Source organism: Sphingobacterium spiritivorum (assembly GCF_016724845.1).
GTDB classification, from domain to species: domain Bacteria; phylum Bacteroidota; class Bacteroidia; order Sphingobacteriales; family Sphingobacteriaceae; genus Sphingobacterium; species Sphingobacterium spiritivorum_A.
This window is the reverse complement of the sequence record NZ_CP068082.1, coordinates 3401412-3516754: the sequence shown is the minus strand read 5'-3', so window position 1 is coordinate 3516754 and position 115343 is coordinate 3401412. Positions and strand designations below refer to the sequence as shown.

101 protein-coding genes and 1 riboswitch (2 of these 102 cut by a window edge) are annotated in these 115343 nt (G+C 39.1%); of the genes, 61 read left to right on the top strand and 40 right to left on the bottom strand.

The genetic code is table 11. From position 1 onward, the window contains the following. Together I6J03_RS14915 and I6J03_RS14910 are read right to left on the bottom strand one after the other, a co-directional pair. Positions 1–1616, bottom strand: partial view of a hypothetical protein gene (locus tag I6J03_RS14915; protein ID WP_003004943.1) — the 5' portion only. Its footprint begins 406 nt before the window's first position; 1616 of the gene's 2022 nt are visible here — the first part of the coding sequence; it begins with the start codon at positions 1614–1616; its stop codon lies off the left edge, out of view. Positions 1617–1913: 297 nt separating this feature from the next. Then, positions 1914–2795 (bottom strand): glycerophosphodiester phosphodiesterase family protein, encoded by an 882-nt coding sequence (locus tag I6J03_RS14910; RefSeq protein WP_003004946.1) that lies wholly within the window; start codon positions 2793–2795, stop codon positions 1914–1916. A gap of 280 nt (positions 2796–3075) precedes the next feature. Here I6J03_RS14910 and rlmF point away from each other — a divergent pair, with 280 nt between their 5' ends. After that, a complete protein-coding gene (gene rlmF / locus I6J03_RS14905; RefSeq protein WP_003004948.1) occupies positions 3076–3990 on the top strand; it encodes a 23S rRNA (adenine(1618)-N(6))-methyltransferase RlmF in 915 nt (304 codons plus the stop codon). Between the two features lie 104 nt (positions 3991–4094). Here the strand turns inward: rlmF and I6J03_RS14900 are convergent, their stop codons facing one another. Further along, positions 4095–5123: a helix-turn-helix transcriptional regulator gene (locus tag I6J03_RS14900; protein WP_201693778.1), complete on the bottom strand. Its 1029-nt coding sequence runs from the start codon at positions 5121–5123 to the stop codon at positions 4095–4097. Between the two features lie 356 nt (positions 5124–5479). Between I6J03_RS14900 and I6J03_RS14895 the strand changes: the two genes are divergently transcribed. Beyond that, entirely contained in the window at positions 5480–6901 is a 1422-nt protein-coding gene (locus I6J03_RS14895) for an RtcB family protein (RefSeq protein WP_003004952.1), read from the top strand. Positions 6902–6945: 44 nt separating this feature from the next. Here I6J03_RS14895 and glmM read toward each other — a convergent pair whose 3' ends face one another. Beyond that, a complete protein-coding gene (gene glmM / locus I6J03_RS14890; protein WP_003004953.1) occupies positions 6946–8328 on the bottom strand; it encodes a phosphoglucosamine mutase in 1383 nt (460 codons plus the stop codon). 197 nt (positions 8329–8525) lie between these two features. Here glmM and I6J03_RS14885 point away from each other — a divergent pair, with 197 nt between their 5' ends. After that, positions 8526–9116: a phosphatase PAP2 family protein gene (locus I6J03_RS14885; protein WP_003004955.1), complete on the top strand. Its 591-nt coding sequence runs from the start codon at positions 8526–8528 to the stop codon at positions 9114–9116. Continuing rightward, positions 9113–9898: a ZIP family metal transporter gene (locus I6J03_RS14880; protein ID WP_201693775.1), complete on the top strand. Its 786-nt coding sequence runs from the start codon at positions 9113–9115 to the stop codon at positions 9896–9898. Before I6J03_RS14885 ends, I6J03_RS14880 begins: the two co-directional genes overlap by 4 nt. Before the next feature lie 85 nt (positions 9899–9983). Here the strand turns inward: I6J03_RS14880 and I6J03_RS14875 are convergent, their stop codons facing one another. Continuing rightward, positions 9984–10454, bottom strand: a complete 471-nt coding sequence (locus I6J03_RS14875; protein WP_002999220.1) for a MarR family winged helix-turn-helix transcriptional regulator — start codon at positions 10452–10454, stop codon at positions 9984–9986. Positions 10455–10563: 109 nt separating this feature from the next. Between I6J03_RS14875 and I6J03_RS14870 the strand changes: the two genes are divergently transcribed. The 6 genes from I6J03_RS14870 to I6J03_RS14845 all read left to right on the top strand — a co-directional run bounded on the left by I6J03_RS14870 (position 10564) and on the right by I6J03_RS14845 (position 17717). Beyond that, positions 10564–10800, top strand: coding sequence for a FeoA family protein (locus I6J03_RS14870; protein ID WP_002999223.1), 237 nt, complete (start codon positions 10564–10566; stop codon positions 10798–10800). A gap of 1 nt (position 10801) precedes the next feature. Continuing rightward, on the top strand, positions 10802–12883 hold the full coding sequence (gene feoB, locus I6J03_RS14865) for a ferrous iron transport protein B (protein ID WP_003004962.1): 2082 nt from the start codon (positions 10802–10804) through the stop codon (positions 12881–12883). Positions 12884–12889: 6 nt separating this feature from the next. Continuing rightward, positions 12890–13045, top strand: coding sequence for a hypothetical protein (locus I6J03_RS14860; RefSeq protein ID WP_003004964.1), 156 nt, complete (start codon positions 12890–12892; stop codon positions 13043–13045). A gap of 201 nt (positions 13046–13246) precedes the next feature. After that, positions 13247–14878, top strand: coding sequence for a DUF4139 domain-containing protein (locus tag I6J03_RS14855; RefSeq protein ID WP_003004968.1), 1632 nt, complete (start codon positions 13247–13249; stop codon positions 14876–14878). Positions 14879–14959: 81 nt separating this feature from the next. Further along, positions 14960–16270, top strand: coding sequence for a type IX secretion system plug protein (locus tag I6J03_RS14850; protein ID WP_201693773.1), 1311 nt, complete (start codon positions 14960–14962; stop codon positions 16268–16270). Next, positions 16224–17717 carry an amino acid permease gene (locus I6J03_RS14845; protein ID WP_003004974.1) on the top strand — a complete coding sequence of 498 codons (1494 nt, stop codon included), beginning with the start codon at positions 16224–16226 and terminating at the stop codon, positions 17715–17717. Before I6J03_RS14850 ends, I6J03_RS14845 begins: the two co-directional genes overlap by 47 nt. A 3-nt stretch (positions 17718–17720) precedes the next feature. On the opposite strand, the gene I6J03_RS14840 is transcribed toward I6J03_RS14845, so the two are convergent. Together I6J03_RS14840 and I6J03_RS14835 are read right to left on the bottom strand one after the other, a co-directional pair. Then, the gene (locus tag I6J03_RS14840; protein ID WP_003004976.1) at positions 17721–18137 is read right to left on the bottom strand and encodes a response regulator; all 417 of its coding nucleotides are present in this window, start codon (positions 18135–18137) and stop codon (positions 17721–17723) included. Next, positions 18134–20041 carry a PAS domain-containing sensor histidine kinase gene (locus tag I6J03_RS14835; RefSeq protein ID WP_003004978.1) on the bottom strand — a complete coding sequence of 636 codons (1908 nt, stop codon included), beginning with the start codon at positions 20039–20041 and terminating at the stop codon, positions 18134–18136. The genes I6J03_RS14840 and I6J03_RS14835 overlap by 4 nt, the downstream gene beginning before the upstream one ends. A gap of 406 nt (positions 20042–20447) precedes the next feature. Here I6J03_RS14835 and I6J03_RS14830 point away from each other — a divergent pair, with 406 nt between their 5' ends. From I6J03_RS14830 to I6J03_RS14790, 9 genes are all read left to right on the top strand, one after another. After that, positions 20448–22454 carry an FUSC family protein gene (locus tag I6J03_RS14830; RefSeq protein WP_232279645.1) on the top strand — a complete coding sequence of 669 codons (2007 nt, stop codon included), beginning with the start codon at positions 20448–20450 and terminating at the stop codon, positions 22452–22454. A gap of 412 nt (positions 22455–22866) precedes the next feature. Further along, positions 22867–23433: an RNA polymerase sigma factor gene (locus I6J03_RS14825; protein WP_201693771.1), complete on the top strand. Its 567-nt coding sequence runs from the start codon at positions 22867–22869 to the stop codon at positions 23431–23433. A gap of 99 nt (positions 23434–23532) precedes the next feature. Next, positions 23533–24663, top strand: coding sequence for a FecR family protein (locus tag I6J03_RS14820; protein ID WP_003004983.1), 1131 nt, complete (start codon positions 23533–23535; stop codon positions 24661–24663). 192 nt (positions 24664–24855) lie between these two features. Then, positions 24856–28368 carry a SusC/RagA family TonB-linked outer membrane protein gene (locus I6J03_RS14815; RefSeq protein WP_003004985.1) on the top strand — a complete coding sequence of 1171 codons (3513 nt, stop codon included), beginning with the start codon at positions 24856–24858 and terminating at the stop codon, positions 28366–28368. A gap of 1 nt (position 28369) precedes the next feature. Beyond that, positions 28370–29770 carry a RagB/SusD family nutrient uptake outer membrane protein gene (locus tag I6J03_RS14810; protein WP_003004986.1) on the top strand — a complete coding sequence of 467 codons (1401 nt, stop codon included), beginning with the start codon at positions 28370–28372 and terminating at the stop codon, positions 29768–29770. 11 nt (positions 29771–29781) lie between these two features. Continuing rightward, positions 29782–30585, top strand: a complete 804-nt coding sequence (locus I6J03_RS14805; protein ID WP_003004988.1) for a DUF4843 domain-containing protein — start codon at positions 29782–29784, stop codon at positions 30583–30585. Between the two features lie 25 nt (positions 30586–30610). Next, the gene (locus I6J03_RS14800) at positions 30611–32212 is read left to right on the top strand and encodes a PKD-like family lipoprotein (protein WP_003004990.1); all 1602 of its coding nucleotides are present in this window, start codon (positions 30611–30613) and stop codon (positions 32210–32212) included. Positions 32213–32273: 61 nt separating this feature from the next. Beyond that, positions 32274–33737 carry a retropepsin-like aspartic protease gene (locus I6J03_RS14795; protein ID WP_232279646.1) on the top strand — a complete coding sequence of 488 codons (1464 nt, stop codon included), beginning with the start codon at positions 32274–32276 and terminating at the stop codon, positions 33735–33737. Between the two features lie 43 nt (positions 33738–33780). Continuing rightward, positions 33781–35121: a TlpA family protein disulfide reductase gene (locus tag I6J03_RS14790; RefSeq protein ID WP_232279647.1), complete on the top strand. Its 1341-nt coding sequence runs from the start codon at positions 33781–33783 to the stop codon at positions 35119–35121. A gap of 80 nt (positions 35122–35201) precedes the next feature. Here the strand turns inward: I6J03_RS14790 and I6J03_RS14785 are convergent, their stop codons facing one another. Both I6J03_RS14785 and I6J03_RS14780 read right to left on the bottom strand, forming a co-directional pair. After that, on the bottom strand, positions 35202–36059 hold the full coding sequence (locus I6J03_RS14785) for an aminotransferase class IV (protein WP_003004994.1): 858 nt from the start codon (positions 36057–36059) through the stop codon (positions 35202–35204). A gap of 18 nt (positions 36060–36077) precedes the next feature. Then, positions 36078–37124 carry an RluA family pseudouridine synthase gene (locus I6J03_RS14780; protein WP_003004996.1) on the bottom strand — a complete coding sequence of 349 codons (1047 nt, stop codon included), beginning with the start codon at positions 37122–37124 and terminating at the stop codon, positions 36078–36080. Between the two features lie 98 nt (positions 37125–37222). Here I6J03_RS14780 and I6J03_RS14775 point away from each other — a divergent pair, with 98 nt between their 5' ends. The 4 genes from I6J03_RS14775 (at position 37223) to I6J03_RS14760 (ending at position 40990) form a co-directional block, all read left to right on the top strand. Further along, positions 37223–38113 (top strand): 1-aminocyclopropane-1-carboxylate deaminase/D-cysteine desulfhydrase, encoded by an 891-nt coding sequence (locus tag I6J03_RS14775; RefSeq protein ID WP_003004998.1) that lies wholly within the window; start codon positions 37223–37225, stop codon positions 38111–38113. 132 nt (positions 38114–38245) lie between these two features. Further along, positions 38246–38992 (top strand): isocitrate lyase/PEP mutase family protein, encoded by a 747-nt coding sequence (locus tag I6J03_RS14770; RefSeq protein ID WP_003004999.1) that lies wholly within the window; start codon positions 38246–38248, stop codon positions 38990–38992. A 178-nt stretch (positions 38993–39170) separates the two neighbouring features. Next, a complete protein-coding gene (locus I6J03_RS14765; protein WP_003005002.1) occupies positions 39171–39899 on the top strand; it encodes a transporter in 729 nt (242 codons plus the stop codon). A 485-nt stretch (positions 39900–40384) separates the two neighbouring features. Next, positions 40385–40990 (top strand): nitroreductase family protein, encoded by a 606-nt coding sequence (locus I6J03_RS14760; RefSeq protein ID WP_198137098.1) that lies wholly within the window; start codon positions 40385–40387, stop codon positions 40988–40990. 297 nt (positions 40991–41287) lie between these two features. On the opposite strand, the gene I6J03_RS14755 is transcribed toward I6J03_RS14760, so the two are convergent. From I6J03_RS14755 to I6J03_RS14745, 3 genes are all read right to left on the bottom strand, one after another. Continuing rightward, positions 41288–42043: a hypothetical protein gene (locus I6J03_RS14755; protein ID WP_003005009.1), complete on the bottom strand. Its 756-nt coding sequence runs from the start codon at positions 42041–42043 to the stop codon at positions 41288–41290. Positions 42044–42255: 212 nt separating this feature from the next. Continuing rightward, positions 42256–43338: a linear amide C-N hydrolase gene (locus I6J03_RS14750; RefSeq protein WP_050767770.1), complete on the bottom strand. Its 1083-nt coding sequence runs from the start codon at positions 43336–43338 to the stop codon at positions 42256–42258. Between the two features lie 211 nt (positions 43339–43549). Then, entirely contained in the window at positions 43550–43969 is a 420-nt protein-coding gene (locus I6J03_RS14745; RefSeq protein WP_003005012.1) for a GNAT family N-acetyltransferase, read from the bottom strand. Between the two features lie 175 nt (positions 43970–44144). On the opposite strand from I6J03_RS14745, the gene I6J03_RS14740 reads away from it, so the two are divergent. After that, positions 44145–45014 carry a hypothetical protein gene (locus I6J03_RS14740; protein ID WP_003005014.1) on the top strand — a complete coding sequence of 290 codons (870 nt, stop codon included), beginning with the start codon at positions 44145–44147 and terminating at the stop codon, positions 45012–45014. Between the two features lie 91 nt (positions 45015–45105). Here I6J03_RS14740 and I6J03_RS14735 read toward each other — a convergent pair whose 3' ends face one another. The 3 genes from I6J03_RS14735 to I6J03_RS14725 all read right to left on the bottom strand — a co-directional run bounded on the left by I6J03_RS14735 (position 45106) and on the right by I6J03_RS14725 (position 47689). Continuing rightward, complete coding sequence (locus I6J03_RS14735) at positions 45106–45534, bottom strand: DUF3995 domain-containing protein (protein ID WP_039989644.1); 429 nt, start codon at positions 45532–45534, stop codon at positions 45106–45108. Between the two features lie 128 nt (positions 45535–45662). Continuing rightward, positions 45663–46430, bottom strand: a complete 768-nt coding sequence (locus tag I6J03_RS14730; protein ID WP_003005018.1) for a TIGR03915 family putative DNA repair protein — start codon at positions 46428–46430, stop codon at positions 45663–45665. 5 nt (positions 46431–46435) lie between these two features. Then, positions 46436–47689 carry a putative DNA modification/repair radical SAM protein gene (locus tag I6J03_RS14725; RefSeq protein WP_003005020.1) on the bottom strand — a complete coding sequence of 418 codons (1254 nt, stop codon included), beginning with the start codon at positions 47687–47689 and terminating at the stop codon, positions 46436–46438. A gap of 152 nt (positions 47690–47841) precedes the next feature. Here I6J03_RS14725 and I6J03_RS14720 point away from each other — a divergent pair, with 152 nt between their 5' ends. Continuing rightward, positions 47842–48342 (top strand): YdeI/OmpD-associated family protein, encoded by a 501-nt coding sequence (locus I6J03_RS14720; RefSeq protein WP_003005022.1) that lies wholly within the window; start codon positions 47842–47844, stop codon positions 48340–48342. A 24-nt stretch (positions 48343–48366) separates the two neighbouring features. On the opposite strand, the gene I6J03_RS14715 is transcribed toward I6J03_RS14720, so the two are convergent. Beyond that, positions 48367–49509: an NAD(P)H:quinone oxidoreductase gene (locus tag I6J03_RS14715; protein WP_003005024.1), complete on the bottom strand. Its 1143-nt coding sequence runs from the start codon at positions 49507–49509 to the stop codon at positions 48367–48369. 90 nt (positions 49510–49599) lie between these two features. On the opposite strand from I6J03_RS14715, the gene I6J03_RS14710 reads away from it, so the two are divergent. Continuing rightward, on the top strand, positions 49600–50397 hold the full coding sequence (locus I6J03_RS14710; protein WP_003005026.1) for an AraC family transcriptional regulator: 798 nt from the start codon (positions 49600–49602) through the stop codon (positions 50395–50397). Positions 50398–50408: 11 nt separating this feature from the next. On the opposite strand, the gene I6J03_RS14705 is transcribed toward I6J03_RS14710, so the two are convergent. Next, positions 50409–50720 (bottom strand): hypothetical protein, encoded by a 312-nt coding sequence (locus I6J03_RS14705; protein ID WP_394370162.1) that lies wholly within the window; start codon positions 50718–50720, stop codon positions 50409–50411. Between the two features lie 220 nt (positions 50721–50940). After that, on the bottom strand, positions 50941–51459 hold the full coding sequence (locus I6J03_RS14700) for a GNAT family N-acetyltransferase (protein ID WP_003005030.1): 519 nt from the start codon (positions 51457–51459) through the stop codon (positions 50941–50943). A 146-nt stretch (positions 51460–51605) separates the two neighbouring features. Here I6J03_RS14700 and I6J03_RS14695 point away from each other — a divergent pair, with 146 nt between their 5' ends. The 7 genes from I6J03_RS14695 (at position 51606) to I6J03_RS14665 (ending at position 57641) form a co-directional block, all read left to right on the top strand. Next, positions 51606–52097: a hypothetical protein gene (locus tag I6J03_RS14695; protein WP_157600399.1), complete on the top strand. Its 492-nt coding sequence runs from the start codon at positions 51606–51608 to the stop codon at positions 52095–52097. A 203-nt stretch (positions 52098–52300) separates the two neighbouring features. Next, a complete protein-coding gene (locus I6J03_RS14690) occupies positions 52301–54556 on the top strand; it encodes a sensor histidine kinase (RefSeq protein WP_201693769.1) in 2256 nt (751 codons plus the stop codon). Between the two features lie 5 nt (positions 54557–54561). Further along, positions 54562–55191, top strand: coding sequence for a response regulator transcription factor (locus I6J03_RS14685; RefSeq protein ID WP_003005039.1), 630 nt, complete (start codon positions 54562–54564; stop codon positions 55189–55191). Positions 55192–55307: 116 nt separating this feature from the next. After that, positions 55308–55781 (top strand): LIC11966 family surface protein, encoded by a 474-nt coding sequence (locus I6J03_RS14680; protein ID WP_003005041.1) that lies wholly within the window; start codon positions 55308–55310, stop codon positions 55779–55781. A 208-nt stretch (positions 55782–55989) separates the two neighbouring features. Beyond that, positions 55990–56316 carry a (deoxy)nucleoside triphosphate pyrophosphohydrolase gene (locus I6J03_RS14675; protein WP_236586191.1) on the top strand — a complete coding sequence of 109 codons (327 nt, stop codon included), beginning with the start codon at positions 55990–55992 and terminating at the stop codon, positions 56314–56316. Between the two features lie 11 nt (positions 56317–56327). Beyond that, a complete protein-coding gene (locus tag I6J03_RS14670; RefSeq protein WP_003005045.1) occupies positions 56328–56858 on the top strand; it encodes a hypothetical protein in 531 nt (176 codons plus the stop codon). Between the two features lie 264 nt (positions 56859–57122). Beyond that, the gene (locus I6J03_RS14665; protein ID WP_003005047.1) at positions 57123–57641 is read left to right on the top strand and encodes a GNAT family N-acetyltransferase; all 519 of its coding nucleotides are present in this window, start codon (positions 57123–57125) and stop codon (positions 57639–57641) included. Between the two features lie 88 nt (positions 57642–57729). Here I6J03_RS14665 and I6J03_RS14660 read toward each other — a convergent pair whose 3' ends face one another. The 4 genes from I6J03_RS14660 to I6J03_RS14645 form a co-directional block, all read right to left on the bottom strand. Then, positions 57730–58761, bottom strand: coding sequence for a threonine aldolase family protein (locus tag I6J03_RS14660; RefSeq protein WP_003005048.1), 1032 nt, complete (start codon positions 58759–58761; stop codon positions 57730–57732). Between the two features lie 167 nt (positions 58762–58928). Further along, positions 58929–60530, bottom strand: a complete 1602-nt coding sequence (locus I6J03_RS14655) for an NHL repeat-containing protein (protein ID WP_003005051.1) — start codon at positions 60528–60530, stop codon at positions 58929–58931. 361 nt (positions 60531–60891) lie between these two features. Continuing rightward, positions 60892–61110 (bottom strand): DUF4287 domain-containing protein, encoded by a 219-nt coding sequence (locus I6J03_RS14650; protein WP_003005053.1) that lies wholly within the window; start codon positions 61108–61110, stop codon positions 60892–60894. A 121-nt stretch (positions 61111–61231) separates the two neighbouring features. Then, the gene (locus I6J03_RS14645) at positions 61232–62188 is read right to left on the bottom strand and encodes a hypothetical protein (RefSeq protein WP_232279648.1); all 957 of its coding nucleotides are present in this window, start codon (positions 62186–62188) and stop codon (positions 61232–61234) included. A 147-nt stretch (positions 62189–62335) separates the two neighbouring features. On the opposite strand from I6J03_RS14645, the gene I6J03_RS14640 reads away from it, so the two are divergent. The 6 genes from I6J03_RS14640 to I6J03_RS14615 all read left to right on the top strand — a co-directional run bounded on the left by I6J03_RS14640 (position 62336) and on the right by I6J03_RS14615 (position 67869). Next, positions 62336–62884 carry a GNAT family N-acetyltransferase gene (locus I6J03_RS14640; protein WP_003005056.1) on the top strand — a complete coding sequence of 183 codons (549 nt, stop codon included), beginning with the start codon at positions 62336–62338 and terminating at the stop codon, positions 62882–62884. A 449-nt stretch (positions 62885–63333) separates the two neighbouring features. After that, positions 63334–64815 (top strand): phytoene desaturase family protein, encoded by a 1482-nt coding sequence (locus tag I6J03_RS14635; protein ID WP_003005057.1) that lies wholly within the window; start codon positions 63334–63336, stop codon positions 64813–64815. A 13-nt stretch (positions 64816–64828) separates the two neighbouring features. Further along, positions 64829–65680, top strand: coding sequence for a phytoene/squalene synthase family protein (locus I6J03_RS14630; RefSeq protein WP_003005059.1), 852 nt, complete (start codon positions 64829–64831; stop codon positions 65678–65680). Positions 65681–65695: 15 nt separating this feature from the next. Next, the gene (idi, locus tag I6J03_RS14625; protein WP_003005064.1) at positions 65696–66229 is read left to right on the top strand and encodes an isopentenyl-diphosphate Delta-isomerase; all 534 of its coding nucleotides are present in this window, start codon (positions 65696–65698) and stop codon (positions 66227–66229) included. 4 nt (positions 66230–66233) lie between these two features. Beyond that, positions 66234–66719, top strand: coding sequence for a sterol desaturase family protein (locus I6J03_RS14620; RefSeq protein WP_003005067.1), 486 nt, complete (start codon positions 66234–66236; stop codon positions 66717–66719). Then, on the top strand, positions 66688–67869 hold the full coding sequence (locus I6J03_RS14615; RefSeq protein WP_003005068.1) for a lycopene cyclase family protein: 1182 nt from the start codon (positions 66688–66690) through the stop codon (positions 67867–67869). Before I6J03_RS14620 ends, I6J03_RS14615 begins: the two co-directional genes overlap by 32 nt. Here I6J03_RS14615 and I6J03_RS14610 read toward each other — a convergent pair whose 3' ends face one another. Beyond that, entirely contained in the window at positions 67870–68523 is a 654-nt protein-coding gene (locus I6J03_RS14610; protein WP_003005069.1) for a MarR family winged helix-turn-helix transcriptional regulator, read from the bottom strand. A gap of 385 nt (positions 68524–68908) precedes the next feature. Here I6J03_RS14610 and I6J03_RS14605 point away from each other — a divergent pair, with 385 nt between their 5' ends. From I6J03_RS14605 to I6J03_RS14595, 3 genes are all read left to right on the top strand, one after another. Beyond that, a complete protein-coding gene (locus I6J03_RS14605; protein ID WP_003005070.1) occupies positions 68909–69505 on the top strand; it encodes a Crp/Fnr family transcriptional regulator in 597 nt (198 codons plus the stop codon). A 134-nt stretch (positions 69506–69639) separates the two neighbouring features. After that, positions 69640–69921 (top strand): GNAT family N-acetyltransferase, encoded by a 282-nt coding sequence (locus I6J03_RS14600; protein WP_003005071.1) that lies wholly within the window; start codon positions 69640–69642, stop codon positions 69919–69921. A gap of 332 nt (positions 69922–70253) precedes the next feature. Further along, positions 70254–70321: riboswitch (Fluoride riboswitch) on the top strand. A gap of 29 nt (positions 70322–70350) precedes the next feature. Next, positions 70351–71658, top strand: a complete 1308-nt coding sequence (locus I6J03_RS14595; protein WP_198137090.1) for a voltage-gated chloride channel family protein — start codon at positions 70351–70353, stop codon at positions 71656–71658. A gap of 14 nt (positions 71659–71672) precedes the next feature. On the opposite strand, the gene I6J03_RS14590 is transcribed toward I6J03_RS14595, so the two are convergent. The 12 genes from I6J03_RS14590 to I6J03_RS14535 form a co-directional block, all read right to left on the bottom strand. Next, complete coding sequence (locus tag I6J03_RS14590; RefSeq protein WP_003005079.1) at positions 71673–73397, bottom strand: ATP-binding protein; 1725 nt, start codon at positions 73395–73397, stop codon at positions 71673–71675. 37 nt (positions 73398–73434) lie between these two features. Further along, positions 73435–74559 carry a sensor protein KdpD gene (locus tag I6J03_RS14585; RefSeq protein WP_003005081.1) on the bottom strand — a complete coding sequence of 375 codons (1125 nt, stop codon included), beginning with the start codon at positions 74557–74559 and terminating at the stop codon, positions 73435–73437. A gap of 34 nt (positions 74560–74593) precedes the next feature. Beyond that, positions 74594–75694 carry a porin gene (locus tag I6J03_RS14580; protein WP_201693767.1) on the bottom strand — a complete coding sequence of 367 codons (1101 nt, stop codon included), beginning with the start codon at positions 75692–75694 and terminating at the stop codon, positions 74594–74596. A gap of 37 nt (positions 75695–75731) precedes the next feature. Next, a complete protein-coding gene (locus I6J03_RS14575; RefSeq protein WP_003005085.1) occupies positions 75732–76298 on the bottom strand; it encodes a K(+)-transporting ATPase subunit C in 567 nt (188 codons plus the stop codon). Between the two features lie 52 nt (positions 76299–76350). Next, complete coding sequence (kdpB, locus tag I6J03_RS14570; RefSeq protein WP_003005088.1) at positions 76351–78375, bottom strand: potassium-transporting ATPase subunit KdpB; 2025 nt, start codon at positions 78373–78375, stop codon at positions 76351–76353. Between the two features lie 20 nt (positions 78376–78395). Continuing rightward, the gene (kdpA, locus tag I6J03_RS14565) at positions 78396–80084 is read right to left on the bottom strand and encodes a potassium-transporting ATPase subunit KdpA (protein WP_003005091.1); all 1689 of its coding nucleotides are present in this window, start codon (positions 80082–80084) and stop codon (positions 78396–78398) included. 58 nt (positions 80085–80142) lie between these two features. Further along, entirely contained in the window at positions 80143–80220 is a 78-nt protein-coding gene (locus I6J03_RS22930) for a potassium-transporting ATPase subunit F (RefSeq protein WP_115172024.1), read from the bottom strand. 1 nt (position 80221) lies between these two features. Then, positions 80222–80554, bottom strand: a complete 333-nt coding sequence (locus I6J03_RS14555; RefSeq protein ID WP_003005096.1) for a DUF7674 family protein — start codon at positions 80552–80554, stop codon at positions 80222–80224. A gap of 251 nt (positions 80555–80805) precedes the next feature. Then, complete coding sequence (locus I6J03_RS14550; RefSeq protein ID WP_002999379.1) at positions 80806–81168, bottom strand: DUF7674 family protein; 363 nt, start codon at positions 81166–81168, stop codon at positions 80806–80808. Positions 81169–81477: 309 nt separating this feature from the next. Further along, on the bottom strand, positions 81478–82824 hold the full coding sequence (locus I6J03_RS14545) for a sigma-54-dependent transcriptional regulator (RefSeq protein ID WP_003005100.1): 1347 nt from the start codon (positions 82822–82824) through the stop codon (positions 81478–81480). 48 nt (positions 82825–82872) lie between these two features. After that, positions 82873–84711 carry a UbiD family decarboxylase gene (locus tag I6J03_RS14540; RefSeq protein ID WP_003005103.1) on the bottom strand — a complete coding sequence of 613 codons (1839 nt, stop codon included), beginning with the start codon at positions 84709–84711 and terminating at the stop codon, positions 82873–82875. 88 nt (positions 84712–84799) lie between these two features. Further along, complete coding sequence (locus I6J03_RS14535; RefSeq protein ID WP_003005106.1) at positions 84800–85672, bottom strand: Rossmann-fold NAD(P)-binding domain-containing protein; 873 nt, start codon at positions 85670–85672, stop codon at positions 84800–84802. A 260-nt stretch (positions 85673–85932) separates the two neighbouring features. On the opposite strand from I6J03_RS14535, the gene I6J03_RS14530 reads away from it, so the two are divergent. From I6J03_RS14530 to I6J03_RS14515, 4 genes are all read left to right on the top strand, one after another. Beyond that, the gene (locus tag I6J03_RS14530; RefSeq protein WP_003005108.1) at positions 85933–87210 is read left to right on the top strand and encodes a deoxyribodipyrimidine photo-lyase; all 1278 of its coding nucleotides are present in this window, start codon (positions 85933–85935) and stop codon (positions 87208–87210) included. 204 nt (positions 87211–87414) lie between these two features. Then, on the top strand, positions 87415–90159 hold the full coding sequence (locus I6J03_RS14525; RefSeq protein WP_201693765.1) for a 2-oxoglutarate dehydrogenase E1 component: 2745 nt from the start codon (positions 87415–87417) through the stop codon (positions 90157–90159). Positions 90160–90214: 55 nt separating this feature from the next. Beyond that, entirely contained in the window at positions 90215–91465 is a 1251-nt protein-coding gene (gene odhB, locus I6J03_RS14520; protein ID WP_201693763.1) for a 2-oxoglutarate dehydrogenase complex dihydrolipoyllysine-residue succinyltransferase, read from the top strand. Positions 91466–91563: 98 nt separating this feature from the next. After that, complete coding sequence (locus I6J03_RS14515; protein ID WP_003005131.1) at positions 91564–92574, top strand: hypothetical protein; 1011 nt, start codon at positions 91564–91566, stop codon at positions 92572–92574. 12 nt (positions 92575–92586) lie between these two features. Here I6J03_RS14515 and I6J03_RS14510 read toward each other — a convergent pair whose 3' ends face one another. Next, positions 92587–94524 (bottom strand): LTA synthase family protein, encoded by a 1938-nt coding sequence (locus I6J03_RS14510; RefSeq protein ID WP_003005134.1) that lies wholly within the window; start codon positions 94522–94524, stop codon positions 92587–92589. Positions 94525–94526: 2 nt separating this feature from the next. Beyond that, positions 94527–96407 carry an LTA synthase family protein gene (locus I6J03_RS14505; protein WP_003005137.1) on the bottom strand — a complete coding sequence of 627 codons (1881 nt, stop codon included), beginning with the start codon at positions 96405–96407 and terminating at the stop codon, positions 94527–94529. 167 nt (positions 96408–96574) lie between these two features. Here I6J03_RS14505 and I6J03_RS14500 point away from each other — a divergent pair, with 167 nt between their 5' ends. The 3 genes from I6J03_RS14500 (at position 96575) to I6J03_RS14490 (ending at position 100453) form a co-directional block, all read left to right on the top strand. Next, positions 96575–99190 (top strand): valine--tRNA ligase, encoded by a 2616-nt coding sequence (locus tag I6J03_RS14500; protein ID WP_039989652.1) that lies wholly within the window; start codon positions 96575–96577, stop codon positions 99188–99190. Between the two features lie 116 nt (positions 99191–99306). Then, positions 99307–99990, top strand: a complete 684-nt coding sequence (locus tag I6J03_RS14495) for a M15 family metallopeptidase (protein WP_232279649.1) — start codon at positions 99307–99309, stop codon at positions 99988–99990. 25 nt (positions 99991–100015) lie between these two features. Next, on the top strand, positions 100016–100453 hold the full coding sequence (locus I6J03_RS14490; RefSeq protein ID WP_003005146.1) for an SRPBCC family protein: 438 nt from the start codon (positions 100016–100018) through the stop codon (positions 100451–100453). A 79-nt stretch (positions 100454–100532) separates the two neighbouring features. Here the strand turns inward: I6J03_RS14490 and dnaB are convergent, their stop codons facing one another. Then, on the bottom strand, positions 100533–102131 hold the full coding sequence (gene dnaB, locus I6J03_RS14485; protein ID WP_002999406.1) for a replicative DNA helicase: 1599 nt from the start codon (positions 102129–102131) through the stop codon (positions 100533–100535). A 451-nt stretch (positions 102132–102582) separates the two neighbouring features. On the opposite strand from dnaB, the gene ubiE reads away from it, so the two are divergent. From ubiE to I6J03_RS14460, 5 genes are read left to right on the top strand one after another with little or no spacing between them, the layout of a single operon-like run. After that, positions 102583–103323: a bifunctional demethylmenaquinone methyltransferase/2-methoxy-6-polyprenyl-1,4-benzoquinol methylase UbiE gene (gene ubiE, locus I6J03_RS14480; RefSeq protein WP_003005149.1), complete on the top strand. Its 741-nt coding sequence runs from the start codon at positions 102583–102585 to the stop codon at positions 103321–103323. Next, complete coding sequence (locus tag I6J03_RS14475) at positions 103320–104150, top strand: hypothetical protein (RefSeq protein ID WP_003005152.1); 831 nt, start codon at positions 103320–103322, stop codon at positions 104148–104150. Before ubiE ends, I6J03_RS14475 begins: the two co-directional genes overlap by 4 nt. A 7-nt stretch (positions 104151–104157) precedes the next feature. Continuing rightward, positions 104158–104922 (top strand): SDR family oxidoreductase, encoded by a 765-nt coding sequence (locus I6J03_RS14470; RefSeq protein ID WP_003005155.1) that lies wholly within the window; start codon positions 104158–104160, stop codon positions 104920–104922. 29 nt (positions 104923–104951) lie between these two features. Beyond that, positions 104952–105401 carry a GatB/YqeY domain-containing protein gene (locus I6J03_RS14465; RefSeq protein ID WP_003005158.1) on the top strand — a complete coding sequence of 150 codons (450 nt, stop codon included), beginning with the start codon at positions 104952–104954 and terminating at the stop codon, positions 105399–105401. A 20-nt stretch (positions 105402–105421) separates the two neighbouring features. After that, positions 105422–105874, top strand: coding sequence for a GNAT family N-acetyltransferase (locus I6J03_RS14460; RefSeq protein WP_003005161.1), 453 nt, complete (start codon positions 105422–105424; stop codon positions 105872–105874). 34 nt (positions 105875–105908) lie between these two features. Here the strand turns inward: I6J03_RS14460 and I6J03_RS14455 are convergent, their stop codons facing one another. Both I6J03_RS14455 and I6J03_RS14450 read right to left on the bottom strand, forming a co-directional pair. Next, positions 105909–106865 (bottom strand): GNAT family N-acetyltransferase, encoded by a 957-nt coding sequence (locus tag I6J03_RS14455; protein WP_003005164.1) that lies wholly within the window; start codon positions 106863–106865, stop codon positions 105909–105911. Positions 106866–106868: 3 nt separating this feature from the next. Beyond that, positions 106869–107702, bottom strand: coding sequence for a 1-acyl-sn-glycerol-3-phosphate acyltransferase (locus I6J03_RS14450; protein ID WP_003005167.1), 834 nt, complete (start codon positions 107700–107702; stop codon positions 106869–106871). A 210-nt stretch (positions 107703–107912) separates the two neighbouring features. On the opposite strand from I6J03_RS14450, the gene I6J03_RS14445 reads away from it, so the two are divergent. From I6J03_RS14445 to I6J03_RS14415, 7 genes are all read left to right on the top strand, one after another. After that, complete coding sequence (locus I6J03_RS14445) at positions 107913–108575, top strand: CBS domain-containing protein (protein WP_003005171.1); 663 nt, start codon at positions 107913–107915, stop codon at positions 108573–108575. A 73-nt stretch (positions 108576–108648) separates the two neighbouring features. Continuing rightward, positions 108649–109533: an NAD kinase gene (locus I6J03_RS14440; protein WP_201693761.1), complete on the top strand. Its 885-nt coding sequence runs from the start codon at positions 108649–108651 to the stop codon at positions 109531–109533. A gap of 54 nt (positions 109534–109587) precedes the next feature. Further along, on the top strand, positions 109588–110451 hold the full coding sequence (porG, locus tag I6J03_RS14435) for a type IX secretion system protein PorG (RefSeq protein WP_003005178.1): 864 nt from the start codon (positions 109588–109590) through the stop codon (positions 110449–110451). Positions 110452–110473: 22 nt separating this feature from the next. Further along, positions 110474–111211 (top strand): isoprenyl transferase, encoded by a 738-nt coding sequence (locus I6J03_RS14430; protein ID WP_003005181.1) that lies wholly within the window; start codon positions 110474–110476, stop codon positions 111209–111211. Positions 111212–111328: 117 nt separating this feature from the next. Next, positions 111329–113905 carry an outer membrane protein assembly factor BamA gene (gene bamA, locus I6J03_RS14425; RefSeq protein ID WP_003005184.1) on the top strand — a complete coding sequence of 859 codons (2577 nt, stop codon included), beginning with the start codon at positions 111329–111331 and terminating at the stop codon, positions 113903–113905. A 500-nt stretch (positions 113906–114405) separates the two neighbouring features. After that, a complete protein-coding gene (locus I6J03_RS14420) occupies positions 114406–114654 on the top strand; it encodes a hypothetical protein (protein ID WP_201693759.1) in 249 nt (82 codons plus the stop codon). A gap of 59 nt (positions 114655–114713) precedes the next feature. Then, a protein-coding gene (locus I6J03_RS14415; RefSeq protein WP_003005190.1) for a 6-bladed beta-propeller crosses the window boundary here: on the top strand, positions 114714–115343 show its 5' portion. 516 nt of this gene lie beyond the right edge of the window; only the first 630 of its 1146 coding nucleotides appear in the window; its start codon is at positions 114714–114716; the stop codon falls past the right edge of the window.

Sequence of the window (115343 nt, the reverse complement as noted above, 5' to 3'; positions counted from 1 at the left end):
TTAATCGTCTGCTTTTCTCCATATGCATCATGCGCATAATAATCAGATGTAGTATACCCCATCAGTTCGATTTGTTTTTTAGCCAGTGTATAGCAATTAGAACCATCAAATCTTACAAATTTATCAATTGGAATAATTGGTAGGATTGTTGGCCAAGTGATTTGTTGCAATATATTAATTGTGGGAGCTACAGATGTGTCATAATTGCCATCATCATGGATAATACTTCCTTCTCCATCATCAATATAATCTATATGTTTATTACTAAAATAACTAAATACATCATTAGAATTATTTTCTTTCATTTCGTTAATTGCCCATAAGACATATTTTGAATTATAAGAAGATTCCCCAGTAAACCAATTTTCAAATTGTCCCAAAGTAATGCTATTTGAGGATAATTTATTCATTGCCCAATATGCTATTTCTATCAGATCTTCATTATCCCCTCGCTGAAAAATAAAATCTATAAGTACTTGATTTTCTTCGTCAGATAATGGAGATATTGTTGGTACACTATATCCATTCAAAGTAAACGCAGAAATAAGAAGTTCTCCGGCACTACCGGAGCTAGGAATATCTTCAACCGGAAGCTCAATTTCTGAACAAGGAATCTGATAACTCTGTCCAGCTGGTGGCGGAACCGTCGGAACAGTATAATTCGGATCAGGATTACATGCACCGGGAGGATAATCTTCAGGGCTACTTCCTCCGCTATTTCCTCCTGATCCACCACTACCTCCATTCTCTCCTTGATTTCCTCCACCTTTCGGCGGACCTCCTCCTGCAGGCTCTTCCTCATCCAATGGTACACAATCAACACTAGTATGGATAGTAGTAACACTTGGTTTTGGATAATTCCCTGCTACTCCTGGCATCGTATAAGGACAGGTACATTGACCTCGTTCAGCCCATGTATGATTCTCACAAAGACAGTTACTACCCGGTTTAAAAGTCAAAGTTTTAGTTGTAGTACAGATATAGGACTGATTTGGAGGTAAAGTAGCCATTTTTCTTTTCAAAGTTGCCTGTTTATCTAGATTAGACGGACTTCTGTAATCAACCTTTTCACCATTACGAAATTTAAATATTTTCTTTACAGTTCCCTGCCAGTCTTTTATGATTATATCTCCATCGTATTTTCTTGATATTTTTGAATCTATCCATTGAAGGCTAGGCTTTAATTGAACCCATTCTGTCAATATAGTATTGGAAGAATCCTTATACATCATTAAATAATTAAGAAATCCATACTTCACAAACTTTCCTTCGGAAACTTCTAAATATTCTCCTTCTTTATGAATTGGAACCAATACTGCCTGATAACCTGAAAGTAATTCTTTATACTTAAACCCATCCCACATAGGCTTTTTACTCATGATGACTGTACTATTCTCATCATGTTGATGTATTGTTATCTCTGTTGAAGCTATTTTATTGAAACCTGTGGAAGAAATAGCAAATTTCTTTTCAAAATGTGTTCTGGCTTCTTCAAGTGAGAGGTTTTTATTAGTATTGCTGTTGAGGTCAGAAATCACCTCATTCTTTTTACAACTATTTGTGCTAAATAACAACAGAAATAATGTAAGCATAAGCAACTGTTTAGAATTCTTCATAATTTAAGTATAAATTATTAGGTATTGATCTTTTGACAAACTATCACAACAAATTGAAAGTAGTTTATACCTCATTTGTTATCCAACTTTCCGAAATACTTATTAGGTTTTAGTAAATAAAATATAATCTTTATTCCGAAATATTCACTAGTATACATAGACCAGTATTAATTGGTTAATAATTTACTCCTAAAATAACAAAAAAAAAAAACAATGCACTAAAAATTCACCGTATATTAATTTAAATTATTTAATGTAAGATACTTTTCACTCAGAATTCAATCTCCTACCTCACCCCTATCTCAATGCCTGTGAAACCTCTACAGGCAGATCAGATTCCAGTATAGAAGCTCCGTCTTCAAAGACAGCGCGGTATCGTTCTGCTCTGGTTTCTTTGCTGCTCAACTTATCATAAGTCGGGGCTGTAGAAATCATACACATGACTCCTTTGGCATGAAAAAAGGCGTACATCTGCTGATTTGCTTCTTTTATTTCAGGACCTATATACACTATCATCCGGTTATAAGGCAGTCCTGACGATTTAAACTTGTCCAGTGCCGATTGATCCTTGATATGCATGGACATATACTGATCAGGATTTTTCTCCAGATAAAATTTAGCCTGGTCTACATGATGTACTGTGACCCAGACCCAATTATAGGCATTATGTTTTTTGATAATACCTGCTGTCATTTCCATTGGCAGATCTTTTTTATCCAGATTAAGGATTGTCTTTCCTTTGGCCCATTCTATGACTTCATCAAGTGTATTGATACGGTAAGGAGTCAGGTTACCGGCATGATCTTTAAGTTTCAGCTTTTTCAGATCCTTCCAGGTGTAATCTGATACTTTTCCTTTGCCGTTTGTGACCCGCTCCAGCTCAACATCATGCAGCAGCACAGCAATACTGTCTTTTGTCAGCCGGGGATCAATCTCAAAGATAGCGGGCGTATGTCTCAACACTGCCTCAAAAGCCGGAATAGAATTTTCAGGAAGTCCCTGCTCTATTGTCCCCCGATGTCCGCTTATTATTTTTTTCTCAGGTGCATACTGAAAAGCCTTGTACATATCCGCTACCGTTTTATAATTCTGTGTGTGAAGTTTCTGTGCAAAAGCATTTGAAATAGTATAACAGGTAAACATAAAAAGTGTCAGAAACAGCTTGCAATAGGTTTTCATATGTATATTGTTTGTATTTTAAGGATTACAGGAATATCCGGACCGAGAGTAAAGAACGTATTAACCCCTTATTTCCTTGTGTATGTACAGTCTTTTCGATATAGATATTTCACAGGTATTATTTTGACAGTGAAAATAAGAATTCCAGTTTAACAAAATGTAATCTTTTTGTTTCGCTGAGATCAAGAATATGTAGATCCTTATGAAGAATAACAGCCTTGCAATTTTATACATGTCGGTAAGGATTTAAATCTTACCTTTGTTTTTTAAAATTCATCATATGAAACCGTCCCCAAAAGAAATAAAAAAGACCCTTCATTCGCGTAATAAACATATTTCGGGTTACGATTTTCAGCGTTTAACGAAAAAAAATCCGGCACTCAGCGGATTCTTAATCAACAATCCGGCAGGACAGGTGACTATCGATTTTGCAGATCCGAAAGCCGTATTTGAGCTTAACAAGACATTGTTGCTCTTACATTACGATCTGCAGCACTGGGAAATTGGTAAAAACAGCCTTTGTCCGCCAATTCCGGGCAGAGCGGATTACATACATTATGTCGCTGATTTACTGGCGAAAGACCACAATGGAAATATTCCGCGTGGCCCGCAGGTAAAAGTGCTGGACATTGGTACGGGAAGCAGTCTGATCTATCCGATCATTGGCCATCAGGAATATAAATGGTCCTTTGTAGGTACAGATATTGATTCACAATCTTTGCATCATGCGTATATGAACAGCTCCAAAAACGAAGCATTGAAAAAATCAATCGTTTTGAGAGAACAGAAAGATAAAGCACATGTATTTGCAGGTGTGATATTACCGGGTGAAAAATATGATCTGGTGCTCTGCAACCCTCCCTTTTATGGTTCACGGGAAGAGAACTGGAAAAGTACAACCCGGAAATTCCAGAATGTCAATAAGAATAAAGAAGCTCTTCCGGTTCAGAATTTCGGAGGTAATGCCAACGAACTGTGGTATGAAGGCGGGGAAAAAGCTTTTATCCGTACGATGATCTATGAAAGTATGGATTACAAAGCACAACTGGGCTGGTGTACAACATTGGTCGCAAACAAAGATAACCTGAAGCCTTTGGTTGCAGTGCTTGAATTTAAGAAAGCAAAAGATATCGAAATCATCAAAATGGAACAAGGCAATAAAATAAGCCGCATCCTGGCCTGGAGATGGTCTTAACTGTTTAATACAAAAACTGAAGCCGCTGTTTTTTATAACAGCGGCTTTTTTGTAGTATAGCCGGCACTTCCGGATACATTTGAAAGCAAATCGCTACCGAAAAGCTAACTCTTATCTGTTGGATTATAAAGTTCATTCATTTTGTTTATCCTCCTCGCAATCCGGGTCTGCAGATTACGGGGAGAAAGCACTTTAATGCATTCGCCGAAACCCAGGATTTCGCGTTCCAGCTCAAAATTGAGCACCACATCCAGACGAATCAATATGCTCCCGTTTTCTTTACGATCCAGCAGCTGCTGTGAACTATGTATGGGTTTGGTCAGTACATAATCTGCATTGTAAGCATCCACTTCCAGGATGACCCGCTGTCCCCTGTCTTTCTCCGTCTTAGTGACACCAATGACATCAGAATAGTATCTTTCAAAATCCACCCCATCATATTCCACATAACCATCCTTTGCCATTTCCTGTATCTCTTTCATACGATCAAGTGCCAGTGTCAGTAACATCTTTCCTTTTCGGGGTTTACATATCATAAACCAGCGGTTACGATATTCCTTCAGCAAATACGGATAGTAAACGCTTTCTGTAGGATACGGAGACTTAAAGGATTGATAACCGATTAACAACGGGATCTTTTGCCGTATAGCCCGATGGATAACAGGAATCCAGTCCAGACCCCGCAGCAATTTATTTCCTTCCAGCTGTATGGTACTTCTTTCCGTTTTGCCTGTTCTATGAAGACTATTTTCCAACCGGGCAATCAAATCGCTCATTTCATCAAAATAAGAAAAGCCATTAAGGTGTTTCAGTACATCAACTACTTCTTTCATTTTGTCCATATCGGCAGTTGTCACAGGAGAATTGCTGATGCTGTATTCCCGATCCGAATAACTGTAAAACTTGCGGTCTGTAACGACAATCGGGGCATTATATCCCAGCTTATCACTGCGCATGAGTTGAATATCCGCCTGTATAGTCCGTCTGGAAATACCGTTTGTAATTCCTTCATATTCGTATAGGGCATCGGCTACTTTTTCAATAAGATCATCCAATGTCCATTTTCGGTGCCTGTTTCGGAGGCAATCATCAATCGTTTTATAGCGTATCAGGGCGAGCTTATTGGTTGCCATACTATCAGGTTTTTTTAATGAATGGGACTGTTATCGTTTATTTTGATTTTTAAAAGTAATCAATTCGCACTGTATCTACGCAACCAAACTGCGCAATAAAGCAAAAAAGAGATTTTAAAATCTGAATTTTAAAATTAAAAAACTAACAAACAGACATTTAACACTTTATAACAAAATAATACCTATCTACGCAAAAGCACTGCGTTACACCTCATGCATCTTTGTATTGTCAGGTCGATGACTTGAGAAGCTCCGGAGATACAGGTTGGAATCCTGTCACCTGCGAGAGGTGTAGCTTAAAGGCATAAAGCGCCGGTAAAGAACAATAAAATTTTAATAATTTGCATTATACAGATATGACACAACGAATTAATGGCAATGATTTACTTGCCCTGGGATATAAAGAAAACTTTTCATTAGGTATAGCACTCAAGATCAACAAAAAAAGAATAGGATTGAGCAGAGAGGAGATGTTAAACCGTTATAAAGAAATCCTGGAGGATCCGGAATCTTTTCTGAATGACCCCATCTTTTGTCCGCTGGCTCAGGTGCTGATAGATGAAAACAGCCAGCCTGTTGACGCAACGATTCCTTTGAATGAAGATCCGAAGGATTATAAAATCTATGGTTCAGAACAAATCGAAGACGGAGCCAAACATCAAATGAATATCGCGATGAAACTACCTGTAACATTAGCCGGTGCACTGATGCCCGATGCGCATCAGGGATACGGTCTTCCGATAGGTGGTGTACTTGCCGTAAAAAATGCAGTCATCCCTTATGGTGTAGGTGTAGATATAGGCTGCAGAATGGCTTTATCTGTTTACGATATACCAGCGGATAAGCTAACGGAAAACAAAGAAATCTTTCAGAAAGCGATACTTGACAATTCACGTTTTGGTGCCGGACACGGATTTTTAAAATATCAGCGAAGCGATCACGCTGTCCTGGACAATATTTTGTTTGACGAACATCCTCTGATCAGTACGCTCAAGGATAAAGCCTGGTCTCAATTAGGAACTTCAGGTGGAGGCAACCATTTTGTGGAATTCGGAATCATTGAATTCAAAGAAGCTGATACCACATTAGGAATACAGGCTGGTACTTATGTCGCTTTACTGACGCACTCCGGATCCCGTGGCCTGGGTGCTACGATTGCCGGACATTACACAAAGATCGCTAAAGAACTCTGTAAGTTACCGTATTCGGCGAGCAACCTTGCTTATCTGGATCTGAACAGTGAAGCCGGACAGGAATACTGGCTGGCGATGAATCTTGCAGGTGATTATGCTTCTGCCTGCCATGAGATCATACACACAAAAATGGCTGAAGCACTGGGGGCAACAGTATTGGCAAAAGTAGAGAATCACCATAATTTTGCATGGAAAGAAAAATGGCATGAAGAAGAGGTCATTGTGCACCGAAAAGGAGCAACTCCTGCAGGTAAAGAGGTGCTGGGAATTATCCCGGGATCCATGACTGCACCCGGATTTCTGGTAAGAGGCAAAGGTGAACAAAACGCCATTAATTCTGCTTCACATGGTGCCGGGCGTCAGATGTCACGTACCCAGGCCATCAAGACTTTATCCAAAAAAGCGTGGAAACAAATGCTGGAGGATCACGGAGTCACTTTGCTTGGTGCCGGAATGGATGAAGCACCTATGGCTTATAAAAATATCCATACTGTAATGGAAGCACAGACAGATCTGATCGATGTACTGGCTACTTTCTCGCCAAAAATTGTACGAATGGCTGATGACGGGAGTCGTGAAGACTAATCTGCAGCAATAAAAAACGGGCGCTTTTGAGCGCCCGTTTTCCATTATTTAATAATTTCTTCAATCTCACGAATTATCTTCTGTGCAATGGCTTCTGCAGCAGCTGCTGTCGGACCCTCGGAGTAAATCCGAATAATCGGTTCGGTATTAGATTTACGAAGGTGTACCCATTCATTAGCAAAATCAATCTTCAGTCCATCAATTGTCGAATGATCTTCGTGTTTGTATTTTTCTTCCATTTTAGCCAGCAGATTATCAATATCTAATTCTGGTGTCAATGTGATTTTATTTTTAGACATATAATACTGAGGCAGTTCAGCACGATACGCGGACACTTTTTTACCTAACCGGGCCAGATGCGTCAGGAAGATAGCTACTCCGACCAGTGCATCACGACCATAGTGAGACGCCGGATAAATGACTCCGCCATTCCCTTCTCCACCGATCACTGCATTCACTTCCTTCATTTTGGTCACCACGTTCACTTCACCCACGGCTGCTGCAAAATATTCACCACCATGTTTGACAGTCACATCACGCAAGGCACGGGTAGAAGAAAGATTAGATACTGTATTACCTTTTGTATGTTGTAAAATATAATCTGCAACAGCGACCAGAGTATATTCTTCTCCAAACAGCTCTCCGTCTTCCATCATAAATACAAGGCGATCTACATCCGGATCTACAGCGATACCCAGATCAGCAGCATTTTCGGTTACAGCTTTCGAAAGATCAGTAAGATGTTCTTTCAAAGGTTCCGGATTATGCGGGAATTGTCCGTTTGGTTCGCAATGGATTTTATACACTGTCTGTACACCCAATGCATCCAGTAGTGCCGGGATAAATAATCCTCCGGTACTGTTCACCGCATCCACAGCTACTTTAAAATTCGCATTGCGCACAGCTTCCGCATCAACCAGATCTAAGGCCAATACATCAGCAATATGTTTTTGCAGATAAGAATCATTCTTTTCGACCTTACCCAGCTGCTCTACTTCAGCAAAGTCAAAATCAAGGCTTTCACCTAGGCTCAGGACTTCTTTTCCTTCAGCATCATTGATAAATTCCCCTTTATCATTCAATAATTTCAAGGCATTCCATTGTCCCGGATTGTGGGAAGCAGTCAGGATAATTCCTCCTCCTGCATTCTCTTTGGGAACCGCTATCTCTACAGTAGGTGTAGTCGACAATCCCAGATCTATCACATCAATACCGATACTTTGTAAGGTGCCGATCACAAGATTGCTGACCATCTCTCCCGAAATACGGGCATCGCGTCCTACAACAATTTTATTATTTCCGCTTTTTTTGACAATGATTTTGCCAAATGCAGCTGTAAATTTAACTATGTCAATCGGAGTCAGCCCTTCTCCTGCACGACCGCCGATCGTACCTCTAATACCTGATATTGATTTTATTAATGTCATCTCAAATTATGTTTACCGGGTAAATTTAAGAGAATAGCTGTATATTTTATAATTAACTATTTCTTTTTTGCTGAACTAACCGTATATTTGTTGCAACAAAGTTTCATTTGATGGAATTATTTCTGTAGGTACAAATTATTCTTACTTTTGGTATTGGTTTACCTCATACAGGCACTGTTCATCATTAAATAGAAAACATGATTCAACAACTCATTGAAATTGACCAGGCTATATTTTTAGCGATTAATCAGGGACTTAGTAATCCCTTTTTTGACTGGTTACTTCCTATTCTCAGAAATCCATATACCTGGGCACCCTTATACTTGTTTCTGGTGATCTTCTTCATCAAGACATATGGCAAAATGGGTGTTCTGATTGTGGTTTTTACGCTTGCGAACTTTGGTATTTCGGACGCTGTATCTTCCCATCTGATCAAGAAAACGGTGAAACGTGTACGTCCGTGTAATGATATTGAATTCAAAGAAGAAGTCAATATACGGGTCAGATGTGGCTCCGGCTTTAGCTTTACTTCTTCACATGCCACCAATCACTTTGCAATGGCCTTTTTCTGGATTGTACTTTTCCGCAGAAAATGGAAACATACACTGTGGCTGGCTATTACCTGGGCTACACTGATCAGTGTATCTCAAATATATGTCGGTGTACATTATCCATTTGATGTCCTGTGCGGGGCACTTCTGGGAATTTGCATCGGATTACTGACCGGAAATCTTTTCAAAAAACTGAGGCCGGACTTTTTTAATTCGATTTCTCCAATTACTGAATGAGCGCAACCCTTATCATAGCAATTTTATTTATTTCTGCTTTATCCAGCGGAATCGCTGTCTTTTTTGTCAAAAGAGACAATACCAGCAACCTCAAACTGATACTTTCCTTTAGCGGGGCCTATCTGTTTGCGATTACTGTACTGCACCTGATACCACATGTGTATCAGGCGTCCAATACCGACCCCGAGATTATCGGGCTGTATGTACTGGGTGGATTTTTGTTTCAGCTCGTACTGGAGCAATTTTCTCAGGGTATAGAACACGGGCATATTCACAATCACGGACATCAGGCATTCCCGATCGGGATTATGATAAGTCTGTGTCTGCATGCTTTTCTGGAAGGAATGCCGCTGGCATCCGCACATCAGAGTGAGCTGGTTTTTGGTATCGCTATACACCACATTCCTGCGGCATTTGCCTTGGGAAGTCTATTGCTAAATACCAAACTGACCAAAACAAAGATTAGTATATTCATCATTATCTTTGCAGCAATGACACCGCTGGGCTTTTTATTAAGCAAGGGTATCAGTGCCGGTGAAGTAGGAAATATTCAATTGTACTTTGATAAGATCATGGCCGTAGTTATCGGTATATTCTTACACATTTCCACGACTATACTGTTTGAATCCGGTTCGGCTGATCATCATCATTTTAACAAGAAAAAAATGATTGCTGTGGCTTTGGGTGTAGCTGTATCACTGTTCAACTTCTTATTTGACAGCCACGATCACAGTGATCATAAAGGCCATGACCATACGAAACAGCATGATCATCAGCATTAGTAAACAGATATCCTGAAAGGCAGGTATCTAAAAAAGTGTCATTCGTTTTCAGACAAATGACACTTTTTTTATACTGGTATTTCTTCTATTCTTCTCCCGAGCAGAGTGAGCCTCTTAATTTATCCAGCAGGTCACTGAGTTTCTCACAATCCTTTTCCTTAAAATTCTTAGGCAGGATGTCATTAAGCAACATGACCTCTTCCAGTTCCTCCAGAACCTGCAAACCTTTGTCCGTGATCAGAAGATCTACAGACCTTTTATCTCCTGAACTTTTGCATCTGGAGATAAGATCCTTTGCTACCAGACGATCCATCAGTCTCGAAATATCAGGTGTATTGGTTAACAACCGGCTTTTCAGCAAATTATTGGTCGCAGGATTCGGATATTGCCCACGAAGAATACGCAGCGCATTGAATTGTTGCAAAGTAATTTGCTGTTTTTCTGCCCGCTTTTCCAGAATTTCGGTCAATTTATTCGCAGTAAAAACAAGATTAACCGTCACTTTATGCCACTCGCTTTTGAACTGTCTGACTTTTAATTCTTCCTCAATCTTCATAATTAGTCTAAATAAATTTAATACACTCAAATGACAAGATCTCCCCCTATTTCCTCAAAACAATTACTATATTTGGGGTTTAATTGTTCATTAACTTTAAATATACAAAATGCAGCACAATAATAGCTTGGATAAATTAAAAAAAGGCGAAAGAGCAAAAATACTTAGTTATACTTCTACAGATATCCCTGCCAAATTTTTTGAAATTGGCTTTCTTCCGGGTATTGATATTGAAATAAAACATATTGCTCCGTTCAATGGTCCAATTTGTGTCAACATTCTTCAGAATAACGCCCTTATTGCATTACGCAAATCCGAAGCTAAACATATAATTGTCGAGAAATAGCATGAAGTCCCCTATAATAGCCCTCTTAGGGAATCCCAATGTTGGAAAAACATCCCTATTCAACAAAATTACAAAGTTACATCAAAAAGTCGGAAATTATCCCGGTATTACAGTTGAAAAACGTGAAGGAACGGTGAGTTATGCAAACCAAACCTACCGTGTTATCGATCTTCCCGGAACTTATACGCTGTTTCCCAATTCTCTTGACGAGGAAATTGTATTCAACACCTTGCATAACAAACAAGGAAGCAACTTTCCTGATCTGGTCGTCGTTGTAAGTGAACCTACGCATCTGAAACGATCTATCGTACTCTATCAACAAGCCAGAGAACTCGGTTTGCCAGCTATTTTTGTAATGAACATGATCGATGAAGCCAAAACTAAAGGTATACATATCGATCTTCCAAAGTTAGAACAATACTTACAGACTAAAGTTTATCAAACCAATGCCCGCACCGGTGAGGGGATAAATGAAGTTATCAAACAATTCAAATCTATACCGGGAAATTATTTTGGCAGTTTAGAAATTGATGAACAGTTTCATCCCGCACTGGATGAAGCCAAAAAGCTATTCCCGCTGGAAACAGAATATTCCACCTGGCAGTTTCTTGCTCAAAATAATGTTGACTTTTTATCCAACGACAAAAGAGCCGCATTAAACGATATACGCCTGAGATATAATCTCGATACAGCTATGCTACAGAAAAGTGAATCTCTGATCCGGCATAAACTGATTGATGAAAAGTTACAAGGCATTATCTCTTATAATCATCAGGAGAAAAAAAGTGCAACACATGGGATTGACCGTATATTATTACATCCGCTGTGGGGGTACGTTATTTTCTTCGGTCTTCTCTTCTTAATGTTTCAGGCCATATTTGCATGGGCTGCCCCCCTGATGGATTTTATTGATGAGACATTTGCATCACTTTCAGCATATGTTCAGGAATTACTTCCTGCAGGGCCTGTCACAGGTCTTCTTACGGATGGTATTATCGCCGGTATAGGGGGTATCGTTATTTTCGTTCCGCAGATTGCCATCTTATTTCTGTTTATCTCGCTGATGGAAGAGACAGGATATATGAGCCGTGTGGTTTTTCTGATGGACAGATGGTTGCGTCCATTCGGGCTTAACGGCAAATCAGTTATTCCCCTTATGTCCGGAGCAGCCTGTGCCGTTCCAGCTATTATGTCGGCAAGAAATATTGAAAACAGCAAAGAAAGGCTGATCACTATGTTGGTGACCCCATTCATGACCTGTTCTGCAAGGCTCCCGATCTATATTGTTATTATAGGACTTGTTATCCGGGACACCAATTTTTTGGGCTTCAATATCCAGGGTATCACCTTGTTTGCACTATATATCCTCGGTGTAGTAAGTGCACTGGGTTCGGCCTGGTTATTAAGTAAAATGCTGAAGAGCAAACATAAGACCTTCCTTATTTTCGAATTACCTACCTATAAACTTCCGGACTGGAGAAATGTAGCCATGAATGTATGGGAAAAATCTTCCGGTTTTATTATCAATGCAGGTAAGATCATTCTTGCGATGTCCGTTATTCTTTGGGTACTGGGTAGTTTCGGTCCCGGCAAATTCAATCGTGCTGAAGAAATAGTCAATCAGCAGTATCCTGATGCTACAGAAGAAGAACTGGAGAATCATATCAAATCATTTGAGCTGGAAAACTCCTTTTTAGGTATATTAGGCACAACTATAGAACCGGCGATCGCACCATTAGGCTATGACTGGAAGATGGGTATAGGTCTGATCTCCTCTTTTGCAGCCCGCGAAGTATTTGTGAGTACGATGGCCACAGTCTATGCTCTAGGTGATACAGAAGACGAATCTACCATACAGGGACAGATGCGTAAAGAGATTAATAGAAATACCGGATTGCCGGCATACAATTTTGCGTCAGGAATTTCGTTATTACTTTTTTATGCCTTTGCTATGCAATGTATGAGTACCATTGCCATTGTCAAAAAAGAGACAGGATCCTGGAAACTGACCCTGTTACAAACAGGAATGATGACAGGACTTGCATATATAGCAGCATTCATCACTTATCAACTTTTAAAATAGACGATTATGACGAATGAAATTATACAATACAGTATTATTGCAGTTGTTTTTATTGCAGCGGTGGTCTTTCTATACCGCAAAATGAAGGGTTCATCCAAAGGAGGCTGCGGATGCTCCAAAGGAGCCTGCTGCAACATAAACGAGTCTACAAAGCAACAATAAGAATCTACAGAGGGAGCAAGTATTAGCTCCCTTTTTTTATAGCATCACTCTCACTGTTTCCATACCTTCAAAACACAGCCCAACCCGTATACTCCCCTTTCCCGAGACTCTCTGCATATCGAAAAAAATCTTTTGAAAAAAAATGAACTATTTTTTGTGGAATGTGGATGAGTACTGCATCCTTGTCCAAATTTCACTATTATGAAGATCAAAACAACAATAACAACCGCTCTTACTTGCCTGTTAGCAATCTCGGGAGCAAACGCACAACAATCAAAAATTGTTAAAGCGGATTTAAAAGACGTCACCCTGTATATTAATTCAGCAGAGCTCAATCATCATGCAGACCTGATGTTACCCACAGGGACAAGTGAGATTGTATTTACACATGTAGCTAACGGAATAGATGAAAACAGCATACAGATCGGGACTTCTCCGGACGTCACTGTCATGTCTGTACGTGCAGCTCAAAACTATATACAGACGGATGTAAAAACTGATGCTTACTTAAAAGCGGAACAGGTTTACCAAAAAGAGGAAGATATCTTAAAAGCATTGCAGAATCAGAAGTCTACTGAAGAAAGCGTTTTGAAATTATTGGAAAGCAATCAAAAAATAGCCGGAACAAATGGCAATACAACTGTGTTGGAGCTTTCTAAAATGGCAGATTACTACAAAACAAAATATCTGGAAGTAAAAAATAATATTTCTGCTTTGGATGACAAGATCACAAAGCAGAAGCAGGTAGTGGAAAAAGCCGAAATCCAGCTTGATGAGGTAAAAGGCCAGAATACAGGTTCGGGAGGTCAGCTTATTGTACAGGTATTAAATAATAAAGCCGGCAATCAGCCCTTTGACGTGACTTACCAAAGTCCGAATGCTTCATGGTATGCCTCCTATGATTTGCGTGCAGCAAATACAAGTTCACCTTTACAGATCATATACAAAGCAAATGTCACCCAACTCACAGGTGTGGATTGGAAACAGGTACATCTTACATTAGCAACAGGAAGTCCGACTCAATACGGAATGGTACCCACCTTACAACCCTGGTCTCTTTATTATCAATCCAATATGCCGTTACCAGGTTACTCTGCTCAACTCAGAGGAAGAGTAGCGGGCATCGCACTGGATGAGAATAAGCTGGAGGAAGTCGTAGTTGTAAATGATAAAAAAGCAAAAGTGAAAAGCAGCATCAGTGCTTATACGCAACAAGTCGAAAATCAACTTAATACCACTTTCGATATTGCTATTCCATATGATATCGCTTCTAACGGTAAACCGCATAGTGTATCCCTGAAAGAATATAGCCATACGGCCAATTATACATATACGGCTGTTCCCCGTCTGGATCCGACTGTATATCTGATGGCAGAGCTTACAGATTATGAAAAACTGAATCTGATGCCGGGAGCAGCAAACATCATGTTTGAAAATATGATGGTGGGTAAAACAACGATTAACCCTAACAATACATCGGATACCCTGAAATTAAGTATGGGCAGAGATAAGATGATCAGCATCAAACGCGACAAAGTAAATGATCTGTCCCAGACAAAAGTATTTGGAGGCAGTAAAAAACAAAGCTTCGTATACGAGATAAGCATCAAAAACAATAAGAAAAACGGTGAAACGATCCTGCTGGAAGATCAATTCCCGATCTCTACAGACAAGTCTATGGAAATCACATTAGATGATGACGGTGCTGCAGAAGTAAACAGAGAGACCGGAATACTCAGATGGAAAATAACTGTTCCTTCGGGCACAACCAAGAAAGTCAGATTCGGATACACGATCAAATATCCGAAAGACAAGCAACTGAATATTTATTAAAAAATGATTATCTTAGAAAACCGCCGTATGTTTACAGCGGTTTTTTTAGTTTTAAACCTTTAAGTCCTTATTTTTGCAGGCATGAACAAATGTATAGCGCTAGGTTTGGTCTTTTTCCTTGTTGCCGGCATCTGCTATGGGCAGAAGAAAAAAAAGAAAAAAGATAATGATTCGGATCGCTCCCCCAAACAGGAGCTTATATACGATAACATCAATTACCTGCCTACCATACAATCAGTGCAGCTCTATCCGGGTACTGCTGAGTCTACACTTCCTGTTATTGATCTGGAACAAAAAAATCAATTGTTGCTCAGCTTTGATGATCTGAGAGCTGATATCCGTAACTTTTATTTTAGTATTGAACATTGCGACGCAAACTGGATGCCCAGCAGACTGTCTCCTCTGGAATATGCAGAAGGTTTTAATGAGGGGCGTATAGATAATTACTCCAGTTCAAAAGCTACCTTTCAGCCTTATACAAACTATCAGGTCAATTTTCCGGATGAATATGTGGGTCCTAAGCTCCCCGGAAATTATTTGTTGAAAGTGTATGAAGATGCAGACAAGAGCAGACTAATTCTGACCCGTAAGTTCTATGTGATCCGCAAGCTGATGAGCTTATCGGCCAAAGTAACTCCTTCAACAATAGTAAGTCTGCGCAATAAAAATCAGAAACTGGATGTATTTGTAAAGACGGGAGCTGTTACGGTTACCAATCCGCAAAGAGATCTGCGTGTGGTCGCTTTACAGAATCAACGTACAGACAATATGATGAGTCTTTCTGACCCTATGTTTGCCGGAGGATCAGAGATCAACTACAACAATAGTCAGACACTGGACTTCAAGGGCAATAATGAATTCAGATATGTGGACTTACGCAGTCTGAAATTGGGATCCGAACGGGTCAGCAGTATACGTATTGATTCGGTGGTGAGAGTGGACCTGCATCCGGATGAAGACAACAGCACCTCGACATACGCTTCCACATTTGATGAAAACGGAAAATTCTATATCCGTAATATGGATCAGCGGGAAGCTACACTAGAAGGGGATTATGCTCAGGTCACCTTCTCTTTAAAGACAGATCAGACTATAAAAGGTGATATCTATATTGTGGGTGGATTCAATAATTATCAGCGCACATCAGCGGGTAAACTGCACTATAATGAAAATCTCAAATTGTGGCAGGTAGTATTACCGCTCAAACAAGGATTGTATGACTACGAATATGTCCTGCAAGACCCTTCGGGAAAAGTTATCACTGATGCATTTTCAGGAAGCTTTTATCAGACGGGCAACAATTATCAGATCCTTCTGTACAACCGTAAAATAGGAACCTTCTGGGATGAACTCCTGGGTTTTGGAGAAGTCAGTATTAATAATCGTAAATAATCATACAGCAGTGGAAGAAAACACTTCAGAAAAAAAAGAGTTAAACAGAGGATTAAAAAACCGTCATATTCAACTGATCGCCTTAGGTGGCGCGATCGGTACCGGTTTATTTTTAGGGATAGGTCCCGCAGCGGTATTAGCCGGCCCTGCTGTTATCCTGGGATATGCAGTAGCAGGAATTATTGCATTTTTTATTATGCGCCAGTTGGGAGAAATGGTGGTAAATGAACCTGTTTCGGGTAGTTTCAGTCATTTTGCCAACAAGTATATGGGACCGTTTGCAGGATTTTCTTCCGGCTGGAATTATTGGTTTCTGTATATTCTTGTCAGCATGTCCGAACTTACTGCTATTGGTGTGTATGTACAATTCTGGTGGCCGGAAATTCCATTATGGCAATCCAGCTTATTCTTTTTCATCGTTGTCAATGCGCTTAATCTGGCCTCAGTCAAAGTTTATGGTGAGGCTGAATTTTGGTTCTCTATAATCAAGGTACTGGCTATAGTAGCCATGATTATCTTCGGAACATACCTGCTATTCAGCGGTTCAGGAGGCGAGCAGGCATCTATAACGAATCTATGGAATGACGGTGGTTTCTTTCCCAAGGGCTGGTTATCAGAAGATGGTAAAGGTGGATTTCAGGGATTACTGGCAGCCATGGCACTGATTATGTTTTCTTTCGGAGGATTAGAGCTGATTGGTATCACTGCTGCAGAAGCTGAAAATCCCGAGAAAAATATTCCGAGGGCAACCAACCAGGTGATCTATCGTATATTGATTTTCTATGTCGGCGCATTGATTATTCTGTTTTCCTTGTCGCCATGGCGGAATATTACAGCAGGTAGTAGTCCGTTTGTCATGATCTTTGAGAACCTCAAAGGATTTCAGTTTTCACTGTTCGGAAATACATTTTACTTTACTTCCATCATTGCCAATGCACTCAATATTATAGTACTGACGGCCGCTTTATCGGTATACAACAGCAGCGTATACAGTAATAGTCGTATGTTGTATGGATTAGCCAAACAGGGCAATGCACCCCGCTTCCTGCTCAAACTTAACAGCAATCATGTGCCTATCATGGCAATATTGGTTTCAGCAGCATTTGCCGCAATTTGCATTATTATAAATAAACTGATACCGGAAAAGGCTTTGGGTATTCTGATGTCTCTGGTTGTATCCGCATTGATCATCAATTGGCTGATGATATCCATTACGCATCTGTACTTCAAAAAGGAAAAAATTAAAGAAGGTAAGAAAACGCTGTTCCCTTCATTTCTATATCCGGTCAGTAACTATATCTGCCTGATTTTTCTGGTCGGTATATTAGCGATGATGTGGATCACCGGTCTTAAGATTTCTGTAGAACTGATTCCTATATGGTTGATTCTGCTCTATCTGGGATATCTGATCGTCAAGAAACGGAAAGCTAATCAGACGGAATCCTGATCATTAGTGATTGTCAGATAAATATTCTCTAATATACCCGAAAAGCCTGTCCTTTGTGATAGGCTTCTCTATATACTCATTGATAAACACATAATTGTGAATTTTTTGTTTGTCAGCAGTACTGGTGGATGAACTCAGGATATACACAGGAATATGCAATACAAAGTTTATGCCTTCCTGCATAATTTCGTACATCAGCTCCCATCCCGATAAAAAAGGCATATCAATATCTACAAACAGAATATTCGGGAGTTTGTCCTTATCATGCTGATACAACCGAAAGTAGTTCAATGCCTCCAGACCATTTTCGAATACCTGTACCTGAACAGGTAATTCCGAAAAACTTTCCAGCATTTTACTGAAAATAAGGCGGAATATAATATCGTCATCGACAATAGCTACACGTAAGGTCTTTATCATATGGTTAGAATAGGTTCATCCTGGTGCAAATAAAAATGTACAGTAAATATACTTCCTTTACCGGGTTCACTTGTGACGGTGATTTTCCCTCCGAGCGATTCTATCTGACACCGCGTCATGAATAAACCTACTCCTTTACTATCAAATCCTCTATGGAATGTCTTTCTGAATTTAAATAACTGATTACCATATTTGAGAAGATCTATCCCTACCCCATTATCTTCAAAACTCAGACATACATTATTCCGGTCATGATAAGCACGAATATGTATACGGGGATGTTTGCCTTCTACAGAATACTTTAACGCATTACTCAACAGATTTAGCATAATACTTTCCAAATATATTCTATAATAGTAAATTCCCCTGACTTCAAAGTCAGTTGTTACGACCGCTTCTTTACTTTGTATCTCAACAATGGACTGCTGAAAAACCTTATTATATACCTGATCAAAGTCACAATAATGAAAAGGAATAGTCTGTTGGTTACGAATTTCAAGCACTTCAATCAATTCCTGTAAAATCTCTGTAAGTCCGTCACTGCTTGACTCCAGCAACTGCAGATATTCTTCCCTGTCATCTTCATTCTCTGCTGTCAGAATCTCCTGAACAAGCATTTTTATATTGACCACTGGTCCTCTCAGATTATGAGCTACGATCTTATTAAACTCTTCCAGTTGTTGAATTTTTATTTCCAGATCAAACATAGCTGTTTTCAGCTGTTTCTTCTGACGTTCGAGTATTTCCACATTCTTTTTGGACAAGCTGATATCCTGAACCTGTGCAATAAAGAAAACAGGGATCCCCTTTGTGTCCGAAACTTTGGAAAGTGTGAGCAGGCACCAGATAAAATGTCCTTTTTTGTGCCTGTACCGTTTTTCCATTGTATAGCTCTCCACTTCACTCAATCGTAGTTTTTCCATATTCTGCACATCCAGATCAAGATCGTCGGGATGCGTATAGTCATGAAAACGCATACTGGTCAGCTCGGACAGTGTATAACCAAGTATCTTACATAATGTCTTATTTACTTCCAGACATACACCATCCTGATTCACCATCGCCATACCTATGCCTGAATACTGGAAAGCCTGATTGAATTTTTGTTCATTGATTCGTGTCATCTCCTCCCGCCTTATACGTTCAGTGATATCCGAAACAATGATAGCTACCCGATCTTCCATGAGCCGGATGGGACGAGTCTGTATTCTGTACCAGTTGTCTTTGTGTGAATCAAACGGAGATTGGTACTCCATTTCATTAGAAACCCTGTATTTTAAAGAACTATGTATAAGAGACAGAAAAGATGTCGCCAGATCGGCAGGAAATAATTCCTCTATATTTTTATTCAGAAAATAATCGGGAACATAGAACAGACTTTTAAGATCATTTACCCAATAATTGAGAATGATTTCCTCAGCATTAGCTTCGAAAACAATATCATCCAATGAAGCAACCAACAGGTGAAGCTGTTTTTCATTATCTAAGACCTTGCGGTTTACTTTCATAATGCGGCTTACATCCGAAAAGGAAGTCAGGATAAAAGGTATATCCCGAATACAGATCTGCGAGACATTCAGCGAATGCCAGAGCATCTGATTATTCTGCTGCATGGACACCACAATCACGTCTTGTTGTGCTATCCCTGTTTCAGCAGTAATTTTAACCGGAAATTTTTCAGCTGTAAAAGGAATAAAGTGTTCATCACAGAAATTGGCAAACAAATCATAAACATTCTTTGCTAAACAGGATTCTTTGTCTATGTTCAGGACTTGTGCTGCCTTCTCATTCCAGAAAACCAACCCTCCGTCAGGACGTGACACAACCATACCTTGAGTGGTTCCGTTAAGTATGGGTAACAATACCTCTTCGACTGACAGATTTCTAAGTTCCTCTGCGAGCATTCTCTCTTACAGTTTATTATTCAATATTAATTTCCCAATTACAAAAAAGTCAAGTATTTGAATCCAAAACTTTCTCAAGGCGGTTTAGACAACGATCAAAGATTGTTGGGGGATAACTCTATTATAGTATCACATACTAATTTATGGGAGCAGTATTTAGAAAAAAAGAAAACAGATTTCTATCTAAAGCACACTAAAATTCATAAAAAAGTAATTTTTTCGACAATTATATTTTAAATGTAGGTATTTCCATTATTTATTTAGGTGTTCAGCCAAATATTTTTTTAACGCAAAGACCTTCCGGCATCTCAGGATTACATTGTCATTTTTAAGAATGATTTTATATGCACGCATAATAGATCCATAAATATTTATATTTTTGCACAAAATTTAAATGTCTGATTATATGGCATTCCATGCGCTTAAGCACAGCATTTCTTCGATTTCACGACTTGTTTTCCAGTTTATCGCAGGGGAAAACAGTGGCGATGCTTTCCGCAACATTTTTACAACGCTTGTACCCAGCATTATAATCTTTTATACCGGTCATCTGGACACAGCTATTACAGTAGGTATGGGTGCATTATTATCCTCTTTAACCGACCTTCCCGGCAACCGTCAGGATAAATGGAAATCGGCAAAATGGTGTATACCCTTATTTTTTATTGCGTCCTTTGCTACTGCTTATGCCATTTCTTCTGCCTGGCTCCTCCTACCCTTACTGATGATATCTGGCTTTGTCTGTGCCATGCTATCGGTATTCGGTCTGCGGGTTGGGATTAATGGAACTTTAACTCTTATTCTGATCAGTTTTGTCGTTGGTTTATGGCCCTCTCACCCACTGTCATTCAGCATGGAAATTACTTTAGGTGCTGTCTGGTTTTATATCATCAGTATTCTGCAGGCTTATATTGTACCTTACCGTTCATTACGTCATGCCATGGCAGACGGTTTCCGAAGTATGGCTGTATTACTTCATGCCAAAGCAAAGTGTTATGATGAGCATGTCCCGTTAGAAAAAGCATACAGAGAACTCGGAAGGCTGCATATTCAGGTCAGTGATCAGCAGGAAACCATACGTTTTCTCTTATTAAGAGAAAAAAAACTGATCTCTTCTGAAGATGGAAAAATCTGGCTTGATCAGGTCTATCAGCTGATCGATCTATATGAGTTATTAATGGCTCTTGATCATGATTATGAGTCTATCCGCAAGACTTTGGGGCCTACAGGAGCATTAGAACATATACGCAAACTTATCATTATGATCGCCCGCGAGATAGATCTATTAGCGGCAAACCATTTAAAGAAGAAATCTGATCAGCATACTAATCGTATACAGATTACTCCATTGCTGAATCAGCTTATCACGATACGGGATCAGCAAGAGGGCGAGGCGTACTCCATTTTAAATGCTACTATTCGCAATATCCAGCATATTCTTGATTTTATTACACGTATCCGATCGACATCAGATGCGAAGGTATACAACACAGTAAAGGAAAATGAATACCAGCATTTTCTTTCTTTACCACCCAGAGGATGGACTGCGGTCAAGAATCAACTCAGTTTTCACTCCACCATATTTCCGTTTGCCTTGCGATTGGCAGTTTTATTTGGATTAGGCGGGCTATTCGGTATGATCCTGCCAGAATACCGATACACCTACTGGATTTTGCTGACCATTGCAATTGTAGCCCGCCCCGGTTTTGCAACCACTCAGCGACGTAATTTTCAACGCATTACAGGCACACTTACAGGTATTCTCTTAGGCATATTAATTTTGAATTTAATTTCGAATATACCTGTACTCCTTATTATAGCAGCTGTATGTCTTTACGGTTTCTTTCTGTTCAACAAACCCAATTATCTGGTCAGTGTACTGTTTATTACAGCAGGGATTGTCATTACTTTAAATAGCTATGAGGGAAATATTGACCGAATCTTGGGAAGCCGTATCATATTTACACTGATCGGGTGTCTGCTGGCTGTGGCCGGCTATTTCTTTGTTCCTATAAGACAGAAACGTGGTATGTTGAATCTGGCCGATCTGGTCGTACAACATAATAGACAATACTTTCAGGTAGTTGACAGCCAGCTGCAAGATCATCAATCAGATATATACGAGATTCGTCTGGCTAGAAAAAAGGCACAGACTGCGCTGGCTTCATTTTCAGATACAATAACACAGCTGCAGCACGAACCCGGTAATAAAAAGAAAGACTGGTCTGATGCGAATGCATTCCATGCGCTTGCATATCGTATCAATTCACTGATCGTAGGTTTATCGATCAATGTTACAGTGCAACATCAGTCTGCTATGAAATCACAACAGCTTGAGCTTAGAATACAAGCTATCCAAAATCTTCTCGAAGAGCTGGATCAACTTTCGAAAAGTCTGAGACAGACGATGTAAATGCTGTTCTGATTCGGCACCTTTTATTATCTAAATAAATACCTCCTGTTTTCCTCCTAAATATTCAATTGCATAGCAGCAGGAATCCGCAAAAGATTTTTTAAATCGGATATATTCTGCTATTTTTAAGTAAAAAAACAGCAAAATATATAACTAACTATTGCAGGAAGGATTCAAAATAAAGACAGGAAATGCTGTGAAAACAAATTCTGAATGTATTTTTAAATAAGCCTTAAAACCCCTTTTCTTTAATCTGTTGTTACGAAGTCTCTAAAAATATTTCACAGAATAAAGATCAGCATACATATCCCAATCTTGTTTGAGCAACCATAGTTTATTCTTGAGATGTGAGTTTAAGCGCATCTATTGCACTAAATGCCACTAATTTATTACATTTGCCCGCACCCAACACATGAACATAAGTACAGAACATATCTACCTGCCTCTGTTAGCTAAGATAGCTAATCATGATCAGCATGCTTTTTCTGAACTGTATGATATGTTCTACCCTTCCTTGTCTCGACATATCCTCCAAAAAATTGATGACAGCAGTGTTGCAGAAGACTTATTACATGATCTCTTCCTGAGTTTGTGGAAAAACAGGGAAAATTTATTAAAAATTGAATCTCTGCCTGCCTACCTGTACTCTTCCTGTCGTTATCTTGTCATTGCCTACTACCAAAAGAAAACGGCAGTAGAATATTACGATGATTTGTCAGATTATGATCTTCTGCTGGAAGAGCAACCTCTTGAGGAACGCTTACATTATCGTTATGTACTGGATATCGTAGAACAGGAAATAGAGAATTTACCTGAAAAATGCAAGCAGATTTTCAAACTGAGCAGAGAGGAATTCAAGACAAATAAAGAAATCGCCAAAGATTTTGATATTTCTGAATCTACTGTAGAAAACCATATCAACAAGGCTATCAAGAGATTAAAATCTGTCACACGTCATTTTTTTCATTTTTTTCTTTAATATTTCAAAAAAAATAAAAAAAGGAGTAGGTGCTGTCCCCCGCAAGTCTCACTATATATATAACCGAACTGTACAGTCATTAGCTAACAGCCGTATATTATGAAAGCAGACAAGAAGATCAGTCATATTCTAACTAAATATTTGCGCAGGCAAGAAACCGTTGAGGAACGTCAGGCATTGTACAAATGGTATGATGAGCTCGACCATGTGCATTCAGATGCCGATGCCGTATCTTCTCAGAAACGGACAAAAGCAAAATTATGGAAAGAAATCAATCCGACATCCTCTGTTATCAAACCTCTGTGGTATAAACTCGGTGCAGTAGCAGGGTTATTGCTGATCGGTTATTTTGGATATACATATTTTAATGCCCGCAATAGCTTCAGTCCTATGGAGGCTCAGGAAATCGCGGCTATAACTCCGGGAGAAAATAAAGCGACTATAACACTGGCGGATGGAAAAATAATAGATCTGAGCGATCTGGATACAGACCAGTCTCTGACTGCAGGCAACGGATTGTTTACCAAAGATGCTTCTGGTCAGATTACCTACGTAAATAAAACTACAACTGCCCATCCGGATAAATTAAATACACTAAAAACACCTAAAGCCGGACAGTATAGCATTGTACTTTCGGATGGTACCAAAGTATTCCTTAATGCCGAATCCAGTTTATCTTATCCGGAAACATTTGGAAATACCGATCGTATTGTCATGCTTCAGGGAGAAGCCTATTTTGAGGTGACCAAAGATCCGCAGCATCGCAAATTCATTGTAAAGACAGCAAAACAAAGCACAGAAGTACTAGGGACAAAGTTTAATATTAATGCTTACGAGGATGAACCTGTCGTCAAGACAACGCTTGCCGAAGGATCTGTCCGTGTAAATCCAAACAACAAACACATTACCCCAATCATCTTAAAACCTGATGAGCAAACTGTACTACAAGCAAATAAGATGTTGAGTCAGCAGGTAGATGCCAGCTATGCTATAGGCTGGACACAGGGACAGTTTTGCTTTGACGGCACCAACTCTGAAGAAGTCCTCCGGCAAATTGCACGCTGGTATGATGTAGAAATCGAGTATGCCAACAAAAATGCGATCACCTATAGCGGAAAGATTCCGAAAAATCTATCGCTGGATAAACTTATAAAACTACTGGAGTACGCAGATATAAACGTACAGGCAGTGACCAATCAACAAAACAAACGAAAATTAATCATAAACTAACCTTAACTAAAAATGAAAAGAATGAAACACAACTACGGAACCAGCTAACCCAGGCGACTGCAGTAAAACAAAAATCCGGAAAGTGCGCCAACACGATCCGGACCGATACGTTTAGCTGCTAAAAAAAACAGTGGCAATTGTTTTTTCTAATTATCGAATAATTAAATTTTACATCTAAACTTAACAAAGTTAATGAAAATTAATCTAAACCGTCTTTCAAAAAAAGACGAAATGCATCCTGCTGTACAGCGAAGCAAGGGCGATATATTTCCTACCTGTCTCTTTCATCAGCTAAGCAAAATGCATTTTAATAAGACACTAACGACTATAGTTATGAAAGTGCAAATTATAGCTTTCCTGATGGGGATAGGGCTATTACAGGTACATGCTAATTCGTATGGACAAAACATTACGTTAAAGCAAAATAATATCACGCTGGAAAGTACACTCAAAGAATTTGAGAAGCAAAGCGGTTACGTCTTTTTCTATAAAAAGACGGATGTAAATACTGTAAAAAACCTTTCTGTTCATCTGGAAAAGACACCTTTAAGACAAGCTTTAAACACGATCCTGAAGGATGCCGGGTTCGGTTTTGAATTTTTTGATAAAACGGTGGTTTTAAAGAAAAGACCTGTCCAGAGATCTCAGGTTGTAATGAATGAGAGCTTTGTCATATCGATACCTCAACAAACTTATATCAGAGGAAAGGTAATAGACGAATCCGGAAAACCTATAGTAGGTGCTTCTGTACGATTAAAGTCGGATCCTCAAAAAGCTGTTTCTTCTCAGGATGATGGTACTTTCACCCTACCATTATCTGCGGATCATAAGACCGTGGTCGTTTCTTATCTTGGCTTTAAGTCTGTTGAAGTAAGGGTAACTATGGACCAATCTCCGATTGTGATTAAACTATATAAATCAGACCAAAATATTGATGAGGTAGTCATTACAGGTATGATAAACCGGAAAAAAGAAACATTTACCGGAGCCACCTCTACTTTTAGTAAGGAAGATTTAAAATCTATTGGTAATACGAATGTCATTCAGGCTCTAAAATCGTTGGATCCTTCTTTTTTGGTCATGGAGAACAATATTTCGGGTTCTAACCCTAATGCACTAGCGACCATAGAGTTGAGAGGTCAGACCAGTATTTCGACAGAAGGTTTAAGAGATGAATTCGGAGAAGATCCAAATCAACCACTTTTCATATTGGATGGATTTCCTACAACGCTACGTACAATAACGGATTTGGATATAAACAGGATTTCCTCTATAACGATATTAAAAGATGCGGCCTCTACAGCAATCTATGGTTCCAGAGCTTCAAATGGTGTAGTAGTAGTCGAAACTATCAGACCCAAAGCAGGAGATATAAATATCAATTACACTTTGGATGCGAATGTGGATTTACCTGATCTCAGTAGTTATAACATGATGAATGCAGCTGAAAAACTTGAATTTGAGCGTTTATCTGGGCGTTATATAAGACATCCACGGTTAGATAACCCTATCACACAAATGCATCTTGACCAATTGTATTCGGATCGTTTGAAAAAAATCAATCAGGGAATTGACTCTTACTGGCTAAGTGATCCGGTACAAACAGGCTTCTCGCAGCGTCACTCCTTATTAGTAACAGGAGGAGAAGGTTCACTGGTATATACAGTAGGAGGAGATTATAAAAATACTTCGGGAGCAATGAAAGGTTCAGGGAGAAAAACTTGGGGTACTACACTTAACCTATCTTACCGCAATCAAAAATTGAATATCAGTAATAATCTATACATTAATGGCTACTCTTCTAACGAATCTCCATATGGATCTTTCAAAACATGGGTCAACACGAATCCCTACTATGAGAAAATAGGCTCAACAGATCGCTTTTTAGAAATAATTCAAAATCCTTACAGACCACAGGTTGAATATATTTCAAATCCGCAATACAATGCTTCTTTGGGAAATTTTGACCGTGGGAAGAATTTTTCACTGGTTAATAATCTTCAGGCTCGCTACGACTTAAACAGCTCCCTGAAGTTTTCTACCTCATTGCAAATCAGCAAAAATGACACAAAAACAAATGTATTTGTTTCCCCTTTAGATAACTCTTTTTATGAAAAACCTACATTAGAAAGAGGCTCGCTTAATTCTAAAAACCTAAACATGTTTAGCTACATCTGGAATATTGACGGACAGTTTGGAAAAACATTTGGCAAACATCTTATAAATGCCTTTTTAAGAACCGAATTATATAGTAAAGATGCAACCAGTAATGGTTTTTTAGCAATAGGATTTCCATCTGCAAGCAATGGAAATCCCAAATTTGCCTATGGTTATGCTCCTAATGGAAGACCGGAGGCTTCTAAGAGTATTAGCAGAAGACATTCTATTATATCTTCTTTTAACTATTCCTATGATCAAAGATATAATGCGGATTTTTCTTTTACTTATGATGGTTCTACCGCATTTGGAAATGAAAACATTTACTCACCCTTCTTTTCAGCAGGATTAAGCTGGAATCTACACAAAGAGCATTTTCTTGCTCAAACGGACTGGGTTAACTTACTTCGTCTTAGAGCGAATGTAGGGTTGACCGGTAACCAGAATTTTGCAAGTTATACCTCAGTTAGTACTTATGATTATCTAAACAGCTTCAACCAAAATGGTCAGGGAATTATTATCAGTGCTTTGGGAAATAAAGATCTGAAATGGCAGAATACCACACAATACAGCTTAGGTCTGGATGCTAATCTTTGGAACAATAGAGTGACCATACAATTAAATGCTTACCGTAAACTTACAGATCCACTAGTAATAGGTGTTGCTCTGCCACCGTCAACAGCATTATCAAAATATCCTCTTAATGCAGGAAGTCTGACCGTTGACGGAATGGAGATTATGACGAAGTATAATATTATTAATCAACCTCAAAATCGTACGATGTGGACAGTTAGTCTTACTGCAGCTACCAATAAACAGATTTACAATAAATTTAACAATATACTGGAAAGCCTGAATACTTCTCTTCGCAATAATAAATCACTTATCGCTTATCGGGACGGAGGGGATCCGGCAGATATATGGACGGTGCCTTCTGTAGGGATTGACCCCTCAACAGGACTTGAAATCTTTTTGAAGAAAGATGGGACATACTCTTATCAATACGATTGGAAAGATGCGGTGGTAGTTGGTAACACTCGTCCGAAATGGCAAGGAGTATTCAACACTAATTTTGCTTATAAAGGTTTCACGACAAGTATAAGTATCAGATATATATATGATCAGGATATTTTCAACTCTGCTTTATTCAACAAAGTTGAAAACATCACAATGCAACAATTGCTCAAATATAATCAGGATAAAAGAGCCTTATATTCGAGATGGAAAAATCCAGGTGACATCAGCGAATTCAGAAAAATACAACTTAATGATTACAATCAGGCATACAATAACCTTATGGGAATTGATGAGTCGACACAGATGTCCAGCCGATTTGTTCAACAGGAAAATACGATCTCACTGGAATCAGTAAGTTTAGGCTATGAGTGGAGAAACAAATCCTGGATGCAACAGGCCAGATTGAGTAATTTACGTCTCACTGGATACTTAAATGATATCGCACGTTTATCTACCGTAAGGAGAGAACGTGGAATAGACTTTCCATATGCACGAACAGTTTCCTTTAGTTTAACCGCCAATTTTAGATAACATGAAAAGATATTATTTTTTTCTGCTAATAGCAGTGTTCACTGTAACAGTATCTTGTCAAAAATGGCTTCAGGTACAACCTGAAGACAAATTTACAGAAGAACAGACTTTTCGCAATGAACAAGGATTTATTGACGAACTCAACGGTATCTATATCTTAATGGGACAAAATAATCTTTATGGTAATCACCTAACACTTAGCACCGTAGAGCTATTAGCCCAGCGATATCAGACTGCGGGGACATCACTTAATACAGATATAGCTGCATATGAGTATCAAAAAGACAATGTAAAAAAGATATTTGCAGGAATATGGCAAGACAGTTACATTGCTATTGCAAACGTAAACAAGCTTTTAGAAAATCTAGAGACTTATAAAGCAAATATCTCCGCAGACAAAGCCCGGTTAATAAAAGGTGAAGCTTTAGGTTTGAGAGCTTTTTTACACTTTGATCTTCTGAGATTATTTGGTCCCGGATCATACACGGCCGATCCTATAGCGTTGTCCATTCCCTATTACCATAAGTTGGGACAAAATATAGTGGATTTCTCAACTGCAAAAGATGTTATACAATTCGCCTTAACTGATCTCGAAGAGGCATCAAAATACCTGGATCAGGACCCAGCTTTGACACAAGGGTCATTAAACAATAATCATTTACGCTTTAATTATTATGCTGTTCAGGGACTAAAAGCGCGTGTATTATTGTGGAAAAATGATAAAACAGGGGCATATCAAGCTGCAAAAACTATCATAGATAAGTCAGCTTTATTTCCCTGGATTATTCCGAATAAGATAACAGGAGACAATGAAAATCCTGATCGTATATTTTCGACCGAACTATTATTTGCAGCGTACTCTAGAGAACTGTATAATGACTACAATAAATATTTCTATTACGAATTGTCCAGTGAAAGTCTCTTGGCCAGTGGGTCAGCATCTTTTATCAATACTGTTTATGAAAATAACAGCAATGACTACCGAAAAGATTATATCTGGAAAGTTCCACCTACCGGGGTAGCCTTCCCAACATTCTTTAAGTATGCTGACCTTGTACAAAAAGATGCAAGACAACCACAAAGATTCACTATCCCATTAATCCGTCTAAGTGAAATGTACTACATCGCTGCTGAATGTGCTACTGACCCAAATGAAGCATTATCTTACATTAATACGGTACGAAACCATAGGGGTATAAGCAGTTTATCCTCTTCAAATGGTCTGGAAAATGAAATATTAAAGGAGTATAGAAAAGAATTTTATGGAGAAGGTCAGTTATGGTATTACTACAAAAGAAAACAAATCAGCAATATCATTTCCCCATCCAACTTAAATGGCTTCGTGGTACCTGCTTCTGCATGGGCTGTGCCTGTTCCTGAAGAAGAATTAAATAACCGTTAAATCTACTAATTATGAAAAAGATTATAGCCCTTTCATTAATTGTTTTATTATTAAGTTGTAAAGAAGATCCTTTAGAGACTTTTAATCAGGAGGTTTCCGGAAGCAGTATTTATTTTCCTGAAATATATAATACTGCCCTGGACAGAAAGAAAGATTTCGTCTTTGAACAATCCTTTGGCTATATGCCTGATACTGTAAATGTATTTTTTAAAAAGATAGATGTGCTGGCAACAGGACCTATTATGAATGTGGACCGGATTTTCAAGATCTCATCAAGTCCTGAATCTTCCCTACAGCCAGGCATTCACTACAACATAGATGAAGATAAACTGATTATTCCGGCAGGAAAAAATACAGGATCTCTCAATATTATTTTGAAACGGACTGCTGATATGAAACAGCAACAACTAAGTGCAACACTGATGTTGGAAGAAAATGAGAATTTCAATACAAATATCAAATATAGGTTTGCACCAAATCAGAATTTTAAAGTCTCTCTATTAAAGTACACAATCAAAATCGATGATATACTCAATGCTCCCTATGCCTGGTCTGTTGCTCCTTATAAACCAATGCTTGAAGATTATCTGGGTACATATTCAAAAACAAAACTTCAATTATTACTGGATCTGTTTGATATCGAACCAAAGTATTTTATCGATGAGAAATATGCTAAAGAAAATTATTTCACTATCGCGTTGTTGTCCTATTGGGGTGGATATATGAAATTCTGGCTTGCAAAAGAAGCTGGTGAGGGAAGGATTCATAAAGATGAAACAGGACAGGTGATCACTATGGGAAGATATGCAAGATAAATAACAATCTAATGTTCAATATAAAATGAAAACGTTAAAAAACACCAGATACATTATTATTCTATTCGTATTATCAGCTTTTGTCTCCTGCAAAAAAGACCTTGGTAATTATGATTATAAGGATATTAACGATCTTACTATAGATGGAATCGATACAGATTATCGTATTACAGTCGGCCAAAATATTAAGATTGAGCCCAAACTTACATTCACACAGGATCCGGACTTTAAGGAAGAAGATTATAGTTATGAGTGGATCAGTTTTAATCCGGCTTTACCTCAGAGCGAACAGCGAAAACTTGTAGCGGAAACAAGAATACTAAATATGCCTTTTCCTTTTGGAATAGGGAATTATAGTCTATTCTATAGAGTAACTGAAAAATCTTCGGGAATAAGCTGGCAAAAAACATTTAGTCTGAAAGTAGAGGGATCATTTAAAGGAGGCTGGGCTTTCCTGAGTGAAGTAAATAATCAAAGTCAATTAGATTTCTTTGAATATAACTTTGAAACAAACACTTACCCTAAGGAATTTCGTAAATTTAATCTCCTTTTTTCTGATTCAGAGACTGGAAAAACACTTACTTTATCCGGAAAACCAAAATTTTTACATGGTTGGGCCAATCGTATTCCGGCGACCGGAAATCCCATCAAGTACTTTTTATACATAGGAACTGAAGATGCAACGGAAAAATTAAACCTAACTGATGGCTTTATCTACAGCGAACGATACGCTTTTAAATTTGAAACCGGTGGAGGAGCAGCATTAAATAAGGTTGACCAAATTTTTTCTTGCGGAGGTGGAAACGGTTTTGCTACCTATAATGGAGATGCTTTCCTGAGATATGCCACTTTCCAATACAACTTTGGCACACCCATAAACAGGTTATCAGATAATTCTTACTTTAAGATAGCTCCATTCTTGGCCGTCAATCGAAATTCTACCATTAACCTGTCTACACTGATGTACGACAATACGAATAAAAGATTTGTACGAAATAGCAACGGATCTATGACCTCTACATCACCTCTGCCCTATAATACGGCAAGTGCAGCATTTAACCCTAATAATGTTGGCAAAGATTTGGTATGGATGGGACAGACACTGGCCTATGGAGGCCGTGCTTATGCTATTTTGAAAGATAACTCAGGATACTACCTTGCCAGAATGAATAATGCAGCTAGTTTTAATGCTACTTATTGGGATGATATAAGTACATTACCAGAACTCTCAAAGGCGACTGCGTTTGCTGTAGATCAACAGTACGGATATCTCCAATATGCAGTAGGAGGTAAATTATATCAATACGATGTAGATACCAAAGAAACTAAAATGCAACAGGATTATGGTAATCGAATTATCACCATGTTAAAATACGATCAGACAACATATGTAAGTCCGGTTACAGTTAACCATCCGACTCTTCAAAACACATATGGAAGAAGATTTAAAGCAGTTTTGTATGGTTTAATCGTGGCAACATATGATCCCAACACTCCTGCTACTTCCGGCAAAGTAGATATATATGATATTCCCCAGTTCAATGCCCCTTACAATCGTTATTACTCTTTTGAAGGATTCGGAAAAGTAGCAGATGTATGTTCATTAGACGCCCCTTTGGGTTGGTAAAAGCAAAATAATGATAAAAGAAGAGATAAAAAAAATCAGAATGCTTTTTACCATTCTGATCATGACTTTAATAAATAATGTATTTGCACAACAGGATCACAAACTTGTACAGCAAATCCGGCAAGCCTTTAAGGACAAGAACTCTGCTAATTTAAAAGCAGCATTAGCGCCCTCATTTTCTATTGCCGGCAACACTCAGCAAGGAGCAGTACGCTATCTGGATCACATTCTCTCGAGCTATCCTGCTGAGAATGTCAGATTCATCTCCACGCAAAAGCAAGACTCAGGACACAAGGTAGCAATAGAGATCAGCAAAACAGATAAGAGCACCGTGCAGACAGCCTTTTATACCGACTCAGCAGATCGTATGCTCTATCTGGATCTATTTGATCAGCTCTACGGCATGAATCGTTATCAAACGTCTCGATTACGGGCTAAAATACCATTTGAGAATCACGACGGGACAATAATACTGTCTGTAAAGATTAATGATTTTAAACGCCCTTTGCGGTTATTATTTGACACAGGAGCAGACGGTATGGCCGTCAGCCAACAACTTGCGGATGAAATCGGACTCAAAGTAACGCGGCAGAATAATGCCTCTGTAGTGGGAGGTAATATGCAGATTCAGGTATCTGATAATAATACCATTTCCTTAGATACGCTAAAATTGCAGGGTCAGGGTATTGCGATATTCCCGGAGATGCACAGAGAGACAGATGGCATCATCGGAAATAGTCTGGTAAAGCGATTTATCACAAAAGTTGATTATGACAAATGCGAATTGCTGCTCTACGATTTTGGAGATTATCAGTACGAACAACAAGGACACGCAATCCCTGTTGAAATGCCTGCAGGATTGCTTATTATTCCGGGGAATCTGGAAATCCGTGCCGGAAAATCCTATACCGGAAATTTTGTCTTTGATACAGGAGCATCTTATTCATTGATATGCTTCAGACCTTTTGTGCGGACAAACAGACTGCTGGTCAGCGGATTTAAACCGGAGTATCAGGGCACGACAGCGAGCATGGGTATGGTCTCTCCTACTTTTACAGGACGAAGTCACAACTTTTCCTTTTCACATCTCCCTGCAGTTCCGAATTTGCCCGTAACGCTAATGGCTGGCGGCGCCAACAACGAAAACTGGAAACCTGAATTTGACGGATCTATTGGCGTACGCCTGATCAGCAGATATAATTTCACGATCAATCTCCAAAACCGGGAGATATATCTGGAGCCTAATCACCTGTACCCCTATCCTCAGGATTTTTCAATCGGCAGTTATCTCTTCGGTTATGATTCAGAAGGTAAATTACGCTTACTCAGTGTAGTTGGTGCGGCGGATGAAAAAGTAAAATTAGCAACCGGAGCAGCCATCTCGAGTATCAATGGCATTCCGACACATACTTTTCTAAAGGATAAGACTGCTTTGGAGAGCATCTTGAATCTGGAAAAAGGCACTGCTATTACCATAGAATCACAATCTGATACGGTTACACAATCTTATACAATCAACAGATAGTCTCTCTTTCATAAATGCAATTGAAAATAATATTATAAATCATATGAGAACTTCCTTATTCATTCTGCTACTGAGTCTCCTGACCAGTAGTCTGATGGCTCAAAATGCCACTATTATTAATGGGACTGCAGACAAGAAATCCTATGCAAAGGTATTTCTTTACAAAGTACTGAATGGTCGCTTGGTGGAAATAGCTACGGCTACGCCTGACTCATCCGAACGTTTTGCGTTCAAATTCACGCCTGAATATCAGGGATTGTACGCGGTCGGTGGATCGGATGCGCTAAGTTTACGTCATGTATTTAAATTCTATTTTAAAGGAAATGACGAACTGAACATCCGCTTAGAAAAAGCAAATTATTCGCTTTCCGGAAACAATAGTCCTGAAAACATTGCATTGACGGATTGGTTCAAGGCATCTTATTCGCTATTGGATAAATCCGTCTATTGGACCACAATAAGTACATACATGGATTTCTTCCCTGAAGTAGAAGAAATGTATACTCAACTCGATGCAATCAAATCACGTAATAAAACGGGAAATGCTAAATTTGATGCATTTTTTTCCAAAATAGTTGATTTTGATTTTGCCAATCTGGCTATCGGTTATCTCTATACACCTCGTTCTGCACATCCAAGCAAAGAAGAACTTTCGGATTACTATATCCAGTTCAAATCGGATCCGTTTCTTTCGGAAGACTTGCTAAAGTTTCCTTATGGAGACCGTTTCATGACCAGTTTAGTGTATAAAAAAATAGATATGTCGAGTAAACCGACTTTCCAACAACAGGTAGAAGCTATTCCTGCTGATGTCATAAAAGGACAATATGTATTAGCCCGACTTTCAGGAGCCCGCTCTTATAGTGACTATCAGGACATGTACAACCAATACAAGCAATACTTTATATTGAAGGATCAACAGGAACGCGCACAAGCTATCGCTGTTAAGCTGGCAGATACGAAAGAAGGTACACAGGCGATTGCCTTTAGCTATCCGGATATAACCGGTAAAAAAGTTTCTCTGGCAGACCTGAAAGGAAAGCTGGTCTTGATAGATCTTTGGGCAACATGGTGCGGCCCCTGTAAAGCGGAAGAACCTCATTGGGAGAAACTGAATGAACAGTTTAAAGGAAAAGATATTGCCTTTGTCGGGATATCGGTAGATCAGGATAAAAAAGCATGGGACAAATATGTACCAGAGAAAAATCTAAAAGGTATACAACTACATGCCGGCCCGGGCAATGACCTTTCAGCAGCCTATAAGGTAACCGGTATTCCACGTTATATGTTGATTGATAAAAAAGGAAATATTATTACGACAGACAGTCCAAGACCGAGTGACCCTAAACTTAAATCCCTAATTGAAACCTGGTTAGCCCGGTAAATTGAAAAGGTTGTCTGACGAATGGCCAGACAACCTTTTTTATAACTCAACAAAGAAAGAGTCAAAAACTTTATAAACCTCTATTCTTCGGTTTGATAATTCCAGGTCAGCAATTTTTCCTGTAATATTCTGGATATTTTATTAAAATATCGTTTTTGCTTGTACCCCATTACCCATTGTACTCCATGCACCGCATTGGTACAAAAGATCTCATCTGCCTGACTCATAATCTCGGGACTGATCTGCGCCTCTACTACAGCTATACCTTCATCCGTAGCCATATCCATCACCACTCTGCGCATTACCCCGGCTATACAACCTTCTGAGATCGCAGGAGTGTATAATACCTTTTCATAAAACACAAATATATTCGAAGACAAGGCTTCACAGAGATACCCCTCCTGATTAAGTAACAATACTTCATCAAAACGATGCTTTCGTTTATGCAGACCCGCCATGACATATATCAAAGCATTATTGGATTTCAGCTTGGAAAGATCGCTGTAAGGTTTGCGGTATTCCGTATACAGATCTACAATAAGGCCAACCTTCTTATCTCTTAGCGATTCCGGTATACGTGCAATTTGAAGCACATAAGCCGTTTTATTGGTTTCCGGACCATATAATCCTCCCCCATCACGATAGACGATCAAACGTACCCGTACCTGCTGCCCCAGCATATTATTCTTACGAATCAATTCTTCCGTCTTGGACTTGATAAAAAAGGCATCAAACCGATGCGCATCTTCCATATGCAGCATCCGGAGTCCTTCCTGCAAACGCTCTATATGAAAGGGTAAAAACCGGATATCTCCGTCTTTCCATAGCATAGTCTCAAAGAGACCGTCACCATACCGGAAAGCTCTGTTGTCGGCAGACACCACAGCGTCGCTTTCGGGCACAATCTTCCCGTTGCAATTAATATATGTTGTAGACATAAAAATTCTAAATATAAATTAGTTGGTCTCCTGACCGAATGTCGTGGAGTAACCACGCCACTTCTCTAATGCTAAACGGAAATCTTCCGGTAATGGTGTTTCAAATGTTAAAAATTCTTTTGACTTAGGGTGTTCAAATCCCAGAACCTGTGCGTGAAGCGCCTGGCGCGGTAATAAAGCAAAACAATTTTCGACAAACTGTCTGTACTTATTGAATACCGTACCTTTCAGAATACGATCTCCGCCATAGGCAGCATCATTAAATAAAGGATGTCCGATGGATTGCATATGTGCGCGGATCTGATGGGTACGTCCTGTTTCCAGCTGACACTCGATCAGCGTTACATACCCCAATCTTTCCAATACACGATAATGGGTCACCGACCATTTCCCTTTCTCCGGGTCATCATACATCGTCATCACTCTGCGGTCTTTCAGATTGCGACCTATATAACCGGTTATTGTACCGTCTTCAGCGATATCCCCCCATACCATAGCCACATATTTTCGTACAATACTATGATCAAAAAACTGTTTCGCCAGATAGGTCATTGCCCATTCTGATTTGGCGATCACCAACAGACCGCTTGTATCCTTATCTATCCGATGCACCAATCCCGGACGCCCGGCATTACCCGGCATAGTCGGCAACTGGTTGAAATGATGGGTCAATGCATTAACCAACGTTCCTGTATAATTATTAAATCCGGGATGAACAACCATGCCCGCAACTTTATTAACAACCATCACTTCATCATCCTCAAACATGATATCCAACGGAATATCTTCCGGATATACTTCCGTATCTCTTGGCGGATCGGGTAATACCACTGAGATGATATCAAATGGCTTCACCTTATAGCTGGATTTGATAACGCTGTCATTGACCAGTACAGATCCTGCATCTATTGCATTCTGAATTTTATTGCGGGAAGCGTTCTCGACCCTGTTCATTAAAAACTTATCGATACGCAGCAAAGCCTGTCCCTTGTCTACTTCAATTCTCAAATGCTCGAACAACTCCTGCTCGTCCTGTTCCTGTAATGCTAAATCTTCTGCCATCATACAAAAATAACTGAATTAAGACAAAATCCTCTTACTTTTGTAAAAGTAACCGAATATGTCAGTCATTTGACGTTACAGATAAGGTTTAATTTTTTACAATGGAATTGACATTCGATTTTCACAGTCCCGAAGAAGAAATAGTATCCCCTCTCTATATTGAAAAAAAAGTAAAGATATATGTCAAACGGGATGACCTTATTCATCCTTATATCTCGGGAAATAAGTGGAGAAAACTTCAGTATCCACTCCGGAAAGCGCTTCAGCAAAACAAACAAACCCTGGTTACTTTCGGAGGTGCATGGTCCAATCATCTGTTGGCAACAGCCTGTGCAGGAGCTAAATTCGGATTCCGGACTCATGGTATGGTACGAGGTGAAGAGGTCAATAATCCTGTCCTCGCACTTTGTCGTCTGTACGGAATGAAACTCCATTTTGTAAGCCGGGATCAATATCAGGATAAAACAGCACTTTTCCTGCACTATTTTGCTGAACAATCGGACAACGCTTTCTTTATTGATGAAGGTGGATACAGCAGAGAAGCCGCAGAAGGCTGTGCTCATATTATCGAAGAGCTTCAGCAAGATTATGATCATATCTGTTGTGCATCAGGTACAGGTACTACTGTAGCCGGATTACAAATGGGACTCAAGAAAGCTAACCTCAAGACCACACTACACACTGTACCGGTTTTAAAAGGGGGAGCATTTATTCGTAATGAAGTGGAAAACCTTGCTGTAGATCCTTCCGGGATAATACTGCATACAGATTATCATTTTGGTGGTTACGCCAGAACTAAACCGGAGCTACTGGACTTTATACGTGCATTCGTATCACGTACCGGCATTATGATTGAACCTACCTACACAGGGAAACTGTTTTTTGCAATAGACGACCTCATCCGAAAGGATTATTTTAAGCCGGGATCCCGCATTCTACTTATTCATACTGGCGGACTAACCGGTTTTTTAGGCATGTACGATCGTTTTTGATCGTAAAACAGGGCACTTGTTTTGTCTGATTTTGATAGCGGTAGTTTACACATTCATAAGCTCCATTCGCTTTTTATCCAAACAATTAGTACCCTACGGGCGTTTAATAGGTATTATCAACATTAAAAGTCTATGTCACAATCCTTATTCAAACAATTACATCAACAGTCTACTCCTCTTCTATTAGGAAATGTATGGGATGCACATTCCGCTCAGCTTGCAGAAAAAGCAGGATTCGCAGCGTTAGGATCTTCCAGTCATGCTATCGCTAACCTTCTGGGTTATGAAGATGGAGAGAATATAGCCTTCGAAGAGTTATTTTTCATTGTACAACGTATTGTTAAATCCGTAAAGATTCCTGTATCCGTAGATTTTGAAGCCGGATATGCTGATGATCCGGAGACTGTGGCCAGATATGTGAAACAACTTAGCGATATCGGTGTAGCAGGGATCAACCTGGAAGATGGTCAGGTTGAAAATGGGAAACGTAGTCTTGGAAGTGCACAATTGCTGGCCGACAAAATAAAAGCGATCAAATCTGTAACAGATATTTACATCAATGCCCGTACTGACACCTATGTAACTAAACAGCAAGATGCATTAAAACAATCTATAGAACGTGCACATATTTATCAGGAGGCCGGAGCAGATGGCATCTTTGTACCGGTTATAGAAACAAAAACAGATATTCAACAATTTACAACTGAAGTAGCCTTGCCACTTAATGTTTTTCTGACACCTAATCTTCCTCCCTTTGATGAATTGGGAGAGTTGGGCGTCAAAAGACTGAGTCACGGGGCCAAGCTTTATGAATGGTTAATGAAACAGGCTGAAGAAGTATTGACTGCTTTCAAAAAACATCCTGTACTTCCAAAATAAGAGGTTAACAAAAAAATAGTGATAAAAGCTTTCCATATGCAGTTATGGAAAGCTTTTTTATTTTTGTTAAACAAAATATTAGTTTAAACTAACAATATTATTGGCTTTATGTTAATAAATAATTAGCTTAAACTAAAAAATTTATCATGATATCATCTACATTTTTCACGACACTCCGATGCCTTATTTTTTTCTGAATACGAACCCTTTGCTTCTTCAGCCGCAAATCCTAAATCCAATACAGCTGGATCGTCCGGATCAAACGGAAACAGTGTATACAGTACCTGAAAAATATCTTCAGTTTGAAAGCAGATTTCGGATTGAACACATCGGAAAAAAGGAAAACGCATATGAGTTTCCTTCGGTTCTCTGGAAGTATGGAATAACAGATAAAACAGAACTCCGAATGACAACTGATCTGGCACGAGAAAATAGAGTCACAATAGTACGGCCACTATCTTTGGGTTTTAAAACTTCGTTTACAGAAGAGAAAGGAATCTTACCAAAAATTTCCCTAATCAGTCATTTTATCCTGAATACTAAAGGTGGAGAATACGCTAAGTCCAATACTATTATACCCCGGTTTCGGTTTACATTTCAAAACAGTATATCAGAAAACAACTCTTTAGGATATAATATAGGGATGGAATGGAATACGGAAAACAATATCCCCACTTACATTTACACCCTCGCTTATGGACGTACGATCAGCAGACGATTCGGAGCTTACATAGAAACTTATGGATTTTATACTCAAGATGCCAGGGCAGATTCGCGTATTGATGGCGGAGTTACTTATCTTATTACTCCGGATTTTATGATTGATTTCGCTTCTGGAGCTGGGTTATCAGATATCGCTCCCAAATACTTTTTTGCACTGGGAATCTCATATAGAACCAGATTATAAAAATCTTATTTTTGGCCAATTGATTTGGTTCTGTTTTTAATTTTTCAATAGATTATCGTGAATCCTCGTCAGTGTTAGCCTCACTAAACCAAACTGTAAAACCTACAATGTCCTCTGTAACTTTCAGAGTATGAAATTACCATCCTCTTGTATTTACTTTAATTGAAGGCTTAGTGTTCATTCCGTAATTACCTCACACACATTTATCATTTCAGTGTAACATTTTTCGATAAAGTATACAATAACAACAACTTATCAAAAGAACCCACAACATTAATTATCAACACATTAACAAAAAAAATACCACCACCACCACCACCTATACTGCACATCTGTTACTACCATCTTTAACCGCTATTGATAAGGAAAAATATTACACTTATATTTAAATAAAAAGTATAGTATAACTTAAATTAAAAAATTATGAATTTTCTAGATCTTGCAAAGCGTAGATACGCAACTAAAAAGTATGATAATGAAAAAAAATATCAGCAACACAAATTGAGGAATTAAAAGAAATCATACGCTTAAGCCCATCTTCAATCAACAGCCAACCATGGAAATTCACTTTTGTTACAGACAAAGTTTTGAAAAAACAACTGGCCTCTCAATCCTACATGAACGAAAATTCGATTAACGATGTCGGTCTATTGGTTGTATTCAGCGTCATGGAAAATATTGAAGATTTCGAGAAGAACAATATTTCTATTTTACCCGAAGGATGGATTGCCTTTTATGAGCAATTGGTGAAATCAAATGGCGATGTTGCAGTAAAATCATGGATGGAGCATCAGGTTTATCTCTCGTTAGGTTATTTTCTGAGTGCCTGCATAAGTATGGGTCTGGATGCCACACCAATGGAGGGCATTAACCGTAAGGCCTATAAAGATCTATTACCGAAGGATGGATATACGCCGCTATTTGCTGCTGCAGTAGGTTATGCTGATACAAATGATGTAACACATCCTTCAAGTATTACCCAAATCCCGTTTCCATACAGACAAGATTATACAGTCCATCTGAAAACAAAAGCATTGAAGTGGTTTATTTTAGTATTAAGCATAGTGACAGGCACCTTCGCTTATTCTTAAAAAGCAGATTACCAGATTTTTTGCAACAGTTGACCAGTCCGTAGGAAATATTGCTTTTACATATAAGGGTGATTTGGTCTATAGCCATCACCCGTTTTTCAATCCTGCTTTTAGGGTAGTGAAACAAAATGCAGAAACCAAAATAACCACACCGTTTCCTAATAAGGAATGCAATACTCCACAGCGTGAGAATGACCATTATCTGAGTAATGTATTGGAATAAGAAATGATGAAAATAGAATTGTATAGATGCTCGACATGGGTCAAATCAACCATTTATCATGATCAAAACTTTTGTTAAGTGTTTAATACGTTTTTAATTTCCTCAATGCGGTAAGTCATTATGAAATTACTACTCGTCTTGTCGTCCAATGTCACACTTTTTAGATTCACCAGACTTGGAAGAATTTTTAAAAGTTCTGATTTTACATTCATTTTAGGTTTAGAAGCTCCAAATCTTTGATTAGTAATACATAATTGTTCTACACTTCTTGCATTCTTCAATTCGCTCAAACCGATTAAATAATTCATACTTATCAAGGATATATCTTTCAAGTTTGTCAGTTTTGAAAGGTCAAAAAGATTTTTTGATTTAAGATGAAATAACATTAAACTTTGTAATCCTTTAAACTCTCTCAAAAACGATAGATCTACAATACAGGGCACTTCTGTAATGACAAGTCTTTCAAGTGAATTTAGATTTGGAATAGTAAACTCTTTTGTTTTTGATTTGAATGTATCAATAGTAAGAGATTTTATGGATAGATTCTTTATAAAGTCCAAGTTTTCAAGACTTCCGCCTGAAATTTGCAATTCTTTCAATCCCAAACATTCGGATACTGGTGAAAAGTCTTTTATACTTCCAGCAAGAGTAAGCCTTTCAATGTTTTTAAAACTTTTCAAGAATTTCAGCGAAATCGGTTTGAAGAAAATCAGCATCAGGTCTCTGATTTCTGATAAATCTCTGTCCTTAAGGATGTCTAAATCTTTTACGCCGTTTGATATTTCAATTTCTAATTTGTCGCTCATTTTCTTGTCAGGTTTTGCATTCATAAACTGGCTAGTAGTCTAATAAATATACGAATCATTATTATAAAGACATGTCAAGTGATGGAAAACCTATTCCCCCCTTATTTCAGTTCATTATTTTTTCAAACCACACTTTTTGCAGTTTAATACCTCAATATTCAAAAGCCAAAAAACTTCTGTAAACAAAGATTTATAGAAGTTTCTTAGCTCTATTTTAAAGAGAATGTACGTTTATACTAAAAAGTTGCACCTGCAAATTTAAACGGAGCAGAGACTTTAAATAAGCCGGAAGATTCACCTGAATACGTTTCATTATGAGCAACTGAAAGTTTCAGCACTTTACCTTTCTCACTAAAGTCAACCTTTTTCATATCTACCCAAAATGTATTTGGAGTCAGCACAGTTTCGAAATAATAAACCAGATTTTTATGATCAGACAGTGATCTCCATCTCGTTGACGATATATTTGGCTCTTGTTCGGAAGATATTCCAAACGGAACAGAGCAATTGCGGATAACACTCATCACACTTCCTACGGCCACACGGGTATCATCTGTCTGCGGAATAGCACCAAGATAGAATTTAGCTCTCGCAAAACGATCAGCAGCACGATTAGTTCCGGGCAACATAATATTACCAGGAATAGATGACCAATAATTACTCAGAGCCAATTGCTGGTCAAAGACCGGAGAATTGGTCATAACGGTATAAGACGGATCATGGTGGATGACCAGTTTACCCGCTATATATTCAAAAATAGCATTATCACCACCCGCATCCGAAACAGATAAATGTAATGCAGTAAATTTATCCGTTCCCGGTATCACATCTGATACCACCACAAATTCATGCTTACGCATGGCATCAACGACTTCCTGTACAGTAGCAAAATTGTCCAGCATATACTGCGCCCATGCAGAGATGGCCAATCCTTTCTTGCCATCCTTAGGATCAAACGGCGTATATTCGGATTCTACCAGCCACAGTACATTGGCAACTAATCCCTTCTCATTCATTCCATCGGTAGTCGCAATATCAAAGGCACTGGTTATCAAACTACCGTAACGGGATGTCCATTCCAGCGAATATTGTCCGATTTCACCGTTTCGCTTCATCCCCCTTGGAAAAATCCAGAGGTTAGCAGGGATATCGTCTTTCCAGTCCATGGAACGCGCCGTTATCACTGTATTGGACGGCCCTTTGTAGACCAGTCGTGTACATGCATCCAACGATGAGGGCAAAAGAGATAATCCACAGGCCAATCCAATACAAGCTAACTGAAGTTTGCGACCGAATGTTGATATTTTTGTACTTTCCATACTTTTTAATATAGTTTATTTAAATAATAGGATAATAACTAAGTTAACCCTTTCTACTATAAAAATGTTTTAGAAGTTTAGAAGAATAGTCAATATATGATGAAAATCATTTATAACAGAACTTAAAGCACGGGCTTGTGACCATGCATCAGGATTCGGAAAATAAAAGTTTCATGTTCCCAAAAACCCAGGTATATTCACGACAATGCTATCAGAATATCAACTCCATCCGGACAAATTGAATATTGTCTTTGACAAAAGGATCCCCAACCTGCTGCATACCAAACTTCTCATAGAAGGTCTTTGCCTGAATACGGGAATTGCACCAGATACCTGCAGCATCAAAACGTCGACAGAATTCAAAAACAGCCAACAGCAACTGACTGCCTATACCTTTTTGCTGATAATCTTCCAGCACCGCAAATTTCCGAAACTGAAATAATTCGCCATGACGAAAAACGGAAATTACCCCAATAATCTCATTATCATGATAAGCCGCAAAATGTGTTCCCTCAAAGTCTTCATCAATCTGTACATCTCTCAATGATCCGTCGGGATAAAGAATACGTTGACGTATATTCCAGGTACGCGGAGCTACCACCTGCTCAATACGTATAGGTTGACTTTCCATAATATTATAGTTATAAATCCTTTACCTGCAAAAATATAAGATTTAAGAATTATTTGCCGTATTTTCTCACCCTTGAAAACTTTCACTAAAATTAAAAACATAAGAAATATCGACTCCACACAGAACCCAAATATATATTTTCTTAATTCTAAAAACTAAATCCTAACTTTACAGCATGAAAAATTACATTTTACTCTTACTTACTTTAATCTTTTCATTAAAAAGTAATGCTCAGGAGCCTGCAGCATATGCTTTAGCCAGCGAGTATAATTTATGGAATCTCGAACAAGGTGCTACTGCATACGTAATAGCAGATCAGGCATACATACGGTCCTATCCGAATACGACGGCCAAACTGATAGATTCGGTGACTATGGGAACAGCTGTAAAAATCCTGAGCCCTGGTTATAATGGCAATAAAATAAAAGGTTTTTATGCCCCCTGGCATGAAGTATCCTATCAAAAGAATAACGAAACAAAAAGAGGATTTATCTGGCTGGGATTACTGGCATTGGGACAGGAGGTAGATAATGAAGGAAATCAGTATATCTTTGGTTTTAACAGATTCGTTCCCGAACGCAATGAAACTCCTGCGTACTATAGCTGCGATGTCAAGTTATTGGATAAAGCAGGACAACTGATCAGTAAATATAATTTTCACTATGATTACCTTGATCAAGGCTATTTTCAAAGCAAACTTTTACCTAACATGGGATTGGAGGGATTGAAAAATATTTTAAGACTTCAATTTGCCGGTGAGGCTTGTGGTATTCCGACTGAGTATTATTATGTAGGCTGGAACGGGAGTAACTTTATTGATATGCCAAATCGCTATACAGTAAGTGACGGAGGAATATTCTACCATGAAGAGAAAATACTCTTTCCTTCAGAACATAAAAAAGCCCCGAATCTGGTATACAAACTAATTGAAGAGGGTGAGGGGTATGAATCAGAGGAAGAAGATTCTAAAATGACAATTACAAAAAAACAGGAAACCTATATCTGGAACGGAAAAACATTCTCTCAGTTATTGGAAATGAAATAAAGCAACCTTGTTGACAACACATACCTTATACATCAAATGGCCCGGTCAGCAAGATCCTGACGGGGCCATTTGATTTAACAAAGAGTACCTGTCACATCAGCAGCAATACATGTCCCAGCACCAGCACTAAACATAAAGGAATATAAATCCACTTGTCCCTGACCGCAAAAGTAGTACGTGTAAACCGCTTGGTCATTCCTACATATCTAAAATCTCCGATAGCCCTTAGTAAAAAGAGGGCTCCGACTCCGATAATGGCATAACGTAATATAGATTGTTCGATGTCTACACGAAGAAGACCGACATACATCAGATTGATCGCAGCAAACAAAAAAAGCCCCAGAGCGACGACTAATGTACCTCCCTTTCTGGGTATAAATGTTCGTCTCCCATTACTATCTGTTGGTATCGTACCCGCTATCCCCCACTCTCCACCCACAACCCAGTATACATGCAGAACGGCAAGAAAAACAAAAATAAATGCATTTACATATGCAGGTATAATGTCAAATGTTATCATGGAAATACACATTAAAATATAATAGAGTTATTGCTTAATAGATTCCAAACGCTTTTAAAATGGCTTTGGATAATGAAATTATTCAACATACATAAGATAACAAGGATATACTGAAGTTCCTGAATGCGTCACCCCAAAGCTACCGATTTTTCATTAAGATATTTCCAATATCGCCTGGGAACATGTTGTATATGCAATTTCATATTCTTACGCTCCTTAATATTTACACTCTGAAAATATCGCTTCCACAAATCGTCATATAAAACTTCACTCTCATGAGCGTTATGTATTACATGCTGATCTGAAGGGATGAGATCAAACTGAACTTCCGTCACCTCAGACTTGTCATAGTAAATTCCATAATTTCGCTTCACATCATAGATGAGCCACAACTGATCTGCATATCTGTTTTTAAAATGTGAACTGATCAGCGGTAAAATATTGAAATCAGGTTCTATTTTGGCCATATACAATCCATCCTCCATCTGTCTAAACCGTACAAAGGCTTTAAACCGATGACGTTCACGGGATACAGACTTGATAATTTGCTTGAGCTTCAGCACATCTTCATGTCCGTAATTAGCAAATACCTTAACCATTGATCCCAGGTAATATTGAACCAGGCGCAGGATCAGTAATTCTATATCATTTTGTTCCGAAAGATAAGCACAGTAAAGCTCCTGCACAACACTTTTCCCTGCTTTGAGGGCAATTCCTTTGAGTACCCGCTCAGCCTTATTCCCATCTGTATACACTATATGTTGCTGACCAAATAAATGCTGCTGGCTTATTTCATTGCTTTTACAGATAGCGTGAACTTCCATCTTAAATTCGTATACCTCAAAGATTAATGACATTAATCCAGGCCAGCTTCCATCGTATTGTACGATTATCATATTTTTTAAAATAAAGACAACTGTTGATTGAACATTTTTTCATATTTGGATTTACCGGAGGTCAGAATATAGTGTTTGATCACCTCTGCCGGTTTATCCGAACGAATGGGTACAAATCCCTGACAGCTTATAAAATATTTAACTTTATTAACGGATACTCCTATTTTCTGTAAGTTTTCCAGGCGTAAGGCACCAAATCTTCTGGCAGCCACGATTTTCTTTGCGGATGTCACACCTATACCCGGCACGCGCATAATCATTTCATACGACGCTCGGTTAATATCCACAGGAAACTGTTCCATATGCCGCAATGCCCATCCGAGCTTGGGATCTATATCCAGATCCAGATGAGGATGTGTTTCATTGAGGATGTCTTCACGCTTGAATCCATAAAATCTTAACAGCCAGTCTGTCTGATACAGTCTGTTTTCCCGCATTATCGGAACTTCTGAGCCAAGGCCCGGAAGCCTTTTATCATTGGAAACAGGCACATAACCTGAATAATAAACACGCTTCAGGTTATATTGCTGATAGTAATGATCCGCAGTCTTCATAATATGCAGGTCAGATTCTCCGGATGCGCCAATAATCATCTGCGTACTCTGTCCGGCAGGAACAAATTTGGGTGTAGCGCGGATGATTTTCTTTTCTTCTTTGGTACGGATGATTTCGTCTTTAAGATAGCCCATCGGCTTATCCATATCTGCTCTGTTCTTTTCAGGAGCCAGAAGTTTGAGCCCCTGCTCTGTGGGTATTTCCAGATTGATACTCAGACGATCTGCATATAAGCCTGCTTCAAACATAAGTTCATCTGAAGCTCCGGGGATTGTTTTAAGATGGATATACCCATTGAAATTGTGTTCCTGTCTTAGCTTTTTTGCAATTTTTGTAAGCCGTTCCATTGTATAATCAGCATTCTTGAAAATACCGGAACTCAGGAAAAGCCCTTCTATATAATTACGTCTGTAGAAATTGATGGTCAGATCCACAACCTCCTGTACCGTAAAGGCTGCTCTTTCGATATCGTTGCTGCTTCGGGAAACACAATACGCACAATCAAAAATACAATGATTGGTCAGCAATATCTTCAGCAAAGAGACACATCTTCCATCTTCGGTATAGGTATGACAGATACCGGCTCCGGTATCGCCAAGTCCTTTTTTTGTATTTTTACGATTACTTCCGCTGGAGCTGCAACTTACATCATACTTGGCAGCATCGGCCAGTATTTCCAGTTTTTGTTTTATTCGATCTGACATAAACTAATTATATTAGCAATATTACTAATTATATTAGTTTAATCAAAACATTTTAACTATCAATTTTCCACATTCCTGTTATCTTCATTTTTTGTTTACCTTCGGTTTCACTGTTGACATAGTGTTGTCACAAGTATCTTTACATTTGCATAATGACCAAAATTCAACAGACAAACAAAGGAGATTCTGATCTTCTTGTTGACAAAGTATATACTATAGAAAAATTTGAAGGAAAAGGTGGCTGGTATTATGTACGTCTTCCGGAAATAGCGCAGGACCGAAATGCTAAATTTGGCTGGGTCAGCGTTAGGGGTACGATTGATCATTATGAGATCAGAAACTACAATCTTCAGGCCATGGGAAACGGTATACTGTTTTTACCCGTTAAAGCTGATATTAGAAAAAAGATAAATAAAAAAGATGGAGATCAGGTACATATCCGACTCTTTCGGGATAGTTCGGGATTAGAAATCCCGGAAGAACTTAAAGACTGCCTTATGGATGAACCTGATCTATACAAATGCTTTATGGATCTTCCAGAAAAAGAGATAAAATCCATTATTACCAGAATCTGTTCTGCTAAAAAAGAAGCGGAGAAAATAGATCGTATTGCTCAGACCTTACAGGATCTGAGCAGAATACAGAAATCTTAACTTTTTAAACCGTATAACAGGAATTTACTCAACTTCAAATATCGCCTGTATTTCCACAGCAGAATTGACCGGTAAAGACGATGCCCCCAATGTACCTCTGGCATGTTTTCCTCTTTCTCCAAATACTTTGACGGTAAGATCTGAAGCTACATTCATCAGATCTGCATGCTTGCCATACCCCTCTTTTGTATTAAAAATACCAGTCAATTGCACACAACGGACTACTTTGTTCAGATCACCATCAACAGCCTTATTCAATACGGCCAATACATTTAACATAGTCACTTCTGTGGCCTGCCTGGCCTGATTTTCATTTATATCTGCACCTATTTTGCCCGGATTTACGATCTTTCCATACTGTAAAGCAACCTGATTAATAAATATCAGATTTCCTGATCTTACGAAAGGCTGATAATTGCCCGCCGGAGCAGGTACCTCAGGTAAGACAATCCCCAGATCTTTCAACATATTTTTATGGTCGGCTTTAGCTTCCGGCAATGTTTTTTCTGCCTTCACAAATGTTCCTTTCATTGCAGATGCGACCTTTGCAAGAGCCTCTCCCTGCAACTGAGCCAGATAACGTTCACTTTCACTGGGTCTTGCCACATTCTTCAGAGAAGCCAGACTAGTCGTACCCAGCACCGTATTTCCCTGAGAAGTAGTTTTATCGATATGTTCATACCCCCGGATACCGCTGGGTACAATAATCATCCCATGCACAGCCAGACTATTCCAGAACCCCTGAATAGCGAGCTCTCTCCCGGCACCGCTTCCTGCAGACATAAAAACGGTCGCAGGAATACCTTCGAGGGCATGACGTTGCCAGATGTCTACCGTATTTGACAGAAATGCACTCATACCTGTACTGATATTACCAAAATAAACCGGTGAGCCGAAGGCAATACCATCATAGGCGGACAGTTCATCTGCAGATGCTACCGGAATATCCTTTAATAACGGGTGAGCAGAAACAGCTGTCTGTTTGATTATGGCAATCGCCTGACCGTTCTTTTCTATACCTTTAGCGACTTCTTTAGCCAAATCATACGTCCCTCCGTTATCGGAGTAGAATAACACCAAAACTTTCGTCTTGTCCTGTTGTGCTTCTATACCATTAGTCATAATCATAGCCCATATCATTAAGAAAACTATTCTTGCTATTCTCATATTAATACAATTTGTTCTTTAATCTGTTTGTAAAAAAAAATATGATGCAAAGATAAAGCAGACGTTTTTATTAATTTTGCCAAAAAAGACATGCAAAACGACATAAAATGTGGCTTATTGGAGCAAAAACAAGGCGAATTGTCTGACACGATCAGCAAGCAGGCATATGTCTGGTATGAAAAAGATTGGAAACATGATGATTATGAACATATTCACAGCCGAGCCCAACTGCTTTATGTCGAAGAGGGATATCAATATGTTCATCTGGAAAAGAATATCTATCTGTTACCGCAGAATCATGTAATGTGGATTCCTTCTTCCATCAGTCATCGTACCACGTCTGAAGCACAGACTGTGAATTTAATGACAGTATTGTACCATGAAAAGCAGACCGAAGCATTTTACAAAAATATTCATGTGTTTGCAGCTCCAGTTATTCTGAAGGAAATGCTTTTATATGCACAAAAGTGGAGTCAGCAAACAGCTCCCGACCAGGAGGAAGAAGCTTTCTTAAATGCACTGCTCACCAGTCTCCCTTACTTTTGCAAAGAAGCTGATAGTCTTCAGATTCCAATACCTTCAGACACACGTTTACTGCCTGTATGTGCGTATATCAATATGCACTTCCATGAACAGGTACAGATTCTGCAATTGAGCGAGATCGCTCATCTGTCTGTACGTACTTTAGAAAGAATTTTTAAACAGGAAACAGGGATTACCGTACAGAAATATATTCAGCTGATTCGAATCATTAAAAGTATAGAATGGAGTGATTCCGGAAAATATACCCTCAAGCAGATCGCACATATGGTGGGCTACAAAAGTGCCGCAGCCTTTAGTTCAAGCTATCTCGCAATAATGAAAAAAAGGCCGGGTACTAAAAAGTAACAGCAACCGGATTACCGGCTAATTGATTTCCGGAAAAAAGTCAGGACTTTTTCTTTATCATACCCTTTTCCGGCTTCCAGACTTCCGCTGTCATGTACATTCAACACATTGCCATCCTTATTCATCACAATGAAAAAAGGATAGCCTAATTTACCGCCTTCAGGAGCATATTTCTGAAATACAGCTTCATTTTTATTCTCCTGGGAATAATTAAGGTGATAATACAATACATTCTTATCCAGCAATTCTTTGATCTCCGGGGTTTCATGAATGTAGGTATTAAAGCGCAGGCACCAGATACACCAGTTACCACCGGCCTGAATGATAATGGTCTTATCTTCCTTTTGTGCTTTTACAACTAAAGCATCTATGTCTTTCTGAGCATCCGCCTCCGGATGATAGGGTTTCTCATATGTTTCCTTTTCGTTCTCAGACTTACCCTACCCAAATCCCAGCTGCACGCTGCAGACCAACATGGCAAACAATAATATCCTGATATTCTTCATATTCAAAATTAATGACTATCTAAATTTCAATCACGCTCTAATTTACCGGCAGCAATTTCTCAAATGCTTTTCGGGCACTTCCTCTAAAATATACTTCACCGCAATAACTGTAGCCAAGCTTTTCAAAAATACGCAGCATAGCCAGATTGTCGTAATTCGTATCGACCTTGATGCTATATACTTTACGGCCAGTGGCAATACTTTCGACCTGCTGCATTATAAATGTTGCAGTACCTTTGGTCTTGATATCCTGCGCTACCGCCAAACGGTGAACGACAGCATATTCCTTCTCACTCAGCCATTTACCTTCCAATGAGTCATAAGCAGGTTCACCGTCAAAGATAACGGCAACGTAACCGATAATAGTATTATCCTGCAGTAAAACGTGCCCATATCCGGATTCAATATCCTGCCGGATCGTATCGGGATTAGGATATCCATCCTGCCATTGACGGCTTCCGTCCTGCTTTCTCAATTCAATAGCCTGTTGTAAAATGGTCCAGATTCTATCTGTATCTGCTATTCCGGCCGGACGTAATATTAGGGTATCGCTCATGCTATATAATATGGTAAATGAAAAATACAATTTTAACAAAAGAGAAATGAAATACAGCACATATTTTGCAAAAAAGTAAATCACACAAGGAGCTGAAAAACAGAAACTCAGAAAAATATGTTATATTTATATCAAAGTCTGTTCTTATGAAAAAGCTCATTTTCACCGGATTATTACTTACATGCTTAGCTACAGTGTCTGCACAGGTCGTAGTCAATCCTGACGGAACACATTCTGTTGTAAGCGGAAGTCATATTATAAATTCAAACGGAACCGTTTCTGCCATCCATGGCGACCATATCATTAGTTCAGATGGAAGCATCTCTGTAAAACATGGAAATCATATTGTAAATTCAAACGGAACAATTTCTGCAATACATGGCAGTCATATTATCAATATGAACAGTGGTACTATTTCAGTAGTACAGGGAGTTTACCCTCTGCATGAGGATGGTTCATTAAATATAGTACAGAATAATTTGCTGCTCCCGGAAATATCTCCGTCTAATCTGAAAAAGTACAGTTTCAATCCGTTTAAAATTGTTAACTATTCAGATTCACTTCGTATCTCTGATCCAACTCCTAAGGAAACCAAATCTAAAAAGAGAATCAAACAATCTAAGATGGACAAAAAATAGAATCGCAGCATTTTTACAACAAGAAAAGCCATTTGTTGTATTTGCGGCTCAGGCAATAGCAGATAATTTCGGTCTGTTCAAATAAGACACCTGTCTTCCAAAGCAAATGTTGGGTATTTTCTTATTTTTAAGATTTCTTTACCCGAAAATCACGTCATTTTTATATTTTAACCGTTTCAACAGACAGTCAAGACAGTTGCGTAATGAACAAATCGATTTCTATTTATCTTGTCAGTAGTATATTATGTATATTCTTACTATTTGTATCCCACATATGTAATGCACAATCTGCCATAGAAGAAGCTGAAATCCGTTACAAAAAGGCTGTTCCCGAAAGTACCGAACAACTTATGCTGGCAGGAAAATATGCGCAGACACTTTTCTTCAATAATCGTCAGGAAGAAGCTTTCCGTTTATTGGAAAAAAACATCCGGGTGGCTGAAAAGAAGAAAGACGGTCAGTATGCGGCATATCTGAATAGCATAGCGGCAATGAACAGCCGGATCTTAAACAATAAAACAGCTTCAGATCAATATATTAAAAAAGCAAAACACTATGCCAATGAGACCAGCGATATCATTACAAAAGGCTACGTGATATACTGTGAAGGCTGGTTGCAAGTGCGGGACGAGCAGGAGGCTTTAGCTGTAAAGAGTTTTCAGAATGCATTAACGCTGCTTGACAAAGCACCTGATACAGAGTTGGTCCTAAACAGAAAAACAGCTATATATAAAGAACTGTGTACCATCTACTCCAATTGGAAAGCCTATGATCTGCAAAAACAGTATGCTGAAAAAACGCTTGAGGTGGCCAAAATAAGACAAGATCCCATGAGTATCTTTGATGCGTATATGCTGATGGGATATATGTATGAGCAACAGCATAAGGAAAATCGTACAGATCAGAAAGCATTAAAAGCTGCTGAAGAATACTACCTCGCTGCCATTAACACCTATCAACAGCAAAAAAATAAAATGGCGATCCCTTCAGATCTGTCCTTTGCAGCTATAAATCTGGCCAACCTGTATATGGAATTTTACCCGGACTCCTATAAAGAAAAATCCCTGAATTATGCAAAAATGGCCCTGGAAAAAGGGAAGGAAACGCAGCAGTACACACATGTCGCAGCAGCCTACGGAATCCTTTCGGAATTCAGCCTGCAGGCCAATAAACGTGACGAGGCTAAAGATTACCTTCTGGCATCGTTAGCTGCATTAATGAAGGAGAATTTCATCGACCAGGGTGTGGCTATGAGTCTTTTTCAAAAGCTGACCGAACTCTACGAAGAAGAAGGAGATTACAAACAGGCTATACACTATTACAAGCAATACATTGCAGCTTTTGAAGCCGTATACAATACTGAAAAAATGGAACAGGGCCGTCGCCTGGAAGCGCAGTTTGAAAAAGAAAGACAGAAGCAATTACTTATTCAGATGCAGTTACAGGCGGACAAAAAAGAGCAGCAATTATCCCTTATGCACGCCCTGTCCGGACAGCAAATGCAACAACTGGAAAACATGAAGCTGAATGAGGAAAACCAAAGGCAGCAACTGGAGGTCGTACAACTGGAAGCTGAAAAAAGAGGACAGGAACTCCGGCTTTCCCGTCTTGAGACGCAACAGCGGGCTAATGAGCTTTTTTCTTCTAAACAGCAACTTGACTATAAAACCCGCATCAATACGTTTTATTTCCTGTTGGTCTGCGCATTTTTCATTAGCGCACTACTCTTGTTATATGCCTACAGACAGCGTTCAAAAACACTCAAACAAAATGAAAATATGCATTTGCTGGAATTGGCCAGAGAAAAACAAAACAGTAAAATATCCAATCTGACAGCCATGCTGGAAGGCCAGGAAGCTGAAAGATCCAGATTAGCAAGAGATCTGCACGACGGACTGGGAGGGCTGTTGTCCGGAACAAAAATAGGACTCTCCCGTGCCAGTGAAAAAGCTGAAAAACCTGAACTCAAAACAGCGATCAACTCCTCTCTGGATCAGATCGATATTGCAGTACAGGAGCTAAGAAGGGTAGCGCATAATCTTATGCCTGAATTGCTGATAAAATACGGTCTGCAGGAAACAATCACAGAATATACGGAGCGAATGTCTGGTGAAAAACTGGAGGTTTCAGCAGTGTTTGTAAATTGTACTACTCAACTTAATCAGGAGCGGCAGATACTGGTGTACAGAATTATTCAGGAGCTGGTCAATAATGCCATTAAACATGCAGAAGCAAGTCAGATTATCGTGCAACTATCCGAAAATGACAACAGGCTACACATTACTGTTGAAGATGATGGAAAAGGATTTGATCCGCAACAACTAAACGGAAAAAAATCTGCAGGTATGCATAATGTAGAAACCCGGCTTTCATTCTTAAAAGGAAAAATAAATATTCACTCTCAACATAATATAGGTACAACAATAGAACTGGATTTCCCACTGGATCCCAACGCTTAATACGCATGATAGAAATTATGATCACAGATGACCATCCGATGGTATTGGAAGGTTTAAAAAATGTACTGGCTACAGAAGAAGATCTGAATCTTGCAGCCTGCTTCACCGACGGCGCATCTCTGGTAGCCGGACTGAAAGAAAAACAACCGGATATTCTGCTTCTGGATATCAATCTTCCCGATATCAACAGTATAGAATTAGTAGCCAGGCTCAAATCGGCACACCCGGATATGAAGATTATAGCTCTGAGTGTACATAACGAATTTGCAGTTATCAACAGCATGCTGAGCGAAGGTGCATCAGGTTATATTCAGAAAAATGCTTCCGGAGCCGAAATCATTACAGGCATTCAGACAGTATATGCCGGAGAGCGTTTTCTATGTGCGCAATCAAAGCTGATCATGGATAAGAAGACAGCAGAGGGTCTGCGCAATGTCCCTAAAATAACACGTCGGGAAAAAGAAATACTACAGGAAGCAGCCAAAGGTCTTACCTCAACAGAAATTGCAGATGTACTCTTTATCAGTTCACATACTGTAGAAAGTCATCGGAAAAATCTGATCGAAAAATTTAAGGTAAAAAACATCGCTTCAGTTATCGGATTAGCTTTAGAATACGGATTGATCAGAAAATAATATCTCCATAATCAAAATCACTGATTTTGGGGATACTATCCCTTTTCATTTAGCTCTACTTTTGTAAAGTGCCTGAATGAATGAGGCTATCATATTTATAAACTAATTTAAAAAACATGAAAAACATTATTTCAAAAAGTTTGCTGATGTTACCGGTTCTGCTGATTATGAGCTGTGGTGCAAAAAAAGATCCTGTAGAGTATAACAATGAACTCATGACTGTTATCAATGGCGGGGAAAAGAATATCACAGAAATGAACAGTGCAATGCAGGCCGGGGACTTTGACAAAGCAGGAAAAGTACAACAGGAATGGAGCACAGCTCTGGATAAAGACATCAAAAAAGTAGAGGAAATTGGAGACTTCAACGGAGACGCAAACCTTCAGACCGCAATCCTTACAGGGCTAAAAGGATACAAAAAAATTGTTGCTGAAGATTATCCTAAACTAATTGATCTGCGCAAAAACAAAAAAGAGGATCCGGCTACAGAGCAGCAGTTACTAAATAACATCAACAATGCGCTCGAAGTAATGGCGAATGGTGTGAATGAGGCTTCAGGTAAATTTGAACGCGATCACGCTAAAAAATAAACAGAATTAACAGACCATGTTAAGTGCGTTGTACATGGTCTGTTAATTTTCAGACAATGCCCCTTCCCTCCTTTCTGACTCTTACATTCCATACTTTTCTTATTGATCTTGCATTCAGATTTGTGTATCTTCACTTCATATGTTATATGTTACATGTGCACTCATTATCAATCAGGAGAAAATTCTGATCTGTCAACGGTCAGAGAAGATGAAGCTACCTTTAAAATGGGAATTTCCCGGAGGAAAAATAGAAGCCGGAGAAAGTAAAAAAGACTGCCTCATAAGGGAAATAAAAGAAGAACTGCATCTCCATATTGAGGTAAATGAACCTTTGCAAATGGTGGAACACCATTATACTGATTTTTCCCTCCAATTATTTCCTTTTGTGTGCACAGTAATAGCCGGAGAACTCACTCCTCAGGAACATGCACAGGCTATATGGGTCTCCAGACAACAATTAATGAACTATGACTGGGCAGAAGCGGATATTCCCATAGTAAAAGAATTCTTATCTGGCAATATCATTAAAGATTAAATCCTGAATTTATGGAATTGAGAAAAGAAATAGAGCCTCGTCTGAATATCGCAGAAAAACTTTATCCGGAAGTACTAAAACTCATACTAGACTACACAAACTATTGCGATGAGCATGGAGATGAAGAACTGGTTGAATACAAAAGGCTTGAACAGCACTTACACCTTCTTACCGGCAAAGAAATGTCTTCATTTAACCTCTGGGAATGGTGGGAAGAAAGCGGAGCCGAAGCATTGGCTTTTGACATCAGCCTTCCGGATCCTGAAAAAACAGATAATATTACTATAGAGGAACTTTCCGAAATAGTACGCCGGTTAAAGACCTATGAAGAGTATGAGGACAGTACAAATTCATTCCGGTCTACGTTCCACTTACATCTTACCTTTGGCAACGGATACTTCGATAAATTCTTAAAATTAAATTTCAAGTCCTATGATCCCAAACTTTTTCAGCGCAACAAGGATAAAAACGGAAACTACTTTGAGTATGGGATCAAGGAAATAACAGAGAAGCTATGGAACAACGGCGATTATAAGGCATAACTATCTTTAATACCACCTGTTTTCATCAAATCAGATTCTTTCTCAGTCACTCCCGGAATATATTATCTTCTGACAATAGAAAACATGGAAAATTGTCAGCTAAATGCAACATATTTCTTCAGCACAAGACTTGTTAACAACGTTTCTGCTCATATTTACAGACTATTAACCCTATATTTAACAAAATTTACATTAATCTTTCATTTTTCGAAATCAGTGTATTGCAGTAAAGCGAGACTTTTTTTAATTTAGGACATATCTAACATGGGAAAAGTAATAATTGAAACGGAAAGATTAATAATCAGAGAACTGGAGGATTCTGATTGCAGAGGTATTTTCAGATTAGATTCTAATCCTGAAGTTCACAGATACCTCGGAGGCAAGCCACTGACGACCGAAAAACAGGCGTCTGAAGTTATTGCCTTCATACGAAAGCAATATCAGGAACATGGAATCGGAAGATGGGCTGTGATCCAAAAAGAATCAAATGAATTTATCGGATGGTCTGGTTTTAAACTGATCAAAGTAATGACGAATAATCATATTGACTATCTGGATATCGGTTACCGTTTTGTTCAGGAAGCCTGGGGCCAGGGATATGCCACAGAAAGCGGTAAAGCCTGTTTGCAATATGCCAAAACGCACCTGACAAACTACTCTATCCATGCCATATCAGACATTAATAATCTGGATTCAAAAAAAGTGCTGGAAAAACTAGGCTTTGAAGCAAAAGAGATTTTTGATTATGAAAATCAACTCCATTTCTGGTATCATTTGCGCTAACAAAAAAAAGAAATTACAAGTTGTATTGCTATCCGAAAACAATTACCGGACAGATCAAGAATATCCATATTATATCATTCGCCTGGTATTATGATGATATACGCTTCAGGTCTTTGATAAATTCGTCTACATAATATTCCTCTGTAGCCCACGAGGTAATCAGTCGGACAGCCGAGTGCGATCCATCGATCTGCTTCCATACATAAAAATCATACTTCGTACTCAGCTCTTCGATTACATGTAAAGGAAAAATAGGGAAAATCTGATTGGTGAACGATACCGTAAGCATATCATATTTACATTCTTTCACCGCATGAGCTATTTTCATTGCCATAGCATTAGCATGCTGTGCCAGCCTAAAGTATAGCCCGTCCCTGAACAGTTCCATAAATTGAATTCCCAACAACCTGCCTTTGGAAAGTAGCCCTCCCTTTTGCTTGATCACAAAGTCAAAATCCGGATGAAGAGTAGGATCCGGCAGCACTATCGCTTCTCCGAGCAGCCCGCCGTTTTTAGTGGCACCGATGTAAAATATATCTGTAAGCCGGGAAATATCCGCCAGTGTCAGATCATTTTCAGCTGCAGTAAGTGCATGCCCCAGCCGGGCTCCGTCCATATACAGAAGTAAACTATTTTTGCGGCAGCATACCGATAGTTGCTGCAATTCTGTTTTCGTATAGTGTGTTCCTATTTCTGTTGAATTGGAGATATAAACCAGTCGGGGTTTGACCATATGCGGAGCAAGCGAATGTGCGGATAGCACACGCTCTATATCCGCAGGCTCTAGCTTTCCATCCGATTTGTCTACAGCAATCACCTTATGTCCTGTAGATTCTATTGCTCCTGTTTCATTAGCAAAGATATGTCCTGTAGTCGCACTGATGACGGCCTCATGAGTACGTAATAAGGATGCTATAGAAATAAGGTTTGCCTGTGTGCCGCCGGATACAAAATAAACAGCAGCACCCGGATTCTCCAGTTCACGTCTTAAAATTTCTTTAGCTTCGATACAATATTCATCTCCACCGTAGCCGTTCTGCTGGATAAGATTGGTCCGGACAAGCTGATCAATAATATGGGGATGGGCACCTTCTGAGTAATCATTTTTAAAACTGTACATGCTGGAATCACATTTAAAATATGGAAGCAAAATTACAGTTTATATAATATTCTGAAAAGTGATAATTGCGATGATAAAAATTATTACATGCAAAGAGTCAATAATAATTAATCATTATAATTATTCTTTCTGTATAAAAGTATTATACAGAAAGAATAGTAAATATATTATATTTGTTTAAATACAAAGATCTTTCGGCTGTAGGGATCACTCACTACGACTTCTCCATTTTTATTAACAGATAATCCCGATAAGATTCTACCTTTTAATTCTGTCTCACCAATTTTTTCCCTTACTTCACCTTTCTCATCTGTTTTCATAATATATCCGTCACAAGCAATATATAATTTACCATCAAAAGAACTTAAATCATTTCCATATTTTGATCCTGTATCCCACATTGATACAAAATTACCATTTTTGTCATATGTGCGTATCAAACCATTTCTTGCAGAGCTTACAAATATTTTTCCATTCATAAATGTAATCCCCATAGGATATGGTCCATCAGTCTGTTGAGCTGTCCGTATGGTAGCGGTGAATTTAAGCAGAAAGTTACCGTTAGAATCGTACTTTTTCACACTATTGCCCGTCCCATCAATTAAATAGATATTATCTTCATCATCTACGGTAATCTGTTCAATATTTTGAAATTGTGTATCAGAAGTACCATAAGATCCCCACTGTTTTACGATATTTTTATTTTTATCAAAAATCTTGACATAAGTATTTGTCTGTGTAGTGGTTATTACAGCATTTCCATTTTTAAGAAATGTAGATCCTCTTGGAGAATTTCCATTATGATATATCTCTCTAAAAACACCTTTACTATCAAATTTTTGGACCCATTTATTATAATCATCTGATAAATAGATATTGTTTTCCTGATCAGTAGACAGGTGTAAAATTAGTCCCAATAGCCCAGGAGTATTTCCTTCATAACCAAAGAAAAGATACTGACTGTAATTTTTACCTGAAAGATATCCATACACTACATCACTAAAAGGACTGTAACTTTTTGGGTTATTGTATATCCTGACTTTATAATAAACTTTTGTATAAGGAACTACAGTCGATTTATCTACAAATTCATTTGAATTACCTTCATAAATTAATTCATAATCATTTTTAACAGCACTAAACCTATATAATTGATAATTTGTAGCTTGTGGCATATTCACCCAAGTAACTGTTATTTGCTTTCCAAAATCTCCTTTTGATGCAATGACTTCGATAGGTCTATCCAATGTAGGATTCAGTTCTCCTCTTTTGATAAATTCTATATCTGAGCCAAAATTGGTGACAAACTGTGTTAAGTACTCTACATCCTTTGCCATAATGTTATTTAGCAATTTATCTTCTTTCAGATTTTCAGTAAACTGCTTCAATGTATTAACTATATCAGGTGAAGATAGGACGGAAATAGCATTTCCAATATTTTGATCTATCATCTTTAATTCATCTGTCAACTGTATCTTATAATTATACATATTCGAATAGTTATTCCTTATACCAGAAATAAGTTTGTTAACACCTGTATTAATATCTAATAGAATTTTAGACTCTTCAAGACTAATTTTATTTTGTTGCTGGACTATTTTAATGTTATCATTAATTTTTACAGTCTGTTTGTCCAGAAGATCCAATCGATATTCAAGCTGAATATCTTCCTTGTTTAGTTTTTCCTCATTCTTCTGACAAGATGAAAAAGCCAGAATTAAGACAAACAGAATTAAAAAGCACTTTAAAAACCGACAAATATTTGACATAAAATAAATTAATAATAGTTGAAAAGCAAATATACTGAATAAATTAAAATGGAATAATATTTTTTTATTTTCTAAACCATTATCAGCTTTGATATAAAATAATTACAAATAAAAAAGTTGTTAATTACCGAAAAGTTTAATCAAAATGCGTTAAAATTAAATTTCAACAAAACAATGATTGAATTTCACTATTCCAAGCTTTTATTTCAACTTTGAACAACAAACTCTATTAAAATAAAAACCGACAGCTCCATCCGATTTATGATGCTACTGCCGGTTTTTCTGTTTTTCATAGGAGTATAATATCTCCTTAATAAGCAGGTTTTTTGGGAAAACCTGTACCTCCCTAACCAAAGTTAGATTAAGATCTCTTTCCTTTAAAATAAGCATATATAGACATCGCATGTCCGTGTCCAAGATCAAAGTCTGCTTTGAGCCATTCTATTATCTGTGCAGCTTTAACATCAGGTTTTAGTTTTCCATTTTCTAGGAAACCCTTTTCTGTAGCTAAGGCTTGCAGATCTTCCGGACTCTTCCCCGTTTTGGCCTCGATATTTTCTAAATACGTTTGAAAGGACATATGTGTTATTTCTATGTTAGATTAATTTCTATTGTTGACAGTAACCAAATATAATGTCATTCCTGTCTGATTTGCTTTTCATATGACAAGAAAACAAATTTTCTTATCATATACAACTATTCTAAATAATCAGTTTGTCCAGTTCCAGCAATAGATAACTAATATTCTGATTAATTGTACGTGTAGCTGATTGCATTTGATTAAGCATAGTCGCTCTGTTATGTAAGTCTTCCGCAAGGTATTGACCTCCGTCACTAAAGATAACTGATTTATCTGCAGATTCTGTATCGCCGGCAAACTGATATTTCAACCAACGCTCCTTCATATTCTGAATCAATGATTTTTCACCTCTGTTGGAGAATTTCTTTTCCGTAAACATATACCAGATAAAAGGAGGAAAATTAGGGGATTCCAACTTTTCATGCCATACATCACGCAGCAGATTTCTTCCATGTATAAATTCCACTTTTCTACCCTTAGGATTGAAGGTTGCCAATCCAAACCCCGCTCCCAACACGCCACCGCCAATACCGATAATATCACTCCACATATCATTTTTGACTATTCCACCGGCAATAGAGGTTGCAGCTCCTGCTACGATGGAGTATAAAATTAGTTTATTGGATTTACTGGCATTTATATTATCTACAAAATTTCCCATCTGCGCCACACGTTCTCCTTCACAGTCATATTCAGCAGCAACAGCATCGAGTTCTGTCAATGAAATACTAATCTTATTGTTAATTACATTTTTAAGCTGAAGAATTTTCAACTGAGATGCCATTGTCGAATCACTTTTCAGTTTCATAATGGCTTCCACTTCATCTACATTCCCTAAGGCATTCAGTATTAAAATACTCTGATCAGAGAATGATTTACGCAGGGAAATATTGGCATTCAGAATAGAATCCGAGTTATAGGACGGCACTACATTCTTATAATCATAAATAAAAGGGGACTTACAGTAGCTGTCTCTCAATGTCAGAATATTGCTGTTTATAGTCTTTGAACGACTCGAAGCACAAGACGTTAAAAGAAGCAAAATAACACTACAGATCCAAAAATTTCTTTTCTTCATTTCTTTCTGTGAATAACATCAAAATAAGATCCTGCTGCAGATAATAATTCCTGATCGAAAAGTAATATATTTTTCTAATACACCGAATTAAATTATATAAATTCCATAAAAATATAAGATATACATACAGAAAGCAATTAGCCAAAAATGGAAATTAAAATAGATGAACATATCAAACTGCAACAGACATCTCCCGAACATGCAGAGGGACTCCTTAAAGCTGTGGATCAGAACCGGGATCATCTCTCCAGATTTTTACCATGGGTAGGCAATATGCAGGAAGTGACAGACTTTGATCAGTATATACAATATTGTATGGATCTGTATGATCAGCAACAGGAGATAAGTTTTGTCATTCTCTCCGACCAGACGATCGTAGGCAGAATAGGACTACATCATATAAATCAACAGAACAAAAGTGCTGCTATCGGATATTGGCTGAACAGAGATATGGAAGGAGAAGGGATAATCAGCAGATCCTGCAGGCAGATTATTGATCTTGCATTTAACGAACTTGGATTAAACCGCATAGAAATAAAAGCAGCAGTAGAAAACACCAAAAGTCAGGCTATACCTCAGAGACTGGGTTTTCAAAGGGAAGGTATTTTACGGCAATCCGAACTTGTAAATGGTATATTCCTGGATCTGGTGGTGTTTTCTATGCTAAAAGAAGAATGGAACTATTCCGTTCAATAAGAATGGGTGGTAAACTTACGTTTACCACTCCACTACACTAACTATAAACTATATTAAATAAAGGTTTCATTATAAGTTATAAGCTATAAAAAGGCGATGCAGCACATAGTTTAATTTCTTCTGCTTTTCCTTATTTACGATAATTTATATCATCCGGATTTCACCCCAATCCATTTTCTCCGAATCAACCCAGATTCCATACTTAAAAACACATCTTATGCTGTTTGTATCTCATTGTTATACTCTGTCAGCATTCTTCTATGTACAACGACCCCTGATTAAAAAGCATCTAACTTGTTGTAAACATTCCATTATCTAAAAACCAAATATATTATAACAGACTAAATTTACTACAATATGTTTGTTTTAAAACTTTTTTAATTAAAATATCAACAAAAATAGAATTAAAAAATACTATATTTGATAACATTTGAATTTTATCAAACTATATGAATGTTTCAATAATAGGATCAGGAATATCGGGTCTGGCTGCAGCCTGCTATCTGGCAAAGCAAGGTCACAAGGTCTCCGTTTTTGAGAAGAACAGCACAGCAGGAGGTCGTGCCCGTCAATTTCGGGAAGAAGGGTTTGTGTTCGATATGGGCCCTAGCTGGTATTGGATGCCGGATATTATTGCTTCGTTCTTTCAGGATTTTGGTCACGAAGTTTCAGATTACTATGAATTACAGCGCTTAGATCCGTCCTATACAATCATTTTTGATGAAATGGAGCTACCTGTACCTGCAGATATGACCGAATTGGAAAATCTATTCGAATCTATAGAGCCTGGCAGTAAACAAAAGCTAAGACAGTTTATGCATAATGCAGCTGTCAAATATGAGATAGGCTTGAAGAAATACGCTACATTTCCTTCTTTAAGTGTCATGGAGTACGTCCAACCGGATATTTTCAAAGCATTGATGCGTCTGGATCTGCTGTCTAATATGGATACTCATGTCAATAAGTATTTCAAAAATCCGTATTTACAGAAGCTCATGAAATTTCCGGTACTTTTTCTGGGAGCAATGCCGGATAAAATCCCGGCCATGTACAGTTTGATGAATTATGCAGATGCTTCTCTCGGTACATGGTACCCTAAAGGCGGTATGTATAACATTATAGAGGCGCAATATAAATTAGCAAAAGAACTGGGCGTATCCTTTTATTTTGATCATGATATCAACGAGTTGCTTGTAGAAGAAAGACATGTAAAAGGATTAAAAGTTAATAATAGAATTATTCATTCTGACTTTGTCATCGCCAGTGGCGACTACCACTACATGGAACAGTTGCTACCGGCACATCTCCGCAATTATAATGAAACCTACTGGAGTAAGCGTCAGATGGCTCCTACGTGTCTTATCTTTTACCTGGGAATCAACAAAAAACTGGCGCTCACCCACCATACCTTATTTTTTGACAGTGATTTTAATGCTCATGCAAGCTCTTTGTATGATAAGGAAGAGTGGCCAAAAGAGCCTATGTTTTATGTCTGTGCTCCTTCTGTTACGGATCCTTCTGTAGCACCTGAGGGACATGAGAACCTTTTTGTATTAATTCCTCTGGCATCAGGATTAGAGGAAGGTATTGAAGAAATTGCATCCTTTTACTTTGAAAATGTAATCAGGAGAATGGAAACAAGACTACAGACCGATATTATGTCGCATATCTGTTATCAAAAAAAATACAGCATTAAAGATTTCAAAGACGATTATCATGCCTTTAAAGGGAATGCCTACGGCCTGGCAAATACACTTAGCCAGACTGCATTTGGCAAACCAAGTCTTAAAAACCGCAAAGTGGACAATATGTTATACTGCGGTCAGCTATCTGTCCCCGGACCGGGCGTGCCTCCGGCTTTACTTTCCGGAAAAATAGTCGCAGATCAAGTTGCCCGATATTTAAGCAAGACATCATCCCCCAAAATCTAATAAACATCTACCCATGGACAATCTCAAAATCTTCAATGAACTATCCCGCCTGTGTAGCAAAAAGGTCACCCAGCTTTACAGCACATCCTTTAGCAGTGCCATATCTGTGTTACACGCTGATCTGCACAGACCAATTTACAGCATCTATGGATTTGTGAGATTGGCGGATGAGATTGTGGACAGCTTTCACGGGTATAATAAAAAGAGTCTGCTGGACGATTTCAAAAGGGATACATTTGGGGCGATACAGTCCGGAGTAAGTATAAACCCTGTACTACACAGCTTTCAGTGGGTAGTCAATACATATCAAATTGATCATCATTATATACATGCCTTTTTTGAAAGTATGTATGCAGATTTAGACAAGAAGGTCTGGAAAGATCAGAATGAACTAAATGCTTATATTTACGGGTCAGCAGAGGTGGTGGGTCTTATGTGTCTGCATATTTTCTGTGAGGGAGATCTGGAACTTATCAGAAAACTAACCCCCTCGGCACAGGCATTGGGAGCAGCTTTTCAAAAAGTAAATTTTATGCGGGATCTTCGGGAAGATACGTACGATCTGGGAAGAAGATATTTTCATGATATACAGATGGACCAATTCGATAAGGATACCAAAATCAAAATTGAACAACAGATCACAAAAGATTTTGAACAAGCCTTTGACGGATTGATGCAACTACCTGCCAAATCCAGATATGGGGTATTGCTGGCCTACCGGTACTACCTGTGTCTGTTCGAAAAAATAAAACGATTACCTCCCGAAAACATTTTAAATAAGAGGATCAGAGTACCTGATTATCAAAAATTATTGCTTTTACTTAGAATAAGTCTGGGAAGCAGATTAGCCACTAATCTGGCATAGCTATATGATAGAATCATGATAACACCTATAGAACAAGAACTCATAACGGTCAATGACAACGATGAAAAAACAGGAACAACATCCAAATCTGAAGCACATCGTCTGGGAATATTGCATCGTGCTTTTTCGGTATTAATCTTTGACACAGAAGGAAAAATGCTCTTACAGAAAAGAGCAGATCAAAAATATCATAGCGGGGGGCTGTGGACAAATGCATGCTGCAGTCATCCACGTCCGGACGAAACAACGATAGAGGCTGCACACCGAAGACTTCAGGAAGAAATGGGGTTCGACTGCCCCTTATCTTACATTTACAAATTCAAATATTTCGCAAATCTGGATAATGATATGATCGAACATGAAATGGATCATATTTTTGTTGGCACCTACAGCGGTAATATAATTCCTGATCCCGACGAAGTATCTTCCTTCACCTACCTGACTCTGGATGATATTTCTTCCCGTATACAACAGGAACCTCAATCGTTTACAATCTGGTTCAAAATTATTTTCCAGCATTATATGGATCACTTAAATACTAAATCTTAACATCATGCACTGGATCCTGGGTATTCTTATTACACTCTTTACATTCTGTCTAATGGAAGTCATTACCTGGCTGACACATCGCTATGTAATGCACGGTTTCTTATGGTTCCTCCACAAAGACCATCACCAGACGACTCCCGGAGCATTAGAAAAGAATGACTGGTTTGCGGTCATCTTTGCCGTCCCATGTATTATCCTTTTTGAACGCGGAAATTCAACCGATACTCCATGGCTGAGTTATGTAGCTGCAGGAATTCTATTATACGGGATTGCTTACTTTCTTGTACATGATATTATTATCCATCAACGTATCAAATGGCTCAGAAATTCCAAAAACAGTTATATAAGAGCGATGAGATGGGGACACAAGATGCATCATAAGCACTTAAATGCTGATCCCGGTGAGTCATTTGGATTTTTGTGGGTAGAAAAAAAGTATAGAAATAAGATCAAGGCAGATGATGAAAGAAACCGAAGCCCACAAAAATAGCTTTGATTATATTGTGATAGGTGCCGGTCTGTCCGGCCTTAGTCTTGTCACAGCACTAAAGGATTACCTCATTTCCACAGGTAAAAGATTATTACTGATAGACCGCAGCTTTGAGGAGTACGCCAACAGAACATGGTCATTCTGGGAGGAACATCATGGTAATTTTGATTTTTTATGCCATACACGCTGGCAAAAGCTAAGATTGTATACGGATGAAAAACAGATTATCAGCCCTACAAATCCCTTTACATATAAGTCTGTATCTTCAGAAGATTTCAGATCCTATTGTTTTAATATCATTCAGTCCCATCCTCAAATCACGATGCACACGGATGATGTAACCGACATTACCCAATCTACAGGGGAGGAGCTTATTGTAATGACAAAATCCGGCAGATTCATAACCAATTCTGTATTTGACAGCCGATTTGATCCGGATATGCTGAAGCATTCAAATGCCAATACACTCTGGCAACAATTTCAGGGTTATTTTGTTAAAACTGATTTCGCAGCTTTCGACAAGGAGGTAGCAGATATTATGGATTTCAGAGCCGAACAAAAGAATCATGTTGCTTTTTTTTATACATTACCTTCCGATACGAATAAAGCTCTGATAGAATACACCTTATTTACACCGATCTTACAACCCCCTGAGTATTTTGAAAGAAATTTAAGACAATATCTGGATCAGCACATTGGTCGTAATCACTATGAAATAACGAAAACGGAAGAAGGCAAAATCCCGATGACTTCATATCGTTTTCCCAGACGTAAGGGAAATATTATATATCTCGGTACTGCAGCAGGATGTAGCAAGGCTTCTACTGGGTATACTTTTTACTTTATACAGAAACAGATCGGGCAGATACTTAACCATCTCAAAAATGAAACCTTAGATCAGTACGCTTCATCTCCAACGTTTGACAGGTTCCATTTTTATGACCGGATCTTATTACGTATCCTAAAAGATCAGCCTGAAAAAGGCCATCGTATTTTATTCAGTATGTTTCAGCGAAATGATGCCGCCCGGGTTTTTCGCTTTCTTAATAACGACACTTCTCTCCTGGAAGAATTAAGACTTTTCGTCAAGTTACCGATTTTCCTTTTTTCACTATATGCTCTTAAAGAACTTTTTGGAGTAAAAGCATAGTTACTTTTCTTTGTGGAGATAATCTTCAAGCTCCTGCTTGTCTTTATGTCCGTACTGATCATGGTGATAATGGTCCAGTTTGGCCAGAAGATAGATCAGCAACTGGCGTTCTGTTTGATTGAGATTTCCGGACACGACATTTCCCACCATTCTCATTTTAGGCAGCATATCAATAAGTACTTTCCGCCCCATAGGAGAAATCGAAATCGGTTTGGATCGCTTGTCACCGGATCGTTCGGCCTCCATGATCATTCCCATCCGCATCAATCTCTTGATCACTTCATTACCGGAGGCTTTTTCCATAATATTCTTACGGATCAATTCCGATTGCGGTAATTTGTCATAAGTGAACAGAACCATCAGATAGGTGAATTCTTCAGGAGTCTGCAAGGGCGTACCCGCAAATGCTATTTTTATATAATTTTTGGCATATCTGTATAACATGACCAATAGTTTTCCGATATCTTCAGCCGGCATATCCCGCTCCATAATGGGCACATAGTCCCCGCCCACCTGTCGGGTGACGGTATTTTGAGAAAGACGGTTCACATGTACAAAAGATGCAAATCCTTCATATGTAAGATCTTCAGGATATTGTGCACAATATTCATCCAGTTGATCGATGACCTGAATCAACAAGTTCTTAGGTATCATAGACATTATTTGCTAAATTATAGTACTCAAAATTAAATAATAATAGATTGTAAACATACTTTTATTTTTTTAAATCTTTCTAGTGTATACCATTCATTAAAACAACAGATCAACAGAAAACAAGTAACTGAAAACAAACACCTTAAAAACAAATCAACATCAACACAGATTTAAAACAAAAAATAAAAATCAAATATTCATATAAAAAAATAAAATCAATTTTAAGTATAACTTATCTAGCCCTGTAACATTTAGTTTTTAAACAGACTATATTGATACATAAATATATACATCTGTTTATGCATACATTTTTCACTAAACTCGTATCAGGTTCGTTAAGATCTAAAAAAATGGCTAAGTTTAAACCATAAACATCTATTGACGCATGAACAATTTTTCCTTTGTAAGCTACCTGACTTCTAACATTGAAATAGATACAGAAAGTGTCGAACAACTGGTATCCCATTGCCGCACTGTAGCCGTTAAAAAAGGGAATTATCTTCTTCGGGAAGGTGAGGTTGGTAAATACACCTATTTTGTCGAACAGGGACTACTCAAACAATATTCCATAGATGAAAAAGGCAAAGAGCATATCCTTCAGTTTGCCCCGGAAAATTGGTTTGTATCGGACAGAGGAAGTGTATATTTCGGTCTTCCATCCCATTATTATATTCAGGCACTTGAAGATAGTAAAGTCATGCTGATAGAAGAAGAATTTATTATAAAGCTTTCACAGGATAACCCCTCATTTCTGGAATTTAACAATAAGAATCTGCATAATCATATCCGTCATTTACAAAAGAGGATCACACTGTTACTTAGCGCTACTGCAGAGGAAAGGTATCTTGATTTTATCAAAATATATCCAAGCCTAACCCTTCGAGTTCCACAGACGCTCATTGCTTCCTACCTAGGAATAACGCCTGAAAGTCTGAGTCGCGTACGGAAAGATCTGGCTACGCGAAATTTCAAACCTTTGTGATTTTCTTATCATGCCTCAATGTTTACTTCTTCCTGAAGCAATAGCTTTGTCCTACAAAACAAAACCAAAAACTGATGGTTGTTATCAGTAGTTGGTTTGCAATACAGATCAGTAACTTATAAAAACATAAAAAAATGGAAATCAAACACGTACAGGAAGGACAAAAAGGATACTTTTCAATGATGGATCAGGATATCGAAGCAGGACGAATCACTTATACCTATGCGGGAGAAACCAAAATCATTATTGATCATACAGATGTAAGCGATGAATACAGAGGACAATCTATTGGAAAAAAGATTGTGTTGGAAATAGTTGATTTTGCCCGTACCAACCATATCAAAATATTACCCTTGTGTCCTTTTGCCAAATCGGTATTTGACAAGTCACCGGAGATCAAAGACGTATTGTTTTAATACAGAACGGTTAGATAACAGTTGGCGGGGACGCCAACTGACGCAGGAGTTGTTATGCCGTATTTGTATCAGTATGGATTACACATTTGATGCTGTCCTAAGCAGCAAATTTGAAGCAAAGACTCTTTCACTGTCTATTATACCAAAGTAACCGGACTTGCTGAAAGGGAGAGAAAACTAGCATGAAAAGCCTTTTTCTCTCCTTTTTAAGGAGATATCCTGATTTTATCGGGAGAGAGGTTAGTCTGCAGGTACTATACCATCTTATCACCGATAAAAACAATTAGATATCTTGTATTCCTGAAAGATAGTTCTTAGATTTGCTCACAGACAATTAAAAAGGAAATGGTGTTCTTCCTTAACCAAACCGCTTTAGTAAGCTGATGACGCCTGATTGATAAATGTTAAACTATTTAATCAGGAATAATTATGCTTACGAAACAACCAAAATCCATTCGTCAAAAAACTCAGATCCGGACCCGATTATTCTTTCGGAACTATCCAACAATGCCTTATATTCTTAAATGGGTATTTATCAGCCTTATTCTGGGGATATGTATAGGATCCGCTTCCGCAGGTTTTCTTATTTCACTGGAATGGGTGACCAATTATCGGGAGGAGCACAAATGGATCATCGCCCTGCTTCCTGTGGGTGGCTTGTCTGTAGGATTACTGTACTATTATTGGGGTAAAGATGTAGAAGCCGGTAACAATCTGTTGATTGACACTATTCATACACCGGAACAAACTATCCCGTTTAAAATGGCTCCTTTTGTCTATTTAGGCACCATTATTACACATTTATTCGGTGGGTCAGCAGGCAGGGAAGGCACAGCGCTGCAAATGGCAGGAGCCATTGCGGATCAGTTCAGCAAACGATTCAGACTCAACTCCGAAGAACGAAAAATATTAATTATTGCAGCCGTTGCAGCAGGGTTTGGTTCCGTATTCGGCACTCCCCTTGCCGGAGCAATATTCGGAATGGAATTTTTCCTTATCGGACGGCTTCGCTATAATGCTATCTTTCCTGCATTTGCTTCTGCGATCTGTGCAGATCTTATTACTAAACTGTGGAATGCACATCATACCCACTACCATATAGACATCGTTCCGGATCTTTCGTTCTGGCACATTACATTAGCCATATTTGCCGGAATTCTTTTCGGGCTATGTGCAACCGTATTCAGTCGGACATTGAAGCGAACGGCCCAGCTCTTCAAATCTTATATCAGTTACCCGCCATTACGCCCTTTTACCGGAGGGATAATAGTCGCCGCAGCAGTCTGGTGTATCGGTACTACAGCCTATATAGGACTTGGCATCCCGGGCATAGAAGCCTCTTTTCAGCAAACAGCTCAACCCTATGATTTCGCATTGAAAATGGCTTTTACGATCCTCACCTTAGCTGCAGGATTCAAAGGAGGTGAAGTCACGCCACTCTTCTTTATCGGAGCAACTTTGGGAAGTGCTTTATCTTTATTTATTCCGCTGCCCTTAGGTTTATTAGCCGGAATGGGATTTGTTGCTGTATTTTCCGGTGCCACCAATACGCCACTGGCCTGCAGTATTATGGGAATAGAACTGTTCGGCGCTGAGGCTGCAGTATATATCGCCATTGCCTGTATACTGGCCTACCTGTTTTCCGGAAACACAAGTATTTACGGAAAACAGATGATTGGTGAACCTAAAAACAAAAGATTCTCTGCGCTGACAGGAAGACGGATTAATGATCTGTGACACCTGCTGACAAACTAACTTTCGACAGGAAACGAGAAATAGAATGTGCTTCCTAAACCCGGCTTACTCTCCACACCTATTTTCCCAGCTTGATTTTCTATAAAATCCTTGCTGATAGCCAGCCCTAGTCCTGTACCCGATTTGGCACTTCCCGGAATCTGAAAGTAACGTTCAAATATACGCTCCTGATATCTGGAATCAATTCCGCGACCAAAATCCTGTACAGCAAAGACCAACCTGTCCTGCTCTCTGTATAGTGAAACAATGATTTCGTTATGGTCCGAAGAATAGCGAATAGCATTGGTAATAAAATTAGTCAGCACCCATGCCGTTTTTTCGGCATCTGCCTGTATAAAAGGAAGATCAGGCTGCACCTGCTGTATAATTGACAATCCTTTCTGTTCTGCCGGAATACGTGTCGTATCTACCGCATATTTCAGAATTTCCAAAGGGTCATTCGCCTGCATATTCAACTGAATATTGCCTGTTTCAACCTGAGACATATTTAACAGTTCGGACGTAATCTTCAGCAATCGTTCGCTATCATCTCCGATACTTTCCAGTAATTGCTGCTGTTCATTTGTCAGCGTACCGGTACGTTCATGTGCCAGAATATTAAGGCTCATTTTGATAGAAGAAATAGGCGTTTTGAGCTCATGTGAAACAGTAGCAATAAAATTGGTCTTTGCAAAATCAAGCTCTTTAAAAGGAGTAATATTCTTCAGCATAATGACATAGCCGATCAGCTCTGAATTCTGTTCTCCTGTCGGAACAACATTTATATCAATGATTTCCTTTTCGAAGTATTGTTGTTTTCCGTCAGCAGCTATTTTGACCGGTTCGGCAGAACCCTGTCCCGGATTCATCATATCTCTGATCAACAGTCTTACAAGATCATTACTCACAGCAATATCCTGTATTTGCCTGCCTTGTATAGTAGTCAAGTCCAGTCCTGTAACCTTTAGAGCCTCATGATTGGCAAATAATATTTTTTTCTGTTCATCAATCCCAATGACAGGATCGTGCATATTATTAATAAGTGTTTCGATTCTTGTTTTTTCTTTAAGGATAGTGGCAAGCTTACTGTTTGAATATTCCTCCAGTTTCTGCGCCATGGTATTGAAAGATCTGGCCAGCTCACCGAATTCGCTATGCCCTTCGAAGTGTACCCGTTCGCTATAATTCTGAGCGGCTATCTGCCTGATACTACCGGTCAGTTCGCGTATAGGATCGGCAATATTGCCAGGCAAATTTACAAACAGGACAAAGGCAATCAGAAAACAAAGTGCTCCCGTCACGGATATCCAGATAATAGCAGAAGCTGCCGTTTCATTCGCAATATCACTTTTACGTCCTATAGCTTCCATATTTAAACGCATGACCTCTGCAATATCTTCGCGGATCAGGGCCTTAAGGTTAGCAGTTTGCGGATTTTTTTTCAATTCATCCAGATGAACTACAATTTGTTCCGTAGCTTCCTTCTCCCCTTTTTCAGTTTCATTAGCTCGCTGTAGCCGCAGGTTTTTCTCAAAATCCGTTAAAGCCTGCGGATCTGAATCCAGTTTATCCAACGCAAGCAACATATTGCGCCCATATTCCAATGTATTGTAATTGGCGAGCAGAATATTCTTGGTATCCTTCTTCAGGCTATTGACATAATAGGTGCTTACCCCAGCCAGCAACACAATCAGAAGAAATAAAACACCTACTCCAAACGTCAGTTTTTCTTTAGTTCTCATATCCTGTAAATATTTTCAGTCCCTGACATAACAGATGTCAAGATAAAATAATTAAATCAATATCTGCTGATGACAGTTTTTTTAACAACTCATTGAACACTCCTGTTGCCAGAATAATCCCAAATAAGGTCAACTTCGGCTTACCTATACAAACGGTTGTAATATTCATTTTACTCACCTGCTCCAGGATGGCACTGGGGACTTGTTTACTTTTCACCTGCAATACCTGTCCACCTAATTCAGTTGCTAATTTAAAATTATTGATCAGCAAACGCTGTTTATCCAAAGCGATTTTATCCACACTTTCCCGGGGAGTCTGCACATATAAGACATACCACTCTCCGCCATAATAGCTTGCCAGACGTGCAGTCTTCCGGATCACATTCTTTGCTTTCTTAGCATCACTCCCTATACATGCCAGAAAACGATCATGTCTGACCATCATTCCTTTATGCACCACATGGTCTACCTGTCTCACCACATGTCCCGCAACTTCTTTGAGCGCAAGCTGCCGAAGCTGAAGAATGTGGTCACTTTGAAAAAAATTATTCAATGCAGACTGTATCTTATCAGATGGATATATTTTACCTTCCTTCAGGCGTGCAATCAGATCCTCGGCTGTGAGATCTATGTTGACCACCTCATCCGCCAGCGCAATAATACGGTCGGGGATTCGCTCTCTCACCTCTATTCCGGTTATCGTCTTTATTTCTTCATTCAGACTTTCAATATGTTGTATATTGACTGCACTGATCACACTAATGCCGGCCTCCAGTATTTCCAACACGTCCTGCCAGCGTTTTTCATTCTTACTCCCTTCAATATTAGAATGTGCCAGTTCATCTACAATCACGACCTCCGGCTGAAGATTAATAACAGCCTGAACATCCAGTTCTTCGAGTTCCTTGCCTTTATAGAAAGAAGTACGTCGTGCAATGACTGGCAAACCTTTTAATTGTTCTACCGTTTCCACCCTGTTATGTGTTTCTACATAGCCGATCTTTACATCAATACCATTTCGCAGCAGCGAATGTGCCTCCTGCAACATTCGGTAAGTCTTACCTACACCGGCACTCATACCGATGTAGATCTTAAACTTCCCTTGTTTTGATTTCCTGATCAGAGAGAGAAAATGTTCTGCATTCTTTCTTTCATTTTCCATGTCCGGTAGTTGATATACTTTATTGCAAAATATGTTAAAAACTAATAGCCAAAGCAGTGGTTGCCGTAAAGCTATTGTCTGTCAGACGCTGATTCCGGTCTGTAAAAACAGCATCTTTACTGTTCAGATTTCTGAGCTCCGTACGCCAGATCACATTAGACAGGATATGATAATCTATATTGACAGAATAGCCAAAGGTCTGAAATCCATGTGGGGAATCCGAAGCAATGATTACACCTTTCTTATCCTGATAATATTCACCTCTTGCTGTCAGACTTACCTTATCTGATGCAGCATAACGCGCGAGCAAGACAGGAGTATACCACACATCATAATCCTTTGATCCTTTCTTCTGCTGTTGAGCACCTATATCAAATCCGGCAGTCAGCCCCAATCGTTCGCTGACCTGATAGATAGCATATAGATTATGAAAATAACGCATCTGCCGTATGCTGTCAGCCTGATCACTTCCGACAAATGAACCGCTATTCAAAGTTAACCTCTCCGTAGGTTTGAACGTCAGCTGATGTCCGAAAGAGAGCGTGTTATTTCCGTCAACCCGTCTGATCCGCTGCCATCCGTTCAGGACAAGCGCACTCATCATCCACCGTCCGTCTGTTGTAGTATACGTAATCTTCGCTCCTGTTTCAAAGTAAGGAGAATTCTCGGCAAAGAGACTTCTAGTCAATGCCCAGTTGTCTTTGCCTACTGCACTTTCAAAGCCCAGATGAGAAGGCATTATACCGGCATCTATCCACAGGTCATGCTTTGCAGAAAGCCTCACTCCCACATTAGCTTCATATACATTTTTCATAACATCATTTTCTGCAGCATAGTTTGCACTCATATACGTCCCGGCAGCCAATGCCAGATTGGAGCGTACACGATCTGCAGAATAAGAAGCTTTCACATAGGCCAGATTAAGATTGACCTCATTAGACCGGTTGTGACTATATAAAAACCCGGGTCGGGTATGATTATCAGGTCTGTTAAAATCCTGTGTATAGTAAACTTCCGCGTATCCCCCGAAACGCAGTGGGTTTGTTTGCGCATTAGCCTGTGCAAAGACCGTCTCACTTATCCCTGATAGACAAATACCCGTCAGCATAGCTATTAATTTTAGAGTTGTATTCATATGTTATAGATGTATTATGTCAGAACAGTTGGTACAGTTATTTTTTACTCAGTTGATCTAAAGCTATATTCAGCTTTAGAACATTGATTTTCTCCGGACCGAATAGTCCCCACAAAGGTTTTTCGGTCTGCTGATTCACCAACTGTTCCACTTCAGATAGCGCCAGATTTCTGACTGCAGCTATCCGCTGAATCTGTACTTTAGCTGCCTGTACAGACATATTCGGATCAAGACCACTTCCGCTTGCAGTAACCAGGTCTACCGGGATATCCGATTTTTTAATACCGGGATTGTGTTGCATAAAAGTATCTATACGCGCCTGGACAGCCTGCAGATATTCTTTATTAGATGGCCCCTTGTTGCTGGCTCCTGATCCGGAAGCATTATAATCAACAGCAGAAGGACGAGACCAGAAATACTGATCTTCCGTGAATGACTGGCCGATATTGCTGTAATAGGTGTGGCCATTATAGTTGATAATCTCGCCCTTACCCTGATTAGGACTGACCTGAGCAAAAGCCCAGATAAGTGCAGGATAAAGGACAGTGAATAGAATAAGTGTTCCTAAAGTCAGCTTAATCGCTGGTAGAATATGTGTTTTCATTATGATTAACTTTATCAATGTATTATGAAACGATGATGACAGAACCTCAATATTATATAAATAGTGATACAACCAGATCTATGAGTTTGATGGCTACGAAAGGAATAAGCACCCCGCCAAACCCATACAGAAACAGATTGCGTCGCAATAAGGCAGAGGCTCCGATAGGTTTATAAGTCACTCCTTTTAATGCCAACGGGATCAATACCGGAATAATGATTGCATTAAAGATTACAGCAGACAGAATAGCACTCTGAGGGCTTCCCAAATGCATAATATTCAGTCCCTGTAAGGCGGGAATAGCAGTGATAAACAATGCCGGAATAATCGCAAAATATTTGGCCACATCATTTGCAATAGAGAATGTCGTCAGTGTACCACGGGTCATCAGGAGTTGTTTACCGATCTCCACAACTTCAATCAGTTTGGTAGGATCATTATCCAGATCAACCATATTACCGGCTTCCTTAGCAGCCTGTGTTCCACTATTCATAGCTACACCAACATCTGCCTGCGCCAAAGCCGGAGCATCATTTGTACCGTCTCCCATCATGGCGACCAACCGTCCTTCAGCTTGTTCCTGTTTGATGTAATTCATCTTATCCTCAGGCTTAGCTTCAGCGATAAAATCATCCACGCCTGCTTTCTCTGCTATGAATTTTGCGGTAAGCGGATTATCACCGGTAACCATCACAGTCTTTATACCCATCTTTCTCAGCCGCTCAAAGCGCTCCTGTATTCCCGGTTTTATGATATCCTGCAATTCTATTACACCCATTACTTTTTCATTTTGGGATACGACAAGCGGTGTGCCTCCGTTACTGGAAATCTGTGTGACGCGTGCCTCAATTTCCTGAGGAAAGGTATGGCCGGCTTTCAGCACAATATTGCGGATCGCATCGGTAGAGCCTTTACGGATACGTGTATCTGTAAAATCCACACCCGAAGTCCGTGTTTCAGCAGTAAAATTGATATAATGCGGATCTTTTATCTGCAGTGTCAACGGATCCGGATTAGCCAGTTCAAGAATAGACTTTCCTTCAGGCGTATCATCGGCCATAGAGCTGAGAACCGCAGCCCGGATAAGTTGTTTCTCTTCTATTCCGTCTGCTGCATAGAACTGAGTAGCTTTCCGGTTACCGATCGTAATAGTCCCTGTTTTGTCTAGTAACAGGACATCAATATCTCCGGCAGTTTCTACCGCTTTACCCGATTTAGTGATGACATTTGCACGAAGTGCTCTGTCCATTCCGGCTATACCGATAGCGGATAATAGTCCTCCGATGGTAGTGGGAATAAGACACACAAACAGGGCAATAAAAGAAGCTATAGTGATAGATACGTTTGCATAATCTGCAAAAGGTTTCAATGTCACCGTTACAATAATAAATACAAGTGTGAATCCTGCAAGCAATATAGTCAGTGCAATTTCATTCGGTGTCTTCTGGCGACTTGCACCTTCTACCAAAGCGATCATTTTATCCAGAAAACTTTCTCCGGGCTGTGTAGTGACCTGTACTTTGATATGATCCGACAGGACTTTGGTTCCTCCGGTTACTGAGCTTTTATCACCACCAGCTTCCCGGATCACAGGAGCAGATTCTCCGGTGATAGCACTTTCATCAATAGTCGCAAGTCCTTCAATAATCTCCCCGTCGGTCGGAATCACGTCTCCGGCCACGCAGATAAAAATATCACCCTTTTTCAGTGAAGAAGAAGAGACAGTAGTTCCATTCTCCAGCTTTGCAGGAGTCTCCTCACGGGTTTTGCGAAGACTGTCCGCCTGTGCCTTTCCTCTTGCTTCAGCGATAGCTTCCGCAAAATTGGCAAACAAAAGCGTGAAAAATAAGACCACAAACACCGTTGCATTATATCCAAAACTACCCTGTGAACGGTCTCCGCTCAATGTCCAGGCCGTGACAACCAGCATCACCAGCGTACCGACTTCTACAGTGAACATCACCGGATTTCGAAACATAAGCTTAGGATTGAGCTTGACAAAAGATTGAGCAAAAGCTTCTTTTATCAGATCTTTTTGAAACAAAGATTTATTAGTTGAGTTCATATTGTTATTCATATTTATAAATGAGCCATAGCTTAGTTTAGTGAAAAATGTTCGGCGATAGGTCCCAGTGTCAATGCCGGAAAGAAAGCAAGGGCTGCGACAATAACGATTACCGCAAAAACCATCAGTCCGAATGTCGCAGTATCTGTTTTTAATGTTCCGGAACCCTCAGGAATATAATTTTTAGCGGCCAGCAGTCCTGCAATTGCTACAGGTCCTATAATTGGCAGGAAACGGCTCAGAATCAATACAAACCCGGTGCTGACATTCCACCACAACGTGTTGTCACCCAATCCTTCAAATCCACTACCGTTATTAGCGGCTGAAGACGTATATTCATAGAGCATTTCACTGAAACCGTGAAAACCCGGATTGTTCAATGTTGCTAATCCATAAGCAGGAAATGCACTTGCAAGAGCTGTTCCCACCAGAATCAGGAAAGGATGCAAAAGCGCAATAATCATAGCGATCTTCATTTCACGGGCTTCGATTTTCTTACCCAGAAATTCCGGAGTCCTTCCGACCATCAGACCGCTGATAAACACACCCAGAATAATAAAAATAAAGAAGTTCAGCAGTCCCACTCCGTTTCCGCCGTAGAAGGCATTAATCATCATTGCCAACAATTCATTCATACCACTGAGAGGCATAGTACTGTCATGCATAGCATTGATAGATCCGGTAGAGATCACCGTGGTCGCAATACTCCAGTAACCGGAAGCAATGGCCCCAAACCGGGTTTCTTTTCCTTCCGTATTACCGGAAGAAATATCAATACCCATTCCGCTTATTACAGGGTTACCTTTTGCTTCCATTATAATATTCGGAATGACCAGCAGTAAGAATCCTACAGTCATAACCCCGAAAATCATCCAGGAAAGTTTTTTCCGTCGTATAAAATAGCCAAAGGCAAAGATCATCGCTAACGGAATGATCATCTGTGCAAACATCTCCGTGATATTGGTCAGATAATTCGGATTTTCAAACGGATGATTAGAATTGACACCAAAAAAACCACCTCCGTTAGTTCCCACATGTTTGATAGCAATAAAACCCGCAGCCGGACCAGTAGACACCTCTACTGTCTTACCTTCCAGCGTAGTCATACTATCTTTTCCGTTGAATGTCATTGGCGTACCGTTAAAGACCAGAATCAATGCCACGACAATCGATAGCGGAAGTAAAATACGCGTACAGGATTTAACAAAAAAGCTGTAGAAATTACCCAGTGTATCACTTCTCTTTTCGCGGAATGCTTTGAAAAGGACAACCCCGGCAGCCATACCTGTACCTGAGCTTACAAATTGCAGAAACATCAGCCAGAATTGACTCAGATAACTCACACCGGTCTCTCCCGAATAATGCTGAAGATTACAGTTGACGACAAAAGAGATAGTGGTATTAAAAGCCAGATGTGCTGACATATTGGGATTGTTATCCGGATTTAAGGGCAGCCACTGCTGTGTCATAAGGATAAGCATACCCACCAAAAACCAAAGCATATTAATGGTCAGCAATGCAGCCATATGCTGTTTCCAGTTCATTTCCTGATGCTGATCAATACCGCTGGTACGGAATATTAATCTCTCCAGCGGATTGAAAACAGGGTCAAGCCATGTTTTTTCATTTCCAAAAACTTTAGCGATATATTTTCCAAAAGGTATAGCTAGAATGACCGTCAGGGCAAACATAAAGACTATACCTAAAATTTCTGTGTTCATATTATTGTTTTAGATTATTTGTTGCTGCGTATAAGACATACAAACTGTAAATACTGACTTAAAATTTTTCTGGTTTGAGTAACACATAACAGATGTATACAAATACCAGAATCGAGATAATAAATAATGCGGCCATGTTAATTTTCAATTATTGTTTTCAAATACACCTGTCTCAGTTCTTTTGGAAAAAATGCCAGGTGTTTCTTCAGACTTTTTGGAGTTTCCTCATTTGCTATCAGGCTCAGAAACTCATTCTCAATAGCATTTTTATCGTGCAGCTTTCCGTTCAGATATAGAATATTGACAATCTGGGCGGCTTCAATAGCCAATGCCTGTTGGTCTTCATCACCCTGGATGTGCTGCAAAAAATAACCTGCCAGTGATTGTAAAGCGGTGTAATCATCACTGATCTGCTCATGGATGACCTGCGGAAGCCATTCACGGATTGTTTTAATAACTTTAGTTTCCATATCGCGAATGAATAATTAGATTTTATCAAAAAAATTGATGGATTTATAGAACAGCGCAAAACATATAATGCCTGCTATAATTAATAAGACTGTAAGCATGGGTAAGTGTAGATATTGATACATAAATCTGTAAGATGAACCGATCAGGATTATGTAAATAAAAAGATAGATCAACAGGCGGAAGGGTCTGACCTTGCTCCATCTGCCGACAATCTTTCTCTTATCCTGATAAGTACATACTGATTTCATGATTATAATGATGAAAGTTGACGGATATAAACTGAGCGCAATGAATAAGGGATCTTAGTCTCTACCGATTGCCATTCCTGCGGATTACAGATACGCTTCATCCCATTGAATGAGCGTACAAAGAGATTTTCAATAATCTCTTTGACTGCAGCATCACTTCTCCCGTAAAGCCATCCCATAAACATCATGCTCCAGCGCACACGAGGCAGATTATGATGCTGAAGCATATCTTTCATAAAAGTGACTACGATCTGAATAGCACCTGCGATATTCTCCCTCGAACTAAGTCTGTTGACTTCCTCACTGACTTCCGGGATCTCAGCCGAAATAAGAGGAAGCAGATCTGATTTGTGAATAATTTTCATCGGTATAAAATTTATATTTTATGTTATCTGATTTGAAATCCCCCATGCCAAAAGAGAGACCAATCGAATCATAAAAAACACAACTAACTGAAAATCAATAAAAACAAGAGGTTTAGCAAAAATTCAGACATAAAAAAGCCTATCAAAATGATAGGCTCATTATTAAAATGGAAGGGTTAATTTATTTCTTTCTTTACAGGAAGTATGCTGATCTTCTGTTATTACTGTCCCAGATCAGTAAGTATTTGAGAGCCCAACAGACGCTTCATAAATGGGTTATGTATTCCGGAACAGATTCACTGTTTACACCTATATACTGATTTTATACTCGTCTATTTTACGATAGAGCGTAGCAATACCGATTCCCATTAGCCGGGCAGCTTCAGCCTTATTTCCATGTGTATGGAGTAATACCTTTTGGATATGTGCCTGCTCCGCCAATGCCATAGAGAAAGGCGATTGTTGATGCAACTGTCTGTCTATTCTATTAAATTCATCCGGCAGACAGGTCATATCCAGCACATTTCCATCTGATACGATCACACTCCGTTCGATAATATTTTTCAATTCTCTGATATTGCCTTTCCACGAATAGTTCTTTAGCCCTGCTAAGTAATCCGGCGTACACGTCATCGTACTTAAATTGGCTTTAAGGGCATATATCTGTATATAATACTTCGCCAGTAATGCTATATCCTCTTGTCGCTCCCGCAAAGGAGGTAGCGTAATCGTAAATACAGACAGCCGATAGTAAAGATCGCTTCGGAAATGTTCTTTTGCAATCTCCTCTTCCAGATTACGATTAGTAGCAGCCAGTATCCGCACATCTACACGTGTAGGTTTGGTATCTCCGACTTTCAAAAACTCTCCGGATTCCAGCACACGCAACAGCTTTGCCTGTAAATCTACAGACATCTCTCCTATTTCATCCAGAAATATAGTGCCGGTATTTGCCTCTTCAAAAAGACCCTTTTTATCTTTGGTCGCACCTGTAAAAGATCCTTCTTTATGACCAAACAATTCGCTTTCCAGAATCTCTCTTCCAAATGCAGAACAGTTAATGGCTACAAAAGGCTTGTTCTTTCGGTTGCTCTCATAATGGATAGCCTGCGCAAATACTTCCTTTCCGGTCCCGGTCTCTCCCAGCAGCAAGACCGTCGTGTCCATAGGAGCTACTTTCTTTCCTAAAGACACCGCCTGTAATACAGCTTTGGATTTACCGATAATACTTTCAAAAGAATACTTCTTCTCAATCTTAAGCTCCAGTTGACGAACACGTTTTGCCAGAGACGCCTTATCATATGCCTTATTCAGCAAAGGAATGATCCGGTGATTATCATCCCCTTTAGTAATATAATCAAATGCACCGTTTTTGATCGCTTTCACCCCATCGGGGATATTACCATATGCAGTCAGCAGAATTACCTCTGCAAATGGCTGAACGGCTTTGATCTGCGGAATAAAACTTACGCCATCCCCATCCGGCAATTTGACATCGCACAGCACCACATCATAATCTGTTTTATTCAGTTGTTTGAGTGCAGGTTTGAGACTATCCACCTCAGTCACCTCATAGCCTTCACCTTCAAGCCCTATAATACGGGCAAGCAGTGTCCGTAATTTATGCTCGTCATCGATTAAGAGTACACGTTTCACAATTCTTAAATTTTAATGTTTTCCATATCCTTAACAGATATCTCCAATTTAAATAATACTGTACAGCGATCCCCCCTTTTCACCCAGTGCATCGACTCTGCGTTCTACCGCTTCATCCTTGATCAGTGCAGGAGCATGATGAGGTTTACTGCGGGCGTCAATAATAAACGGACCTTCACAGCCCCAATGCTTGAATCTGGTAAAACTGCGGATACCGTAAATATCATATGCAGGATTGCTCCTTGTGAAAGTTACCCACACAAAGTTATTGACTGTCTCTGCAGCGAAGCCGGCATCATCTGTCAACACGATCATCGGTATACCAGTCCAGTCCAGATGAGCGACCTGATTACACCATTCCTCTATAACGGATTGCTCCTGTTCATAATTTGTAAATGCATTTCCTTCCACCATCAGCACTCCCGGTATCGCCATACGTGCATGTTGAAAAGGTCTTGCCAGCTCAAATCCGGCAGGAAGCTCAGTAGCCAGCGTTCTTTTCTTTGTGCCGGCAGCGGCAAATACCACTTTAGACCCCGCATTCAGCCCATCTCCCGAATAATCCAGCGTATCAATCGTCGTATTCGTCTGAAAATGAATATCACGTGTAAGGTCTATACGCTCTAATATATGTCCGAAAAACTGAGGGATATTATGGATATCTAGCTTCGGATTATCTTCATAAGCAGAAATAAAAAGATATTTAGCAAGGCTCAATTGATTCTTTCCCAAAATCTGATTAGCAATAGTAAGGATTTCCTGCGGGCGATCCACTTGCTGGTAAGGTGTATACCGCTCGGAACCTATAGCAAACAGCAAAGGATGTACCCCTGCCGGATCCACAGCATTCACCGCATGCAATCCATTGATCTCCTGCGGAATTGCAGAACCGGTGATCTCATGGATCAAAGCTCCGAAACTTGTATCTTCCTGCGGAGGTCGCCCTACCACAGTAAACGACCAGATCGGATCTTTCTTGTGGTATACATTATGTACACGCATCAACGGAAAAGGATGTGTCAGACTATAATAACCAATGTGATCCCCGAACGGACCTTCAGGTTTGTTTTCATTAGGATATACAGTACCGGTGATGACAAAATCAGCATCAGCAGAGATACAAAAGCCTTCTTCATCATAGAAATATCGGAATCTTCTGTTACCCAAAGCACCGGCAAAAATCATCTCAGACAATCCTTCTGGAAGCGGCATTACGGCAGATAATGGATGAGAAGGAGGTCCGCCTACAAAAATACTTACTTTCAGAGGTATCCCCAGCTCATTTGCCTTGGTCTGATGTACGCCTATTCCCCTGTGCAACTGGTAATGCAATCCAATCTCCCTGTCTGGTATATACTCATTACCGGATAATTGTATGCGATACATACCCAGATTAGCATTCATAATACCGGGTTTGCTTACATCTTCGGTATATACCTGAGGCATCGTCACAAAAGCACCTCCATCCATTGGCCAGTTCACTATTTGTGGTAACTTGCTGATCTGCGTTTTACCAAACAGAATCGGAGCTCCGCTCTTGCGTTTCCAGGGGAGAGCACCCAGTGCAGTCATGGAGGAACCTACATATTGAAAAGGATTTTTAAGTACAGCAGCAGGATTCATTTTGACGTCCACAAGTTTTTTGAGGTGATCCAAAGAATCCCTGAACATAAACTTTGAGCGTTCCAGTGTACCGAAAAGATTAGAAACAGCCGGAAATTCAGAGCCCTTTATCCGTTCAAAAAATAAGGCCGGTCCTTCCTTGTCAAACACACGCATGTGAATAGCTGCCATCTCCAGATGAGGATCGACTTCTTCTTTTATTCGTATCAGGTGGCCATGTCTTTCCAGATCCAGCACGCATTCCGCTAAACTTTTATATCCCATAACTGTCGTATCTTGAAGATTACAAAAATAACAGAATATACCAAGTAAAGGCTTATTTCGACAGAATTATCAAAATAACAGTGACAGCTTAGCAATCCTGTTCGATCGCTTGTTCCAGCGGAGTGAGTTCCAGTGGCATCAACTGCTGCCAATGCTGATTATCGACAATATCCTCATAGCGGATAACCTGCCTGAATTCCTCAAAATCTTCCCCGTTGATATCATATAATTTTGTAAATATCGCTTTGACCAAAGGCTTGGGAAGTATCAGCGTTCGCGGAGGAGCCTGATCCGGACTAAAGCGTGCATAAAGATTAAAAAAGTCACGGAAGCTGACAACAGAAGGTCCTCCAAGCTCTATCACTTTATCTGTAAACACATCCATTTTCAGCATTTTTTGCAACCAACGGATTACGTCTAAAGCGGCAATGGGCTGAAAGCGGATTTTAGCAATCCGGCCGACGTAAGCCACCACTCTCTGTTGCTCCAGTACTTTGAATATATTATCCAGCATAGACCCCAGTCCTACCGCACAGTTATTCAATACAATTGTATATTGTATATGTTGTGCATTGAAAAGATCTATTATGGGACGAAGATGCTTTTTGTCCATCAGACGTGCTACATACGTAATACGCCAGCAACTCTGCCTTCTGACCAGTTCTATAAAATTACGCAGGGCTACCATTTCCAGTTTGATATTGACAGGATCATTTAAGGTCGGTACCTGAGCAAAATAAATGGCGGCATCCAGATGTTTGATCTGGAAATGATCATAATCCCCCGTTCTGCGTATCAGGTCTACAGGATACAATTGTGCTGTCACCGGCTCAGGAGTTCGGGAATAAAAGAGTTCCGTATTACGGGTTATAGCTGTCACACGCAGCTCTTGGTTAGCAAGATGTGCAGCAGCTCTCTTTCCCAGATAATTGTTCAATCCGCATATCAGCACTTCTTTCATTCCGATTTGAATTTGTTTAGTTGAATGTTCCTCAATCAGTTTTTGTTAAAGAAGGAACATCCGTAGGCTATTTATGTTTAGGAAAACTGTAAATGTTACAAAACTTCTTCAAAAACTACCCGTACAAAAAAAATGTCCGAATATTGTCAATTATAGCATAATTGAATTAAAACTGGCATATATAACCTAATAAATAATGTATATTTGTAGTTATTTAGAAAGATTCAACATAACTTGTTGAAGCGTTTAAGAAAAGTTTTATGGAAAGTAAAGTGACTCTTATTTGGTTTAGAAACGACCTTCGTTTTCATGACAATGAGATTCTTTTTGAAACAGTCAGTAAAAGTCCTATTATTATTCCTGTTTATTGCTTTGATCCCCGTTATTTTTCCAAAAAATCCAGCGGTCATCGCAAGACAGGGGTTCACAGAGCACGCTTTATCCTGGATGCAGTAAGAGAGTTGAAGGAAAAATTTGCGGCGATGGGTTGTGATTTAATGAGCTTTGTTGGCTATCCTGAAGAAATCATCCCCAGACTCGCAGCCAAATACGAAGTCAATGAAGTTTTTCATCATCGAGAGGTCGCATCACGCGAAACCATAATTTCTGAAAACGTAGAAACCGCACTCTGGAAACTCAAGATCAATCTAAAACATTTTATCGGACACACCTTATACCATAAAGAAGACCTTCCTTTTCCTATCCGTGATATTCCCAATGATTTCATGGTATTCAAAAAGAAAATAGAAAGAGAAAGTACAGTAAGGCAACCCTTCCCGACTCCGGAAGTAATGGTAACGCACCCTCATCTGGAAAAAACGACTATACCGACACTGGAGGAACTGGGATATACGGCCGAGGAAATACAAACTGCAAATAATAACCCTATCCATCTGCGCGGAGGGGAAGATGAAGCCCTCAAAAAAGTTGAAGAAGTACTATCAGGACAATTCAATGAGCAGTTGGACTATATGATGCTGTCACCTTACATTGCTGCAGGTGCACTATCCCCGATCTATCTTTATCATAAAATAAAAGATGCAAAACTTGTCCTGAATAAAAAAAGAACAGAAAAATTGACTGCACAGCTACTGTGGAGAGACTACTTCCGTTTTATGCTTAAAAAATATCCTAATGTATTCTTTAAGAAAAACGGAACAGGCAAGAATGAATATTCAAATACCGATACCAACCCTGAAGATTTGAAAAAGTGGCAATCCGGACAGACAGGCCATGTATTTATAGATAAGGCGATGCAATTCCTGTCACAGACGGGCAATCTGCCATCAGACCTTAAAAAAATAGTCAGCCTGTTTTTTGTTCAGGAATATCAGGGAGACTGGAGAAAAGGCGCATCCTATTTTGAAGATATTCTCATAGACTATGCTCCTGCTACCACATACGGATATTGGGCGCATTATGCAGGTGTAGGAACGAGTATTAAAAACAATACTCCGGCATCCTGGGAAGTTCAAATGAAGAATAGTTATCCGAACGGACTGGAAATACCCCTCTTTGACCAAAATATTGTGGCTTAAATAAATAATCGAACAGCTCTAAGAGCCAAAACCGACATATTTAAAAAGTATTTGACCTGAGCAATACGGTTTTTCGAAAACATGCGTTGAAAAGGTCAATACTCTCATTATGAACTTTAAAAACATACTATTTTCTGACAAATGATTAGCCAAAACTCTTTTATAATTCCTAACTTTGGCGAAATTATACTTTTACGTTTCTAAATGGACAATTTAACATATTTGAGCAACGCCGATTCAAGCTATATTGACGGTCTGTACCAAGCTTATAAACAAGATCCGCAATCCGTTGATTTCGGTTGGCAAAAGTTTTTTGAAGGATTTGATTTTGGATTGACAGAAGAAAAAGCAGGTATCTCAGGAGAAGCAGGTGCTGCACCGGAACATTTCTTAAAAGAAATCAATGTATTGAACATGATCAACGGCTACAGAGATCGTGGTCACCTGTTTACCGAAACTAATCCTGTCCGTGAACGTCGTAAATATTTTCCAGGTAAAGAATTAGAAACATTCGGTCTCTCAGAGGCTGACATGGATACTGTATTCAATGCCGGTGTAGAAGTAGGTCTAGGCCCTGCCAAACTCAGGGATATCCGCCAGCTGATTGAAGACACATACTGTCGCTCTATCGGTGCCGAATTTCGTTATATCCGTAACCCGGAGAAAATCAAATTTCTTCAGGATAAAATGGAAGTGGAACGCAGTACGCCAAACTTCTCTTTGGATAAGAAAAAACGTATCCTTAAAAAATTAAATGAAGCTGTAATTTTCGAGAACTTTCTGGGAACCAAATTTTTGGGTCAGAAACGCTTTTCTCTTGAAGGAGCAGAGAGTCTCATCCCTGCACTGGATTCTATCATTGAAAAAGGTTCAGAAATCGGAATACAGGAATTTGTATTGGGTATGGCTCACCGTGGCCGTCTGAATGTACTTGCCAATATCATGGGTAAATCGTACAAAACGATTTTCTCTGAATTCGAAGGTAAGATGCTGGAGGAAGATCCTGAAATCCACTTCGGAGGTGATGTAAAATACCACTTGGGATTCTCCTCAGATGTAAAAACTGATGACGGTAAATCCGTACACTTAAGTCTTGCTCCTAACCCTTCTCACTTAGAAACAGTAGATGCTATCATCGAAGGTATGGTACGCTCCAAGATCGATATGAAATATGAAGGTGATTCATCTAAGATCGCTCCGATTATGATTCATGGAGATGCAGCTGTAGCGGGACAAGGTATCGTATATGAAGTCATTCAGATGTCCAAACTGGATGGTTACAAAACCGGAGGAACGATCCACATTGTCATCAACAACCAGGTAGGTTTTACCACCAACTTTAAAGATGCACGTTCATCAACATATTGTACAGATATTGCTAAAGTAACATTATCTCCTGTATTCCATGTGAACGGAGATGATGTAGAAGCATTGGTATACGCTATCAATCTGGCAGTAGAATACCGTCAAAAATATAAAACAGATGTATTTATAGATCTGTTGTGCTACAGAAGATTCGGTCATAACGAAGCTGATGAGCCTAAATTTACACAACCTCTGCTTTATAAAGCGATAGAAAAACACGCCAATCCGCGTGAGATCTATGCACAAAAATTACTGGATCAGGGCAGTGTTGATGCCAATCTGGCAAAAGAAATGGAAAAAGAATTCCGCAGCCTGCTACAGAGTCGTCTGGATGAAGCTAAGGAATCTCAAAAATTAAATGATGAAACGCCGATGTTCTCAGGAGCATGGAAAGGACTTCGTCAGGCAAAGGCCAATGATATCTTTAAAGTTGCAAATACAAAAGTAGACAAGAAGAAATTTCTGGAACTTGCCAAACAAATCAGTACACTTCCATCCGATAAAAAATTCTTCCGTAAAATCACAAAAGTGTTTGAAGATCGTCTGAAAATGATTGAAAACAACAATTATGATTGGGCAATGGGAGAACTGATGGCCTATGCTACACTTCTGAATGAAGGAAACCGTGTCCGTATTTCGGGTCAGGACGTACAACGTGGTACATTCTCGCACCGCCATGCCGTAGTCACATTGGAAGATTCAGAAGAAAAATATGTGCCTTTAGCAAATATTGAAGGTGGTGACAAATTCAACATCTACAACTCACACCTTTCAGAATACGGCGTATTAGGATTTGAGTATGGATATGCTTCTGTCAATCCACATTCACTGACCATCTGGGAAGCACAGTTCGGTGATTTTGCAAATGGTGCTCAGATTATCTTTGACCAGTATATTTCCAGTGCAGAGACAAAATGGAGACGTTCTAATGGCCTTATTATGTTATTACCTCACGGTTATGAGGGACAGGGTCCTGAACACTCTTCAGCACGTATTGAACGTTATCTGGAGCTGTGTGCCAACAATAATATCATCGTAGCGAACTGTACTACTCCGGCAAACTACTTCCACCTGTTGCGTCGTCAGTTGCATAGAGACTTCCGTAAACCATTGGTAGAAGCTACACCTAAAAGTCTGCTTCGTCATCCAAAAGCGGTATCAACATTAGAAGATTTCACTGAAGGAGCTTTTCAGGAAGTAATCGACGATCCAAACGTAACAGCGAAATCTGTGAAACGTGTCATCCTTTGTTCAGGTAAGATCTATTACGAATTATTGGAAAAACAAGAAGCAGACAAACGAAATGATGTGGCGATTGTTAGAATAGAACAACTCTTCCCTGTTGCCTTTGATCAGATCGCTGCATTGCGTAAGAAATATGCAAAAGCAGAATTTATCTGGGTACAGGAAGAAAACGAAAATATGGGAGCATGGCCATTCTATCTGCGTAAATTCAATGGTTCAGATCTCAATCTGACTGTTATTGCAAGAGAAGAGAGCGGAAGTACAGCGACAGGATACATGAAACAACACGCTGCCCAGCAGGCTTCCATTATTAATAAAGCATTCGAATTAAAAAAATAAAACATAAAACGGCAGCTGATCTTACCATCAGCTGTAGTTCACAAAAAGAGAATATATGAGCTTAGAAATCAAAGTACCAGCCGTAGGTGAATCGATTACGGAAGTAACCTTAGCACAATGGTTGAAACAAGATGGCGATTATGTAGAAATGGATGAAAACATCGCCGAATTGGAATCTGATAAAGCAACATTCGAATTACCTGCGGAGAAAGCCGGTATCTTGAAAATCATTGCACAAGAAGGAGATACTTTAGAAATTGGTGCTGTAGTATGTACAATCGAAGAAGGATCTGCACCTGCCGGCGGTGATGCTGCCCCTAAAGCAGAAGAAACCAAAGCTGCTGCACAGCCTGCTGCATCTACACCTGCGCCAGCGGCTGCAGACGATGAAGATCAAAATTCATATGCTGCAGGTACTGCATCTCCTGCTGCTGCTAAAATATTAAGAGAAAAAGGAATCGATCCTGCTGCTGTAAAAGGTACAGGAAAAGATGGCCGTATCACAAAAGAAGATGCTGAAAAAGCGCAGGCCGGTGCTAAACCTGCAGCAGCTCAGCCAGCAACTTCTGCTCCTGCTGCTACATCGGCTCCTGCGGTTGCCGGCGCACGCAACGAGCGTCGTGAGAAAATGACTTCTTTACGTAAAACCATTGCTAAACGTCTGGTAGCAGTGAAGAACGAGACAGCTATGTTGACTACATTCAATGAAGTTAACATGCAGCCGATCATGGATCTGCGCGCTAAATACAAAGACACATTCAAAGAGAAACATGGTGTAGGTCTTGGATTTATGTCATTCTTTACAAAAGCAGTTACAACAGCACTAAAAGAGTGGCCTGCAGTAAATGCCCGTATCGAAGAAAACGAACTGGTATACTCTGATTTTGCAGATATCTCTATCGCTGTATCAGCACCAAAAGGATTAGTTGTACCGATCATCCGTAATGCAGAATCTCTTTCACTACATGAAATCGAGAAAAAAATCGGAGAATTAGCCGGTAAAGCCCGCGACAACAAATTGACTATTGAAGAAATGACAGGTGGTACATTTACCATTACAAATGGTGGTGTATTCGGATCTATGATGTCCACTCCTATTATCAACGCTCCTCAGTCTGCAATCCTGGGAATGCACAATATCATCCAACGCCCTGTTGCAGAAAACGGCCAGGTAGTGATCCGTCCGATGATGTATATCGCATTATCGTATGATCACCGTATTATCGACGGACGTGAGTCTGTTAGCTTCCTGGTACGTGTAAAACAATTACTGGAAGATCCTGCTAGATTACTATTAGAAGTATAGTTCTTTAGTCACATTCCATAAAATAATACTACAGGCTATACTAACAATATAGCCTGTTTCCGTTCCTTATTTTCTTACTTGCTAAAATCTCTATACTTATGGTTAGAAGATTAATTACGTCACTCCTCTTGTTATTATTATATTTAAATTCCAATGCGCAGAATATTGGCTATCAAATAGATTTTCTGGGATACGCTGATAACAGAGAATTTAAAGCTCCTTATACCGAATCCAAAACAATTTTCGGAACACGTATATCCCCCGAACTCTACTTCAAACTGGGCGACAACCATACTGTACATGGAGGAATACATGTAGCTCAGGAATTCGGAGAAAGAGAGCATAAAAATCCTATGTTGAGGCCCATTATTTACTATAATTACAGGAATGAAAACTTTGATTTTTCCATAGGCCATATTCCACGTTATGATCTGATGAAGAATACCCCACGTGCTATTCTCAATGATACGCTCATCTACTTCAGACCCAATATTGAAGGAATGATGCTGGCGTACAGAAACGATCATTTTCAGCAAAGGCTCTTTATAGACTGGACCAGCAAACAATCTGACAAATACCGTGAAGGATTTTTGGTCGGCATGAATGGAAAAGTAACAGTTGGTGATTTTTATTTTTCGGACGATCTCATTTTATGGCATAATGCTCTTTCCGCAAATAGTAATATTGATGAGCATATTCAGGATAATGGCGTCGGCATATTCAAACTGGGAAGCAATCTGACAAACAAAACACCTTTAGATTCTTTAATAATAGATGCCGGTATAATGATCGGTATAGACCGGATAAGATCCCAATATGATTTCAGAGTGAAGAAAGGGTTCATTGCTAATATCTACATGGCTTTTAAGTCCTTTTCATTAGAAAACACATTCTATAAAGGAGGGAGTCAAAATACGCCTTATGCAGACAGTCATTTCAGATACAGCACATATGACCGGCTTGATGTTGGCTGGTCTCCCATTCAATCGGCCAATATTCAGGGTACACTCAAACTCGCTTTGCATTTCACTCCCGGCCGGATAGACAACCAGCAAATGTTTACACTGCGTTATCTTTTGAACAGAGGTATTCGTGTAAATAAGAAGTAAACAAACAGTAATTTACTTATTATATGTCAGCTTATTCGCGATCATACGATTGTTGTATTGCTGAATAAAAGCCTTCATTTTGGTTTCCATTGTATCCAGAACAGGAGGATGTTGCTTAAGTAGATCGGTTTTCATAAACAGGTCCTCTTTCAGATTAAATAACGTAAGCGGACCTTTGCTGTCATAGGTCATAAAGTAATCCTTGTAATAGAAATTAAAAGATCCCGAATTGTTATTGACCACAAAGTTGTCATGCTGCTGTTCATCAAATCCGTTAAAACCAAATGAAAAATAAGGTTTATCATAATGAAGATAACTCAGTACAGTTGGCATAATATCCGTTTGCTGAATGAGCTTTGAAGAGCGACCTTTGAGATCTCCGCCCGGATAATAGAATATAATCGGGATCGCATACGCATTGGGCAATGTCTTATATTCCGGAAGATAACTTACAGTAGCATGATCGGCACAGATTACAAATAGTGTATTTTTATACCAGGGCATTTTTGACGCTGTAGCAAAAAATTCTTTTAAAGCATGATCTGTATATCCTACAGGCTCCTGTACTTCTAAAGGTCCTTTTGGAAAAACACCTTTATACTTCTCCGGTACCTTAAAAGGATGGTGTGAAGACAAAGAAAAGAAACTGGCAAAAAAAGGTTGTTTGAAAGTGTTTATCTTATTTGCCATAAACTGCATAAACGGCTCATCCCAGATCCCCCATATTCCGTCAAAATCCGCATCATTATTATATTCGTTCTTACCGAAATAATTCTTGATTCCTGCCAGTCTGGTATACGCTGAAAAGCCCATACTTCCATTGGGAGCACCATGGAAAAATGCAGTTTCATAGCCTTTATCACCCAGCAGTTTTGCGATACTAGTTGTTTCATTACCCGAATAGATAGAAAGTACAAAAGGCTCTCCAACCGAAGGGATGCCCGTAATCACAGAAGGCAAAGCATCTATAGATTTACGTCCGTTTGCATAAGAATGATCAAAAGTATAAGCCTGTCCGATCAGCGAATCCAGAAACGGAGTATATCCTTTGTATTGTCCGTTCTGAATATCTCTGTTCAAGGCACCAATATGTTCCTTTGCATAACTCTCCAAAATCAGGAAGACTACATTAAGCTTACGGAATGAAGCCGTATCCGCAGGCTGATGAACAGTTGTATAAATCTTATCCAGTTCCTCATCAGTAAAGTAATGAACAGGCTTTAAATTAACAGCCTTAAGTGTCTTCAATATTGAAAAAGGCGTATTCAGCACAATATTCATCTCCTCAGGCACTTTGACATAATCTCCTGCATTGCTCAAAGTGATAGGTCTCGTGCTGTGTGCCCATCCGCCACGTACTCCCCCGATAAACAGAAAAGCATAAAACAACATCAGTATAAGGTGAATACCCGCTGTTTTCCAGCTGAATACCCGAGGCTTTTCAACCTTGATAAGGTCATATGTCTTTGCTAAAAGATAAACCAGTCCGACAAATAATACAACCAGATACCAGTAACCCAGCAAAAAATCAAAAGTAAGCTTCAGCAGATTACTTTCATTGGCAAACTGATCAATTACAGTCCCTGTAGTTCTCTTTAATGTGAAAGGATAATAGGCATAATCGATCAGGTTAAGTGCTATACCGATGCTATTTGTAATAACAAATATCCATTTCGCTATCCGCTGGTAAGTACCGTTATACTTGAAAGGAACAGGAATAATATAGAGTAAAATATAAAGAATATTGAGATAAAGCAAAGCAGCAACATCAAACTTGACACCACCTCTCATCATGATAAAAAGTTCACCTCCACTTACATTAGGGAACAAACCAATATTAATCCAGTAAAAACCAATCCGCAATACTGCATAAATAAATAAAAGCAGTAAAAAACGGAGAGCTACAGCTATAAAAGGAGCCACAGTATGCTTTAATGTCAATATTTTCATATCTAATACTTCAAAAATTCATCGTAAACCTTTTGGTAGTACGCTTTAGCTATATTTAATAAACTATCATTTTTGGCAACAGGATAAGCTCTGTTTTGATTGTAATTGATGATTTTACCGATGTTGTCAAAACTTAAGGCCTGCTCAGGAGTGATTACCCCAAAGGCATCCTTAGAATTATAAAACGCAATCTGCGGAGTAGTCTTATTAAACAAGTCCCTGCTCCAGTGATAGCGATGAGAGGATATCCCCATCTGCTGCAACAAAGTCGCTACAAGATCAGTCTGATTACCTATGCGGGAGTAAATTTTACCCTTATACTCCGGTTTTATGACATCTCCGAAAAACAATAACGGGATATGAAAACGATTAGGATGAGACAGATCCCATTTCTCAGATGGCAAACGATGTCCGTGATCTGCGATCACCACAAAAAGGGTGTTCTTGTACCACTCTTTCTGCTTAGCTTTTGTAATAAAATCGTACATCACCGAATCCGTATAATATGCGGTACTTCTGAATTTATCAGCATTCGTCTTATTGCCAAACTTATATCCGTTCTTAAGTTCAAACGGTTCGTGATTGATCAGTGTAAAGATTGTAGAAAAGAAAGGTCTCTTTTCCTTATCAAAATCTGACAGCATACGTTTGAACACCTCATGATCATATGCTCCCCAGGAAGCACGGTCAACATGGTTATCAAAATTGGCATTATCTACAATCTTAGCTATGCCATGCATATACATGTAAGATTTGAAATTATAAAACTCACTCTGACCACCGTGATAGAAAGAAGTATGATAACCCGCAGAATCCAACTCCTGTCCTATAGCCGGCATATTCTCATGCTTATCTATATATTTGATAATGCTTTCAGGTCCCTGAGCAGGAAAAGCACTCAGCGTACCTACCATCCCCTTATCAGACCGATCCGAGGCAGAATAGATGTGATCGAAGAATACCCCTTCGCGGATAAGTTTTTCAAAATTCGGCGAGATACCCTTCTCTCCTCCCATAGAAGCAACCAGATCACCAACGTAACCTTCCAGAAGAATAAGCACTACATTAGGCCTCTTATTAGTCAGTATTTCCACCGTTGAATCCTGATTTGCAACGAAAGCAGGTTCCAATGCTTTCGTCAGGGAATTCGTGTCCGGGTAGAAACTATACGGATTCTTCAGTTTAGTACTCCTTTTGAAATAATCCCGCAAAAGTGCCCATTGCGTATTCACTGCAGCATGATTGTAAAATGTTGTTTCCGAAAAATAAGCCTTACTTGGATTTAAGGTCGCACGCCCGTATCCGCCACGGATAAACGTAAACAGAATAAAAACACAGCCAACAAATTTTAATACATTGGGTAAAACTTTCTTCAGGTTAAAATAATGCACCTTACCCAACATCCAGCGATACAATTTCCATCCTACAAAAATAAAAATGATCATCCCCAGGATAGGGACAAAAATAGGAGTAGATTCAGCAGACGCAACTGCTCCTGAGGGAGATGCCCAGAAAGCATCAATAGCTCTCCGCGAAATTTTATCGCCCCACTCTCTGTAAATATTAATATTGATAAAGGTAACTATAGCATATACCGTCAGTACACTGACGGTATAGATGTCCATCCATCTTCTCGAAAAACGCAATTTAGGAAAAAAAGAAAGTACACTATAGAACAGAAACGGAAGCGCTACAATATAAGAGACTGCAGACAGATCTAGTGAGAGTCCGTTATAGTAAATCCGGAAAATATCAGCGAAATGATTAAAGCCTACCTTCTCAAAAAAAGAGCAGATGAATAACAGGCGATCCACAAAAGTGATAAGGAGCCAAAACAAAAAATATTGAACCAGAGCCCTTACCTCATTAGTTATATCATTCATTGTTAACGTCAAATAAAAATAATGGTGCAAAAGTACACTAAATTCAGTGAGTTAATTCTGTATTAACAAAATATTATCAAAGTATGATGACTCTTTTACAAACGGAATCTTCAAATAAGTAAGGACAAATGCTTATTTTTGTATTCTTTTATTTTTTACTTACAAAAATGAGTATAGCGAAAACTTACAATCCTAAAGAAGCTGAAGAAAAATGGTACAGCTATTGGATGAATAACGGATTTTTCCGTTCGACTCCAGATGAACGTGAACCGTATACAATAGTAATGCCTCCTCCTAATGTTACCGGAGTTTTACACATGGGTCATATGTTGAACAATACGATTCAGGATGTATTGATCCGTCGTGCACGTATGCAAGGTAAAAATGCATGCTGGGTACCCGGAACAGATCATGCATCTATTGCTACGGAGGCTAAAGTCGTCGCTATGCTTAAAGAACAGGGTATTGATAAAAAATCGATCAGCAGAGAAGATTTCCTGAAATATGCCTGGGAATGGAAAGAAAAATACGGAGGCATCATCCTGAAGCAGCTGGAAAAATTAGGGGCATCATGTGATTGGGAACGCACTAAATTCACAATGGATCCGGATCTTTCCGAAGCGGTATTGGATACCTTTATCAAATTCTATAAAGAAGGATATATCTACCGTGGAGTACGTATGGTCAACTGGGATCCTCAGGGAAAGACAGCTTTGTCCGACGAAGAAGTAATCCGTAAAGAGGTTAACCAAAAACTATACTACATCCGCTATAAGGTAAAAGATTCTGACGAGTACGTTGTCATTGCGACCACACGTCCTGAAACTATCATGGCCGATTCAGCAATATGTATCAATCCGAATGATGAACGTTACCAGCATTTAAAAGGAAAAACAATTCTTGTACCTCTGGTAAACCGAGAGATACCAATCATCGAAGATGAATACGTAGATATGGAATTCGGTACAGGCTGTTTAAAAGTAACACCGGCACACGACCTTAATGACTACGAACTGGGACAAAAACACAATCTCGAAGTTATAGACATCCTCAATGATGATGGTACACTAAACGGGAAAGCTATTATCCTTATTGGTGAAGATCGCTTTATCGCCCGTAAAAAAGTAGCAAAACTACTGGAAGAAGCAGATCAGATCGAAAAAATAGATGATTATAAATCCCAGGTCGGATTTTCCGAACGTACAGATGCTGCCATCGAACCTAAGCTGTCGATGCAATGGTTCTGTAAAATGGATGAACTGGCCAAACCGGCACTGGACTATGTAATCAGCGGTGAAGTCAACCTGATACCGGACAAATTTACAGCCAGCTACAAGCACTGGATGGAAAATGTCAAAGACTGGTGTATCTCCCGTCAGCTATGGTGGGGACAACGTATTCCGGCCTGGTATAATGACAAAAACGAATGGGTAGTTGCCAAAACGCAGGAAGAAGCCATTCAGGAATTCACAAGCCAGGGCAAATCAGCGGATGGTATACGTCAGGAAGATGATGTATTAGATACCTGGTTCTCTTCTGGTCTATGGCCAATGTCTGTTTTTGATGGTGTACGTAATCCTGAAAACGAAGATTTCAACTATTATTACCCGACCAACGATCTGGTGACAGCTCCCGAAATTCTATTCTTCTGGGTAGCACGTATGATGATCATGGGGCATAATTATACAGGAAAAGCTCCTTTCAAGAATGTATATCTGACTGGAATCGTACGCGACAAACTGGGCCGTAAAATGTCTAAATCACTGGGCAATTCTCCGGATCCTATCGAACTGATGGAACAATATGGTACTGATGGAGTACGTGTAGGTATGCTGCTGTCCTCCCCTGCCGGAAATGACCTTATGTTTGATGTATCCTACTGTGAACAAGGACGTAACTTTGCTAATAAGATCTGGAATGCATTCCGTCTGGTAAAAGGTTGGGAAATCTCAAATGAACCGGCACCGGAAGCAGACAGAACTTCTGCAGCATGGTTTGAATCCAGATTTAATCAGGCACTGGTAGAAATCGAAGAACACTTTGCAAGCTACAGATTATCAGACGCCTTGATGGCGACATACAAACTCATCTGGGATGATTTCTGTGCATGGTACCTGGAATTGATCAAACCGGCTTACGGATCTCCGATCCCTGCTGAGACATTTGAAACGGCAAAGGGATTCTTCCAGCGGGTATTGACGTTGGCACATCCGTTTATGCCATTCCTCACAGAAGAGCTATGGCATGACGAACTATTCGGCAAACGCGAGGATAAAGACTGCTGTATCGTAGCAGAATACCCTAAAACTGCAGCTTTTGATGAAACGCTTATCAAAGAATTCAACACGGTAAAACAAGTTATATCTGAAGTAAGAAATGTGCGGAATACCAAGCAGATCTCGCCCAAGGTAGCACTGCCACTGGCAATAAATGCAAACGATATTGACTTCAGAAAATATCAGGACAGCATTATCAAACTTGCAAATATATCAGAACTGACATTTGTAAAAGAAAAGATCGCAGGTGCTGTGAGTTTCCTTGCAGGACGTGATGAATGTTATATTGCAATGGAAAATAATATCGATGTGAATGCAGAACGTGAACGTATCGGCAAAGAAATCGAATACCTTAAAGGCTTCCTGATCTCGGTAGACAAAAAACTTTCTAACGAACGTTTTGTCCAAAATGCAAAACCTGAAGTTGTTCAGAATGAACAAAACAAAAAGGATGATGCACAAACGAAAATCAAAATCCTTGAAGAAAGTCTCGCTAATCTAAGCTAATATTCTTCAGACAGTATAATACAGAGGCTTCGTCACTTGTGGACGGAGCCTTTGTTTGTTTACAAATAAGGTATTTTCACCATTAAGTTCTTAAATTTATGTTCACCGATATCAAAATGAAAAAGATCATTATAATCAGTCAGCTTCTTTTGGGCACCCTTTCCTGCGCCTCCATACATCCTGTACAAAAGCTTCCGGACGGTTTTGTGTATATCCATAAGCTGATTCCAAATATTCAGTATGACATCCGCTATGCAGGCAACCACAACTTTACAGGGAAAAAGATCAACAGCTATAACAAAGAAGTAGCAATCCTTTCAGAACCCGCAGCAAAGGCGCTGAAGAAAATTCAGCGGGAACTGAACAGAAAAGGATTGGGACTCAAAATATTCGATGCCTACCGTCCTCAGGCAGCAGTAGATAATTTCAAAGAGTGGGCATTGATTATAGAAGATACCCTTGCTAAGAAAGAGTTCTATCCGGATACCGACAAAAGAGACCTCTTCAAATCAGGATATATCGCAGAAAAATCAGCACATAGCAGAGGCAGCACCGTAGACCTCACACTTATCTATATCAAAAGCAAAATCGAACTGGATATGGGAAGCCCGTTTGACTATTTCGGCACACCTTCCCATCACGATTATGCTGATCTCACTGGCAGACAGAAAGAAAATCGCCAGATTCTCAAAACAATAATGGAAAAGTACGGTTTTAAATCTTACCGGAAAGAATGGTGGCATTATACCCTTAAAGATGAACCTTATCCAAATGAATACTTCAACTTTCCGGTAGAATAGATCAAATTGAAAAACACATTTCGCTATGACAACACTGACTTACAGCATTGAAATCAATGCAACTCCCGAAAAAATCTGGCAAACACTTTGGGATCAGGAAAACTACAAAATATGGACAAATGTATTCAGCCAGGGAAGTTATTATAAGATTTCAGATTTTAAAGAAGGAAATACCATTCATTTTCTGACTCCGCGCGGAGACGGGATGTACAGTCTGATCAACAAGCTTGAGTATCCGGACTATATATCCTTTCAGCATCTCGGTGAAATAGTCAATTTTGAAGAAGTACCCAATCACGATCCGGAATGGGGAGAGTTATACGAAATATACGAACTTCATACGGAAGGACAAAAGACTAAGCTCATAGTGAAAGTAGATACACTGACTGAATATACAGAAAGTATGAATAAGACATTTCCTCTGGCACTACAAAAAGCGAAAGAAGTTGCTGAACAGCCTTAATCATAAATCACTACCCAGACAAAGAATATTAACATTCAGTCTGCCTGAAGAATTAAAATTTCAGTACAATCTAAAAAGATTAAAACGGAGCGTCATCCGGCATATCATTCATACGCGAAGGCATTGTGATACCGCCTCCACCAAAACCTTCAAATGAAGTTGAAGGATTCATGGCTGATGAAGAAAACGAAGTTGGTTCGGCACCGAAACCACCAGCATCTCCCATACCCGAGAATTCATCTTCGAGATCGACGAACTTTACGAATTTACCAACGAAACGCAAAGGCACAATACCAGTTTCCCCATTACGGTGTTTGGCAATGATTACCTCACCTACACCCGCCGTAGGACGTCCTTCCTCATCTTCGGTAAGACCATAGTATTCCGGACGATACAGGAAGAGTACCATATCCGCATCCTGCTCGATAGATCCCGATTCACGCAAATCGGAGAGCATTGGACGTTTACTGTTTCCCGGACGGGATTCTACCGCACGGCTCAACTGCGAAAGAGCCAACACAGGAATATTCAACTCCTTGGCAACAGACTTCAGTGCCCGGGAGATACTACCGATCTCCTGCTCACGGTTACCACCTCCCTTGCCTTCAGATTTACCATGCATCAGCTGCAGATAATCTACAATGACCATCTGAATATCGTGTTGTGCTTTCAGACGACGACATTTAGCACGGAATTCAAAAACGTTAAGGGCAGGCGTATCATCGATAATAAGAGGAGCCTCTGTCAAACGCCCGATTCGGGAATGTAACTGTTGCCACTCATGATCCGCGAGGTTACCCTTTTTAAGTTTTTCCTGTTCAATTTCAGTTTCACCTGCGATAAGACGATTCACCAGCTGAACCGAGGACATCTCCAGTGAGAATACCGCTACAGGTTTATTATGATCCACAGCGGCATTACGCGCTACAGAAAGGACGAATGCCGTCTTTCCCATCGCAGGACGAGCCGCAATAATAACAAGATCCGAAGGCTGCCATCCTGAGGTCATACGGTCTAAAGCCGTCAGACCGGAAGGAACACCCGTCAGACCGTCAGTCTTATCTCTTAACAACTCTAAAGAAGAAATAGCCTCACGCATAATGTCATCCATCTTACGGGAGTCTCTTCTTAAATTGTTTTGTGCAATATCAAACAAACTCTTCTCCGCATGATCCAGAAGATCAAAAATATCCGCCGTCTCGTCATAAGAGCTATTGATAATCTCAGTAGAAACCTTAATCAGCTCTCTCTGAATATACTTTTGGGATATAATACGGGCATGGTATTCAATATTTGCCGCAGATACCACACGATCCGTAAGAGACGTAATGTAGTACGCCCCACCAACCATCTCCAGTGCACCCATCTTACGCAATTCGGTGATCACCGTCAAAATATCAATAGGAGAAGTTTTCTGAAACAGATTGAAGATCGCTTCAAAAATCTTCTGATGAGCCTCCTTATAGAAGGATTCCGCTTTCAGAATATCAATGATCTCACTCAACGCATTCTTCTCCAGCATAAGAGCACCCAAAACAGCTTCTTCCAGATCAATTGCCTGCGGAGGTAACTTGCCCAACCCACTGACCAGATTATTGAGACGCGTCCGACGCTCTCCGTAATTTGCCCGCTTATTGCTGTCAAATTTATTGCCTGAAAATTCGTTTTCGTTGCTCATGTTGAGGACCTACGTTTGTTTGTCGATGATTAAATATTTTGAAATCCTTTGTTGAGAATTTTAGTTACTCTCGCATTGGGGATAACAAAAGTATAAAAAATACTTTTGGTCCAAACAAAGAGTTGTACACAGCCTTAAAAGTTGCCTCAACAATCATACTAAAAACTGTTGGTACAGACCGCTTAAGGCGACTTAGTTATCAACAGCAAATGTGAATAAAATGTGAGTTACTATTATAACTGCTAAATTATCAAATTGTTATGTAAATGTGGATAACTTTAGCGTTTGTTAACAACATAAAATTACACAAACCGATTTCGCTTAATTAAAGCACCATATACAGCTAATGCCTGTAGCGATTAACAGTCAATGACTTATAGAATAATAGTGAAAAAATATTTCTAAAACAGGACGTCACTAGCTGCAAGATAATATTGTATCTTTGTAAACTATGACAAATGAATCATCCACTTTAAAGCCATATAAAAACGCAGAAGGCGACAAAAAAACACAAGTTGCAGATATGTTCAACAATATATCCAAGACTTACGATTTTCTGAACCATTTTATGTCCTTAGGTATTGATATTATCTGGCGTAAAAAAGCAATCCGTTCCCTCAGATCGATTCAACCTCAACTCATGCTGGATGTAGCAACCGGAACCGGAGATTTTGCATTAGAGTCTATCAAGATATTAAATCCAAAAAAAATCATAGGTGTAGATATTTCGGAAGGAATGTTACAGGTAGCGCAGGAAAAGATTACAAGTAAAGGTCTGCAGCAACAATTTGAAGTTCAACTTGGAGATTCAGAAAAACTGCTGTTCGAAGACAATACTTTTGATGCAGTAACAGTCGCTTTCGGAGTACGTAACTTTGAAAACCTGGAACAGGGGCTTGCAGACATTTGTCGGGTACTCAAACCGGGAGGAAAAGCGGTCATTCTGGAATTTTCAAACCCCAAATCCTTCCCGATTAAACAGCTGTACAATTTTTATTTCCATAATGTTACACCATTAATTGGCAAATTATTCTCGAAAGATAGCAGTGCATATTCTTATCTTCCTGAATCTGTGGCTAAGTTTCCGGATGGAAACAGGTTTGCGACCATCATGAAAGAAGTAGGATTTTCTGAAACAATCATACGTCCGCAGACATTTGGTGTATGTACCATCTATGTTTCTACAAAATGATAAAAAAGCTCAGTTTTATAATTGGTCTGGTTACCCTGCCCTTTTTAGTAAGTGCACAATCCATCTCATTGCCTTTTTCATCCCGATATGACGAGGATGCTACGCTCCTGTTTGGTATACAATACTCCTACGTCAATTCACGATATGTCATGGGACTAAAAAAAGATTGGTCCGGGTACCCATTAGATTATCCTGAGGGAAATATTAATGAAATCAAAGATCTTCGGTCCATCAAATCCGGAGTAGGCCATGGTATGGGTGTAGGAATACCTATTCATCTCAGAATCACAGACAACCTTTATAGCACCCTAAGCCCTACATTTGTTTTTATAAACAATTCCAGTATCATTTATACCGGAACAAATGACGACGGCACTACACAGAAAAGCCTGACCCGAAGAACAAGACATACCACAAGATCAGAGGGAGGGACAAATTTTAATTCATTTGAATTTCCGTTAAGTCTCAAATTCCGGTCAGATGAGAAAATTCTCAAAAATAAGTTTAACAGATACAGAGGATATATGATAGCCGGTGTGAAATGGACAAAATGGAGTCAGCTCAGCAACGATTATGATGCATTGATGGCCAGTAACCAGCAATCTCCCGACCCTATTATCATCAAACCGGATTACCTTTCATGGGAAGCCGGCATAGGAGCAGATATTTTCTTTACACACTTCAAAGTGTCTCCTGAGATTAAATTTGCTCAGAGTTTTGGTAATGTACTTGATCAGAACCATCCGTTGGCCGTAAATAACAAATTTATGCGCCCGCTGGACAAAACACTGATCCGCAACGTATATTTTAGTTTAATCTTTCAATAATATAAAAATGGAAAAAATCGCTTTTATTACAGGAGCCAGTTCCGGAATCGGTGCTGCCTGTGCTGAAGTATTAGCAAAAGAAGGCTACAACCTTCTGCTATGTGCAAGAAGAATAGAAAGATTAGAGGAGTTAAAACAGCATATTTCCGCTCAATATCCGGACTGTAACATCTATATTTTCAAATTGGATGTCCGCAATGCAGAAGAAGTACAGTTATCTGTCAACAATCTGCCGGAGGAATGGAAAAACATTGATGTCCTGATCAACAATGCAGGACTCAGCCAGGGACTGGATCCGATTCAAAATGGAGATATAGGAGACTGGGATCGGATGATAGATACCAATATAAAAGGTCTGCTCTATGTGACACGTACAGTAGTCCCTTTCATGGAGGCCCGTAAAAAAGGTCATATTGTCAATTTAGGTTCTATTGCCGGGAAGGAGGTCTATCCTAACGGAAATGTATATTGTGCTACCAAACATGCCGTAGATGCCCTGAATAAAGCAATGCGAATAGATTTGTTGTCCAAAGGCATTAAAGTGACCGGAATAAATCCGGGAATGGTAGAAACCGAGTTTTCAGAAGTAAGATTCCACGGAGATACAGACCGTGCTGCTGCAGTATACAAGGATATCACACCACTTTCCGGAAAAGATATAGCAGAAACCATCGCTTTTGTGCTTTCGCGCCCGGCACATGTCAATATCAATGATCTGCTGATCATGCCTGCAGCACAGGCAACAGGTACAATCGTACACAGAGGAGAATAACAAATACAAAAAAATAAAACATACATAATATGGCATTAGAAGAAAAAATTAATCAGGATATCAAAGCTGCTATGATCGCGAAAGACAATGCAAAACTTCGTGGTCTTAGAGCAATAAAAGCTGCTATTCTACTCGCCAAAACTGAAAAAGGCGGTAGTGAGGATTTATCAGAAGACACCGAAATCAAAGTGCTTCAGAAACTCGTAAAACAGCGTAAAGAATCTGCAGAAATATATAAAACACAGAATCGTGAAGATCTGTATCAGATAGAAGTAGAAGAACAAAACGTAATCGAAGAGTATCTGCCAAAACAACTGGATCGTGCGGAAGTTGAATCCATCATCAAGCAAATCATTCAGGAAACGGGAGCTTCATCCGATAAAGATATGGGTAAAGTCATGGGCGCAGCCAATCAGAAACTTGCCGGTCAGGCAGACGGAAGAACGATTTCTGAAGTCGTCAAAAGTTTACTTTCTTAATATTCCTAAATAGTTCAGATATGACAACAGTCTGGTTTTATAAAACATTTGATGCACTGTCGACCAATCAGCTCTATCAGATACTGAAGCTTCGCAACGAAGTTTTTGTGGTGGAGCAAAACTGCCCGTATCTGGATTGTGATAATAAAGATCAGAAATGTGACCACCTGTGGGCTATGATCAACAATGATATCGCGGCCTATGCGCGTATAGTGCCTGCAGGCGTATCTTTTAAAGAGGTATCCATCGGGCGGGTATTGTCTAATCCAGCCTACAGAAAACAGAAAATTGGCCGCGAGCTGATGCGAAGAGCAGTAGACAACATCATGGATCAATACGGAGCAGTAGATATACGTATCGGTGCACAGCTTTATCTCAAAGCATTCTATGAAAGCTTTGGTTTTCAGCAAGCCTCAGAAGAATACCTGGAAGATGGTATCCCACATATTGAGATGCTGAGAAAACCTCAGTAAAAAAGAAAAGCGCTTTTAACAAGCGCTTTTCTTTTTATTTCTTTTTCTTGGGATTACCATATTCACTATCCCTCTCAAAGGTAGACATATGCCTTTCCTTTTTAACCGGATAGATATCATCAAGTGTAACCAGAATCCCTGTTTCTTCCACCTCTCCAAACTCATCATTGCGGGCAGTCCCGAATGACTTCATCGTCGGGGATAAATTCATATAGGTATTGATCAATGGAGGAATATTTTCTCCCATACCTCTCACTTTAGAGTTAAGCAACTTATACCCTTCCTTGTAATCCAATCCTTCAAACATTCCCGCATACTGGCTCATATCGGTTTTATAACCAACAGCACGAATAGGCGTTACCAAATTATCCGGATCCGGAAAGTAATGTTCCATAAAATAGAGCAACAAATCTCTTGCTTCCACATTATAGTGCGGATACATAGTCACTTTCCCGAATAAATATTTGATCTCGGGATTCAGCATGACCAGAGCCCCCAGTCCGTCCCAAAGATTATCCAGAGAAAAGATACCTTTACGATTATCAATTGCCGGCTGAAAACGCGGTTGAACAAAGGAACGCCCCAACTCTATTGTATACGGAAGATACTCCGAAATAAATTTTTCAGAAAAATTAAAATAATGAGCTGTCGAAAGATTGATCACTCCATCTTTCCAGCTGGCTTCCGAACATTTAATAAGACGATATCCGGCAATGATTTCCTCCTCTTCGGGATTCCAGGCGATCAATTGATCATAACAATCTTCGCTTGTATCATTTTCGTCAATATCAATGGATAAGCCCGTACCTCCGCCTGCTGCTCTGAACGTTACTTCACGCAATCGTCCAATTTCGCGCATAACATTCGGCGCATTATGATGATTGATTACATAGACTTCATTATTTCCATTGTTGGTAAAGCGTACAAAAGCCTCCTTTGTAAGTTCAGCCTTTATCAATTCTTTGTCAACAGGAGCAATAATTTCTTGCATAGATTATTTTTTTACCTCAGCCATGTTATAGACCAACTGTTTCACTTCTTCTGCCCACACTTTCTCACTTTTTGATGTATCAAAATGCGTGTAGGGAATTCTTTTTCCGATCTTGATAGTTACACGGTGATTACGTTGGGCAAACATCTCATCCGGAAGATACAACATCTCCAGATTCACTTTCAAACCCAATTTCTGTCTGAGTTGAGCAAAATTATAAAAAAAGTTGGAATTCTTTCCCTCAATATACACAGGAATAATATCCTTTTTATATTTTTTTGCTTTGTTTATAAAACTCTTTTTCCATTCCAGGTCCATGATCTTTCCATTTTGCTTTCTGGAAACCAGCCCGGCAGGGAACACCAGCAAGGCGTCATCGCCCGCATATGCCCTTTCGATCATCTCTATTCCATTTTTACCCTGCGTACCTAATTTGTTTACCGGAATAAAAAGAGGCTGTAAATTTTTAATATTTAGAAGAATGTCATTGACCAAAAATTTGACATCTCTGCGATATCTTCCTACGGCGTGCATGAAAGCTACGCCGTCCAATCCACCCAAAGGATGATTAGAAGCGAAGATCACACTATCTTCAAGCGGAATATTCTCCTCTCCTTCCAACACGACCTCCACACCAAGCTCTTCCAGCAAATCATCTACAAAATCTAATCCGTAACGATCCTCAAATTTATTCATGATATAATTGATCTCATCTTCATGAATTACCCTTTCCAGATAACTGATAAAAGGAGATGGAATCCATTTCGCCAGTTTAGGACTCTTTTTACGAATTACTTCTCTTACTTCAATAAACTTCTTCTGTTCTTCCTGCTGCATATGGTTGCTATAGTCGATACGCTAATGAAATGTAAAAATAGTGAAAATCCAACGCTCTTTGTGTATCGTCACATAAATTTTAAATACCTCATTAAATACTCCATATACTATTTGCATATGTTCACATATTGCTTAACTTCGTACAAATAGCACGATAAGATTAAACGTTTTCCTTTTTTGAGTGTTTAATATAGAAAAGCAACACGGCATATGTACATCGGTGAAATACTATCTCAAAAATTTTGTGAAGTCAGTCCTTCAGACACTGTTCAGAAGGGACTCGATAAGATAGGTGAATTTCACCTGTCCCATCTTCCGGTTGTTTCGAATAAGGAGTACATCGGAATGATTAATGAAGATGAACTTCTGAATCATGAAGATGAAACAGATATTATCAAAAATCTCAAACTCAATCTGGCACCTCTGTATCTTTATGAGTATCAGCACGTCTATGATGCAATGCTGTATCTTACTAATTACAAAATCGAACTGTTGCCGATTCTGAATAAAGACAATCGTTACGTAGGCATTATTACAGCACAGGACGTATTACAGGCCCTTAACAGTTTACAATCCAACAATGAGACGGGAGCGATAATCGTTCTTGAAATCGGCGCGAAAGATAATGCCCTGTCACATATCGCACATATTATCGAGTCAGATAATGCCAGTATTCTGAGTACCGCAGTAAAAACATTACCGGATTCTTCAAAACTCGAATTGACAATAAAAGTCAACAAAACTAACATTTCATCTCTGGTAGCTACACTTTGGAGATTTGATTATGTGGTCAAGGCTACATTTAATGATGGAAATGATGAAAATGATATGCAACAGCGATACGATCTGCTTATGAATTACCTCAATATTTAGTATTAGCGTACTTTTTTCTCATCTTTGAAAAAAATAACAAATAGCAATCCTGTATTGCTGCAGAAATATAAGTATGAAAATAGCGATCTACGGAAGAGAATTTAACCTTTCGGTTTTGTCGTATGTACAACAATTGTTTGATTTTTTAAACAAAAAGGATCTTGAGATATGCATTTATGCAGATTTCTATGAATTTTTAAAAAGCAAATTCCCCTGTCAGGATAATCTCAGCACATTTACCAGCCACGAAGATATTCCCAAAGATGTAGCCTTTATGCTGAGTCTTGGCGGAGACGGAACGATGCTGTCCGCTGTTTCCATTATAAAAGATTCCGGTCTTCCCGTTGCAGGTATTAATTTTGGACGTCTGGGCTTTTTAGCGACCATCAATAAAACCGATATTGAAAAAGCACTGATTCAGATTCTCAATAATGCCTATACATTGCAAAAAAGAGCATTGCTGACAGTAGAATCTGATGAAGAAAAACTTTTTGAAGGAAAAAACTTCGCCTTGAATGATATCACTGTTTTTCGATATGATAGTTCAGCCATGATCACGGTCAATGCGCATATCAACGGGGAACTGCTGAATTCCTACTGGGCAGATGGATTAATCATCGCTACCCCTACAGGTTCTACAGCGTATTCATTAAGTTGTGGTGGTCCGATTATTATGCCTGGAAGCGGCAATTTTGTTGTCACCCCCATATCTCCCCATAACCTCAATGTAAGACCAATCGTCATTTCTTCAGATTTTGAGCTGAATCTGGAGATTGAAAGCCGTACCGGGAAATACATTTTAAGCTGTGACTCACAAAGTGTCACCCTGTCCTCTACTACAAAATTGAAAATAAAAAAGGCTCCTTTCTTCATTAACCTTATCCGGTTAGATAAAGAAGGCTATTTCAGCACATTAAGAGAAAAGTTGCTGTGGGGAATAGATGTACGAAATTATTAGGAGTATAAGCAGCTTCGTGTTTTGTTTTAATGTATTTTAACAACTTTTTATACAATGCTATTGATTGAAATACATTATCTTTACCGCAAAAAAACTATTTTGCAAAGACTTTTCTATAGCTTATTAGTACTAATTTGTTTTTTTCCAATTTGTAACCTTTCCGCCCAGCAATGGGAATTGGGGGCCAATCTGGGAACAACAGGATATATGGGCGATATCAACCCCAATAATCCGTTGTATTTCAAAAGTCTCGGCGGAGGTCTGACCGGCAAATATAATTTTAACCCCACCTGGGGAGTAAAAGGAGGCATCAATTATCTGCATCTGTTCGGATCAGATGCCAATAGCAGCAACGAACGTCAGATCCAGCGAAATCTTGCTTTTCAAAATAAAGCAATCGAAATATCGGCTATTGGTGAATTCAATTTCTTCAGATTCGTTCCCGGCAAAAACAAACTGGCCTACACACCTTATATATTCGCAGGAGTAGCAGCGATCTATCACAATCCGTATGTCAAATTCAGAACAGGAGAAAAATATGATCTCCGCGATCTGCAATTGGAATATGATGCAGCTAATAATCCCGGAAAATACAGTAAATTTGCACTGGCTATACCATTTGGTGCAGGCTTTAAATATAATATCAAAGGTCCGTGGAGTGTAGGTGCGGAACTGAATTATCGGGTAGTATTGTCGGATAATATTGACAACGTCAACAGAAACTATGCGACCAGTATGAAAGAAGGAATCGAGCAACAGATCGATCCCCTTGTCTGGGAAAGTCTTGCTGACAGATCCGGAAACTGGGAAGCAAACAAAGGAAAACTTCGCGGAGATGGTCGTCCGCATGATGCATATATGACTTTTGGTTTAACGGTAACCTATACCTTTATCAGCCAAAAATGTTACTGGTGGTAAGCCGGCACAATTCAATAAAAACATGAATATCAAAGATAAAATTGACCGTAATAATTTGCCACAGCATGTTGCTATCATTATGGATGGCAATGGAAGATGGGCCAAAGGATTAGGTAAATTAAGAATATTTGGACACCAGAACGGGGTGTCCGCAGTACGGGAAGCAATGGAGGGCGCTGTAGAACTAGGTATCCCCTACCTCACCTTATATGCTTTCTCTACAGAAAACTGGAATCGTCCAAAATTAGAAGTACTTGCTCTGATGGAATTGCTGGTCACTACACTCAGTAAAGAAATCAAAACATTTCAGGATAACGGAATACGGCTCAATACAATCGGAGATATTGATAAGTTACCTAAAAATTGTCGTGCCAAACTGATGGAGTCCATGGAATTAACGGCTCATAACACGACCTGTGTACTTACACTTGCATTAAGCTACAGCTCACAGAAAGAGATCGTAGATGCGACAAAAGAAATCTGCAAACAGGTTATACAAGGCAATCTCGATATTGATGCTATCGATGAAAAGGTTTTTGCAAATCATTTATATACCAGGAATATGCCGGATCCGGATCTGTTGATCAGGACCAGCGGAGAGCAGCGTATCAGCAATTACCTGCTTTGGCAAATCGCTTATTCTGAATTAAGTTTTCTACCTAAAATGTGGCCTGAATTTACCCGTGACGATCTTTACGAATGTGTTTATAACTATCAGCAACGCGAAAGACGATTCGGAAAAACAAGTGAACAATTATAATCTTAATTCTTAACTTTGCACGCAAAATACCATTGTTAGATAATAATTTAGCAATATTTTCTTTTAACAAAATTTAACAACAGATTGGTGTACTTTAGCATCGATAAAAATTCATAGATGAAGCGTATAGTATTTTTAATAACTTTTATTTCTTCGGTTTATTCCTATTCAGCCCAGGCGCAAATCACCGGCAATAAACCAATTAATTTAAGTAACCCTGATGAAATTAGCTATTTAACTCCCAGAGATTACGTAATTGGCGGTGTTACAATCTCAGGTACGCAGTACCTGGATAATGATGTATTGATCACCATCTCCAAACTGGTTGTTGGTCAGCACATCGAAGTGCCAAGTGATGCTACAGCCAATGTAATTAAAAATTTAATGGCTCAGGGTCTCTTTGATGATGTACAGCTATATGCAGATCGCGTAGACGGAGACAACATCTTCTTTAACATCAGAGTGCAGGAACGTCCGCGTCTGACACGTATTGATATCAATGGCCTGAGCAAAAGTCAGACCGAAGAAGTTCGTAAACGCCTCAATAGTAATACAGGTAAGATTGTAAACGAAAACCTGATCAACACGACTCGTTTTACCATACAGCGCTTCCTGAGAGAAAAAGCATATTTATATCCGGATATCACCACAAAAACACTTAAAGATACCGCACAGGTAAATAATGAGATCCTTGTTGTAGATGTACAACGCAATAAAAAGGTGAAAGTACGTAAGATCACTTTTACCGGCAATAAAGAGTTCTCACAACGTGCTCTACGAAAAGCGCTGAAAGGTGTAAAACAAAGAGAATGGTACCGCATCTTCGGACCTGGTAAGTTCAAAGATGAAAAATACAAGGAAGCTAAAGAAAAATTAGTTGCTAAACTACATGACAAAGGCTACCGTGATGCAGAGATCATCAGTGATTCTGTAAAACGATTTGATGCCAACGAAGTAACCATTGATATGGAAATCTACGAAGGTCCGAAGTACTATGTAGGTAATATCAGCTGGTCAGGAAATTCTAAATATTCAGATTCTGTGTTGAATTTAATTCTTGGAATTGAGAAAGGAGACGTATTCAGTGAAGAAAAATTAGTTACTAAATTAGCTGGTCCTACCAGAAATGGTGATGATATATCATCTTTGTATACAAACGACGGATATTTAACGTTCACGGCAGATCCTGTACAAACAAAAGTATATGGTGACACCATTGATCTGGAGATCCGTATGTATGAAGGGGCTCAGTATACTATCAACAATGTTATTGTTAAAGGAAATGATGTAACAAACGATAAAGTAGTATTACGTTCCATATATACGAAGCCGGGTCAGAAATTTTCAAAAGATCTGATTATGCGAAGTGTACGTGAGATTGCACAGCTGGGAAACTTTGATGAACAGAAAATCACTCCAAATCCAGTCAATTATAATCCTGCAGAAGGTACAGTAGATATACTTTATAATGTAACTGAAAAGCCTTCCGATCAGGTCGAATTATCAGGTGGATACGGAGCAGGACAGATTATTGGTACCCTAGGTCTGACCTTTAATAACTTCTCCACCAGTAATTTCTTTGATAAAAGCTCATGGAAACCATTGCCTCGCGGAGATGGACAAAAGTTAAGTCTTCGTGGACAGACATCCGGTAAACGCTACCAGTCCTATAGTTTCTCATTCTCAGATCCATGGTTAGGTGGTAAAAAACCTATTTATTTTGGGTTGAGTGCCTATACATCTAACTCTTCATATGGCGGATTCAACTACTATACAGGAGAGCAAATGGTTAAGGATTCTGAATTGCAACGTATCTGGATGACCGGGGTAACTGCGACATTAGGAAAGCGTCTGGAATGGCCTGATAACTACTTTCAGATCAATACTTCACTGTCTTTCCAACGTTACAAATTACAGAATTACGGTAACTACTTCCTGTTCTCAAACGGTACAGCGTACAACATGAACATTACCCAGGAAATCAGTCGTAACTCAGTAGATGCTCCTATTTACCCTACATCAGGTTCGAACATCAAATTCTCAGTTCAGTTGACGCCTCCATACTCTGCATGGAATAACATCAATTACAAAACAGCTCCTCAGGAAGAGAAATATAAATGGACAGAATACCACAAATGGAAATTTGATTCACAGTGGTATATCAAGATTGCAGGTAAACTTGTCCTGAAAACACAGGCACAATTTGGATTCTTAGGAAATTATACCAACAAGACAGAAACATCTACTTTCGAACGTTTCAAGCTTGGGGGTGACGGTATGCAAGGATTTGACTTCCTTCAAGGTTCTGAGATTATTGCACTCAGAGGATATGCCAATGGTGTTATCATTCCGGAAAGCACACCTAATAACTTCCAGCAGATAGCCATCAACTCGGGTAGCCCTATTTATACGAAATACCAGATCGAGCTGAGACACCCTGTAATGTTAAATGATCAGGCTACAGTATTCGTAATGGCATTTGCTGAAGCAGGTAACACATGGAACAAATTCAGTGAGTTCAATCCATTCAAAGTAAGACGTACTGCCGGTGTGGGAGCACGTATCTTCTTACCTATCTTTGGTATGCTGGGTATTGACTACGGTCATGCATTTGATCCAATCCCGGGATTACCAGAAAGTTCATGGAAACAGAATTTCACATTCAGTATCATGCAAAATATGGGAGGATTTTAAGGTTAGAAATTTCCTCCTTTGCTAAATCGCACATAAGATTTAAAGCAGTAATAAACAAGATTTATTACTGCTTTTTTTATGCTTTCTCTTCGACTTAAAAAACTGTACACTGTTACGGAATACTTAGATTGCATATTTTTTTCTACCCACCTCTCTTACTAATCCTCAGTTTAAACGCTTGTATCATAGTATGCACAACAACTAAAGTCATACTATTGTCATAATAAATTGCGTACAAATAAAAACAAAAATTAATCCGTTATCTTGTTAAGAAATTAAAATACTAAAAAAAGTGTTAATTTTACTAATAGACCATGATTAAGAGAAAATATTGATTTTTTTATAATTGACATGATATAAAGTGTTAGATAAAAAAGAATTAATATAGCCAATTTATATTTTATGACATTTTAATCTTCATAGCCGATAAGCTATGTCAAAAATTTCCGACAATACTATACTTTATATACTCACAATTTTAAATTTTAAACTTTAATATCATGAGAAGAATTCAAAAAATACTGGCTGCAAGCTCATTCGCTATTTTATTTATGCTCGGATTTGCCCCAAGTTTCGAAAACGGAGATATACAGATTGTTCAACCCACTCAGGCATTTGGGATTGATGAATACAATCCATTCACTTATACTGATCCCAGAAATCCATCAATCATAGTAACAAAATGCTTAAACGTAACCACAGCTGTACGCTGTTACCGTGGAAGCACAGAAATAAATATTCCTTTATAAAATAACCAATCCAACAAGAGTATAATAAGTATAGTATTTGTTTTTATATCGTATATATTATGACATTAAACTTTAAAATCATATTACCTTGCGCAATATTTATAATTTTCACGGCCTGTAACACAAAACAGAGTAGAGAAATTGACACCCAAAATGCTATCGATACTATTCTTTTTAATAATAAATCATTTAGAGCAGATTCTCTCCCCATAAGCAACTATACATTTTTACCCTTACAGACAAAAGAAGAAAGCCTATTTGCTATAATATCCAAATTAATTCATAAAAATGGTAAATTTTACATTTTAGATGCACATGTAACATCTGCTTTATTTATTTTTTCAGACAAAGGAGAGTTTCTATATAAAATTGATAATAAAGGGAGAGGCTTCGGCCAATATATTACATTAAATGACTTCGATGTAGATGAACATGGTAATGTTTATATAAGCGATATGCAATCCCGAAAAATAATTAAATTTTCAAATGGAGTTCCGCAAAATGAAATTCAGTTGCCTGTACCTTTTTTGGAGTTTGCTATCAACAAAAACTTATCCCAGGATTTGGTTTTATTCAAAACATTTGGGAATAAGGATGTAGATTATATTCTATCTACCTACGACCAGCAGGAATCAAAAATATCCAGAATACAAAAAGCCGATCCCTTATTTGACAAAAGTTCAATTACA

What these genes read in the sequence shown, in the direction of transcription:
- I6J03_RS14910 (WP_003004946.1), bottom strand. Translation starts at nt 2,795, where the DNA reads ATGAAAACCTATTGCAAGCTGTTTCTGACACTTTTTATGTTTACCTGT.
- rlmF (WP_003004948.1), top strand. Translation starts at nt 3,076, where the DNA reads ATGAAACCGTCCCCAAAAGAAATAAAAAAGACCCTTCATTCGCGTAAT.
- I6J03_RS14900 (WP_201693778.1), bottom strand. Translation starts at nt 5,123, where the DNA reads ATGGCAACCAATAAGCTCGCCCTGATACGCTATAAAACGATTGATGAT.
- I6J03_RS14895 (WP_003004952.1), top strand. Translation starts at nt 5,480, where the DNA reads ATGACACAACGAATTAATGGCAATGATTTACTTGCCCTGGGATATAAA.
- glmM (WP_003004953.1), bottom strand. Translation starts at nt 8,328, where the DNA reads ATGACATTAATAAAATCAATATCAGGTATTAGAGGTACGATCGGCGGT.
- I6J03_RS14885 (WP_003004955.1), top strand. Translation starts at nt 8,526, where the DNA reads ATGATTCAACAACTCATTGAAATTGACCAGGCTATATTTTTAGCGATT.
- I6J03_RS14880 (WP_201693775.1), top strand. Translation starts at nt 9,113, where the DNA reads ATGAGCGCAACCCTTATCATAGCAATTTTATTTATTTCTGCTTTATCC.
- I6J03_RS14875 (WP_002999220.1), bottom strand. Translation starts at nt 10,454, where the DNA reads ATGAAGATTGAGGAAGAATTAAAAGTCAGACAGTTCAAAAGCGAGTGG.
- I6J03_RS14870 (WP_002999223.1), top strand. Translation starts at nt 10,564, where the DNA reads ATGCAGCACAATAATAGCTTGGATAAATTAAAAAAAGGCGAAAGAGCA.
- feoB (WP_003004962.1), top strand. Translation starts at nt 10,802, where the DNA reads ATGAAGTCCCCTATAATAGCCCTCTTAGGGAATCCCAATGTTGGAAAA.
- I6J03_RS14860 (WP_003004964.1), top strand. Translation starts at nt 12,890, where the DNA reads ATGACGAATGAAATTATACAATACAGTATTATTGCAGTTGTTTTTATT.
- I6J03_RS14855 (WP_003004968.1), top strand. Translation starts at nt 13,247, where the DNA reads ATGAAGATCAAAACAACAATAACAACCGCTCTTACTTGCCTGTTAGCA.
- I6J03_RS14850 (WP_201693773.1), top strand. Translation starts at nt 14,960, where the DNA reads ATGAACAAATGTATAGCGCTAGGTTTGGTCTTTTTCCTTGTTGCCGGC.
- I6J03_RS14845 (WP_003004974.1), top strand. Translation starts at nt 16,224, where the DNA reads ATGAACTCCTGGGTTTTGGAGAAGTCAGTATTAATAATCGTAAATAAT.
- I6J03_RS14840 (WP_003004976.1), bottom strand. Translation starts at nt 18,137, where the DNA reads ATGATAAAGACCTTACGTGTAGCTATTGTCGATGACGATATTATATTC.
- I6J03_RS14835 (WP_003004978.1), bottom strand. Translation starts at nt 20,041, where the DNA reads ATGCTCGCAGAGGAACTTAGAAATCTGTCAGTCGAAGAGGTATTGTTA.
- I6J03_RS14830 (WP_232279645.1), top strand. Translation starts at nt 20,448, where the DNA reads ATGGCATTCCATGCGCTTAAGCACAGCATTTCTTCGATTTCACGACTT.
- I6J03_RS14825 (WP_201693771.1), top strand. Translation starts at nt 22,867, where the DNA reads ATGAACATAAGTACAGAACATATCTACCTGCCTCTGTTAGCTAAGATA.
- I6J03_RS14820 (WP_003004983.1), top strand. Translation starts at nt 23,533, where the DNA reads ATGAAAGCAGACAAGAAGATCAGTCATATTCTAACTAAATATTTGCGC.
- I6J03_RS14815 (WP_003004985.1), top strand. Translation starts at nt 24,856, where the DNA reads ATGAAAATTAATCTAAACCGTCTTTCAAAAAAAGACGAAATGCATCCT.
- I6J03_RS14810 (WP_003004986.1), top strand. Translation starts at nt 28,370, where the DNA reads ATGAAAAGATATTATTTTTTTCTGCTAATAGCAGTGTTCACTGTAACA.
- I6J03_RS14805 (WP_003004988.1), top strand. Translation starts at nt 29,782, where the DNA reads ATGAAAAAGATTATAGCCCTTTCATTAATTGTTTTATTATTAAGTTGT.
- I6J03_RS14800 (WP_003004990.1), top strand. Translation starts at nt 30,611, where the DNA reads ATGAAAACGTTAAAAAACACCAGATACATTATTATTCTATTCGTATTA.
- I6J03_RS14795 (WP_232279646.1), top strand. Translation starts at nt 32,274, where the DNA reads ATGACTTTAATAAATAATGTATTTGCACAACAGGATCACAAACTTGTA.
- I6J03_RS14790 (WP_232279647.1), top strand. Translation starts at nt 33,781, where the DNA reads ATGAGAACTTCCTTATTCATTCTGCTACTGAGTCTCCTGACCAGTAGT.
- I6J03_RS14785 (WP_003004994.1), bottom strand. Translation starts at nt 36,059, where the DNA reads ATGTCTACAACATATATTAATTGCAACGGGAAGATTGTGCCCGAAAGC.
- I6J03_RS14780 (WP_003004996.1), bottom strand. Translation starts at nt 37,124, where the DNA reads ATGATGGCAGAAGATTTAGCATTACAGGAACAGGACGAGCAGGAGTTG.
- I6J03_RS14775 (WP_003004998.1), top strand. Translation starts at nt 37,223, where the DNA reads ATGGAATTGACATTCGATTTTCACAGTCCCGAAGAAGAAATAGTATCC.
- I6J03_RS14770 (WP_003004999.1), top strand. Translation starts at nt 38,246, where the DNA reads ATGTCACAATCCTTATTCAAACAATTACATCAACAGTCTACTCCTCTT.
- I6J03_RS14765 (WP_003005002.1), top strand. Translation starts at nt 39,171, where the DNA reads ATGCCTTATTTTTTTCTGAATACGAACCCTTTGCTTCTTCAGCCGCAA.
- I6J03_RS14755 (WP_003005009.1), bottom strand. Translation starts at nt 42,043, where the DNA reads ATGAATGCAAAACCTGACAAGAAAATGAGCGACAAATTAGAAATTGAA.
- I6J03_RS14750 (WP_050767770.1), bottom strand. Translation starts at nt 43,338, where the DNA reads ATGGAAAGTACAAAAATATCAACATTCGGTCGCAAACTTCAGTTAGCT.
- I6J03_RS14745 (WP_003005012.1), bottom strand. Translation starts at nt 43,969, where the DNA reads ATGGAAAGTCAACCTATACGTATTGAGCAGGTGGTAGCTCCGCGTACC.
- I6J03_RS14740 (WP_003005014.1), top strand. Translation starts at nt 44,145, where the DNA reads ATGAAAAATTACATTTTACTCTTACTTACTTTAATCTTTTCATTAAAA.
- I6J03_RS14735 (WP_039989644.1), bottom strand. Translation starts at nt 45,534, where the DNA reads ATGATAACATTTGACATTATACCTGCATATGTAAATGCATTTATTTTT.
- I6J03_RS14730 (WP_003005018.1), bottom strand. Translation starts at nt 46,430, where the DNA reads ATGATAATCGTACAATACGATGGAAGCTGGCCTGGATTAATGTCATTA.
- I6J03_RS14725 (WP_003005020.1), bottom strand. Translation starts at nt 47,689, where the DNA reads ATGTCAGATCGAATAAAACAAAAACTGGAAATACTGGCCGATGCTGCC.
- I6J03_RS14720 (WP_003005022.1), top strand. Translation starts at nt 47,842, where the DNA reads ATGACCAAAATTCAACAGACAAACAAAGGAGATTCTGATCTTCTTGTT.
- I6J03_RS14715 (WP_003005024.1), bottom strand. Translation starts at nt 49,509, where the DNA reads ATGAGAATAGCAAGAATAGTTTTCTTAATGATATGGGCTATGATTATG.
- I6J03_RS14710 (WP_003005026.1), top strand. Translation starts at nt 49,600, where the DNA reads ATGCAAAACGACATAAAATGTGGCTTATTGGAGCAAAAACAAGGCGAA.
- I6J03_RS14700 (WP_003005030.1), bottom strand. Translation starts at nt 51,459, where the DNA reads ATGAGCGATACCCTAATATTACGTCCGGCCGGAATAGCAGATACAGAT.
- I6J03_RS14695 (WP_157600399.1), top strand. Translation starts at nt 51,606, where the DNA reads ATGAAAAAGCTCATTTTCACCGGATTATTACTTACATGCTTAGCTACA.
- I6J03_RS14690 (WP_201693769.1), top strand. Translation starts at nt 52,301, where the DNA reads ATGAACAAATCGATTTCTATTTATCTTGTCAGTAGTATATTATGTATA.
- I6J03_RS14685 (WP_003005039.1), top strand. Translation starts at nt 54,562, where the DNA reads ATGATAGAAATTATGATCACAGATGACCATCCGATGGTATTGGAAGGT.
- I6J03_RS14680 (WP_003005041.1), top strand. Translation starts at nt 55,308, where the DNA reads ATGAAAAACATTATTTCAAAAAGTTTGCTGATGTTACCGGTTCTGCTG.
- I6J03_RS14675 (WP_236586191.1), top strand. Translation starts at nt 55,990, where the DNA reads ATGAAGCTACCTTTAAAATGGGAATTTCCCGGAGGAAAAATAGAAGCC.
- I6J03_RS14670 (WP_003005045.1), top strand. Translation starts at nt 56,328, where the DNA reads ATGGAATTGAGAAAAGAAATAGAGCCTCGTCTGAATATCGCAGAAAAA.
- I6J03_RS14665 (WP_003005047.1), top strand. Translation starts at nt 57,123, where the DNA reads ATGGGAAAAGTAATAATTGAAACGGAAAGATTAATAATCAGAGAACTG.
- I6J03_RS14660 (WP_003005048.1), bottom strand. Translation starts at nt 58,761, where the DNA reads ATGTACAGTTTTAAAAATGATTACTCAGAAGGTGCCCATCCCCATATT.
- I6J03_RS14655 (WP_003005051.1), bottom strand. Translation starts at nt 60,530, where the DNA reads ATGTCAAATATTTGTCGGTTTTTAAAGTGCTTTTTAATTCTGTTTGTC.
- I6J03_RS14650 (WP_003005053.1), bottom strand. Translation starts at nt 61,110, where the DNA reads ATGTCCTTTCAAACGTATTTAGAAAATATCGAGGCCAAAACGGGGAAG.
- I6J03_RS14645 (WP_232279648.1), bottom strand. Translation starts at nt 62,188, where the DNA reads ATGAAGAAAAGAAATTTTTGGATCTGTAGTGTTATTTTGCTTCTTTTA.
- I6J03_RS14640 (WP_003005056.1), top strand. Translation starts at nt 62,336, where the DNA reads ATGGAAATTAAAATAGATGAACATATCAAACTGCAACAGACATCTCCC.
- I6J03_RS14635 (WP_003005057.1), top strand. Translation starts at nt 63,334, where the DNA reads ATGAATGTTTCAATAATAGGATCAGGAATATCGGGTCTGGCTGCAGCC.
- I6J03_RS14630 (WP_003005059.1), top strand. Translation starts at nt 64,829, where the DNA reads ATGGACAATCTCAAAATCTTCAATGAACTATCCCGCCTGTGTAGCAAA.
- idi (WP_003005064.1), top strand. Translation starts at nt 65,696, where the DNA reads ATGATAACACCTATAGAACAAGAACTCATAACGGTCAATGACAACGAT.
- I6J03_RS14620 (WP_003005067.1), top strand. Translation starts at nt 66,234, where the DNA reads ATGCACTGGATCCTGGGTATTCTTATTACACTCTTTACATTCTGTCTA.
- I6J03_RS14615 (WP_003005068.1), top strand. Translation starts at nt 66,688, where the DNA reads ATGATGAAAGAAACCGAAGCCCACAAAAATAGCTTTGATTATATTGTG.
- I6J03_RS14610 (WP_003005069.1), bottom strand. Translation starts at nt 68,523, where the DNA reads ATGATACCTAAGAACTTGTTGATTCAGGTCATCGATCAACTGGATGAA.
- I6J03_RS14605 (WP_003005070.1), top strand. Translation starts at nt 68,909, where the DNA reads ATGAACAATTTTTCCTTTGTAAGCTACCTGACTTCTAACATTGAAATA.
- I6J03_RS14600 (WP_003005071.1), top strand. Translation starts at nt 69,640, where the DNA reads ATGGAAATCAAACACGTACAGGAAGGACAAAAAGGATACTTTTCAATG.
- I6J03_RS14595 (WP_198137090.1), top strand. Translation starts at nt 70,351, where the DNA reads ATGCTTACGAAACAACCAAAATCCATTCGTCAAAAAACTCAGATCCGG.
- I6J03_RS14590 (WP_003005079.1), bottom strand. Translation starts at nt 73,397, where the DNA reads ATGAGAACTAAAGAAAAACTGACGTTTGGAGTAGGTGTTTTATTTCTT.
- I6J03_RS14585 (WP_003005081.1), bottom strand. Translation starts at nt 74,559, where the DNA reads ATGGAAAATGAAAGAAAGAATGCAGAACATTTTCTCTCTCTGATCAGG.
- I6J03_RS14580 (WP_201693767.1), bottom strand. Translation starts at nt 75,694, where the DNA reads ATGAATACAACTCTAAAATTAATAGCTATGCTGACGGGTATTTGTCTA.
- I6J03_RS14575 (WP_003005085.1), bottom strand. Translation starts at nt 76,298, where the DNA reads ATGAAAACACATATTCTACCAGCGATTAAGCTGACTTTAGGAACACTT.
- kdpB (WP_003005088.1), bottom strand. Translation starts at nt 78,375, where the DNA reads ATGAATAACAATATGAACTCAACTAATAAATCTTTGTTTCAAAAAGAT.
- kdpA (WP_003005091.1), bottom strand. Translation starts at nt 80,084, where the DNA reads ATGAACACAGAAATTTTAGGTATAGTCTTTATGTTTGCCCTGACGGTC.
- I6J03_RS22930 (WP_115172024.1), bottom strand. Translation starts at nt 80,220, where the DNA reads ATGGCCGCATTATTTATTATCTCGATTCTGGTATTTGTATACATCTGT.
- I6J03_RS14555 (WP_003005096.1), bottom strand. Translation starts at nt 80,554, where the DNA reads ATGGAAACTAAAGTTATTAAAACAATCCGTGAATGGCTTCCGCAGGTC.
- I6J03_RS14550 (WP_002999379.1), bottom strand. Translation starts at nt 81,168, where the DNA reads ATGAAAATTATTCACAAATCAGATCTGCTTCCTCTTATTTCGGCTGAG.
- I6J03_RS14540 (WP_003005103.1), bottom strand. Translation starts at nt 84,711, where the DNA reads ATGGGATATAAAAGTTTAGCGGAATGCGTGCTGGATCTGGAAAGACAT.
- I6J03_RS14535 (WP_003005106.1), bottom strand. Translation starts at nt 85,672, where the DNA reads ATGAAAGAAGTGCTGATATGCGGATTGAACAATTATCTGGGAAAGAGA.
- I6J03_RS14530 (WP_003005108.1), top strand. Translation starts at nt 85,933, where the DNA reads ATGGAAAGTAAAGTGACTCTTATTTGGTTTAGAAACGACCTTCGTTTT.
- I6J03_RS14525 (WP_201693765.1), top strand. Translation starts at nt 87,415, where the DNA reads ATGGACAATTTAACATATTTGAGCAACGCCGATTCAAGCTATATTGAC.
- odhB (WP_201693763.1), top strand. Translation starts at nt 90,215, where the DNA reads ATGAGCTTAGAAATCAAAGTACCAGCCGTAGGTGAATCGATTACGGAA.
- I6J03_RS14515 (WP_003005131.1), top strand. Translation starts at nt 91,564, where the DNA reads ATGGTTAGAAGATTAATTACGTCACTCCTCTTGTTATTATTATATTTA.
- I6J03_RS14510 (WP_003005134.1), bottom strand. Translation starts at nt 94,524, where the DNA reads ATGAAAATATTGACATTAAAGCATACTGTGGCTCCTTTTATAGCTGTA.
- I6J03_RS14505 (WP_003005137.1), bottom strand. Translation starts at nt 96,407, where the DNA reads ATGAATGATATAACTAATGAGGTAAGGGCTCTGGTTCAATATTTTTTG.
- I6J03_RS14500 (WP_039989652.1), top strand. Translation starts at nt 96,575, where the DNA reads ATGAGTATAGCGAAAACTTACAATCCTAAAGAAGCTGAAGAAAAATGG.
- I6J03_RS14495 (WP_232279649.1), top strand. Translation starts at nt 99,307, where the DNA reads ATGAAAAAGATCATTATAATCAGTCAGCTTCTTTTGGGCACCCTTTCC.
- I6J03_RS14490 (WP_003005146.1), top strand. Translation starts at nt 100,016, where the DNA reads ATGACAACACTGACTTACAGCATTGAAATCAATGCAACTCCCGAAAAA.
- dnaB (WP_002999406.1), bottom strand. Translation starts at nt 102,131, where the DNA reads ATGAGCAACGAAAACGAATTTTCAGGCAATAAATTTGACAGCAATAAG.
- ubiE (WP_003005149.1), top strand. Translation starts at nt 102,583, where the DNA reads ATGACAAATGAATCATCCACTTTAAAGCCATATAAAAACGCAGAAGGC.
- I6J03_RS14475 (WP_003005152.1), top strand. Translation starts at nt 103,320, where the DNA reads ATGATAAAAAAGCTCAGTTTTATAATTGGTCTGGTTACCCTGCCCTTT.
- I6J03_RS14470 (WP_003005155.1), top strand. Translation starts at nt 104,158, where the DNA reads ATGGAAAAAATCGCTTTTATTACAGGAGCCAGTTCCGGAATCGGTGCT.
- I6J03_RS14465 (WP_003005158.1), top strand. Translation starts at nt 104,952, where the DNA reads ATGGCATTAGAAGAAAAAATTAATCAGGATATCAAAGCTGCTATGATC.
- I6J03_RS14460 (WP_003005161.1), top strand. Translation starts at nt 105,422, where the DNA reads ATGACAACAGTCTGGTTTTATAAAACATTTGATGCACTGTCGACCAAT.
- I6J03_RS14455 (WP_003005164.1), bottom strand. Translation starts at nt 106,865, where the DNA reads ATGCAAGAAATTATTGCTCCTGTTGACAAAGAATTGATAAAGGCTGAA.
- I6J03_RS14450 (WP_003005167.1), bottom strand. Translation starts at nt 107,702, where the DNA reads ATGCAGCAGGAAGAACAGAAGAAGTTTATTGAAGTAAGAGAAGTAATT.
- I6J03_RS14445 (WP_003005171.1), top strand. Translation starts at nt 107,913, where the DNA reads ATGTACATCGGTGAAATACTATCTCAAAAATTTTGTGAAGTCAGTCCT.
- I6J03_RS14440 (WP_201693761.1), top strand. Translation starts at nt 108,649, where the DNA reads ATGAAAATAGCGATCTACGGAAGAGAATTTAACCTTTCGGTTTTGTCG.
- porG (WP_003005178.1), top strand. Translation starts at nt 109,588, where the DNA reads ATGCTATTGATTGAAATACATTATCTTTACCGCAAAAAAACTATTTTG.
- I6J03_RS14430 (WP_003005181.1), top strand. Translation starts at nt 110,474, where the DNA reads ATGAATATCAAAGATAAAATTGACCGTAATAATTTGCCACAGCATGTT.
- bamA (WP_003005184.1), top strand. Translation starts at nt 111,329, where the DNA reads ATGAAGCGTATAGTATTTTTAATAACTTTTATTTCTTCGGTTTATTCC.
- I6J03_RS14420 (WP_201693759.1), top strand. Translation starts at nt 114,406, where the DNA reads ATGAGAAGAATTCAAAAAATACTGGCTGCAAGCTCATTCGCTATTTTA.